General features: G+C 49.6%; 76 protein-coding genes, 1 tRNA gene and 1 pseudogene (1 of these 78 running past the window's edge). 49 read left to right on the top strand and 29 right to left on the bottom strand.

What is annotated here, in order from left to right; genetic code table 11:
* Positions 1-265: 265 nt before the first annotated feature.
* Positions 266-811, bottom strand: coding sequence for an oligoribonuclease (gene orn / locus HEM79_RS12320; RefSeq protein WP_001295188.1), 546 nt, complete (start codon positions 809-811; stop codon positions 266-268).
* 94 nt (positions 812-905) lie between these two features.
* Between orn and rsgA the strand changes: the two genes are divergently transcribed.
* The 3 genes from rsgA (at position 906) to mscM (ending at position 6,368) form a co-directional block, all read left to right on the top strand.
* Positions 906-1,958, top strand: coding sequence for a small ribosomal subunit biogenesis GTPase RsgA (gene rsgA, locus HEM79_RS12315; RefSeq protein ID WP_176241570.1), 1,053 nt, complete (start codon positions 906-908; stop codon positions 1,956-1,958).
* Between the two features lie 96 nt (positions 1,959-2,054).
* A complete protein-coding gene (gene asd / locus HEM79_RS12310) occupies positions 2,055-3,023 on the top strand; it encodes an archaetidylserine decarboxylase (protein WP_176241569.1) in 969 nt (322 codons plus the stop codon).
* A gap of 21 nt (positions 3,024-3,044) precedes the next feature.
* Positions 3,045-6,368 carry a miniconductance mechanosensitive channel MscM gene (gene mscM / locus HEM79_RS12305; protein WP_105286334.1) on the top strand — a complete coding sequence of 1,108 codons (3,324 nt, stop codon included), beginning with the start codon at positions 3,045-3,047 and terminating at the stop codon, positions 6,366-6,368.
* Positions 6,369-6,517: 149 nt separating this feature from the next.
* Here mscM and yjeM read toward each other — a convergent pair whose 3' ends face one another.
* Together yjeM and epmA are read right to left on the bottom strand one after the other, a co-directional pair.
* Positions 6,518-8,020, bottom strand: coding sequence for a glutamate/gamma-aminobutyrate family transporter YjeM (gene yjeM / locus HEM79_RS12300; RefSeq protein WP_176241568.1), 1,503 nt, complete (start codon positions 8,018-8,020; stop codon positions 6,518-6,520).
* Positions 8,021-8,237: 217 nt separating this feature from the next.
* Positions 8,238-9,215, bottom strand: a complete 978-nt coding sequence (gene epmA / locus HEM79_RS12295; protein ID WP_000004775.1) for an elongation factor P--(R)-beta-lysine ligase — start codon at positions 9,213-9,215, stop codon at positions 8,238-8,240.
* A gap of 324 nt (positions 9,216-9,539) precedes the next feature.
* Between epmA and frdA the strand changes: the two genes are divergently transcribed.
* From frdA to blc, 6 genes are all read left to right on the top strand, one after another.
* Positions 9,540-11,348 (top strand): fumarate reductase (quinol) flavoprotein subunit, encoded by a 1,809-nt coding sequence (gene frdA / locus HEM79_RS12290; RefSeq protein ID WP_001192969.1) that lies wholly within the window; start codon positions 9,540-9,542, stop codon positions 11,346-11,348.
* Complete coding sequence (frdB, locus tag HEM79_RS12285) at positions 11,341-12,075, top strand: fumarate reductase iron-sulfur protein (protein WP_000829498.1); 735 nt, start codon at positions 11,341-11,343, stop codon at positions 12,073-12,075. Before frdA ends, frdB begins: the two co-directional genes overlap by 8 nt.
* Positions 12,076-12,085: 10 nt before the next feature.
* A complete protein-coding gene (frdC, locus tag HEM79_RS12280; RefSeq protein WP_000208763.1) occupies positions 12,086-12,481 on the top strand; it encodes a fumarate reductase subunit FrdC in 396 nt (131 codons plus the stop codon).
* Between the two features lie 10 nt (positions 12,482-12,491).
* Positions 12,492-12,851 carry a fumarate reductase subunit FrdD gene (gene frdD, locus HEM79_RS12275; RefSeq protein WP_001299198.1) on the top strand — a complete coding sequence of 120 codons (360 nt, stop codon included), beginning with the start codon at positions 12,492-12,494 and terminating at the stop codon, positions 12,849-12,851.
* 61 nt (positions 12,852-12,912) lie between these two features.
* Positions 12,913-14,046, top strand: a complete 1,134-nt coding sequence (locus HEM79_RS12270) for a BlaEC family class C beta-lactamase (protein ID WP_176241575.1) — start codon at positions 12,913-12,915, stop codon at positions 14,044-14,046.
* An 88-nt stretch (positions 14,047-14,134) separates the two neighbouring features.
* Entirely contained in the window at positions 14,135-14,668 is a 534-nt protein-coding gene (gene blc / locus HEM79_RS12265; RefSeq protein ID WP_001238378.1) for a lipocalin Blc, read from the top strand.
* On the opposite strand, the gene sugE is transcribed toward blc, so the two are convergent.
* From sugE to efp, 4 genes are all read right to left on the bottom strand, one after another.
* Positions 14,665-14,982 (bottom strand): quaternary ammonium compound efflux SMR transporter SugE, encoded by a 318-nt coding sequence (sugE, locus tag HEM79_RS12260; RefSeq protein WP_000118482.1) that lies wholly within the window; start codon positions 14,980-14,982, stop codon positions 14,665-14,667. The two genes, blc and sugE, sit on opposite strands and share 4 nt — an antisense overlap.
* A gap of 176 nt (positions 14,983-15,158) precedes the next feature.
* Positions 15,159-15,305, bottom strand: coding sequence for a lipoprotein toxin entericidin B (gene ecnB / locus HEM79_RS12255; protein ID WP_000239596.1), 147 nt, complete (start codon positions 15,303-15,305; stop codon positions 15,159-15,161).
* Positions 15,306-15,416: 111 nt separating this feature from the next.
* The gene (gene ecnA, locus HEM79_RS12250) at positions 15,417-15,542 is read right to left on the bottom strand and encodes a lipoprotein antitoxin entericidin A (protein ID WP_000977757.1); all 126 of its coding nucleotides are present in this window, start codon (positions 15,540-15,542) and stop codon (positions 15,417-15,419) included.
* A gap of 51 nt (positions 15,543-15,593) precedes the next feature.
* Positions 15,594-16,160, bottom strand: a complete 567-nt coding sequence (efp, locus tag HEM79_RS12245; RefSeq protein WP_000257278.1) for an elongation factor P — start codon at positions 16,158-16,160, stop codon at positions 15,594-15,596.
* A 41-nt stretch (positions 16,161-16,201) separates the two neighbouring features.
* Between efp and epmB the strand changes: the two genes are divergently transcribed.
* Positions 16,202-17,230, top strand: a complete 1,029-nt coding sequence (epmB, locus tag HEM79_RS12240) for an EF-P beta-lysylation protein EpmB (protein ID WP_176241567.1) — start codon at positions 16,202-16,204, stop codon at positions 17,228-17,230.
* A gap of 383 nt (positions 17,231-17,613) precedes the next feature.
* Positions 17,614-18,483 (top strand): YjeJ family protein, encoded by an 870-nt coding sequence (locus tag HEM79_RS12235; protein WP_176241566.1) that lies wholly within the window; start codon positions 17,614-17,616, stop codon positions 18,481-18,483.
* Positions 18,484-18,674: 191 nt separating this feature from the next.
* Here HEM79_RS12235 and HEM79_RS12230 read toward each other — a convergent pair whose 3' ends face one another.
* The 3 genes from HEM79_RS12230 to HEM79_RS12220 form a co-directional block, all read right to left on the bottom strand.
* Entirely contained in the window at positions 18,675-19,028 is a 354-nt protein-coding gene (locus HEM79_RS12230; protein ID WP_176241565.1) for a DUF4156 domain-containing protein, read from the bottom strand.
* Positions 19,029-19,165: 137 nt separating this feature from the next.
* Positions 19,166-20,812 (bottom strand): chaperonin GroEL, encoded by a 1,647-nt coding sequence (groL, locus tag HEM79_RS12225; RefSeq protein WP_000729121.1) that lies wholly within the window; start codon positions 20,810-20,812, stop codon positions 19,166-19,168.
* A 43-nt stretch (positions 20,813-20,855) separates the two neighbouring features.
* The gene (locus HEM79_RS12220; protein ID WP_001026276.1) at positions 20,856-21,149 is read right to left on the bottom strand and encodes a co-chaperone GroES; all 294 of its coding nucleotides are present in this window, start codon (positions 21,147-21,149) and stop codon (positions 20,856-20,858) included.
* 275 nt (positions 21,150-21,424) lie between these two features.
* On the opposite strand from HEM79_RS12220, the gene yjeH reads away from it, so the two are divergent.
* Entirely contained in the window at positions 21,425-22,681 is a 1,257-nt protein-coding gene (yjeH, locus tag HEM79_RS12215; protein ID WP_176241564.1) for an L-methionine/branched-chain amino acid transporter, read from the top strand.
* A 15-nt stretch (positions 22,682-22,696) separates the two neighbouring features.
* Here yjeH and HEM79_RS12210 read toward each other — a convergent pair whose 3' ends face one another.
* Positions 22,697-23,173, bottom strand: a complete 477-nt coding sequence (locus tag HEM79_RS12210) for an FxsA family protein (protein WP_001267449.1) — start codon at positions 23,171-23,173, stop codon at positions 22,697-22,699.
* Positions 23,174-23,509: 336 nt separating this feature from the next.
* Between HEM79_RS12210 and aspA the strand changes: the two genes are divergently transcribed.
* The 6 genes from aspA (at position 23,510) to HEM79_RS12180 (ending at position 29,286) form a co-directional block, all read left to right on the top strand.
* The gene (gene aspA, locus HEM79_RS12205) at positions 23,510-24,946 is read left to right on the top strand and encodes an aspartate ammonia-lyase (RefSeq protein WP_010344893.1); all 1,437 of its coding nucleotides are present in this window, start codon (positions 23,510-23,512) and stop codon (positions 24,944-24,946) included.
* A gap of 117 nt (positions 24,947-25,063) precedes the next feature.
* The gene (gene dcuA, locus HEM79_RS12200) at positions 25,064-26,365 is read left to right on the top strand and encodes an anaerobic C4-dicarboxylate transporter DcuA (RefSeq protein WP_000961959.1); all 1,302 of its coding nucleotides are present in this window, start codon (positions 25,064-25,066) and stop codon (positions 26,363-26,365) included.
* Positions 26,366-26,480: 115 nt separating this feature from the next.
* The gene (gene cutA / locus HEM79_RS12195; protein ID WP_000883313.1) at positions 26,481-26,819 is read left to right on the top strand and encodes a divalent cation tolerance protein CutA; all 339 of its coding nucleotides are present in this window, start codon (positions 26,481-26,483) and stop codon (positions 26,817-26,819) included.
* Positions 26,795-28,492: a protein-disulfide reductase DsbD gene (gene dsbD / locus HEM79_RS12190; protein ID WP_176241563.1), complete on the top strand. Its 1,698-nt coding sequence runs from the start codon at positions 26,795-26,797 to the stop codon at positions 28,490-28,492. Before cutA ends, dsbD begins: the two co-directional genes overlap by 25 nt.
* Positions 28,493-28,528: 36 nt before the next feature.
* Complete coding sequence (locus HEM79_RS12185) at positions 28,529-29,104, top strand: transcriptional regulator (RefSeq protein WP_001188520.1); 576 nt, start codon at positions 28,529-28,531, stop codon at positions 29,102-29,104.
* A gap of 106 nt (positions 29,105-29,210) precedes the next feature.
* Positions 29,211-29,286, top strand: a tRNA-Phe gene (locus HEM79_RS12180).
* A gap of 71 nt (positions 29,287-29,357) precedes the next feature.
* Here the strand turns inward: HEM79_RS12180 and HEM79_RS12175 are convergent.
* From HEM79_RS12175 to HEM79_RS12155, 5 genes and pseudogenes are all read right to left on the bottom strand, one after another.
* Positions 29,358-29,624 (bottom strand): GNAT family N-acetyltransferase, encoded by a 267-nt coding sequence (locus tag HEM79_RS12175; protein ID WP_176241574.1) that lies wholly within the window; start codon positions 29,622-29,624, stop codon positions 29,358-29,360.
* Positions 29,621-29,776 (bottom strand): annotated as a pseudogene (yjdI, locus tag HEM79_RS12170) (4Fe-4S mono-cluster protein YjdI); the annotation flags it as partial. The pseudogene yjdI (HEM79_RS12170) and the gene HEM79_RS12175, both read right to left, overlap by 4 nt.
* A gap of 102 nt (positions 29,777-29,878) precedes the next feature.
* Positions 29,879-33,808 (bottom strand): autotransporter outer membrane beta-barrel domain-containing protein, encoded by a 3,930-nt coding sequence (locus tag HEM79_RS12165; RefSeq protein ID WP_176241562.1) that lies wholly within the window; start codon positions 33,806-33,808, stop codon positions 29,879-29,881.
* A gap of 1,156 nt (positions 33,809-34,964) precedes the next feature.
* Positions 34,965-35,795, bottom strand: coding sequence for an AraC family transcriptional regulator (locus tag HEM79_RS12160; protein ID WP_175119306.1), 831 nt, complete (start codon positions 35,793-35,795; stop codon positions 34,965-34,967).
* A 916-nt stretch (positions 35,796-36,711) separates the two neighbouring features.
* Complete coding sequence (locus HEM79_RS12155; RefSeq protein WP_176241561.1) at positions 36,712-40,548, bottom strand: S6 family peptidase; 3,837 nt, start codon at positions 40,546-40,548, stop codon at positions 36,712-36,714.
* Between the two features lie 355 nt (positions 40,549-40,903).
* Between HEM79_RS12155 and HEM79_RS12150 the strand changes: the two genes are divergently transcribed.
* The 6 genes from HEM79_RS12150 to HEM79_RS12125 all read left to right on the top strand — a co-directional run bounded on the left by HEM79_RS12150 (position 40,904) and on the right by HEM79_RS12125 (position 46,614).
* Entirely contained in the window at positions 40,904-41,431 is a 528-nt protein-coding gene (locus tag HEM79_RS12150; protein ID WP_176241560.1) for a fimbrial protein, read from the top strand.
* A 70-nt stretch (positions 41,432-41,501) separates the two neighbouring features.
* On the top strand, positions 41,502-43,859 hold the full coding sequence (pefC, locus tag HEM79_RS12145; RefSeq protein ID WP_176241559.1) for a PefC/AfrB family outer membrane usher protein: 2,358 nt from the start codon (positions 41,502-41,504) through the stop codon (positions 43,857-43,859).
* The gene (locus HEM79_RS12140; protein WP_176241558.1) at positions 43,852-44,553 is read left to right on the top strand and encodes a fimbrial chaperone; all 702 of its coding nucleotides are present in this window, start codon (positions 43,852-43,854) and stop codon (positions 44,551-44,553) included. Before pefC ends, HEM79_RS12140 begins: the two co-directional genes overlap by 8 nt.
* A gap of 19 nt (positions 44,554-44,572) precedes the next feature.
* On the top strand, positions 44,573-45,568 hold the full coding sequence (locus HEM79_RS12135) for a fimbrial protein (RefSeq protein WP_176241557.1): 996 nt from the start codon (positions 44,573-44,575) through the stop codon (positions 45,566-45,568).
* A 94-nt stretch (positions 45,569-45,662) separates the two neighbouring features.
* A complete protein-coding gene (locus HEM79_RS12130; protein ID WP_176241556.1) occupies positions 45,663-46,103 on the top strand; it encodes a fimbrial protein in 441 nt (146 codons plus the stop codon).
* The gene (locus HEM79_RS12125) at positions 46,096-46,614 is read left to right on the top strand and encodes a fimbrial protein (RefSeq protein ID WP_176241555.1); all 519 of its coding nucleotides are present in this window, start codon (positions 46,096-46,098) and stop codon (positions 46,612-46,614) included. Before HEM79_RS12130 ends, HEM79_RS12125 begins: the two co-directional genes overlap by 8 nt.
* A 228-nt stretch (positions 46,615-46,842) precedes the next feature.
* On the opposite strand, the gene HEM79_RS12120 is transcribed toward HEM79_RS12125, so the two are convergent.
* Positions 46,843-47,115, bottom strand: coding sequence for a GNAT family N-acetyltransferase (locus HEM79_RS12120; RefSeq protein ID WP_000405640.1), 273 nt, complete (start codon positions 47,113-47,115; stop codon positions 46,843-46,845).
* Positions 47,116-47,126: 11 nt separating this feature from the next.
* A complete protein-coding gene (gene yjdI, locus HEM79_RS12115) occupies positions 47,127-47,357 on the bottom strand; it encodes a 4Fe-4S mono-cluster protein YjdI (protein WP_016159911.1) in 231 nt (76 codons plus the stop codon).
* Positions 47,358-47,535: 178 nt separating this feature from the next.
* Here yjdI (HEM79_RS12115) and HEM79_RS12110 point away from each other — a divergent pair, with 178 nt between their 5' ends.
* The 5 genes from HEM79_RS12110 to HEM79_RS12090 all read left to right on the top strand — a co-directional run bounded on the left by HEM79_RS12110 (position 47,536) and on the right by HEM79_RS12090 (position 54,297).
* A complete protein-coding gene (locus HEM79_RS12110; RefSeq protein ID WP_016159910.1) occupies positions 47,536-49,167 on the top strand; it encodes a sensor histidine kinase in 1,632 nt (543 codons plus the stop codon).
* Positions 49,164-49,883, top strand: coding sequence for a two-component system response regulator DcuR (gene dcuR, locus HEM79_RS12105; protein ID WP_000611279.1), 720 nt, complete (start codon positions 49,164-49,166; stop codon positions 49,881-49,883). The genes HEM79_RS12110 and dcuR overlap by 4 nt, the downstream gene beginning before the upstream one ends.
* 570 nt (positions 49,884-50,453) lie before the next feature.
* Positions 50,454-51,794 carry an anaerobic C4-dicarboxylate transporter DcuB gene (gene dcuB, locus HEM79_RS12100; protein WP_000899528.1) on the top strand — a complete coding sequence of 447 codons (1,341 nt, stop codon included), beginning with the start codon at positions 50,454-50,456 and terminating at the stop codon, positions 51,792-51,794.
* 77 nt (positions 51,795-51,871) lie between these two features.
* Positions 51,872-53,518 carry a class I fumarate hydratase gene (gene fumB / locus HEM79_RS12095; RefSeq protein WP_016159909.1) on the top strand — a complete coding sequence of 549 codons (1,647 nt, stop codon included), beginning with the start codon at positions 51,872-51,874 and terminating at the stop codon, positions 53,516-53,518.
* A gap of 122 nt (positions 53,519-53,640) precedes the next feature.
* On the top strand, positions 53,641-54,297 hold the full coding sequence (locus tag HEM79_RS12090) for a DUF2238 domain-containing protein (protein WP_176241554.1): 657 nt from the start codon (positions 53,641-53,643) through the stop codon (positions 54,295-54,297).
* Here the strand turns inward: HEM79_RS12090 and melA are convergent.
* A complete protein-coding gene (gene melA / locus HEM79_RS12085; RefSeq protein ID WP_176241553.1) occupies positions 54,294-55,649 on the bottom strand; it encodes an alpha-galactosidase in 1,356 nt (451 codons plus the stop codon). The genes HEM79_RS12090 and melA overlap by 4 nt on opposite strands.
* Before the next feature lie 260 nt (positions 55,650-55,909).
* Here melA and melR point away from each other — a divergent pair, with 260 nt between their 5' ends.
* From melR to pmrB, 7 genes are all read left to right on the top strand, one after another.
* Positions 55,910-56,818, top strand: coding sequence for a transcriptional regulator MelR (melR, locus tag HEM79_RS12080; RefSeq protein ID WP_176241552.1), 909 nt, complete (start codon positions 55,910-55,912; stop codon positions 56,816-56,818).
* Between the two features lie 197 nt (positions 56,819-57,015).
* A complete protein-coding gene (gene adiA / locus HEM79_RS12075) occupies positions 57,016-59,283 on the top strand; it encodes an arginine decarboxylase (protein ID WP_077629710.1) in 2,268 nt (755 codons plus the stop codon).
* A 336-nt stretch (positions 59,284-59,619) separates the two neighbouring features.
* Positions 59,620-60,381 (top strand): DNA-binding transcriptional activator AdiY, encoded by a 762-nt coding sequence (gene adiY / locus HEM79_RS12070; RefSeq protein ID WP_001217092.1) that lies wholly within the window; start codon positions 59,620-59,622, stop codon positions 60,379-60,381.
* A 136-nt stretch (positions 60,382-60,517) separates the two neighbouring features.
* Positions 60,518-61,855, top strand: a complete 1,338-nt coding sequence (gene adiC, locus HEM79_RS12065) for an arginine/agmatine antiporter (RefSeq protein WP_000093133.1) — start codon at positions 60,518-60,520, stop codon at positions 61,853-61,855.
* Positions 61,856-61,958: 103 nt separating this feature from the next.
* The gene (eptA, locus tag HEM79_RS12060) at positions 61,959-63,602 is read left to right on the top strand and encodes a phosphoethanolamine transferase EptA (RefSeq protein ID WP_176243080.1); all 1,644 of its coding nucleotides are present in this window, start codon (positions 61,959-61,961) and stop codon (positions 63,600-63,602) included.
* Positions 63,599-64,267: a two-component system response regulator BasR gene (gene basR / locus HEM79_RS12055; protein ID WP_000697918.1), complete on the top strand. Its 669-nt coding sequence runs from the start codon at positions 63,599-63,601 to the stop codon at positions 64,265-64,267. Before eptA ends, basR begins: the two co-directional genes overlap by 4 nt.
* Positions 64,268-65,368, top strand: coding sequence for a two-component system sensor histidine kinase PmrB (pmrB, locus tag HEM79_RS12050; protein WP_001052143.1), 1,101 nt, complete (start codon positions 64,268-64,270; stop codon positions 65,366-65,368).
* On the opposite strand, the gene pmrR is transcribed toward pmrB, so the two are convergent.
* From pmrR to crfC, 4 genes are all read right to left on the bottom strand, one after another.
* The gene (pmrR, locus tag HEM79_RS12045) at positions 65,344-65,433 is read right to left on the bottom strand and encodes an LpxT activity modulator PmrR (RefSeq protein ID WP_000797657.1); all 90 of its coding nucleotides are present in this window, start codon (positions 65,431-65,433) and stop codon (positions 65,344-65,346) included. The two genes, pmrB and pmrR, sit on opposite strands and share 25 nt — an antisense overlap.
* Positions 65,434-65,533: 100 nt before the next feature.
* On the bottom strand, positions 65,534-67,036 hold the full coding sequence (proP, locus tag HEM79_RS12040) for a glycine betaine/L-proline transporter ProP (RefSeq protein ID WP_010353876.1): 1,503 nt from the start codon (positions 67,034-67,036) through the stop codon (positions 65,534-65,536).
* Positions 67,037-67,305: 269 nt separating this feature from the next.
* Positions 67,306-68,178, bottom strand: coding sequence for a YjcZ-like family protein (locus tag HEM79_RS12035; RefSeq protein WP_176243081.1), 873 nt, complete (start codon positions 68,176-68,178; stop codon positions 67,306-67,308).
* Positions 68,175-70,403, bottom strand: coding sequence for a clamp-binding protein CrfC (crfC, locus tag HEM79_RS12030; RefSeq protein WP_176243082.1), 2,229 nt, complete (start codon positions 70,401-70,403; stop codon positions 68,175-68,177). The genes HEM79_RS12035 and crfC overlap by 4 nt, the downstream gene beginning before the upstream one ends.
* Before the next feature lie 398 nt (positions 70,404-70,801).
* Between crfC and HEM79_RS12025 the strand changes: the two genes are divergently transcribed.
* A complete protein-coding gene (locus HEM79_RS12025) occupies positions 70,802-71,137 on the top strand; it encodes a zinc ribbon domain-containing protein YjdM (RefSeq protein WP_001300891.1) in 336 nt (111 codons plus the stop codon).
* Positions 71,138-71,276: 139 nt separating this feature from the next.
* On the top strand, positions 71,277-71,720 hold the full coding sequence (gene yjdN, locus HEM79_RS12020) for a VOC family metalloprotein YjdN (RefSeq protein WP_176243083.1): 444 nt from the start codon (positions 71,277-71,279) through the stop codon (positions 71,718-71,720).
* A gap of 63 nt (positions 71,721-71,783) precedes the next feature.
* Here the strand turns inward: yjdN and yjdP are convergent, their stop codons facing one another.
* From yjdP to HEM79_RS12005, 3 genes are all read right to left on the bottom strand, one after another.
* Positions 71,784-72,113 carry a DDRRRQL repeat protein YjdP gene (gene yjdP / locus HEM79_RS12015; RefSeq protein ID WP_176243084.1) on the bottom strand — a complete coding sequence of 110 codons (330 nt, stop codon included), beginning with the start codon at positions 72,111-72,113 and terminating at the stop codon, positions 71,784-71,786.
* Positions 72,114-72,181: 68 nt separating this feature from the next.
* Positions 72,182-72,814, bottom strand: coding sequence for an N-acetyltransferase (locus HEM79_RS12010; protein WP_024191182.1), 633 nt, complete (start codon positions 72,812-72,814; stop codon positions 72,182-72,184).
* A 112-nt stretch (positions 72,815-72,926) separates the two neighbouring features.
* Positions 72,927-75,191 (bottom strand): hybrid sensor histidine kinase/response regulator, encoded by a 2,265-nt coding sequence (locus tag HEM79_RS12005; protein WP_176243085.1) that lies wholly within the window; start codon positions 75,189-75,191, stop codon positions 72,927-72,929.
* Positions 75,192-75,304: 113 nt separating this feature from the next.
* Between HEM79_RS12005 and HEM79_RS12000 the strand changes: the two genes are divergently transcribed.
* Genes HEM79_RS12000 through HEM79_RS11985 form a run of 4 tightly spaced genes read left to right on the top strand, consistent with a single transcriptional unit; the run spans position 75,305 to position 79,830 of the window.
* Positions 75,305-76,825 (top strand): sugar ABC transporter ATP-binding protein, encoded by a 1,521-nt coding sequence (locus tag HEM79_RS12000; protein WP_021551529.1) that lies wholly within the window; start codon positions 75,305-75,307, stop codon positions 76,823-76,825.
* Positions 76,822-77,796 (top strand): ABC transporter permease subunit, encoded by a 975-nt coding sequence (locus tag HEM79_RS11995; protein WP_021551530.1) that lies wholly within the window; start codon positions 76,822-76,824, stop codon positions 77,794-77,796. Before HEM79_RS12000 ends, HEM79_RS11995 begins: the two co-directional genes overlap by 4 nt.
* 30 nt (positions 77,797-77,826) lie before the next feature.
* Positions 77,827-78,768, top strand: a complete 942-nt coding sequence (locus HEM79_RS11990; protein ID WP_001237477.1) for an ABC transporter substrate-binding protein — start codon at positions 77,827-77,829, stop codon at positions 78,766-78,768.
* A 60-nt stretch (positions 78,769-78,828) separates the two neighbouring features.
* The gene (locus tag HEM79_RS11985) at positions 78,829-79,830 is read left to right on the top strand and encodes a carbohydrate kinase family protein (protein WP_000970595.1); all 1,002 of its coding nucleotides are present in this window, start codon (positions 78,829-78,831) and stop codon (positions 79,828-79,830) included.
* On the opposite strand, the gene HEM79_RS11980 is transcribed toward HEM79_RS11985, so the two are convergent.
* Positions 79,827-80,534, bottom strand: a complete 708-nt coding sequence (locus tag HEM79_RS11980; protein WP_000805927.1) for a response regulator transcription factor — start codon at positions 80,532-80,534, stop codon at positions 79,827-79,829. The genes HEM79_RS11985 and HEM79_RS11980 overlap by 4 nt on opposite strands.
* A 290-nt stretch (positions 80,535-80,824) precedes the next feature.
* On the opposite strand from HEM79_RS11980, the gene yjcS reads away from it, so the two are divergent.
* The 7 genes from yjcS (at position 80,825) to yjcO (ending at position 90,986) form a co-directional block, all read left to right on the top strand.
* Entirely contained in the window at positions 80,825-82,810 is a 1,986-nt protein-coding gene (gene yjcS / locus HEM79_RS11975) for an alkyl sulfatase YjcS (RefSeq protein ID WP_176243086.1), read from the top strand.
* Positions 82,811-83,018: 208 nt separating this feature from the next.
* A complete protein-coding gene (locus HEM79_RS11970) occupies positions 83,019-83,294 on the top strand; it encodes a YtcA family lipoprotein (protein ID WP_010344852.1) in 276 nt (91 codons plus the stop codon).
* A gap of 18 nt (positions 83,295-83,312) precedes the next feature.
* Complete coding sequence (gene mdtN, locus HEM79_RS11965; RefSeq protein WP_000446396.1) at positions 83,313-84,344, top strand: multidrug efflux transporter periplasmic adaptor subunit MdtN; 1,032 nt, start codon at positions 83,313-83,315, stop codon at positions 84,342-84,344.
* Positions 84,344-86,395 carry a multidrug efflux transporter permease subunit MdtO gene (mdtO, locus tag HEM79_RS11960; RefSeq protein WP_176243087.1) on the top strand — a complete coding sequence of 684 codons (2,052 nt, stop codon included), beginning with the start codon at positions 84,344-84,346 and terminating at the stop codon, positions 86,393-86,395. Before mdtN ends, mdtO begins: the two co-directional genes overlap by 1 nt.
* Positions 86,392-87,858, top strand: coding sequence for a multidrug efflux transporter outer membrane subunit MdtP (gene mdtP, locus HEM79_RS11955; RefSeq protein ID WP_176243088.1), 1,467 nt, complete (start codon positions 86,392-86,394; stop codon positions 87,856-87,858). Before mdtO ends, mdtP begins: the two co-directional genes overlap by 4 nt.
* Before the next feature lie 197 nt (positions 87,859-88,055).
* Complete coding sequence (gene fdhF, locus HEM79_RS11950; RefSeq protein ID WP_077629246.1) at positions 88,056-90,203, top strand: formate dehydrogenase subunit alpha; 2,148 nt, start codon at positions 88,056-88,058, stop codon at positions 90,201-90,203.
* 93 nt (positions 90,204-90,296) lie between these two features.
* Entirely contained in the window at positions 90,297-90,986 is a 690-nt protein-coding gene (gene yjcO / locus HEM79_RS11945) for a Sel1 family TPR-like repeat protein YjcO (RefSeq protein WP_105280899.1), read from the top strand.
* 82 nt (positions 90,987-91,068) lie between these two features.
* Here yjcO and gltP read toward each other — a convergent pair whose 3' ends face one another.
* Together gltP and nrfG are read right to left on the bottom strand one after the other, a co-directional pair.
* The gene (gltP, locus tag HEM79_RS11940) at positions 91,069-92,382 is read right to left on the bottom strand and encodes a glutamate/aspartate:proton symporter GltP (RefSeq protein ID WP_021551536.1); all 1,314 of its coding nucleotides are present in this window, start codon (positions 92,380-92,382) and stop codon (positions 91,069-91,071) included.
* A 341-nt stretch (positions 92,383-92,723) separates the two neighbouring features.
* Positions 92,724-92,761, bottom strand: partial view of a heme lyase NrfEFG subunit NrfG gene (gene nrfG / locus HEM79_RS11935; RefSeq protein ID WP_176243089.1) — the end only. Its footprint extends 559 nt past the window's final position; the window shows 38 of its 597 coding nt (coding positions 560-597); its start codon lies off the right edge, out of view; it ends in the stop codon at positions 92,724-92,726.

Here is a 92,761-nt window from a genome sequence, read left to right as displayed (position 1 = left end):
AACTCGCGACCCCGACCTTGGCAAGGTCGTGCTCTACCAACTGAGCTATTCCCGCGTACTACTTAATTTTTGCTTTCGTAATTTCGCATTTCTGCGTCGTTACGGGAGGCGCATTATACGAGAAATCTTTCCCTCTGCAACCCCCCTAAAAATTTTTTTTTGAGTTTTTATCTCAAGTGCTGAAATTATCAGCAAGACGTTCAATTTAGCGCCAAACCTACGCCGCCGCAAGTGGAATCCGGCGGTTACGTGACCAGGAAAAATTTTACAGCTTGATAAAATGCTCGCGATAGTAAGCCAGCTCCGCCACCGATTCACGGATATCATCCATCGCCTGATGCGTTCCCTGCTTGGTAAAACCATCAAGAATTTCCGGCTTCCAGCGGCGCGCCAGCTCTTTCAGGGTGCTGACATCAAGATAACGGTAGTGGAAGTAGGCTTCCAGCTCCGGCATGTATTTAAACAGGAAGCGACGATCCTGGCCGATGCTGTTACCGCAAATCGGCGATTTTCCCGCAGGCACCCACTGTTTTAAAAATTCGAGCGTCGCCAGTTCGGCTTCCCGATCGCCCATTGTGCTCGCTTTCACGCGCTCCACCAGCCCGCTGGCGGTATGGGTACGGACATTCCAGTCATCCATCAGCGCCAGCTGTTCATCGGACTGATGTACTGCAATGGTCGGCCCTTCTGCCAGAATATTCAGGTTGGCATCGGTCACCAGCGTGGCAATCTCAATAATGCGATCGCGCTCGGGATCCAGACCGGTCATCTCAAGATCGATCCAAATCAGGTTGTTTTCATTGGCACTCATGCTATTTTCCACCCATTCACAGTGACTATATTGATCCACAATTGCGTGTATCATAGATGTTTTGCCCATCAGGGGCGACCAGGAGTCTGTACGATTGAGTAAAAATAAACTCTCCAAAGGGCAGCAGCGCCGTGTGAACGCCAATCACCAGCGTCGTCTTAAAACGTCTAAGGAGAAGCCCGACTACGACGACAATCTGTTTGGCGAGCCTGATGAAGGTATCGTCATCAGCCGTTTTGGTATGCACGCTGATGTGGAATCCGCAGACGGCGAAGTTCACCGCTGCAATATTCGCCGTACCATCCGTTCGCTGGTAACCGGCGATCGCGTGGTCTGGCGTCCGGGTAAACCAGCAGCAGAAGGCATAAATGTCAAAGGGATCGTGGAAGCGGTGCATGAGCGCACCTCGGTGTTGACGCGCCCGGATTTCTACGACGGCGTGAAACCTATTGCCGCCAACATCGACCAGATTGTCATTGTCTCCGCTATTTTGCCGGAGCTGTCGCTCAATATTATCGACCGTTACCTGGTGGCCTGCGAAACCTTGCAGATTGAACCGATTATCGTGCTCAACAAGATAGACCTGCTGGACGACGAAGGCATGGCATTCGTCAACGAGCAGATGGATATCTATCGCAACATCGGTTATCGCGTATTGATGGTTTCCAGTCATACTCAGGATGGGCTTAAACCACTGGAAGAGGCGTTGACCGGGCGCATCAGCATTTTTGCCGGGCAGTCCGGCGTCGGCAAATCCAGTCTGCTTAACGCGCTGCTGGGGCTGCAAAAAGAGATCCTGACCAACGATGTCTCGGACAACTCCGGTCTCGGTCAGCACACCACCACTGCTGCCCGGCTGTATCACTTTCCGCACGGTGGCGATGTCATTGATTCCCCTGGGGTGCGAGAATTTGGCCTCTGGCATCTGGCACCGGAACAAATCACTCAAGGCTTTGTCGAATTTCATGATTACTTAGGCCTGTGTAAATATCGCGATTGCAAACACGATACCGATCCGGGCTGCGCAATCCGTGAAGCGGTTGATGAGGGGAAAATCGCGGAAACTCGTTTCGAAAACTATCACCGTATTCTGGAAAGCATGGCGCAGGTAAAAACGCGTAAAAACTTTTCTGATACGGATGACTGACAATTAAGCTAACCGTCGTTAGAATCGTCCCCTTTTTTTCAGGATCCGGCATGAACGCCGGATCAGGAACGACAAAACAATGGCCTGGAGGCTACCTTGTTAAATTCATTTAAACTTTCGCTACAGTACATTCTGCCAAAACTATGGCTTACTCGCCTGGCGGGTTGGGGCGCAAGCAAGCGGGCAGGATGGCTGACAAAACTGGTTATCGATCTGTTCGTTAAATACTACAAGGTCGACATGCAAGAGGCACAAAAGCCGGACACCGCCAGTTACCGCACCTTTAACGAATTTTTTGTCCGTCCGTTGCGTGACGAAGTACGCCCAATCGATACCGATCCAAATGTTCTGGTCATGCCTGCCGATGGCGTTATCAGCCAGTCAGGTAAAATCGAAGAAGATAAAATCCTGCAAGCGAAAGGCCACAACTACAGTCTCGAAGCCCTGCTGGCAGGTAACTATCTGATGGCGGATCTTTTCCGCAACGGTACGTTTGTGACCACTTACCTCTCCCCGCGTGACTACCACCGCGTACATATGCCGTGCAACGGTATCCTGCGTGAGATGATCTACGTGCCGGGCGATCTCTTCTCCGTTAACCATCTCACCGCCCAGAACGTGCCGAATCTGTTTGCCCGTAACGAACGCGTAATCTGCCTGTTCGATACCGAATTTGGCCCGATGGCGCAGATTCTGGTCGGGGCGACGATTGTTGGCAGCATTGAAACGGTCTGGGCGGGCACCATTACGCCGCCGCGCGAAGGCATCATCAAACGCTGGACCTGGCCTGCCGGGGAAAACGACGGTTCGGTGGCACTGCTGAAAGGTCAGGAAATGGGGCGCTTTAAACTCGGCTCTACCGTTATCAACCTGTTTGCACCGGGTAAAGTGAATCTGGTTGAGCAACTGGCAAGCCTTTCTGTCACTAAGATTGGTCAGCCACTGGCAGTATCTACCGAACCCTTTGTGACGCCAGAAGCTGAACCTGCCCCGCTTCCTGCTGAAGAGATCGAGGCAGAACACGACGCCAGCCCATTGGTTGACGACAACAAAGACCAGGTCTAATCCATCAAAGGAAACGCTGACGTGCGCCTGATTATCACTTTTCTGATGGCCTGGTGCCTCAGTTGGGGGGCGTACGCCGCGACGGCCCCCGATAGCAAACAAATCACCCAGGAACTGGAGCAGGCAAAAGCGGCGAAGCCCGCGCAGCCAGAAGTCGTAGAGGCGCTCCAGTCCGCCTTAAATGCGCTTGAGGAGCAAAAAGGCTCCCTTGAGCGCATCAAGCAATATCAGCAAGTTATCGATAATTACCCGAAACTCTCCGCTACTCTGCGCGCGCAGTTAAACAACGTGCGTGACGAGCCGCGCAGCGTGTCACCGGGAATGTCTACCGACGCGCTGAATCAGGAAATTCTCCAGGTCAGCAGCCAGTTGCTGGATAAAAGCCGTCAGGCTCAGCAAGAACAGGAGCGCGCCCGCGAGATTGCCGATTCGCTGAATCAACTGCCGCAACAGCAAACCGACGCCCGCCGCCAGTTGAATGAAATCGAGCGTCGTCTCGGGACACTTACGGGAAATAGTCCACTTAATCAGGCGCAAAATTTCGCGTTGCAGGCCGACTCCGCGCGTTTGAAGTCATTGGTCGATGAGCTCGAACTGGCACAACTTTCTGCCAATAACCGTCAGGAACTGGCGCGTCTGCGTTCGGCACTGGCAGAAAAAGAGAGTCAACAACTGGATGCGTATTTGCAGGCATTGCGTAACCAGTTGAATAGCCAACGCCAGCTTGAGGCTGAACGGGCACTCGAAAGCACTGAATTACTGGCAGAAAGCAGTGCCGATTTGCCGAAAGATATCGTCGCTCAGTTCAAAATTAACCGCGAACTGTCGGCGGCGTTGAATCAGCAGGCACAGCGGATGGATCTCGTTGCCTCGCAACAGCGTCAGGCTACCAGCCAGACGTTACAGGTTCGGCAGGCGCTGAATACACTACGCGAACAATCACAATGGCTGGGTTCGTCAAACCTGCTCGGCGAAGCACTGCGGGCGCAGGTGGCACGACTGCCGGAAATGCCCAAACCGCAGCAACTGGATACTGAAATGGCGCAGTTGCGCGTGCAACGGTTACGTTATGAGGATCTCCTCAATAAACAGCCGCTGCTACGGCAAATCCATCAGGCCGACGGTCAACCACTTACCGCCGAACAAAACCGTATTCTTGAAGCACAATTACGTACTCAGCGTGAGTTACTGAACTCCTTACTCCAGGGTGGCGACACGCTACTGCTTGAACTGACCAAGCTGAAAGTCTCCAACGGACAACTGGAAGATGCGCTGAAAGAGGTCAATGAAGCGACGCACCGCTATCTGTTCTGGACCTCTGACGTGCGCCCGATGACCATCGCCTGGCCGCTGGAGATCGCTCAGGATCTGCGCCGTCTGATCTCGCTGGACACCTTCAGCCAGTTAGGTAAAGCCACCATGATGATGCTGACCAGCAAAGAGACGATTTTGCCGCTGTTTGGCGCGTTGATTCTGGTCGGTTGTAGTATTTACTCGCGCCGCTATTTCACCCGTTTTCTTGAACGTTCGGCGGCGAAAGTCGGCAAAGTCACCCAGGATCACTTCTGGCTGACGTTGCGCACCCTTTTCTGGTCGATTCTCGTCGCGTCACCGTTGCCAGTGCTGTGGATGACGCTGGGTTACGGCTTGCGCGAGGCGTGGCCTTATCCGCTGGCGGTAGCGATTGGCGATGGCGTAACGGCCACCGTGCCGCTGCTGTGGGTAGTGATGATTTGTGCCACCTTTGCCCGCCCGAACGGCTTGTTTATCGCTCATTTTGGCTGGCCGCGCGAACGGGTTTCCCGTGGGATGCGCTACTATCTGATGAGCATCGGGCTTATTGTGCCGCTGATTATGGCGCTGATGATGTTCGATAATCTCGACGACCGCGAGTTTTCCGGTTCGCTGGGACGTCTTTGCTTTATCCTCATTTGCGGTGCACTGGCGGTAGTCACACTCAGCCTGAAAAAAGCCGGTATCCCGCTGTATCTCAACAAAGAAGGTAGCGGTGACAACATTGCCAACCATATGTTGTGGAACATGATGATTGGCGCACCGCTGGTCGCTATTCTCGCCGCAGCGGTGGGTTATCTGGCAACGGCGCAAGCTCTGCTGGCAAGGCTGGAAACATCGGTCGCCATCTGGTTCCTGTTGCTGGTGGTTTATCATGTTATCCGCCGCTGGATGCTGATCCAGCGACGCAGGCTGGCGTTTGACCGGGCGAAGCATCGCCGGGCAGAGATGTTAGCGCAACGTGCGCGTGGCGAAGAAGAAGCGCATCATCACAGTAGCCCGGAAGGGGCAATTGAAGTCGATGAAAGCGAAGTCGATCTTGATGCTATCAGCGCACAATCCTTACGGCTGGTGCGTTCAATCCTGATGCTGATAGCCCTGCTTTCGGTCATTGTGCTGTGGTCGGAAATCCATTCCGCTTTTGGCTTCCTCGAAAATATTTCGCTATGGGATGTCACATCCACAGTGCAGGGCGTGGAAAGTCTGGAACCGATTACCCTCGGTGCGGTGCTGATTGCCATTCTGGTGTTTATTATCACCACGCAGCTGGTGCGCAACCTGCCCGCGCTGCTGGAGCTGGCGATTTTGCAGCACCTCGATTTAACGCCGGGTACGGGCTACGCCATCACCACCATCACCAAATATCTGCTGATGCTGATTGGCGGGCTGGTCGGCTTCTCGATGATTGGTATTGAGTGGTCGAAATTGCAGTGGCTGGTCGCTGCGCTCGGTGTTGGTCTCGGCTTTGGTTTGCAGGAGATTTTCGCCAACTTTATCTCTGGCCTGATTATCCTGTTCGAAAAACCGATTCGCATTGGCGATACGGTGACAATTCGCGATCTCACCGGTAGCGTGACGAAAATTAACACCCGTGCCACCACCATCAGCGACTGGGACCGTAAAGAGATTATCGTGCCAAACAAGGCGTTTATTACTGAGCAGTTTATCAACTGGTCGCTCTCTGACTCAGTCACACGCGTGGTGTTGACGATTCCGGCTCCTGCCGATGCCAACAGTGAAGAAGTGACGGAGATCCTGCTAACCGCAGCACGCCGCTGTTCGCTGGTAATCGACAATCCGGCGCCGGAAGCCTTCCTGGTGGATCTGCAACAGGGGGTTCAGATTTTCGAGTTGCGTATTTACGCCGCTGAAATGGGACACCGGATGCCGCTGCGCCATGAGATCCACCAGTTGATTCTGGCAGGCTTCCACGCCCACGGTATTGATATGCCATTCCCGCCCTTCCAGATGCGTCTGGAAAGCCTGAACGGTAAACAAACGGGAAGAACATTAACTTCTGCGGGTAGACGTCGCCAGGCGGGAAGTTTGTAATGTGTGAAGCTGCCAAATGACGCCAACGTGGCTAATTTAGCAGCTTAGCATCATCTTCAGTTATCTCCGGCTCCGGAGAGTATCAGCCATAACGCATTTCTTCCTGACAACTCATCGCCGGACTGGCGATGAGTTGTCATTGCAGACAATCAATCTAAAGTTAACTCAGGCTGACTCGCCATGCGGCTGCAATAGTTCTGGTAAATCGCCATCGCTAACAGAGAGAAGAAGACAGGTCCGCCAATCATCCACAATGTGCTGTCCCAGTCTCCGGCCTCAACCACTGGCTGGATGATGGTGAAGACGTTCGCAAAAGTCACCACCAGTACGACAACCACCGTCGCGATCATTGCCGACATATGCGTTTTGAAAATCACAAACGGTCTGTCGAGATCCTGACGCGCTTTAAAGAACGGGAAAGCCAGCGCGAGGAACAGATACGGAATGGTCATGGAAACGTTCGCCATCAGCGTCAGCTTGTTAAAGAATGCCGATGCGGTGCCGCCGCCAAAGGAAACCAGCAGGATGAAGACAGTAACCAACCCACACTGCATCCACATGGCAATGGACGGCATCCCCATGGCGTTCAGGCGCGTCATCGGCTCCGGCCATAAGGCTTTCGGCGTTCCCTGGATGATTGCTTTCAGTGGTGAATAGCAGAGCGTAAAGAACGCACCGGTGTAAGCGAGGAACATGGAAAGTCCGGTAATACGCGCAAACCATATGCCCAGCGACAATGACGCTTCAGGTGATAAATGCAGCGCGTTACCCAGCGACATCCCCAGGCTCTTCATCAGCACATAGGTAATATTGCCGAGGTTAACAGAACCATTACTTAATACCTGCTGCCAGTTAGTGCTGACGCCCCATAAGAATATTGCCAACGAATAACCGATTGAAATAACAATAGCGGCAAAAACAATACCTTTAGCAAAGTTCTTTTCTGGGTTTTCCGTTTTATCTACCAGTCCACCTACAGCCTCAATTCCGCCATAAGCAAAAATGGCAAATACGACAAAAGATAACATCGCCAGTCCGGACTGATATCCCGGATTCGGTGATGCCAGGAAATTAATATCCTGCGCGAAATGCCCACCATTTAATAACAAAATAGTAATGCTTACTAACAGCAATACTAAATTAAGACACATTACTGCAATACCGCCCACCGCAGTAATACGGGCAATTTTATTAATCCCTTTCGAGGCAACGACGGTAACCAGAATCATCCATGCTACAGCCAGCAGCCCAACCACCTGCGTAGGCTCAAGCCCAGCAATGCGCCAGTGCTGGGTCATATCGCTACCATAGAGGAAAGTAGAAAACGGCACCCAGACTTTAGCGGAAGTACTCACCATCCAAATGATATAAGAGGAAAACCACATAAATGTGCCGATGAAAGCAAAACGTGGTTCAACGCTATTATTCATCCAGGAATAGATACCGCCTTCTTCTTTGCGATAGGCAGCCCCCATTTCAGCCATCATTAAGGCGAATGGAATAAAGAATAATAATGCAGAAAATATATACCACGGAATCGCACTATATCCCATTAAATAATAAGCCGAAGGGCTATTCGCAAAACCGAATACTGAAGTAAAGATCATCAGTATGAGTCCAATTAGACTCATCTTTTTTATCGTGTGAGGCATGAAATCATCCTTCATTTCAGCGCGCATATTAAACGCGCCAACTAACTGCACTACCCACCGATTGGTGGGCAACAATAAAACTAAAACAGAATTGATACCCGGATGATAGCAAACATCCAGTCTTAAATTGTGCGCTTTAGCGGAAAAATGAAAACATATGCTACAGAATGGCGCTGACTACGCCATTCTATGTTGATTTATAGCCAATTTTTCAGAATTATGCCCGGTCGACACTAAAGGCGATCACTTCTGCCAGTGTCTCCGCGCCCAGTGCTAACATCACCAGGCGGTCAACACCTAACGCCACGCCGGAACAGTCGGGCATACCAACTTCAAGAGCTTCGATCAGGTTATGGTCGATAGGATGCTGCGGTAAACCACGTGCCGCACGTTTACGGTTATCCTGTTCAAAACGTTGTTGCTGTTCACGGGCATCCGTCAATTCATGGAAACCATTCGCCAGCTCAATACCTTTGTAGTAGACCTCGAAGCGTTCTGCGACCCGATGATCCTCGGTACTGATTTGTGCCAGTGATGCCTGAGTGGCTGGAAAATGGTACACAAAAGTTGGTTTCTCTTTACCAATGTTCGGTTCCACGCCAAAGGTAAACAACAGTTGCAGCAGCGTGTCGCGGTCTTCTTCGGTATCTGCAACGTTGCTGAGATCCAGCTTTGCCGCCACTTCCCGCAACTGCGTTTTATCAGCAGAGAGCGGATCAATTTCCAGATAACGCAAGAAGGCTTGCTGATAAGAGAGGCTTTCTGCTGCCGGGCAGTCCAGCACCTGTTGCAGAAGATCGTCCACCTCGTTCATCAACCGGTACATATCATAGTGCGGTCGATACCACTCCAGCATCGTGAACTCAGGGTTATGATAACGCCCCATCTCTTCATTACGGAAGCTGCGACACAGCTGGAATACCGGACCACAACCGGCAACCAACAGGCGTTTCATGTGGTATTCCGGGCTGGTCATTAACCAGAGATTCATCCCCTGCGAATGCCCGGGGCCAACGAAACGTGTCTCAAACGGGACCAGATGAATATCGGTTACCGTCGCCTGGCTCATACAAGGCGTCTCCACCTCCAGCACTCCACGATCGGCAAAGAAACGACGGATCTCCGCCATAATCGCCGCGCGCTTTAATAAGTTAGGAATGGATGCGCTCGGCTGCCAGGATGCCGTTTCGCTCATAGTAAAATCTCCAGTTTTTAACAAGGGCACGAAGTCTACTCGCAACGCGACGGCGAGACAAATTTTACGCAGGAATCAATCAACGGTGGGCAGTGACTAAAAAAACCACAACATGATGCTTTAGTAATTAAATTAATCATCTTCAGTGATAATTTAGCCCCCTGGCACGCTAAAAAAATCGATCTCGTCAAATTTCAGACTTATCCATCAGACTATACTGTTGTACCTATAAAGGAGCAGTGGAATAGCGTTCGCAGACCGTAACTTTCAGATACTTACCCTGAAGTACGGTGCTGCGGGATAAAAACAATCTGGAGGAATGTCGTGCAAACCTTTCAAGCCGATCTTGCCATTGTAGGTGCCGGTGGCGCGGGATTACGTGCTGCAATTGCTGCCGCGCAGGCAAATCCAAATGCAAAAATCGCACTAATCTCAAAAGTATACCCGATGCGCAGCCATACCGTTGCCGCTGAAGGGGGCTCAGCCGCTGTCGCGCAGGATCATGACAGCTTCGAATATCACTTTCACGATACAGTAGCGGGTGGCGACTGGTTATGTGAGCAGGATGTTGTGGATTATTTCGTCCACCACTGCCCAACCGAAATGACCCAACTGGAACTGTGGGGATGCCCATGGAGCCGTCGCCCGGATGGTAGCGTCAACGTCCGTCGCTTCGGCGGCATGAAAATCGAGCGTACCTGGTTCGCCGCCGATAAGACCGGCTTCCATATGCTGCACACGCTGTTCCAGACTTCTCTGCAATTCCCGCAGATCCAGCGTTTTGACGAACACTTCGTGCTGGATATTCTGGTCGATGATGGTCATGTTCGCGGCCTTGTAGCCATGAACATGATGGAAGGTACGTTGGTGCAGATCCGCGCTAATGCAGTAGTTATGGCAACCGGCGGTGCGGGTCGCGTATATCGCTACAACACCAATGGTGGCATCGTAACTGGCGACGGTATGGGTATGGCACTGAGCCATGGCGTTCCGCTGCGTGATATGGAATTTGTTCAGTATCACCCGACCGGCCTGCCGGGTTCCGGTATCCTGATGACCGAAGGTTGCCGTGGTGAAGGCGGTATTCTGGTCAACAAAAACGGCTACCGTTATCTGCAAGACTACGGTATGGGCCCGGAAACGCCGCTGGGCGAGCCGAAAAACAAATACATGGAACTGGGTCCGCGTGACAAAGTTTCTCAGGCCTTCTGGCACGAATGGCGTAAAGGTAACACCATCTCCACGCCACGCGGCGATGTGGTTTATCTCGACCTGCGTCATCTGGGCGAGAAAAAACTGCACGAACGTCTGCCGTTCATCTGTGAACTGGCGAAAGCGTACGTTGGCGTCGATCCGGTTAAAGAACCGATTCCGGTACGTCCGACCGCGCACTACACCATGGGCGGTATCGAAACCGATCAAAACTGCGAAACCCGTATTAAAGGTCTGTTTGCCGTTGGCGAATGTTCCTCTGTTGGTCTGCACGGTGCAAACCGTCTGGGTTCCAACTCGCTGGCGGAACTGGTGGTCTTCGGTCGTCTGGCGGGTGAGCAAGCAATGGAACGCGCATCTACTGCTGGTAATGGCAACGATGCGGCAATCAATGCCCAGGTTGCTGGCGTTGAGCAGCGCCTGAAAGATCTGGTTAACCAGGATGGCGGCGAAAACTGGGCGAAGATCCGCGACGAAATGGGCCAGTCCATGGAAGAAGGTTGCGGTATCTACCGTACACCGGAACTGATGCAGAAAACCATCGACAAACTGGCGGAACTGCAAGAACGCTTCAAGCGCGTGCGTATCACCGACACCTCCAGCGTGTTCAACACCGACCTGCTCTACACCATTGAGCTGGGTCATGGGCTGAACGTTGCTGAATGTATGGCACACTCCGCGATGGCACGTAAAGAATCTCGCGGCGCGCACCAGCGTCTGGACGAAGGTTGCACCGAGCGTGACGACGTCAACTTCCTCAAACACACCCTCGCCTTCCGCGATGCTGATGGCACTACTCGCCTGGAGTACAGCGACGTGAAGATTACTACGCTGCCGCCAGCTAAACGCGTTTACGGTGGCGAAGCGGATGCAGCCGATAAGGCTGAAGCAGCCAATAAGAAGGAGAAGGCGAATGGCTGAGATGAAGAACCTGAAAATCGAGGTGGTGCGCTATAACCCGGAAGTCGATACCGCACCGCATAGCGCATTCTATGAAGTGCCTTATGACGCAACCACCTCATTACTGGATGCGCTGGGCTATATCAAAGACAACCTGGCACCAGACCTGAGCTACCGCTGGTCCTGCCGTATGGCGATTTGTGGTTCCTGCGGCATGATGGTTAACAACGTACCGAAACTGGCATGTAAAACCTTCCTGCGCGACTACACCGACGGTATGAAGGTTGAAGCGTTAGCTAACTTCCCGATCGAACGCGATCTGGTCGTCGATATGACCCACTTCATCGAAAGTCTGGAAGCGATCAAACCGTACATCATCGGCAACTCCCGCACTGCGGATCAGGGTACTAACATCCAGACCCCGGCGCAGATGGCGAAGTATCACCAGTTCTCCGGTTGCATCAACTGTGGTCTGTGCTACGCCGCGTGCCCGCAGTTTGGCCTGAACCCAGAGTTCATCGGTCCGGCTGCCATTACGCTGGCGCATCGTTATAACGAAGATAGCCGCGACCACGGTAAGAAGGAGCGTATGGCGCAGTTGAACAGCCAGAACGGCGTATGGAGCTGTACTTTCGTGGGCTACTGCTCCGAAGTCTGCCCGAAACACGTCGATCCGGCTGCGGCCATTCAGCAGGGCAAAGTAGAAAGTTCGAAAGACTTTCTTATCGCGACCCTGAAACCACGCTAAGGAGTGCAACATGACGACTAAACGTAAACCGTATGTACGGCCAATGACGTCCACCTGGTGGAAAAAATTGCCGTTTTATCGCTTTTACATGCTGCGCGAAGGCACGGCGGTTCCGGCTGTGTGGTTCAGCATTGAACTGATTTTCGGGCTGTTTGCCCTGAAAAATGGCCCGGAATCCTGGGCGGGATTCGTCGACTTTTTACAAAACCCGGTTATCGTGATCATTAACCTGATTACTCTGGCGGCAGCCCTTCTGCACACAAAAACCTGGTTTGAGCTGGCACCAAAAGCGGCCAATATCATTGTAAAAGACGAAAAAATGGGACCAGAGCCAATTATCAAAAGTCTCTGGGCGGTAACTGTGGTTGCCACCATCGTAATCCTGTTTGTTGCCCTGTACTGGTAAGGAGCCTGAGATGATTAATCCAAATCCAAAGCGTTCTGACGAACCGGTATTCTGGGGCCTCTTCGGGGCCGGTGGTATGTGGAGCGCAATCATTGCGCCGGTGATGATCCTGCTGGTTGGCATTCTGCTACCACTGGGGCTGTTTCCGGGTGATGCACTGAGCTATGAGCGCGTTCTGGCGTTCGCACAGAGCTTCATTGGTCGCGTATTCCTGTTCCTGATGATCGTCCTGCCGCTGTGGTGTGGTTTACACCGTATGCACCACGCGATGCACGATCTGAAAATCCACGTGCCTGCGGGCAAATGGGTTTTCTACGGTCTGGCTGCTATCCTGACAGTTGTCACGCTGATTGGTATCGTTACAATCTAACGTATCGCCAATGTAAATCCGGCCCGCCTATGGCGGGCCGTTTTGTATGGAAACCAGACCCATGTTCAAAACGACGCTCTGCGCCTTATTAATTACCGCCTCTTGCTCCGCACTTTCCGCCCCCCAACAGCTCAACGATATTGTGCATCGCACAATGACTCCGCTTATAGAGCAACAAAAAATCCCTGGCATGGCGGTTGCGGTGATTTATCAGGGCAAGCCCTATTACTTTACCTGGGGCTATGCGGACGTAGCAAAAAAGCAGCCCGTCACACAGCAAACGTTGTTTGAGTTAGGTTCTGTCAGCAAAACATTTACGGGTGTGCTCGGTGGCGACGCTATTGCACGAGGGGAAATCAACCTAAGCGATCCCGCGACAAAATACTGGCCTGAACTTACTGCTAAACAGTGGAACGGGATCACGCTATTACATCTTGCAACCTACACCGCTGGCGGCCTGCCGTTACAGGTGCCCGATGAAGTGAAGTCCTCAGACGACTTGCTACGTTTCTATCAAAACTGGCTGCCCACCTGGGCACCAGGAACACAGCGTCTGTATGCCAACTCCAGTATCGGTTTGTTCGGCGCGTTGGCTGTGAAACCATCTGGTTTGAGCTTTGAACAGGCGATGCAAACTCGTGTTTTCCAGCCACTCAAACTCAACCATACGTGGATTAATGTGCCGCCCGCAGAAGAAAAGAATTACGCCTGGGGATATCGCGAAGGTAAGGCAGTGCATGTTTCGCCAGGGACATTAGATGCTGAAGCTTATGGTGTGAAATCAACCATTGAAGATATGGCTCGCTGGGCGCAGAGCAATATGAATCCCCGTGATATCAACGACAAAACGCTTCAGCAAGGTATCCAGCTGGCGCAGTCGCGCTACTGGCAAACTGGCGACATGTATCAAGGTCTGGGCTGGGAAATGCTGGACTGGCCGGCAGATCAAGACAGCATCATTAATGGCAGCGACAGTAAAATTGCGCTGGCAGCACGACCAGTAAAAGCGATTACTCCGCCTGCCCCTGCGGTACGTGCATCATGGGTACATAAAACAGGCGCGACCGGCGGGTTTGGTAGCTACATCGCATTTATTCCAGAGAAAGAGCTGGGGATTGTGATGCTGGCTAACAAAAACTATCCCAATCCAGCGAGAGTCGCTGCCGCCTGGCAAATTCTCAACGCTTTGCAATAACAACGCAGATGGTCCGAATTTTCGGACCTTTTCTCCGCTTTTCCTTGCTGTCATCTACACTTAGAAAAAAACCAGTAAGGAAACATTTATGCGCCTGCTCCCTCTCGTTGCCGCAGCGACAGCTGCATTTCTGGTCGTTGCCTGCAGTTCTCCTACGCCGCCGCGTGGCGTGACCGTAGTGAATAATTTCGACGCCAAACGTTATCTCGGTACCTGGTATGAGATTGCCCGTTTTGATCACCGCTTTGAACGTGGACTGGAAAAAGTCACCGCAACATACAGCCTGCGTGATGACGGCGGCCTGAATGTCATTAATAAAGGCTATAACCCTGACAGAGGAATGTGGCAGCAGAGTGAAGGGAAAGCGTACTTTACCGGCGCACCAACTCGCGCTGCGCTGAAAGTGTCATTCTTTGGTCCTTTCTATGGCGGTTATAACGTCATTGCACTTGATCGGGAATACCGCCATGCGCTGGTTTGCGGCCCGGACCGCGACTACCTGTGGATACTCTCCCGCACGCCAACCATTTCTGACGAAGTGAAACAGGAGATGCTGGCAGTCGCGACCCGGGAAGGGTTTGATGTCAGTAAATTTATTTGGGTACAGCAGCCCGGTAGTTAGTGAGTGCTGAGTTTCAGACCAATAATCCCCAATACGATTAACGCCAGACTCGCCAGGCGCATCGGATTAGCGGACTCACCGAGCAGTACAATGCCGGTGATGGCCGCGCCGACTGCGCCAATACCCGTCCACACGGCATAAGCCGTCCCTACTGGTAACGATTTCATCGCCCAGGCAAGTAGCGCCATACTGACAATCATCGCCGTCACAGTAATAACACTCGGCGTCAAACGACTAAAGCCGTGGGTATATTTCAGGCCAACGGCCCATACCACTTCCAGCAGACCAGCAATAACTAAGATAATCCAGGACATATCAGGCTCCGGAGAATTGGGGCCGTCCCCGGTGAAAAGAAGCGTTTGCAGGTCGTCCTGCAAAGCTGATGGTGAAGGAGGTATTTTGCCGATTTAAGAGGAAATTTCAACGGTTACGGCAGTGATTACCGCCGAGAAAAACAAACGGCACGACAAATCTGCCGTACCGTTATTGCTTATTGCTGCGCTTTCGTCGCTGCGCCAGAAATCGCGTTACCGCCATCAGAGATGTCTTCACCAACGCCACGCGTGGTGTTGCAGGCAGTTAATACTGTTGAAAGCACCAGAACAGAAAAGATCGCTGCAATTGTCTTCTTAACCATAACGTCTTCCTTTTAGGTAATGTTATTTGTGTTTGCCTATAGCAAATTAATAATAGACAACATCACCAAAAATGACGGAAATCTGATGATTTTTAGGAAGTGAAGAATAAATTAGCTGGCAGCGCGGGAGATGGAATTACCAAGATGTTTGATGTCTTCGCCGAAACCCCGAGCGGTGTTACAGCCCGTAAGCAGCGTGCTGGCAAGCAAAACAAGAACGATAAGGCGTTTCATCATCTCTGACCTGAATAAGTGATGGTGCAGCCAGCAGGCCGCACCACAACCGCATTACTTCACGCGAGAGACGTATTCACCAGAGCGGGTATCCACTTTGATGACTTCGCCGATCTGTACGAACAGCGGAACTTTAACCACAGCACCAGTAGACAGGGTAGCCGGTTTGCCGCCAGTACCTGCGGTATCGCCTTTCAGACCCGGATCAGTATCAACGATTTCCAGTTCAACGAAGTTCGGCGGAGTAACGGAGATCGGCTGACCATTCCACAGAGTTACAATGCACTCTGCCTGATCCAGCAGCCATTTAGCGTTGTCACCAATTGCTTTTGCATCAGCAGACAGCTGCTCGAAAGTTTCGTTGTTCATGAAGTGCCAGAACTCACCGTCGTTGTACAGGTAAGTCAGGTTCATATCGACAACATCAGCGCCTTCAGCGGAATCAGTAGATTTGAAAGTTTTTTCTACGCGAGTACCAGTCAGCAGACGACGCAGTTTAACGCGAGCAAATGCCTGGCCTTTACCCGGTTTTACGAATTCACTCGCTTCAACCGCGTAAGGTTCGCCGTCTAACATGATTTTAAGACCAGCACGAAAATCGTTGCTATAGTACGTTGCCATAAGGCCCTCTGAAATTTGTTAATTGGTAGCTAAGCCACAAAATGGCGCATATTGTAACCCTAAATACCCCATCCAGAGAAGATTGGTTAACGCAACTTGCCGATGTTGTGACCGATCCTGATGAACTTCTGCGTCTTTTGAATATAGACGCGGACGAAAAACTGTTGGCCGGACGCAGCGCCAAAAAGCTGTTTGCCCTGCGCGTGCCCCGCTCATTTATCGATCGCATGGAGAAAGGCAATCCTGACGATCCACTTTTGCGTCAGGTAATTACCTCGCAAGATGAGTTTGTCGTCGCGCCCGGATTCTCCACCGACCCGCTGGAAGAACAGCACAGCGTAGTGCCTGGTTTGTTGCATAAATACCACAACCGGGCGCTACTGTTGGTTAAAGGCGGCTGCGCGGTAAATTGTCGCTACTGTTTCCGTCGCCACTTCCCGTATGCCGAAAATCAGGGCAACAAGCGTAACTGGCAGGCGGCACTTGAGTATGTTGCGGCGCATCCGGAACTGGACGAGATTATTTTCTCCGGCGGCGATCCGTTGATGGCGAAAGATCACGAGCTGGACTGGCTGCTGACGCAACTGGAAGCCATCCCGCATATAAAACGTCTGCGGATTCACAGCCGTCTGCCGATTGTGATCCCGGCACGCATCACAGATGCGCTGGTTGAACGCTTTTCACATTCTACGCTGCAAATCTTGCTGGTGAATCACATCAACCATGCCAATGAGGTAGATGAAACATTCCGTCAGGCGATGGCTAAGTTGCGCCGTGTCGGTGTCACCCTGCTTAACCAGAGCGTTCTGTTACGTGGTGTGAACGATAACGCACAAACGCTGGCAAACCTGAGTAATGCGTTGTTCGATGCGGGCGTGATGCCCTATTACCTGCATGTGCTCGATAAAGTGCAGGGCGCAGCGCATTTTATGGTGAGTGATGATGAAGCACGGCAGATTATGCGTGAGTTGCTGACACTGGTGTCGGGATATCTGGTGCCGAAACTGGCGCGCGAGATTGGCGGTGAACCCAGCAAAACGCCTCTGGATCTCCAGCTACGCCAGCAGTAACTGATTAACAGGGAAGTTAAACAGAAAATTGCCTGATGCGCTTCGCTTGTCAGGCCTACATCGTGCATTGAAACTCAATGAGCTGTAGGCAGGATAAGGCATTTATGCCGCATCCGCCAAGAGCAACGAATACGAGAACAGAGACAGGTCATTAAACAGGGAAGTTTAATCTTTGCCCATTGCATAACCTTTAATTATTCATTTACGTTGCTATTTTTACTCTTTATATAGCCAACACCAATAATTAACTTTTCTTTTCTGTTTATATATAGAGTGAGCACTGCTATTTATGTTATTTTAACAATTATTACTAGCAAGCCCATTTACCTGGCTTATTAATTAAAATTAATTATTTGATTGAGAAATGGTTAGGGAGAACCTACATGGCCATAAGCATCAAGGGTGTTAATACCGGTGTTATTCGCAAGAGTAATAATTTCATTGCACTGGCGCTGAAAATTAAAGAGCCTCGCAATAAAGAATCGTTATTCTTTATGTCTGTCATGGAACTACGCGACCTACTGATTGCGCTAGAAAGTCGTCTGCATCAAAAGCATAAACTGGATGCTGATACACGTATTCAGTATGAGCAGGCTCGCGATAAAGTTATGAAGAAAATGGCAGAGAATATCCCAGAAATTCTGGTTGATGAGCTTAAAAATGCCGATATTAATCGCCGGGTTAACACGCTGGAACTTACCGAAAATCAGGGCGAAAATCTTACCTTCGTATTAACGCTACATGACGGTAGCAAATGTGAGTTAGTCGTTAATGAGTTGCAGATTGAAATGCTGGCGCGAGCAATTATTCATGCAATTAATAATGCTGAAATGCGTGAACTGGCATTGCGTATTACATCGCTATTAGATTTCCTGCCGTTATATGACGTCGACTGCCAGGACAATGGCAATCTGGAATATGACACCTATTCTCAGCCAGAATGGAAACATAATCTGTTTAGCCATTATCTGGCGGTGCTTTATCGCTTTAAAGATGAAAGTGGCAAAGAACAATTTAGCGGCGCGGTGGTGAAAACGCGTGAAGCGACAGCGGGTAAAGAAATTGAGGCTATCACACGCCGGATGCTTGATTTCAGTCCACGGCTGAAAAAACTCGCAGGTGTGCCATCTCAGGTTTACGTTCGTACAGTAGCAGCAAATAACGCCCAACCGCTGACTCAGGATCAATGCTTACGCGCAATACATCACTTACGAGTTCAGTCCATCAGCAAGGCCGCGCCACAGGCGAAATAATCTCATCTTTTTGAATGCGAGGCTGGAGCCATCCAGCCTGGAATTACTGATAACGTGATCGTTGATCATGCCGGATGCGGCGAAAACGCCTTATCCTGTCTACAAATTCTCGATTATTCAATCAGTTGCAATGCTCGATGTAGGCCTGATAAGCGAAGCGCATCAGGCAATTACACGTTTGTCATCCAGCCTCAGTTCGGGCACCTATAAACCTGGCCGATAATCTGGCTATCAGTCGGAACAAAACTGGACAACATCCCCTGCGACGGGCTGCTGATACCATAAATCACATTACCGCCCATTGCTGCTGCCTGGTTGCGCAGATCGTTTGCTGCACCGCGCATAGAACCGCCTTCTTCACCGTGTTGCCCGGAAAGCCAGTTACTTTGCTTACCTGTCGCAGTACCAATCAGTTGGCACTCTGCACCTGGTTGCTCGTCAACAATGCGCACACTCTGACCGGCAGCACTCAATTCGTTGCTGGAGCTACAACCCGCCATCAGTAGCGCGGCACCGACAATCCCTGCTAAGTATTTTACGTGCATGTTATTCCCCATAATCAATGAGCTGGACGCAACTCGCGTCGTCCGTGTCTGAATCTTATACTAGAAAGATGACCAAAAGAAAAACCCCCAGACATTTCTGCCCGGGGGTTTCTTTATTTCTGCGAGGTGCAGGGCAATTACATCATGCCGCCCATGCCACCCATGCCGCCCATACCGCCAGCAGCGCCTAAGTCAGCTGCATCGTTTTTCGGCAGGTCGGTAACCATGCACTCGGTGGTGATCATCAGACCAGCCACAGAAGCTGCATACTGCAGAGCAGAACGAGTTACTTTGGTTGGATCCAGGATACCCATGTCGATCATGTTGCCGTATTCTTCGGTTGCTGCGTTGTAACCGTAGTTGCCGTCGCCGCCTTTAACGGTGTTAGCAACAACAGACGGTTCTTCACCGCAGTTCAGGACGATCTGACGCAGCGGAGCTTCCATTGCACGCAGTGCAACTTTGATACCCACGTTCTGGTCTTCGTTCTGACCACGCAGGTCAGCCAGTTTAGACGCTACGCGGATCAGCGCAACACCACCACCAGCAACTACGCCTTCTTCTACCGCAGCACGGGTCGCGTGCAGGGCGTCTTCAACGCGTGCTTTTTTCTCTTTCATTTCAACTTCGGTAGCAGCACCTACTTTGATAACTGCAACGCCGCCTGCCAGTTTCGCTACGCGCTCCTGCAGTTTTTCACGGTCGTAATCAGAAGTTGCTTCTTCAATCTGCTGACGGATCTGAGCAACACGGCCCTGGATTGCAGCTTCTTCACCCACGCCATCGATGATGGTGGTGGTGTCTTTGTTGATCACAACACGTTTAGCCTGCCCCAGGTCTTCCAGGGTTGCTTTTTCCAGCTCCATACCGATCTCTTCAGAGATTACGGTACCGCCAGTCAGGGTTGCGATATCCTGCAGCATAGCTTTACGACGATCGCCGAAGCCCGGAGCTTTAACCGCAGCAACTTTCACGATGCCACGCATGGTGTTAACAACCAGAGTTGCCAGCGCTTCGCCTTCAACATCTTCAGCGATGATCAGCAGCGGTTTGCCTGCTTTGGCAACGGCTTCCAGAACCGGCAGCATTTCGCGGATGTTGGAGATTTTCTTGTCAGCCAGCAGGATGAACGGGCTTTCCAGTTCTACTGCGCCAGTTTCCGGCTTGTTGATGAAGTAAGGAGACAGGTAGCCACGGTCGAACTGCATACCTTCAACCACGTCCAGTTCGTCCTGCAGACCAGTACCGTCTTCAACGGTGATAACGCCTTCTTTACCGACTTTGTCCATCGCTTCAGCGATCAGTTTACCTACGGTTTCGTCGGAGTTAGCGGAGATAGTACCAACCTGAGCAATAGCTTTGGAGTCAGAGCACGGTACGGACAGCGTTTTCAGTTCTTCAACTGCAGCGGTAACGGCTTTGTCGATACCACGTTTCAGATCCATCGGGTTCATGCCCGCAGCAACAGCTTTCAGACCTTCAGTGATTATAGCCTGAGCCAGTACGGTTGCGGTGGTAGTACCGTCGCCTGCAGCGTCGTTCGCTTTAGAGGCAACTTCTTTTACCATCTGCGCACCCATATTTTCGAACTTGTCTTCCAGTTCGATTTCACGAGCAACGGAAACACCATCTTTGGTGATGGTCGGTGCACCGAAAGATTTATCCAGAACTACGTTACGGCCTTTCGGACCGAGGGTAACTTTCACTGCATCTGCCAGTACGTTTACGCCGCGCAGCATTTTCACACGAGCGTCGTTACCGAATTTTACGTCTTTAGCTGCCATTATCTTTATTCCTTAAATTCGTATGTTCAGTGTCGTGCGCGGATTACGCTTCAACAATTGCCAGAATGTCGCTTTCGGACATGATCAACACTTCTTCATTGTCGATCTTCTCAGATTTCACACCGTAGCCATCGTTGAAAATAACGATGTCGCCAACTTTCACGTCCAGCGGCTTCACTTCGCCATTTTCAAGGATACGGCCATTGCCGACAGCCAGCACTTCGCCACGGGTGGATTTAGCCGCTGCAGAGCCGGTCAGAACGATGCCGCCAGCAGATTTAGTTTCAACTTCTTTACGCTTGACGATCACGCGATCATGCAATGGACGAATATTCATTGATAACTCTCCTTTGAGAAAGTCCGTATCTGTTATGGGTGACGCCGGAGCTTACGTGGTTTCCCGGCTGGTGACCAGAGAAATGGGGATGAGGCTTCGCCCCTTCAAGGGGGAAAAAGAAAAAAAATTCTGATCAGCACAAAATCGGGTGAAAACCCTGATTCACCTCACATTTCATCGCAATTTCTTCATCACCGTCATAAGCGAATCTGATTGTGCTACCATCGAAAATCTACGCAGTTGCCCAAAATTTGGGCGCAATCGGACATCAACCCATGAGTGGACTCAAACAAGAACTGGGGCTGGCCCAGGGCATTGGCCTGCTATCGACGTCATTATTAGGCACTGGCGTGTTTGCCGTTCCTGCGTTAGCTGCACTGGTAGCGGGCAATAACAGCCTGTGGGCGTGGCCCGTTTTGATTATCTTAGTGTTCCCGATTGCGATTGTGTTTGCGATTCTGGGTCGCCACTATCCCAGCGCAGGCGGCGTCGCGCACTTCGTCGGTATGGCGTTTGGTTCGCGGCTTGAGCGAGTCACCGGCTGGTTGTTTTTATCGGTCATTCCCGTGGGTTTGCCTGCCGCGCTACAAATTGCAGCCGGATTCGGCCAGGCAATGTTTGGCTGGCATAGCTGGCAACTGTTGTTGGCAGAACTCGGTACGCTGGCGTTGGTGTGGTATATCGGTACTCGCGGTGCCAGTTCCAGTGCTAATCTACAAACCGTTATTGCCGGACTTATCGTCGCGCTGATTGTCGCTATCTGGTGGGCGGGCGATATCAAACCTGCGAATATCCCCTTCCCTGCACCTGGTAATATCGAACTTACCGGGTTATTTGCTGCGTTATCAGTGATGTTCTGGTGCTTTGTCGGTCTGGAAGCATTTGCCCATCTCGCCTCGGAGTTTAAAAATCCAGAGCGTGATTTTCCTCGTGCTTTGATGATTGGTCTGCTGCTGGCAGGATTAGTCTACTGGGGCTGTACGGTAGTCGTCTTACACTTCGACGCCTATGGTGAACAAATGGCCGCGGCAGCATCGCTTCCAAAAATTGTAGTGCAACTGTTCGGTGTAGGAGCGTTATGGATTGCCTGCGTAATTGGCTATCTGGCCTGCTTTGCCAGTCTCAACATTTATATACAGAGCTTCGCCCGCCTGGTCTGGTCACAGGCGCAACATAATCCTGAGCACTACCTGGCACGCCTCTCTTCTCGCCATATCCCGAATAATGCCCTCAATGCGGTGCTCGGCTGTTGCGTAGTAAGCACGTTGGTGATTCATGCTTTAGGGATCAATCTGGACGCACTCATTATTTATGCCAACGGCATCTTTATTATGATTTACCTGTTGTGCATGTTGGCAGGCTGTAAATTATTGCAAGGACGTTATCGCGTACTGGCGGTGATTGGCGGGCTGTTATGCGTTCTGTTACTGGCAATGGTCGGCTGGAAAAGTCTCTATGCGCTAATCATGCTGGCGGGGTTATGGCTGTTTTTGCCAAAACGAAAAACGCCGGAAAATGGCATAACCACATAATCCGGCGTTTTGACATTAATCCTGGCGATCGTCTTTATGATCAAGACGATCGTGGTCATTATCCTTTCGCTGATACTCACCATCAAAAGTATTACCACCACCGGTCCCGGCGCTAAAACCGCCGCCCGGCATCCGGGAGAAACGCAAATGCGGCATCAGCTTCACTGTCAGATGCTTTTGCACCGGCGGTAATAAAAGCAGAAGACCGAGGAAATCGGTGAAAAAGCCCGGCAATAAAAGCAGCAAACCGGCAATGATCAACGAAACACTTTTAATCATCTCCGCCGCTGGGTTTTCACCCGCCGCCATTTTTTGCTGCATCAGCACGAAATTCTTAAAGCCCTGGTTACGTACCAGTGACATACCGATAACCGATGTGAATATAACCAATACGAGGGTCAGCAATACCCCCAGAACATGGGCAACCTGAATAAAAATTGAAATCTCAATATAGACATAAAGAAAGATGGCAATAAAAGGTAACCAGCGCAAAGGTTTCTCCTGTAATAGCAACCGGTTAAATCCGGACGCCTGAATGGGTTGCGAATCGCGTTCAACTTATATTGTGGTCATTAGCAAAATTTCAAGATGTTTGCGCAACTATTTTTGGTAGTAATCCCAAAGCGGTGATCTATTTCACAAATTAATAATTAAGGGGTAAAAACCGACACTTAAAGTGATCCAGATTACGGTAGAAATCCTCAAGCAGCATATGATCCCGGGTATTCGGCCGATGCAGGGGATAATCGTCGGTCGAAAAACATTCGAAACCACATATATTCTGTGTGTTTAAAGCAAATCATTGGCAGCTTGAAAAAGAAGGTTCACATGTCAAACAACATTCGTATCGAAGAAGATCTGTTGGGTACCAGGGAAGTTCCAGCTGATGCCTACTATGGTGTTCACACTCTGAGAGCGATTGAAAACTTCTATATCAGCAACAGCAAAATCAGCGATATTCCTGAATTTGTTCGCGGTATGGTAATGGTTAAAAAAGCCGCAGCTATGGCAAACAAAGAGCTGCAAACCATTCCTAAAAGTGTAGCGAATGCAATCATTGCCGCATGTGATGAAGTCCTGAATAACGGAAAATGCATGGATCAGTTCCCGGTAGACGTCTACCAGGGCGGCGCAGGTACTTCCGTAAACATGAACACCAACGAAGTGCTGGCCAATATCGGTCTGGAACTGATGGGTCACCAGAAAGGTGAATATCAGTACCTGAACCCGAACGACCATGTTAACAAATGTCAGTCCACTAACGACGCCTACCCGACCGGTTTCCGTATCGCGGTTTACTCTTCCCTGATTAAACTGGTAGATGCAATTAACCAACTGCGTGAAGGCTTTGAACGTAAAGCTGTCGAATTCCAGGACATCCTGAAAATGGGTCGTACCCAGCTGCAGGACGCAGTACCGATGACCCTTGGTCAGGAATTCCGCGCTTTCAGCATCCTGCTGAAAGAAGAAGTGAAAAACATCCAACGTACCGCTGAACTGCTGCTGGAAGTTAACCTCGGCGCAACGGCAATCGGTACTGGCCTGAACACGCCGAAAGAGTACTCTCCGCTGGCAGTGAAAAAACTGGCTGAAGTCACTGGCTTCCCATGCGTTCCGGCTGAAGACCTGATCGAAGCGACCTCTGACTGCGGTGCTTACGTTATGGTTCACGGCGCGCTGAAACGTCTGGCTGTGAAGATGTCCAAAATCTGTAACGACCTGCGCTTGCTCTCTTCTGGCCCACGTGCCGGCCTGAACGAGATCAACCTGCCGGAACTGCAGGCGGGCTCTTCCATCATGCCAGCTAAAGTAAACCCGGTTGTTCCGGAAGTGGTTAACCAGGTATGCTTCAAAGTCATCGGTAACGACACCACTGTTACCATGGCAGCAGAAGCAGGTCAGCTGCAGTTGAACGTTATGGAGCCGGTCATTGGCCAGGCCATGTTCGAATCCGTTCACATTCTGACCAACGCTTGCTACAACCTGCTGGAAAAATGCGTTAACGGCATCACTGCTAACAAAGAAGTGTGCGAAGGTTACGTTTACAACTCTATCGGTATCGTCACTTACCTGAACCCGTTCATCGGTCACCACAACGGTGACATCGTGGGTAAAATCTGTGCCGAAACCGGTAAGAGTGTACGTGAAGTCGTTCTGGAACGCGGTCTGTTGACTGAAGCGGAACTTGACGATATTTTCTCCGTACAGAATCTGATGCACCCGGCTTACAAAGCAAAACGCTATACTGATGAAAGCGAACAGTAATCGTACAGGGTAGTACAAATAAAAAAGGCACGTCAGACGACGTGCCTTTTTTCTTGTGAGTAGTAACTTAAAAATAACAATCTAATATCAACTTGTTAAAAAACAAGGAAGGCTAATATGCTAGTTGTAGAACTCATCATAGTTTTGCTGGCGATCTTCTTGGGCGCCAGACTGGGGGGAATAGGTATTGGTTTTGCAGGCGGATTGGGGGTGCTGGTTCTTGCCGCTATCGGCGTCAAACCTGGTAACATCCCGTTCGATGTCATTTCCATTATCATGGCGGTTATCGCCGCTATTTCTGCCATGCAGGTTGCTGGCGGTCTGGACTATCTGGTTCATCAGACAGAAAAGCTGCTGCGCCGTAACCCGAAATACATCACGATCCTCGCTCCGATCGTGACTTATTTCCTGACAATCTTTGCGGGTACTGGCAACATCTCTCTGGCAACGCTGCCAGTTATCGCTGAAGTTGCGAAGGAACAAGGCGTTAAACCTTGCCGTCCGCTGTCTACTGCAGTGGTTTCCGCGCAGATTGCGATCACCGCATCGCCAATCTCAGCGGCAGTGGTTTACATGTCTTCCGTAATGGAAGGTCATGGCATCAGCTACCTCCATCTGCTCTCTGTGGTCATCCCGTCCACCCTGCTGGCGGTTCTGGTGATGTCCTTCCTGGTCACTATGCTGTTCAACTCCAAACTCTCTGACGATCCGATTTATCGTAAGCGTCTGGAAGAAGGCCTGGTTGAACTGCGCGGTGAAAAACAGATTGAAATCAAATCCGGTGCAAAAACTTCCGTCTGGCTGTTCCTGCTGGGCGTAGTTGGCGTGGTTATCTATGCAATCATCAACAGCCCGAGCATGGGCCTGGTTGAAAAACCGCTGATGAACACCACCAACGCAATCCTGATCATCATGCTCAGCGTTGCAACTCTGACCACCGTTATCTGTAAAGTTGATACCGACAACATCCTCAACTCCAGCACCTTCAAAGCAGGTATGAGCGCCTGTATTTGTATCCTGGGCGTTGCATGGCTGGGCGATACTTTCGTTTCCAACAACATCGACTGGATCAAAGATACCGCTGGTGAAGTGATTCAGGGTCATCCGTGGCTGCTGGCTGTCATCTTCTTCTTTGCTTCTGCTCTGCTGTACTCTCAGGCTGCAACCGCAAAAGCACTGATGCCGATGGCTCTGGCACTGAACGTTTCTCCGCTGACCGCTGTTGCTTCTTTCGCTGCGGTGTCTGGTCTGTTCATTCTGCCGACCTACCCGACGCTGGTTGCTGCGGTACAGATGGATGACACGGGTACAACTCGTATCGGTAAATTCGTCTTCAACCATCCGTTCTTCATCCCAGGTACTCTGGGTGTTGCCCTGGCCGTTTGCTTCGGCTTCGTGCTGGGTAGCTTCATGCTGTAATGACAAATCGCGGGGCGTTCACGCCCCGCTTTCTTTCCCGCCGACTAACATCCTTCCCTCGTCCGTTGTATAGTGACCTTTCTCTTGCGGTTCCATCTGTTCTTGCGAGGTGTTTATGCTTGATGATAAAAGTTCGAATACCGCGTCTGTCGTGGTGCTGTGTACTGCGCCGGATGAAGCGACAGCCCAGGATTTAGCCGCCAAAGTGCTGGCAGAAAAACTGGCGGCTTGCGCAACCCTGATCCCCGGCGCAACCTCTCTCTATTACTGGGAAGGTAAGCTGGAACAGGAATATGAAGTACAGATGATCTTAAAAACCGACAAAGCTCACCAGCAGGCGCTGCTGGAATGCCTGAAGTCTCATCATCCGTATCAAACCCCGGAGCTTCTGGTTTTACCTGTTACACACGGAGACACAGATTACCTCTCATGGCTCAACGCATCTTTACGCTGATCCTGCTACTTTGCAGCACTTCCGTTTTCGCCGGATTATTCGACGCGCCAGGACGTTCACAATTTGTCACAGCGGATCAGGCTTTTGCTTTTGATTTTCAGCAAAACCAACATGATCTTAATCTAACCTGGCAGATCAAAGACGGTTATTACCTTTACCGTAAACAGATCCGCATCACGCCTGAACAAGCGAAAATTGCCGACGTGCAGTTACCGCCAGGCGTCTGGCATGACGATGAGTTTTACGGCAAAAGCGAGATTTATCGCAAGCGGCTGACGCTTCCAGTGACCATCAACCAGGCGACGGCTGGCGCGACATTAACTGTCACTTACCAGGGCTGCGCTGACGCTGGTTTCTGCTATCCGCCAGAAACCAAAACCGTACCGTTAAGCGAAGTGCTTGCCAATAACGCAGCGCCACAACCTGCGTCTGTTCCGCAGCAAGAGCAGCCCGCCGCGCAATTGCCCTTTTCTGCGCTCTGGGCATTGTTGATCGGTATCGGCATCGCCTTCACCCCCTGCGTACTACCGATGTACCCACTGATTTCCGGCATCGTGCTGGGCGGTAAACAGCGGCTCTCCACCGCCAGAGCATTGTTGCTGACCTTTATTTATGTGCAAGGGATGGCGCTGACCTACACGGCGCTGGGTCTGGTAGTTGCCGCAGCAGGATTACAGTTCCAGGCGGCGCTACAGCACCCTTACGTGCTCATTGGCCTCGCCATCATCTTTACGTTGCTGGCGATGTCGATGTTTGGCTTGTTTACCCTGCAGCTTCCCTCTTCGCTGCAAACGCGCCTCACGCTGATGAGCAATCGCCAACAGGGTGGCTCGCCCGGCGGTGTGTTTGTTATGGGGGCGATTGCCGGTTTGATCTGCTCACCATGTACCACCGCGCCACTTAGCGCGATTCTGTTGTATATCGCCCAAAGCGGTAACATGTGGCTGGGCGGCGGCACACTTTATCTCTATGCGCTGGGTATGGGTCTACCGCTGATGTTAATTACTGTCTTTGGCAACCGTCTGCTGCCGAAAAGCGGCCCGTGGATGGAACAAGTCAAAACCGCGTTTGGTTTTGTGATCCTCGCGCTGCCGGTCTTCCTGCTGGAGCGGGTGATTGGTGATGTCTGGGGATTACGCTTGTGGTCGGCGCTGGGCGTCGCATTCTTTGGCTGGGCCTTTGTCACCAGCTTACAGGCCAAACGCGGCTGGATGCGCGTAGTGCAAATAATCCTGCTGGCAGCGGCATTGGTTAGCGTGCGCCCACTCCAGGATTGGGCATTTGGTGCGACGCATACCGCGCAAACTCAGGCGCATCTCAACTTTACACCAATCAAAACGGTGGATGAGTTAAATCAGGCGCTCGTTGAAGCCAAAGGCAAACCGGTAATGTTAGATCTCTACGCCGACTGGTGCGTTGCCTGTAAAGAGTTCGAGAAATACACCTTTAGCGACCCACAGGTGCAAAAAGCGTTGGCTAACACGGTCTTACTTCAGGCCAACGTCACCGCCAACGACGCACAAGATGTGGCGCTGTTAAAACATCTAAATGTCCTTGGCCTACCGACAATTCTCTTTTTTGACGAACAAGGCCAGGAGCATCCACAAGCACGCGTCACGGGCTTTATGGATGCTGAAACCTTCAGCGCACATTTGCGCGATCGCCAACCGTGAACGACACTTGCAGTGGGAAAGACGGAGGAAAATAGCGTGCAACGTGAAGATGTACTGGGAGAAGCCCTGAAATTATTAGAATTACAAGGGATTGCCAACACCACGCTGGAGATGGTTGCCGAACGTGTGGATTATCCGCTGGATGAGCTAAGGCGATTCTGGCCGGACAAAGAGGCGATCCTCTACGACGCGCTGCGCTATCTTAGCCAACAGATAGATGTCTGGCGTCGTCAGTTGATGCTGGACGAAACGCAAACCGCCGAACAAAAGCTGCTGGCGCGTTATCAGGCGTTATCAGAGTGCGTTAAAAACAACCGCTATCCGGGCTGTCTGTTTATCGCGGCCTGTACGTTTTATCCCGATCCTGGCCACCCTATTCATCAACTGGCCGATCAGCAAAAAAGCGCGGCCTACGATTTCACCCACGAACTATTAACCACGCTGGAAGTTGACGATCCGGCGATGGTAGCGAAGCAGATGGAGCTGGTGCTGGAAGGTTGCCTGAGCCGAATGCTGGTGAATCGTAGCCAGGCGGATGTCGACACCGCACACCGGCTGGCGGAAGATATTCTGCGCTTCGCCCGCTGCCGCCAGGGTGGCGCACTGACCTGACAAAAACACAGAAAAGAAGCAATTTGCCGCAATCTTAAGCAGTTGAATCGCTTTTACTGAAATTAGGTTGACGAGATGTGCAGATTACGGTTTAATGCGCCCCGTTGCCCGGATAGCTCAGTCGGTAGAGCAGGGGATTGAAAATCCCCGTGTCCTTGGTTCGATTCCGAGTCCGGGCACCACTAATTCCTGAAAACCCGCCCACAAGGCGGGTTTTTGCTTTTGGGAAAACGTCCTTCCAGCCTTCGCACCATCAACTGCGAATATCATCAGACTCGCGCGTTTTATCAAATTCGTGTTTCGCAAACGGGCACAGTGGGATAATTTTCCGTTTTTCCTGGCGCATTTTTTCCACAACTTTCGCTACCAGTTGTTTACCAATCCCCTGCCCTTTCAGGCTTTCATCAACATCGGTATGTTCGATAATCGCTAAATTCTCTCCGGTCGGCACAAAGACAATTTCAGCTATTTGATTTCCCTGGGCATCATTGATGTAAAATTTATTATGACCCTCACTTATTTATGACGGTATTTCAGTGCGCCGCTCGGGCACGTATCAATAATATTCACGACGGTAGCGACGCCTACTTCATCCGGCATGATCCACGGTTTACGTTTGAGATTAAATAACTTGCCGTTGCCACGTACGCAATTGCCGGAATTTGTAGTGATGTGATGTCTCCCCTTCCCAAGGTGGTCAGTGCCATACATTTACTAACTACATTAATCCGGGAGTAACATCACTACAGGCCCCTTTTCAGGGGCCTCTGCCTGTCAGAACATATAGCGGAAATTCGCGTTTATCGCGTTATCCACGTTGTATTTACCAAAGGCGGATTTCTCAAACTCCAGACCAAAGCGCATGTTGTCCTTTATCTGTGCGTTCATGCCGACATTGAACAACATCCTGCTGTCCTTCTCTCCTTTAATCCGTTTCTCTCCGGAGGCATCGCGAAGAACCGTCTCGCCATTATTCAGCAGGTCAAACTGCCAGCTGGTTCCGGCACGGGCTGTCACACTCCAGTCCTTACCACTGAATGTTTTGCCCAGCTCAATCCCTGTTCTGCCAATCAACGGGCTGAAATCCTTGTTCTTCATACTCAGATCCATCTCACCGTCTTTCCAGCGGAATGTTTTCCCGGACACTGCGCCGTAAACCAGTTCGGCCTGAGGCTCAATAAAAGTGTCTTCCGTCAGGTGATAACGGTAACCCGTCTCCGCGCCGGCATACCAGGAGTGCGTTCCGTAGTGCTTCGTACCCAGACCGGCAAAGTTGCCTGTGTAGTCATTGTCATGGTGAATATATTTACCAATCAAATCGATATAGGCACCGGAATTAAACAGTGCTGAAGCATACAGACCGCCCCCCACGGATTTTGTCTTCCCGCTGAACGCATCACTGTCTGCACTGCTGTCGGTATAGGTCATTGTGATACCGGTAAACAGATCCACGCCATCCAGCACATGTTTTTTGTCAAAACCGACCTGAACGTGAGTGTAATTATCGCTGTACCCGCCATCGGCTGAACCGGCACCGTTCATGATACGGGCCCAGGCACCGGCATCACCGTTCGTGTCACGCAGCTCACCCATACGTTTGTTCAGGTTGTTAACTTCCGTCATAAAGTTTTTGTAGCCGGCATTCATGAAACTGTCCGCCTTCGCTGCAGCCGCTTTATCAGCTTCCGTCCTGAAACCATCCAGAATCCACTTCGTACTGCCGCCGCTGGTGTCAACATGCAGCGTCGGCGTCACACGACTGAAGCCTGTCACCCGGGTGCCGGCCTTAAAGATATCCTCTGATGTTCCGGCCGGCGCGCTGACCAGCGGGATGTTCAGGGACTGCCCCGGGGTCGGGTTCTTCATAAAGCTGACATTCAGGGTGTTGTCTGAACCGCTGGCTTTTTCCGTCACGCTGATTTTATCGGCGTCTTTCAGGTCAGTGCGCAGGACAAAATCACTGCCCGTGGCATCAAGTGTCTTAATCGTCAGGGTACGGAAGGCACCGTTTTCTTCAGACTGTACCCGGCTGTTGCGGGTCGTCAGACTGTTGATGTCGGAATTTCCGGTCAGCTGCCACAGGCCATTATTCATCATGACGTTCCCTTTACCGCCGGTGATGGCGCCGTAGTACGCCGCGTTATATCCGCTGAACAACCCGGCAGCCAGAACAGGGGAGACAGAAGAGGAAACTGAACCAGGGTTTTCGGAGCCAATGCGAATGGTGGATGAACTGGTTGCATGAATATCCCCGGAAACATGCGCCTGCTGGCTGATGTCCAGCGTGGCGTTATCGCCGGTTAAATCATAGCCTTCTGTCATGTATGTCAGTACAGGCATCCAGGTATTATCAGCGCCATTCTCCGGCGTGCCGCTCAGGGAAAGCGTACCGTTCTTCCCAATCTGAACCCGACCATCACTGTAGAGCCCTTTCTGTGCCGTCAGATGACCGCCGTCCCGAACAGAGAGGGTGGAATTCACGAAGATACCGTTGTCCCGCAACAGGGTATTTGGTGAGGTAACTGTCACGGTACTGTCATGGGCTTCAATCCCGCCAGTGAACCGGTTGTTGATGTCCAGCGTGGAGCCTTTTTGCAGCGTAATATTGCCCGTATAGCTGCTACTGCCATCGTCTGCTGAGCGTCCTTCCCGGACGTCCTGGCGGAAGCCAAAACCATTACCGGTGATATTGATGCCATCATACATATCAATGAATACCGGAACGTCGCCCCCCAGTTTCAGCGTTGAATTCGATGCAACAATATCACCCTCAACAACTGAGTTACGTGCAGTTGTGAATTCTGAGTTTTCCAGATTCAGAGTCTTAAATCGGAAATGCCGGGTTTCCCAGTCAGGTTGTTCAAAAGAAGCCACCTGGTTATTTGTTTTATAGGCACTGTTATTTTTCTTATTTGCCTCACTTTCCAGTTTGGCAAAATCAGCAACATAATCTTTGTCACAAAGAACTCCGGGGACATAGCAGAATCGGGGGCCCTCACGGAATATTGCATGTGTTGTGGCATGCCCCTGTAACCGAAGCTGGGAATTCCGTATGGTGATGTCATTGTGCGTATCAATGTTTCCGTCAATAATCAGGCTGCTGTCAGCACTTTTCTGTGTCCCAGTGTGTTCGATATTCGTATTTCCCGTGATATTGCCGTGATATACATAGCGGGAGGGGTTTTGTAGCGAAAGTGTCACTGTTTTATCAGAAGTATTAGTAATAATGGTACCAACATCAGTTGCCGCAATCTTCTTGAACGACTGGCTGAACCCGTTTAAATCCAGAGTCCCCCCACGACTGGTAAAATAAATACCTCTGTAATCACTGTTCTTATCCAGCGCATCAGCCTGCCCCAGTTTGACCGTTCCACGGCCACTGGCAACATAGATAGCATTAAAGGCCTTTGCTGCATTAAGAACAACAGCACCGTCACCCATTTTCAGGTTATTCCCCTGGGCCACGTTAACGTTCAGTGTGCCGGCTCCTGTTTTGTGCAGGTTATCGTTTGCCACCCCTTTTACCGACCAGTCGACAACCGTATCTTTTCCGATATCAATACCCGCACCTTTATATGTTTTATCTTTCCCGGTGATTGAGTAATGTTGTCCCTCATCAAAAATCAGCCCTCCAGTTCCTGAATTCAGGTTATCGGTGAGTTCAATGTTTCCGCCACCATGAAATTTCAAATCTTTATTTTTATTATTCTTGGTCAGTTCAATAGCGGTTGTGTTACCGTTAACAGTAATATTTTTATTATTGACGGTCATTTTCTGACCATTGAGGTTCACCTCCTGAGTAAAAGTATTTTTCAGGGTATCGACAGTGTTCTGATCATATCGGGCAAAAAAGGCCCAGGTATCCTTACTGGAGAATGCTTTACCATATGTTGTTCCAAGAATGACCCATTTTTTTCTCTGATTGTCATAAAGATAAAATCCGGAACCGCTGTCTCCTCCTGTCACTTCATTATAAAATCCGCCTGTATTATTCGTGGCTAACATATTGTTCCAGTTTAACTGAAACATAGAAGCACTGCGTAATAATGGATTATATGCCTGTCCCACCCCATAAGATGTAACACCGGTTGCTCCGGCTCCAACCCGAAAACCGATTATCTGTTTCTTTCCATTGAATTCAATACCATAACGCTCTAATGCTTCTGCTGCTGATAAGTTGAAATCAGCATGCTCTGTTGCACCAGCTGTTTCAACAACAAACTTATCCAGACGCTGGACCGCAAAGTCACCTTTGGTCACCCGATCAACATAATGATAGTCTGACTGTCCCCATGTCTGAGTTTTAACGGCATGGTGAATAGTGCCATTATGGCTTGCGGTAACACTGTAGGCACTACCAATAGCAGTTGTTGCACCTTTAGCGGACACTGGAGAAAAATCAGGGATCGTTACTTCAGGAAAACTGAATTCGCCACCATTTTTTAATGGCGTTTTTACCCCATATGCTCCAGGCTGAAATACACCTTTATTCTGTGCCAAATCAAGATAATCACGGATCCAGAAATTTCGGGTATCCATCTGTGCTGCATAGGCATATTCAGCAGCACCATAAGACAAGGCGGAAACTATAAATGTAGCGAGAAGTTTTCGACCAGTTTTAGAGGATACTCGGGATGCTAATTCTGATACAGCTATAAGCCCTTGAGTAAGGTGACAATACTTAAGTGAATATATTCTGTTCACGGGTAAGACTCCATAACGTTTATAACATAATACCAACAAATAGAACTATGCCTTTATTAAAAAATAAGCTTCCAGTTACCTTTATTAATTGCAGTAAAAAAATAAAAATTCAGCCCACGCATGTAAAAAGCACATCCACAATACAGATTTTATAGTAGTGCAATTAGCATATTTACATTGCAATAATTAAATTGCATTGCGCCACCTAAGATTATTTAGAAAATAATAGCAACTCCATATCCACATTACATAATGAAGGACAAAGCTACAAAAATAAAAGTAAGTAATAAACGCCCCCATATGGCGTTCAAGTGTTTTTGTATTTATTGTTTTTTATTTTATATCATTGCGAGGCGCAATTCTTCATTTATTTCGCACACTAATATTATTTTATCATATTCTTTTATTTTTTTCGAAAAACAATAATAGTTTTAGCTTGTGGATGTTTTTATATTCGAAGATTAATTGAGCCCATGGGTAAATAATTCGCTATTATTTAAGTAAACCGCTATATATGTAGATAATGGCGAATTAACGTATCACCTGACACTCTTCTCTCCAAAATTAAGAAGTAGTTGACTCCTCAAGCCAATAAATGTGTATAGAATGATTATACTGGATAGTTACAAGTTCACCGATACGGTGCAGGACTTCAGTGGCGATGTCGGTGGGAGCTTTTGTTTCGTGATATGATGGACGTCCCTTCTTAATGCAGTCAGTGCCATGCTTTTACTGACTGCATTAATCCGGGAGTAATATCACATGAACACGATCAGGATTGTTATATTGCCAAGCCTGTTTTTCAGGTCTGCGTCTGGATTAATGATGATTCTGTTGCATAGAATAGAAACATCTCATGCTCCAAATTGCAGGATATCGTTCAACGATTCGAGTCCGGAACACTAATCGCTATGGAAGCATGTTCAACTTCTCATTTTGGGGGAATGAACGTTCAGTTCTATGGGATATACCCCAAATATTCCCTGCGCAACAGCATCACTTTTGGTTAAAAAATAACATTATTCTTAAGATATAGAAAAGAAACTCATCATGGATGGGTAAAACTTATTAAAAATGCATACCTTTTTCACCTCACAGGAAATAGATTGAAAATCAGTAAGAACTGCTTCTATCGCTATTAGATATGCAATATTAATTATGATTTCCTTTTCACTTTCAAGGAGAACTGTTTTGGTGTTATACCAAAATAACTTTTAAAATTACGGATAAAATATGATGTACTAACATATCCGACCTCGTCAGATATACTATTAATATGTTTTTCAGACGTAGTTATTAGTCTTGCTGCATGTTGCATCCTAATATCCAGAACCAAATTGTTAAAATTATTATTCTCTTTTTCAAGTTTTTTCCGAATTGAGACTTCTGACATATGTAAGATATTTGCCAGATCAACCAGTCGCCATGGTTTTGAAAGATCCGATTCTATTATTAACTTTAATTTTTCTGTAAAAGTAGAGTCTGTTGAAACTGATAATGAGCAAACCAAAGATTCAATATCATCAACTTTAGATAACAAATAAGTAATATTATAAATTAGTCTATGATGAGGAACATTTGCTTCTATTATCATCTTAAATATCTCTGTATCTGTCTTATCCGCCATGCAATTAAAAATTCTACTTCGCATAGGGCCAACTTTATGTGGATTCAGTAACAATGGTTCCATGACTTTACAGATACAACTTAACATATTGTTATCTATATGAAAGATATCATAAGGCATGCCTTCACCTAACACGTTAAGTGTAACATCAATGACTGTATTTTTCTCAATATAGCATATTGATTCAGGTGGAATATTAATAATCCCTCCATCTATCGTTTTAACCAGTAATTGGGCATTGCGAAGATAAATAATAGCACAATTGTAAAACCTAATCTTTTTAAGAACTAATGTAGAGTTACCGGGTATATCTCCTCTAACAGCAAGCCTCATATTACTTAAAGCATTTTGACTATTCATACAGTCACCCCCATGCTTTGTAAGAATATAATGTCATGGGGTATCCTCTCTGTAAACTCGAAAATAACGCAAAGATGAATACCTCTCAGTAAAAAGTTTCTCATCGACATAGCGACTAACTTTAGAGACTCTAAATAATTAGTCTCTATGATGATAGAATTTATTAACTTTGATAATAATTACGTTATGAAAAAATATGAAAAGACAGAAATCAAATCATTTGATGTTACAGATAACATCTAAACAGAACTGGGAGCTTCCGTGTCGTCTCAGCACCAAACTTAATCTTTATCATTCTTATTCTATAATAGACCTTACTTACACTTAAACATGTGATCTTTGAAATTTCTTTTATTTTCCTCCTTTTAATAAAGTAGAGGTACAGAATCTCTCGTTCAATATCATTAAGAGAGTACAAGATTTGTTCTGGTGGATATGTATAATCAATTGATAACCGATTTCCATAGTGTATAGTTACATTATCAGCACATATGCACTTAACAGGCCCCCCAGAAAAAAGAAGACTGTATAAAAAATAATTATTATTATCGCAGACTATATAAACATGACTATATTGCTGAACGGCCTCATATACAGAGGCACGCCCACTGAACTCAAAACATTTATACCCTTCATCCTGGCTTGCAAAATATAAGATACCATTTTTTAAATAAATGTCTTTTGTAACCATTATTAGAGCAACGGTCATAGCATATATAAAAACATTAGATACCTGAACTGAATTCAACTATAAGCTAAAGTAAAGAAAAAGGCCATTCTAAAAAATAGCAACATAAGATAAAATTTTACACTACCGAATGTCAGGCAGATAAGTATATTTGACTGTCTATAGTAATCAATCAATAAGAAAACCTGAACAATATGTTCAGGTTTTCTTTTTTATCTACTCTACGACTCAGAATGTATAACGAATATTAGCATTAATTAACTTATCAATATTGTAAGAACCAAACTCAGATCGCTCCATATTCAGACTTATCCTGGTGTTTTCTTTGATTTTAGTATTTAACCCGACATTGAATACCACTCTGCTATCTTTACCATTATTAATATATGTATCACCTGCCAGATCCTTGAATGCTGTCACAGTAGGCTTAAATAAATCGTACTGATAATTAATCCCAGTCAATGCTGTAATTTCCCAGTCTTTGCCCCTGAATGTTTTGCCAAATTCAATGCCTGTGCGACCAATCAATGGTTGCATCTGCTTACGTTGCATATTGATCTCAGCCCCATTGAATTGCCAGGAAAACTGATTCTCAGATACAGTACCGTAGATCAACTCTGTTTGCGGCTGTATATATGTTTCGTCAGGTAAGGAAAAACGCCAACCGGCCTCAGCGCCCAAATACCAAGAGTGCGAGCCATAATCTTGTTCTGGCATTCCTAACGCACTTGATGAGTAATGATTGTCATGACGCACATATTTCCCGATAGTATCTACATAGAGTCCAGAGTCAAACATAGCTGAAGCGTACACACCAATACCCGTTGATTTGGTTCTTCCTGACCATCCACTTCCCCGGTTATTACTGTTTGTAAATGTCGCCGTGACCCCAGTAAATAACTCTCCGCCTTCAATTATATGTTTCCTGTCTGCCCCAATTTGCAAGTGCGTATGACTTCCGGTAAATCCATCAGTAGCTGAGCCCGAACCACTGTTAAGTCTAGCCCAGGCTCCTGTTTCACCATGGGTATGGCGTAAGTCACCCATACGATCATTCAGATTATTAATTTCTGTAATAAAGTTTTTATAACCGAGATCCATAAAACTCTTGCCTGTCCGCAAAGCGGCTTTATCAGGCTGTATGTAAAATCCCTCCAGACGCCATTGCTTATTAACGTCGGTCTCCAACACATCAAGTTGCGGTGTGAAACTATGGAACCCCGAATTTATTGAAACCGGGTTAAGTGTAAATATATCGCTTTGTGTATTTTTCGGGGCAGTAACCAATGACACAGGGTAACCGGCCTGTTTTACTGAATTCGTCGTAGGAATAACAACTAGTGTGTTATTCGCCCCTGTCAACGTCTGGTTTACCGTCACCGTATCTGCTGCTTTACCATCGGCATTAATAATGAACGAACTGTTAGTGGCCTCCAGCGTATCTGCCGTCAGTCCCCCCTGCCCGAGACGATTAAAACTCAGTGTTGAACCATTCAAAGTGAGCGACTTAACCACCGACTGCTCATTTGCCAGCCAGGCAGTGTCCTTCATTGTTACACTTGCCAACGGCGCGCTGATATTTCCATAGTAATTTGTGGATTGGTTAATATCAGTCGTGCCAAAGCTAATGTTGGCCGCATCATTGGCATTGATATCTCCAGTGATGATCCCACCCGCGCCAACATTTAAGCTCGTGTTTTGTCCACTAAGCTCCCAGCTTTGGGCGGAATACATCGTTCCTGGCTGGTCTGATAGCAAGGAAAGACTCGAACCCGCATTACTGTTTACTGTCCCGTCAGAAAGCAGTCCGGCTGTAGCGGTCAATTTTGCCCCTTCACCTAATGACAAAGAAGATTGGGTGAAACGGCTGAGCTGATTAAGAGTGGTATCTGTAGAGGTTATCGTCGTCGCACTATCTGTACTATCAATACCACCGACAAAATGTTCATTAATAGTTAGTGCCGATCCTTGTTTCAACTGTACATGTCCATTGAAACGACTCTGATCATCTTCAGCGGCTGCCTTTGACTTACCCAATGTTGGTTTGGTTGCCACGCCATTTCCGTCATTAAGATCAATGTAAAGATCCTCACTACCTAATGTAACGATAGAATGGTCGGCATTAATTCTCGTATTAAGGCTGGCGTTTCTTGCAAGGTTAAATTCAGCATTTTGTAAGTTAAGCTCAGCCATACTGAACTGTCGATTTTCCCAATCGTTCTGAGTAAATGACACCGGTTGGGTCAGTACAGAATTGTCACCCAGTGCCTTTAACTTATTTGCTACGTCCTGACTGCTGACGGCGTGAACAACCGGATGTCCTTGCATAAATAGCCGACCATTTTGCTGGGTTATACTCCCCTGAGTATCCACTCCCCCATCAATAACGAAATCATTCTGTGTTCCTGCTGTAACCTCATTATTGATATTTAGATTGCCGGTGAAATGGCCGTGCCAGATATTAGCAATCGTGGCTGTTGTATCTGGGCTGTTGAAATCCAGATTAACATTAGCCATGGAGCCACTGTTAGTCAGTATAGCTCCATCATCAGCCCCGTTAAGTTTATGAAAAGTCAAACCGTTTCCATTAATGTCGAGCTTGCCGCCATGATAGCCCCATTTGATATTATCTGGATTAATTTGTTTGTCGTCGCTTAGCACCAGAGTAGGACGCCCACTTACAATACTGACAGAACTGAACGCCTGGCTCAGTCCGTTATCATCAGCACGCTGTGCTAATATTACGGTTCCGTCTCCCACACTTAAACTTCCTGGGTTTACACCAGTACCGCTAATTTTTAGCGTCCCCGTACCCAGTTTATGCAAACTATCACCAGTAACCCCATTAATCTGCCAGTCGACAAGATGCTCACCATTAACAATAATTCCGCCACCTTTCCATGTCTGAGTATCAACGGGCTTGACAATATAATCATCATCAAAAGTAAGTGTGCCAGCCCCCTGATTAATGGTATTTTCTAACACTACAGTACCACCGCCCTGAAAAGTTAGATCTTTACCGCTATTAAGCGAAGCAGGCCATGTTGCGCCCAAATTTCCATGCATTTCCCATGATGTGCTTCCCTGGGTTAATGAACCAAGCCCCGTTTTTTCGTCATATGACCAATGAATATCCCCATCACCTTGTTTTTTATTTACCGGTGCATCGGCATCTTGTTTCATCGTATTTTTTACATCACCGGCAGGAATTATTGTGTACCAGTTAGTATTGCCATTGACCCCTGCATATGAATTGAGAACGGCTAACAAAACCCATTTATTTTGGTCTGCATCCCAGGCAAAAAGAGGAGAACCGCTGTCACCAGGAGTACCGTATGTTGAGAGCGGAGTATTAGTAGTATTCGTGACAAAACTCCAGTCAGATATAAACGGCGTATTTACTATTCCACCTGTTTTATACGAGTACGCCCCCATTAAATGGGAAATTTTTCCGTTGGTATCTTTTACATATTGAGTCCCTGCACCAACTCGATAGAACACAGGGAAACGGTTAGCATTTTGATAGGTTCCATTAGCTGTGCCCGCATTGGTTATATCTAGCGGTGTAACCTCAGTAACAATTTTGTTGAGACGGGGAGTGTGGAAATCTCTCCAGTGGTTATTTCTGTCAACAAGGGTATAGGAGGAATCATCCGCATAGCCAAATTTCACATATTGATAACCACCATTGTGCTTAACGCTGACGACATATTGTGGCGAAACCAATGTTGCAACCCCAGTAGAGTCATTAGAGCTGAAGTCAATCATTGGCGCTTTACTTAAGCTTGTAACGACATAGCCCTGTTTATCATAAAAAGATATGTTCACGGTGCCAGGTTTAAAAAGACCTTTATTTTCAGCAAAATCTCGGTAGGTCTGGTAAGGAATATAGTTTGTCGTCACCGAAGCCCGTGATAAGGCAGAACATAATAACCCTAATCCAATCATTAACAGAATGTTCAACGATAGTCGTGAAGTAACGCGCTTCCTTATACCTTCACTAACTTCTGAAACGACAACCGCCTCGCCCTTTTTGTTCTTTTTTATTGCATATATTTTATTCACTTTATCTCCAGGTAACTATCTTCTTAAATCTTAAATAATTGACATTTAAATAAACTTTGGTAGCCGTCAATAAAAAAAGGTTTTCCTTTTATTTTTATATCTTGAGGAGACATCCTGATAAAGAATTTATTACCCCCATTCTGTATTTTAACCATTTAATAAAAATAAAAGGATTAGTGACAATAAGTTGAATTTTCATGAGCAGGTACATCAAAAATAAAATAATATGATAGAAAAATAACGGATGATTATTTGGCGTTTGATTATGAACTTCCAGTGCAATATATTCTGCATCGCTCATTAAGATGGTTATGAGCTGACTTAAGAATTAAGCCTATTATTTATGGAGTATAAAATGAAAAAGCTGATTTTAGGTTCGGCAATTATGGCAGTTTTAGGTGTAGCGTCTAATGCTATGGCTGCACCAAACTCCGGTACTGTAAACTTTACGGGTAGCGTTTCTAGTGCAACCTGTGAACTTACGCTTAAAGATAGTCAAGGTGGAAATATTTCAAATGTTAATTTAGGTGTACTGTCAACAGCAGATAATACTAATGGTACCGCCGTAGCCTTTAAATTGGTTCCAGCAGATCAAAACTGCATTGCTAAAACTTCCGCTAGTATTGACTGGACGTCTTCTACCCTAAACGCGGCAGGTATCACTAACTCCACTACTGGAGGTACGACAGCTTATCTTCAGGTAAAAGCGACCAATTCCGCGAATGCGGCTGCTAATACTATGATTAAACAAGGGAATACATCCTTCAATTATACTGGTTCTAAAACCTCATTTGACTATACTGCCCAACTAGTTAGACCTACTAGTGGTGCAACCCCAGGGTTGTTTACCGCATCTGCAAGTTATGTAGTCACATATAAATAATTCGCCTTAGTCAAAGGAAGTAAGTTTACTTCCTTTATTGAAGGATAACTTACGTCGGCAAGGTTTTAAAATGAAGATAAAAGTATTATGTATCGCTATCATTTTTCATTTATGGTCAAATGAAATTCTTGCCGACGAATTCAATTATAGTTTTATCCGCGGCGGTAGCAACGAAGTGCCAGAGGTACTGAAGAATAGCGGACAAAACATCCCCGGAAAATATATAATTGATCTTCTATTTAATGGTTCCAAAATAGCGACCTCTGTAGAATTAGCAATTAGCAATGATGATGCTGAACATATTTGCCTTTCAGATGAATGGTTACATGGAAAAGGTATTAATATCAATAAGGAATTCTATAAAGCGTTTCTTAATCCAGCACGCAACTGCTACTTTATTGATAAAGATAAAAACAGTCGGGTAAAATTTGATTCTTCCCTGCAAGAGCTTTCAATCGATATGCCACAGGCAGGTTTTATCGATACCAAAAAAGAAGGCGGCCCTTGGGATTATGGCACTCCCGGTTTCAAACTCGCGTATGATCTGAATACTTCAAAATCCAGCAACCAGGAGCGGACAACATACGGTAATATTGACGGTCAGGTTAACATTGGCGAATGGGTTCTGCTTGGCAGGGGATACGCGTATCAGGGAGAAAAATTTCAGAGCAATAACCTGCTGTTAATGCATGCAATTAAATCGATTAAATCAGATATTCTGATTGGTAAAACCCAGTCCTACAATACCCTGAATGACGGATTTACCTTTTATGGCGCACAATTAAAGTCCAATCAGGATATGTATCCTTGGGACTCACAATCCTATGCCCCAATAATCAACGGTATTGCCAGAACGCATGCCCGCGTTACTGTCGAACAAGGCGGGTACACATTGAAATCATTCGTGGTTCCGCCAGGTCCTTTTGTGATTAATGATCTGACTGGTGTGTATTCTGGCAATATTATTTTAAAGATCTATGAAGAGGACGGCACGGTCAAAGAACAGCGTTTCCCGGTTGCTGTTCTGCCGAATTTATTGAAACCTGGCAATTATAATTACAATATTGCCGTAGGTAGCAAAGTTGATCAGTACAGTGACAAGCGTGATGAGGACAGCTTATTCGCGCAAATGACCTATGATTACGGTTTTGTGCCCTTTACGCTCAATACATCTGCACTGGTGGACAAAAACTATACTAACGTTGGCCTGGGATTTATCCGTTCTTTTGGCTGGTTTGGCGCAGTCGCGATGAGCGGCAACCTGTCGCAGGCCAAATATCATAACGGCAAAGCCATGAATGGTTTTAGCGCATCGGTAAAATATGCCCGCGCCTTAGGGGAAAACGCGAATTTACAGCTAATCGGTTATCGTTTTAACTCCGAGAATTATATTGATTATTCAGATTTCAACTATCGTTATTACAGCCTGTTAAACAACAGACCTAAACAGCGGTATGAATCAATTATTACCTATCAATTACCGGAAATGAATGTATTCTTAAATATGTCGGCCTGGAAGGAGGACTACTGGGACCGTTCCAGTGAAGTAGGTGCAAACTTAAATCTCAGTAAGAGCTTTAATAATATTTCGGTATCTCTGAATGCCGGATATTCCCGACTTCAGGGCATGGAAAACGATTATAACGCCGGACTCTCTATTAGCGTGCCCTTTAGCGTGTTTGATAAATCACAATATAGTTTCTCGGGTATAAACTATGATCGCCGTAACGGTACCAATTTCAACACCGGCGTTTCCGGAAGTATTAATTCACGTTTAAGCTATAACGCATCCATCAACCAGTCACGCAACATTACAGGAAGCGCAGTTTCTGCTTCTTATCTGTTTGATGGCTTACAAACCTCGGCAAGCTATTCGCAAATGGGGAGCACATCGAGTTCGTCATTCCAGGTTGGCGGCAGTATTATCGGAGTGCCTGATGCAGGTATCCTTTTTACCCCTGTGAAAAATGATGAAATTGCAGTTGTCCAGATGGAAAATATTCCTGGCGTCGTATTCAATGGTTCCATGCCTGGCGATAAAAAAGGACGCGCGGTCATACCGCTAACGGCATATAACAATAATACCATCACGGTGAATGCGGACAACCTGCCGCAGAGCGTTGAATTAACCGAAAACGCAATCAATGTAACGCCAACAGAAAACGCGATTATCTATAAAAAGGTGAAATACAGAAAAATCAACACCTATATTGTTAAAGTCATCAGCGGTAATGGTTTCGTTATTCCAATGGGGAGCATTGCTAAAAACGCGGAAAATCAGGAAATCGGCTACGTCAACAACGGCGGTATTCTATTAATGAATCTGGAAGATAAAGATGAAGGGATAATTTCTGTCGGTGATTGCAAATTCGACTCTCGATCGCTGAAGAAAGATATGGGTAAAGTACAGGAGATTAAGTGTGGCTAAGAAAAATACACTACAGAAATTATTCATGTTCGCATCACTGTGTTTATTTACGGCATCAACTCATGCGGCTTTCGTCCTTAACAGCACACGTTATGTTTTTGATGAAAAAAGAGAGAATATCTCTGTACAGGTTGATAACCAGTCTACTCAGGAATATGGTGGACAGATATGGATTGAAAACCAAGATAAAAACGATAAAAATGTCTATTTTGTGCCCAGCCCAACTTTTTTTAAAGTGGCGGATCAGCATAAACAAATCTTACGCATCCTGAAAATTAATGATGCACTACCGAAAGATAAAGAATCGCTGTTCTGGATCAATGTTCAGGAGATCCCAAAAGCGCCGAAAGACGGCGCTAATACTTTAGCGATTGCGCTGCATACTCAGGTCAAAATGTTTTATCGTCCTGACGCATTGAAAAAGAAAAGGGAAAACGCCGAGCAGAATATTAAGACGATAAGCAGTGAGGGGAACACCGTTCTCTGGAACGACACCCCCTACTATTTTGCGATAATCAGTGTTAAACAAAACGGAAATTCAATTAAAATTAACGAAGATATTAAAGACAAACTATCTGCTTTTGCGCCAGGTGAAAAAGTATCGCTCGGTAAGTCAGTCACCAACAACAGTTTGAGTATTGTGGCATTCGATGATTATGGCGTTGATAAAGAGTATAAACTAACTAAATCCTGAGGCGCATTAGGTGTTTGCTATGTATAAATTCATACTTGCTCTTTTCATTGCTATTTTATCACTTAGTTCCATACCCGCCATAGCGGCAAACTGTAGCGGAGGAGGAATAGCTTTTCAAATTGATCCCAATGATTCTCGCTATTTTATGAAAGGTTACACGTCGGCGGATAATGCCCCATTGCTACTTATGAATGTAACTCTAAGTAATAGCATTGATTGTCAACCGGATTATATAGAAAATGCAGTCAAGAAGAGTAAAATGACTCTAAAAATGACTGGTGGAGGAAGCTGTAAAACCCCCACCACCATAACGACGCCCTATCCAAACATTGAATGGCAACTGGAGGGGATGACGTGCAGTGATGGATTCATTTCCTCTAACAACATTAAATCCGTCGACTGGGATGGAAAAGCCCACTGGCCTGCAGGTACTTCTTTGGGAAAAGCCAGGCTTGTGGTAAATGATCAATACTGGATACAAAACACACAAGCCGGTGAGTATACTGTTAATATACCGATACTTTCAGCAGGCAATACACTAGTTAACAGTCCCGCAATAAATGTCAGTTCTATATTGGGGGCAATGATGACTTTTATTTTTAATGACATTGGCACCTGCTCGATGTCTCTGTATCCTGAAAATATTGACTTTGGTAAATTAACCCCAAATGATGTTAATAGCAGTATATATAAAGAAATTATGGTTTCTTATTCTTGTAAAAATAAAGCATTGATTAATGGATTATATGTTCGTTTTGCCCCGGAGAACGTGGTTGATGCAGCAAATGGGTTGTTTAGTGCCAGTGATAGTAATGGAAGAAAATTAAATTTTCAAATAACCAGACAGTATGGGAATTTACAGACCATCCCTCTAAATACGAATTATAAAATATTTGAGCCATACAAATATGATCTTGATGCTACTGCGACATTCAGAATTAACGTTAAGCCTTCAACCCCACTTCCTGTCGGGAAGGTTTCAACGTACCTGAATGTTTCGCTAATATACAGATAGGCTGGATGACGTTATGCATAGATGGTTACTATTTTTTTTGATACTTTTTTCATTTCACAACGCCTCTGCGTCGAAATCAGTACAGAAGAGAGTGATGATAAACGCCGAGTTAGCCGTAAACACGTGTGCATTGTCACTCTCTCCGGCAAACCTTAACTTTCAACAGGTCAGCTTTAGTCAGTTTGAAAATAGCGCAACAACGGCTCAGACCGTCGATTTGAATATTTCCTGCAGTTGGCCTGCAACGGGGATCTCCATAAAATTTTCGCCGGCCGCTGGCGTTGCTGCGAGCAGCACCAGTCTGATGAAAACGGGTTTATCTGGCGTTGGGCTTGCGTTGTCATGGAAAAATGCAACCGGTACGGATTTTGCGCCGCTTGAATTGAATAAGCCTTTTGCACCTGCATCGACGGCATTAAGTAAAAATAGTGAAACGCTTGGCCAGTTTCAGCTTTTACCCAAACAAATTCCCGGTGAAACGCTCCTGGCAGGGAATGTTAATACCAGTTTGACGGTCGAGGTGACCTATGATTGACAAGCGTTGTCTCCTTTTTCCCTTGCTTATGGGACTCTTAAGCGCATCCACACCGTTGGCGGGTTATGCTGCGCAAAAAGCAAACGTTAGCTTACCCATCAACATGACCGTGACCAATCCACAATGTCAGATCAATAATGGAACTGGTCTGCCTGAAAATGTTCAGCTTCCCCTTATAACGACATCAGGCGCTTTATTAGGTGACAATAATGTTGAAGTCCCAATTTTAATAAATTGCTTAAGTAATATTACCAAATTTGAAGTGACGTTTACTGGAGGCAATAACTCTAAAATCACGACTTCCAACAATATGGTAGATCTTACGCTATCATGGAAAAAAGGCGGGGGAGCCGTTACATTTGGCTCACCGGTTGAGTTGAGTAAAGCCCCTTTTCTTGTGAGTCCAAAACAGTTTGACGGAAGCTTAATGGTCAAAGTTTCACCGCGTACAGGGACGATTCCTGCCGGGAGTTATACTGCCAGTTTGCCGGTTACATTTACCTATTATTGAGAGGGTGCCGGGGAACGCTCCCCCGGCTTTTAACCAGGTTAATCAAACACACCGTTAATAATTGCGGTTACCACTGCGGTACTCAACCAATCAGTACCAGATTATCCCCTATGATCATCATGATAGAAGAAATCTTCGATTCCGAGTCCGGGCACCACTAATTCCTGAGAACCCGCCTACAAGGCGGTTTTTTGCTTTTGGGAAAACGTCCTTCCTGCCTTCGCCCCATCAACTGCGAATATCATCATACTCACGCGTTTTATCAAATTCGTGTTTCGCAAACGGGCACAGTGGGATAATTTTCCGTTTTTCCTGGCGCATTTTTTCCACAACTTTCGCTACCAGTTGTTTACCAATCCCCTGCCCTTTCAGGCTTTCATCAACATCGGTATGTTCGATAATGGCCAAATTCTCTCCGGTTGGCACAAAGACAATTTCAGCTATTTGATTTCCCTGCGCATCATTGATGTAAAATTTATTATGACCCTCACGTATTTCCATTTTCCCCTCGCTTATTTAAGACGGTATTTCAGTGCGCCGCTGGGGCACGTATCAATAACATTCACGACGGTAGCGACGTCTACTTCATCCGGCATGATCCACGGCTTACGTTTGAGATTAAACAGTTTGCTATTACCGCGAACACAATTACCGGAATGCTGACATATTGCGGTGTTGAAATAGACATCGACCTTTTCGCCGGTATAGCAGCGATAACCAACGTCCAGTAGTTCCTGATCCATGACCTTCCCTCCCTCATAAGTATGGTTTTCGCTATAAGCATAGCTCTCGAATCGCCAGACGACACCAGCAGTTTCAGTTACTAAATCAGCTTCCCCGAATGGCCAATCCCCTTACTCCCTTTGAATTACCCGCAGCATCAGAGATAATGCTTAGGAAATTTGTCATACAAGGAAGCTGATGAGACATTCACTGCCCTGCCGCATGTTACGCAAACGTCCGATGAAACTCAGTACCACGGTGATCTTAATGGTCAGCGCAGTGCTGTTCTCGGTGCTGCTGGTAGTGCATCTGGTTTACTTCTCGCAAATTAGCGATATGACGCGTGACGGGCTGGCTAACAAGGCGCTGGCCGTGGCGCGTACCCTTGCCGACTCGCCAGAAATTCGCCAGGGCTTGCAGAAAAAACCGCAGGAGAGCGGTATCCAGGACATCGCTGAAGCTGTACGCAAACGCAACGATCTGCTGTTTATTGTCGTTACCAATATGCAAAGTCTTCGCTACTCGCACCCTGAAACCCAACGCATTGGTCAGCTCTTTAAAGGGGACGACATCCTGAAGGCGCTCAACGGCGAGGAAAATGTCGCGATTAATCGCGGTTTTCTGGCGCAGGCTTTACGCGTATTTACCCCTATCTACGACGAAAATCATAAGCAGATCGGCGTGGTGGCGATTGGTCTGGAGCTAAGCCGCGTAACGCAGCAGATCAATGACAGTCGCTGGAGCATTATCTGGTCAATTTTATTTGGTGTACTGGTTGGCGGGCTGGGTACATGGATTTTGGTCAAAGTACTTAAGCGCATCCTGTTCGGCCTGGAGCCTTACGAAATCTCAACTCTGTTTGAGCAACGCCAGGCAATGCTGCAATCGATCAAAGAAGGTGTCGTTGCCGTAGACGCGCGCGGCGAAGTCACACTAATTAATGATGCCGCGCAAGAATTGCTTAATTATCACAAATCCCAGGATGATGAAAAGCTGTCGACACTGAGTCAGGCATGGTCGCAGGTGGTGGATGTCTCGGAAGTATTACGCGACGGCACGCCGCGACGAGATGAAGAGGTTACCGTCAAAGATCGGCTATTACTCATCAACACCGTACCTGTACGCAGCAATGGCGTTATCATCGGAGCCATCTCTACCTTCAGGGACAAAACGGAAGTTCGTAAGCTAATGCAACGGTTGGATGGGCTGGTCAACTATGCCGACGCACTTCGTGAACGCTCCCACGAATTTATGAACAAATTACACGTGATTCTCGGATTATTACATCTGAAGAGTTATAAGCAGTTGGAAGATTACATTCTAAAAACAGCCAACAACTATCAGGAAGAGATTGGCTCTTTGCTGGGTAAAATCAAATCTCCGGTTATCGCTGGTTTTTTAATCAGCAAGATTAACCGCGCGACCGATTTAGGCCATACGCTGATTTTAAATAGTGAGAGCCAGTTGCCAGACAGCGGTAGTGAAGATCAAGTCGCAACGTTAATTACCGCGCTGGGAAATCTGATAGAAAACGCGCTGGAGGCATTAGGGCAAGAACCCGGTGGTGAAATCAGCGTTACGTTGCACTACCGTCACGGCTGGCTGCACTGTGAAATTAACGATGATGGTCCGGGAATTTCCCCTGACAAAATCGATCACATTTTTGAAAAAGGTGTCTCGACAAAAGGAAGTGAACGAGGCGTCGGTCTGGCACTTGTCAAACAACAGGTTGAAAATCTCGGTGGCAGCATTGCCGTGGAATCGGAACCCGGGATTTTCACACAATTTTTTGTCCAGTTACCCTGGGATGGGGAGAGGTCGAGCAAATGATCAATGTATTAATTATCGATGACGACGCAATGGTGGCGGAGTTGAATCGCCGATACGTGGCGCAGATCCCTGGTTTTCAATGCTGCGGAACAGCCTCGACACTGGAGAAAGCCAAAGAGATTATCTTCAACAACGAAACGCCTATCGACCTGATCTTGCTCGATATCTATATGCAAAAAGAAAACGGGCTCGATTTACTGCCTGTCCTGCACAACGCTCGATGCAAAAGCGATGTGATTGTCATCTCCTCGGCTGCTGATGCCGCAACCATTAAGGATTCTCTGCATTATGGCGTCGTTGATTACCTGATCAAACCGTTCCAGGCATCACGTTTTGAAGAGGCGCTCATCGGCTGGCGACAAAAGAAAATGGCGCTGGAGAAACATCAATACTATGACCAGGCCGAGCTGGATCAGCTAATTCATGGCAACTCATCTAACGAACAGGATACCCGCCGACTGCCGAAAGGCTTAACGCCGCAGACTTTACGCACGCTGTGCCAGTGGATTGACGCTCACCAGGACTATGAATTTTCAACCGACGAGCTGGCCAACGAGGTTAACATCTCTCGCGTTTCCTGCCGCAAATATCTGATCTGGCTAGTGAATTGTCACATTTTAGTTACCAGTATCCATTATGGCGTCACCGGTCGTCCGGTTTATCGCTACCGTATTCAGGCAGAGCATTACTCATTACTGAAGCAATATTGCCAATAACGCGTTATTAGTTATCTGGAAGTAACAATTATTGCAGTAATGCAAACCAGCACTGGCACAAGTTACATCAGCCATCAGTAAAACTTGTGCCAGATCAAATATAATTATCCCTCTTCATCCCCTGCGAATTAATATCAATTCGGATAAATAGAGTTTTTAATTTCAAAACGCTAACAAAAGTTAATTAACTATTATGTCACCCGTATTATGTGTATTTTTACCCACAAATAGGTAGATCAGAATAATCTATAAACTTGATGATATCTGTCTGTAGAACAAAAATTATACCAATAAATATCAACAAGATAGAGCAAAACAGATCTTTAACATCTGCGAAACACAAACTATAACCCCATCGCCAGAGAGTATTTTCCTCTGAAAAAGTCACTTATCACAGTGCATAAATTTACCGCTGTCTGAATCAGCCAATATTCACTGTGAAGTATTTACTCAAGCCAGTTACGACCAAACGGATATTTAGTCAGTCTCTGATAACAGTTCATCCAAAACAGAATGTGGCTGTGATCTATTTGGCAAGAATTTAAATGGGATTATCGCGAGGGTTTACACATGTTATTTACCATCCAACTTATCATAATACTGATATGTCTGTTTTATGGTGCCCGAAAGGGCGGTATCGCGCTGGGTTTATTAGGCGGTATCGGCCTGGTCATTCTGGTCTTCGTCTTCCATCTTCAGCCGGGTAAACCACCGGTTGATGTCATGCTGGTTATCATTGCGGTGGTGGCGGCATCGGCGACCCTGCAAGCCTCTGGCGGCCTGGATGTTATGCTGCAAATTGCCGAAAAACTGCTGCGTCGCAATCCGAAATATGTTTCCATCGTCGCACCATTTGTCACCTGTACGCTGACCATTCTTTGCGGTACGGGTCACGTGGTTTACACCATCCTGCCGATCATCTACGACGTTGCGATTAAGAACAACATCCGTCCGGAACGCCCAATGGCGGCGAGCTCTATTGGCGCGCAGATGGGGATTATCGCCAGTCCGGTGTCAGTTGCCGTTGTATCGCTGGTCGCAATGCTGGGGAACGTAACCTTTGATGGTCGTCACCTTGAGTTCCTCGACCTGCTTGCGATTACCATCCCCTCTACCTTGTTAGGTATCCTGGCGATCGGTATTTTCAGTTGGTTCCGTGGTAAAGATCTGGACAAAGACGAAGAGTTCCAGAAATTCATCTCCGTACCGGAAAACCGTGAGTACGTTTACGGTGACACCGCCACGCTGCTGGATAAAAAACTACCGAAAAGCAACTGGCTGGCAATGTGGATCTTCCTCGGGGCAATCGCGGTGGTCGCACTTCTTGGTGCTGATTCAGACCTGCGTCCGTCTTTTGGCGGCAAGCCGCTGTCGATGGTACTGGTTATCCAGATGTTTATGCTGCTGACCGGGGCGCTGATTATTATCCTGACCAAAACCAATCCCGCGTCCATCTCAAAAAATGAAGTCTTCCGTTCCGGTATGATTGCCATCGTGGCGGTATACGGTATCGCGTGGATGGCAGAAACCATGTTCGGTGCGCATATGTCTGAAATTCAGGGCGTACTGGGCGAAATGGTGAAAGAGTATCCGTGGGCTTATGCCATTGTTCTGTTGCTGGTCTCCAAGTTTGTTAACTCCCAGGCCGCTGCACTGGCAGCGATTGTTCCGGTCGCACTGGCGATTGGTGTTGACCCGGCATACATCGTGGCTTCAGCACCGGCTTGCTATGGTTATTACATCCTGCCGACCTATCCGAGCGATCTGGCAGCGATTCAGTTTGACCGTTCCGGAACCACCCACATCGGCCGCTTCGTCATCAACCACAGCTTTATTTTGCCAGGGTTGATTGGTGTGAGCGTATCGTGCGTCTTCGGCTGGATCTTCGCTGCGATGTACGGGTTCTTGTAATTGCACTCTGCGTGCTGCCCGTCGCTGTGCGGCACGCCATTTTCGTATAACAAATACAGAGTTACAGGCTGGAAGCTATGTCAAATAAAGAGTTTATTTATCAGACGCCTTTCCCGATGGGGAAAGACAATACCGAGTACTATCTGCTCACATCCGATTACGTTAGTGTTGCCGAATTTAACGGCGAAACCATCCTGAAGGTGGAACCTGAAGCCCTGACCTTGCTGGCGCAGCAAGCCTTCCATGACGCTTCTTTCATGCTCCGCCCGGCACACCAGCAACAGGTCGCTTCTATTCTTCACGACCCTGAAGCCAGTGAAAACGATAAGTATGTGGCGCTGCAATTCTTGAGAAACTCAGAAATCGCCGCCAAAGGTGTACTGCCGACCTGCCAGGATACCGGCACCGCGATCATCGTCGGTAAAAAAGGTCAGCGAGTGTGGACCGGCGGCGGTGATGAAGAAGCCTTGTCAAAAGGTGTCTATAACACTTATATCGAAGATAACCTGCGCTATTCACAAAACGCACCGCTGGACATGTACAAAGAGGTCAACACCGGCACTAACCTGCCTGCGCAAATCGACCTGTACGCGGTAGATGGCGACGAGTACAAATTCCTCTGCGTCGCCAAAGGCGGCGGTTCTGCCAACAAAACGTATCTCTATCAGGAAACCAAAGCCCTGCTGACTCCGGGTAAACTGAAAAACTTCCTCGTTGAGAAAATGCGTACCCTCGGCACCGCAGCCTGCCCGCCGTACCATATCGCGTTTGTGATTGGCGGCACGTCTGCGGAAACCAACCTAAAAACTGTCAAGCTGGCAAGTGCTCACTATTACGATGAGCTGCCGACTGAAGGGAACGAACACGGTCAGGCGTTCCGCGATGTTCAGTTAGAACAAGAACTGCTGGAAGAGGCTCAGAAGCTCGGCCTCGGCGCGCAGTTTGGCGGTAAATACTTCGCTCACGACATCCGCGTGATCCGCCTGCCGCGTCACGGCGCATCCTGCCCGGTGGGTATGGGCGTCTCCTGCTCCGCTGACCGTAACATTAAAGCGAAAATTAACCGCGAAGGTATCTGGATCGAAAAACTGGAACACAACCCAGGCCAGTACATTCCTGAAGAGCTGCGTCAGGCGGGTGAAGGCGAAGCGGTGAAAGTCGATCTCAACCGTCCGATGAAAGAGATCCTCGCCCAGCTTTCGCAGTATCCGGTATCCACCCGCTTGTCACTCACCGGCACAATTATCGTTGGTCGTGATATTGCGCACGCCAAGCTGAAAGAGCTGATCGACGCCGGTAAAGAACTGCCGCAGTACATCAAAGATCACCCGATCTACTACGCAGGTCCGGCAAAAACGCCAGCCGGTTATCCATCGGGTTCTTTAGGCCCAACCACCGCAGGCCGTATGGACTCTTACGTGGATCTGCTGCAATCCCACGGCGGCAGCATGATCATGCTGGCGAAAGGTAACCGCAGTCAGCAAGTCACCGACGCGTGTCATAAACACGGCGGCTTCTACCTCGGTAGCATTGGCGGCCCGGCGGCAGTGCTGGCACAGCAGAGCATTAAGCATCTGGAATGTGTCGCTTATCCGGAACTGGGTATGGAAGCTATCTGGAAAATCGAAGTAGAAGATTTCCCGGCGTTTATCCTGGTCGATGACAAAGGCAACGACTTCTTCCAGCAAATCGTCAACAAACAGTGCGCGAACTGCACTAAGTAACTTCTTCGGCCCAGCGCCTGGCGGCATACTGCCAGGTGATCCCCCTGGGCCACCTCTTTTGCGATTGTAATTTCACGCTTGCTGGTGAATAGTCAGTATTTTCCCTGACTTGCGAACTCACCATGACCCGCACACTCAAGCCGTTAATTCTTAACACTGGCGCACTGGCGCTGACGTTAATCCTGATTTACACAGGCATTTCGGCCCATGACAAACTCACCTGGTTGATGGAAGTGACGCCGGTAATTATTGTCGTACCGTTGCTGCTTACCACAGCCAGACGTTATCCGTTAACGCCGCTGCTCTATGCACTGATTTTCTTTCACGCCATCATCCTGATGGTCGGCGGTCAGTACACCTACGCGAAAGTCCCCATCGGTTTTGAGGTACAGGAATGGCTGGGGTTAAGCCGTAATCCGTATGACAAGCTGGGGCATTTTTTCCAGGGGCTGGTGCCTGCACTGGTGGCGCGAGAAATCCTCGTGCGTGGGATGTACGTGCGCGGACGCAAAATGGTGGCGTTTCTGGTCTGCTGCGTAGCACTGGCGATAAGCGCCATGTATGAGTTGATCGAGTGGTGGGCGGCGCTGGCGATGGGTCAGGGAGCGGATGATTTTCTCGGCACCCAGGGCGACCAGTGGGACACGCAGTCCGATATGTTCTGCGCGCTGCTGGGCGCATTAACTACGGTGATATTGCTTGCTCGCCTTCACTGTCGCCAGCTCCGGCGCTATGGCTTAATCACCAAAGCGCCGGACGCGATTACCCCTTACCCTTAACGGTGCAACCAGCCTGGCAGCCAGTCGCCGTGGGCGGCAATCAGATCGTCAACAAGGGCATATATTTCGTCAATTCCCAGCACGGCGGCGGTGTGCGGATCCATCATCGCGGCGTGGTAAACACGGTCACGATTTTCGGTGAGAATAGCTTCGGTGAGCAGCGTCTGTACGTTGATATTGGTTTGCATCAGGGCTGCCAGATGCGACGGTAGCGTACCGACTTTGGTCGGCTGAATGCCATTTACATCAACCAGACAGGCCACTTCCACGCAACATCCTTGCGGCAGGTTATCAATCAAACCATCGTTACGGACGTTGCCATAAATCACGCTCGGTTCGCCGGTCCAGATAGCGTTCATGATGGTGCTGGCATATTCCCGTGACGGTTTAATATCAATCCGGGAGGCGTTCTTATACTCCTCCAGCTCTTTATGCCAGTTCGCCAGTTGCTCGACGCAGCGTTTCGGGTACTCATCCAGCGGTACTTTATAACGCTCAATCAAATCCTCACGGCCAGGCTTAATAAACCACGGCGTATATTCAGCAAAATGTTCTGACGACTCCGTGACGAAGTAGCCCAGCTTTTTGAACATTTCATAGCGCACAATGTTCTGGCAGCGAGGATTACCATGAATATTCGGTTTCGGTGCCTGCCCTGCGTCATACGCTGCCAGCAGTTCCGGGTAGAGATTCACGTAACTGCCGTCGGCGGTTTTGCGCTCCAGTTCCAGGTAAAACGCCATATGGTTGATACCCGCACAACGATAACGCAGCGTAGCAGGGTCGATATTGAGGTCACGCGCCAGCTCTTCCGCCGTTCCTTGCACCGAATGGCACAGCCCTACCTGTTTGATATGCGGATAGCGGGCATACATCGCCCAGGTATTCATCGCCATCGGGTTAACGTAGTTGAGCATGGTGGCATCGGGGCAGACTTCTGTCATGTCTTCGCAAATTTGCCACAGGTGCGGAATGGTACGCAGCGCGCGCATAATGCCGCCCGGCCCCAACGTATCGGCAATAGTTTGTTCCAGACCATGGCGCTTACAGACCTCGAAATCAGTCACCGTGCAAGGTTCATAACCACCAATCTGAAATGCCACCACGACAAAATCGGCATCCTGTAAGGCTTCTTTCTGTTGCGTGTGGCAGGTGATTTTGCCGCTGGCTCCTGCTGAATCCATCAGCTTACGCACCACAATGTGCGACTCTTCCAGGCGAGTTGGATCAATATCCATCAGAGCAATATGCGCCGTTTTCAGCGCCTCGCGATGAAACACATCACCAAGAATATTTTTTACAAAAATTGTCGAACCAGCGCCGATAAATGTAATTTTGGGTGCAGACATCATGCAGATCTCCTGGCTTGTTTGAATGACTTCATCATGGCAGGCGATTTCGCAGAAAGCCTCCGGCTTCCCCACTGAGCATTCCCGAAAACTCAGATCTGGGGTTACTTAGCAGTAAATCTGAGTTTTTGAGACTAAATTACCTGAAAAACAGAGTAATTAGCCCTTAGAAAATCCTCTATCTTTACGTTTTGTGTCGTCATTCGCAGTCATCCTCAGCCACTCATGCCATAATTCTGATAATCCAGGAAAGAGATCCATCCATGAATACAGATACCTTTATGTGTAGCAGCGATGAAAAACAGACCCGCAGCCCGCTGTCTCTGTACTCAGAATACCAGCGGATGGAGATAGAGTTTCGTGCACCACATGTCATGACCACCAGCCACTGGCATGGTCAGGTTGAGGTAAATGTGCCTTTCGATGGCGATGTGGAATACCTGATTAACAATGAAAAAGTGAATATCAATCAGGGGCATATCACGCTGTTCTGGGCCTGTACACCACACCAACTAACCGATACCGGAACCTGTCAGCGCATGGCGATTTTTAATCTGCCGATGCATCTGTTTCTCTCCTGGCCTCTGGATAAAGACCTTATAAACCACGTCACTCACGGCATGGTGATTAAATCGCTGGCGACACAGCAACTTAGCCCCTTTGAAGTGCACCGCTGGCAGCAGGAATTGAACAGTCCGAATGAGCAAATCCGCCAGCTCGCCATTGATGAAATTGGCCTGATGCTCAAGCGATTTAGCCTCTCCGGCTGGGAACCGATTCTGGTCAATAAAACCTCGCGCACGCACAAAAACAGCGTCTCGCGCCATGCACAATTTTACGTCAGCCAGATGCTGGGCTTTATTGCAGAAAACTATGACCAGGCGCTGACCATCAACGACGTGGCTGAGCACGTCAAACTAAACGCCAACTATGCGATGGGGATATTTCAGCGAGTCATGCAGTTGACGATGAAACAGTACATTACCGCGATGCGCATCAACCACGTTCGCGCGTTACTGAGCGATACCGATAAAAGTATTCTCGATATTGCCCTGACGGCAGGTTTTCGTTCGAGCAGTCGTTTTTACAGTACTTTCGCCAAATATGTCGGTATGTCGCCGCAACAATACCGCAAACTTAGCCAACAACGCCGCCAGACACTTCCCGGTTAAAAACGATATCAGTATCAGCCAAAAAAATAATTTAGCTGTCGATAATAAACATTGAAAATTAATTGAAAAATTAATATAAGCTTCTGTTTATAATAACAAAAAATTAAAACCGCTTATTTTTCAATCGCTTTACAGCCTGAAATGCCCGGAAGATACTTGCCCGCAACGAAGATTCCTTCACAACCGGGTAAACAATGATGAAAGTATTAATTGTTGAAAGCGAGTTTCTACATCAGGACACCTGGGTCGGTAGCGCCGTTGAACGTCTGGCGAATGCCTTGAGCCAACAAAATGTTACCGTCATTAAATCAACCTCATTTGATGATGGTTTTGCCATTCTCTCTTCAAATGAAGCCATTGATTGTCTGATGTTCAGTTATCAAATGGAGCATCCGGACGAACATCAAAACGTCAGAGAATTGATCGGTAAACTTCATGAACGCCAGCAAAACGTGCCGGTATTCCTGCTAGGCGATCGGGAAAAATCAATCGCCGCGCTGGATCGCGACCTGCTGGAGCTTGTCGATGAATTCGCCTGGATTCTGGAAGATACTGCCGATTTTATTGCCGGACGCGCCATCGCCGCGATGACCCGCTACCGTCAACAGCTGTTACCGCCACTGTTCAGCGCGCTGATGAAATATAGCGACATCCATGAGTATTCCTGGGCCGCGCCGGGTCACCAGGGCGGTGTAGGGTTCACTAAAACGCCAGCCGGACGTTTCTACCATGACTATTATGGTGAAAACCTGTTCCGCACCGATATGGGTATCGAACGAACTTCTCTCGGCTCTTTGCTTGACCATACTGGCGCATTTGGCGAAAGCGAAAAATATGCCGCGCGCGTATTTGGTGCCGATCGCTCCTGGTCAGTCGTTGTCGGCACTTCAGGTTCTAACCGCACCATCATGCAAGCCTGCATGACCGATAACGACGTGGTCGTTGTTGACCGTAACTGCCACAAATCCATTGAACAAGGCTTAATGCTGACTGGCGCGAAACCGGTGTACATGGTGCCAAGCCGCAACCGCTACGGCATTATCGGGCCAATCTACCCGCAGGAAATGCAGCCTGAAACCTTGCAGAAGAAAATCAGTGAAAGTCCGCTGACTAAAGACAAAGTCGGGCAAAAACCGTCTTACTGCGTGGTGACCAACTGCACCTACGACGGCGTGTGTTATAACGCCAAAGACGCGCAGGATCTGCTGGAAAAAACCTCTGACCGTCTGCATTTCGACGAAGCCTGGTATGGCTACGCACGGTTTAACCCGATCTATGCCGATCACTATGCAATGCGCGGTGAACCGGGCGATCACAATGGCCCAACCGTTTTCGCTACCCACTCCACACATAAACTGCTGAATGCGCTGTCGCAGGCGTCTTATATTCATGTACGTGAAGGTCGGGGCGCGATTAACTTCTCCCGCTTTAATCAGGCATACATGATGCATGCCACCACTTCCCCGCTGTATGCCATCTGCGCATCAAACGATGTGGCTGTATCAATGATGGACGGCAACAGCGGTCTGTCACTGACTCAGGAAGTGATCGATGAAGCGGTCGATTTCCGCCAGGCAATGGCACGGTTGTATAAAGAGTTTACTGACGAAGGTAGCTGGTTCTTTAAACCGTGGAATAAAGAAATGGTTACCGATCCGGAAACCGGCAAAACCTATGACTTTGCTGACGCACCGCGCAAACTGCTGACCACCGTTCAGGACTGCTGGGTAATGCATCCGGGCGAAAGCTGGCACGGCTTTAAAGATATCCCGGACAACTGGAGTATGCTCGACCCGATTAAAGTCAGCATCCTCGCACCGGGGATGGGTGAAGACGGTGAACTGGAAGAGACTGGCGTACCTGCCGCACTGGTTACCGCATGGCTTGGTCACCACGGCATCGTGCCAACTCGCACCACCGATTTCCAGATTATGTTCCTGTTCTCAATGGGCGTGACCCGAGGGAAATGGGGAACTCTGGTTAACACCCTCTGTTCCTTCAAACGCCACTACGACGCCAACACACCACTGGCGCAGGTGATGCCGGAACTTGTTGAACAATATCCTGACACTTACGCGAACATGGGGATTCACGATCTGGGCGACAAAATGTTTGCCTGGCTGAAAGAAAACAACCCAGGTGCACGGTTAAACGAAGCCTATTCCGGCCTGCCGGTGGCTGAAATCACTCCGCGTGAAGCGTACAACGCGATTGTCGACAACAACGTCGAGCTGGTATCCATTGAAAATCTGCCAGGACGCATTGCGGCGAACTCAGTCATCCCGTATCCGCCAGGAATCCCGATGCTGCTGTCTGGTGAAAACTTCGGCGATAAAAACAGTCCGCAGGTAAGTTATTTACGCTCGCTGCAATCCTGGGATCATCATTTCCCTGGATTTGAACACGAAACTGAAGGTACTGAAATTATTGACGGTATTTACCACGTAATGTGTGTGAAAGCGTAACCACTATTCCGCTGAAGGCGTAATTGTTTTAATAACATTACGCCGCCTGGCCTGAGGCCTTTTGAGTATGGCAACGTTTTCATAAAAATTGCTGCAAACAAAAATGTCATACTTTTTGCGCGGTCCCACCCCGCGCTTTTTTTTGTTTATTATTTACCCTTCACCACTCTGTAAAAATTTTTGTACATGAGAAATTACTATAAAAATTTGTAATATTAGTAAAACACGTTATTTTTATGCATGTTTTGATTCGTCATACAATTATATAACCAGTCCCCGGTATCTCTCTATGTTGGCGAGATCCACTATTTTTCTTTGCATTTCAGGAGTACATGTATGAGGATTTGCAGCAACCAACCTTGTATAGTTTTATTAACTGAAAAAGATGTCTGGCTAAGAGTGAATGGGAAAGAGCCTATAAGTTTGAAGGCTAACCATATGGCGTTATTAAGTTGTGAAAATAATATTATCGACGTCTCCTCTCTGAATAACACTTTGATTGCGTATATTAGCCTCGACATCATCAAAGATTATCTCCGTTTTCTGAATAAAGATCTCTCGAAAATACCGGTCTGGCAACGTAGCGCCACACCGATTATTTCCCTGCCATGCCTTACACCAGAGGTGTTTCGCGTTGCGGCGCAACATAGCACAGCGCCTGCTGAAACAGAGTCGGAAAAAGAACGAACACGTGCATTATTATTCACTGTGCTCTCTCGCTTTCTCGACAGTAAAAAATTCCTTTCTCTACTTATGTATATGTTACGTAATTGTGTTAGCGACAGCGTTTATCAAATCATTGAAAGCGATATCCATAAAGACTGGAATCTTAGTATGGTAGCCAGTTGTTTATGTCTTAGCCCAAGTTTGTTAAAGAAAAAGCTGAAAAGCGAAAACACCAGTTATAGCCAAATAATAACCACCTGCCGGATGCGTTATGCTGTAAATGAATTAATGATGGATGGGAAAAATATCTCACAGGTGTCACAGTCCTGTGGCTACAACAGCACGTCTTACTTTATTTCTGTATTTAAAGACTTCTATGGCATGACGCCACTCCATTATGTTAGCCAACACAGAGAACGTTCTGTCGCCTGATTTATAACCTTTACGAAGAGATATATTAATAACGGCATCAGCGATAACCCGACTGACGATAATTCAATGCGCGAATGCAGGCGTATGATATGACGTAATTTATTGTCACGAAGCTCGCCTTCGCAGGAGTTTAATTATGTCTTCGGATGCTGATGCTCACAAAGTGGGCTTAATCCCCGTTACTCTGATGGTATCGGGGAATATTATGGGGTCAGGTGTATTTCTGTTACCTGCAAACCTGGCCTCAACTGGCGGTATTGCCATATATGGTTGGTTGGTGACGATTATCGGTGCTTTGGCTTTATCGATGGTCTACGCCAAAATGTCGTTCCTCGATCCCAGCCCTGGCGGTTCGTATGCCTACGCGCGCCGCTGTTTTGGCCCTTTTCTCGGATATCAAACCAACGTTCTCTACTGGCTGGCCTGCTGGATCGGCAATATCGCCATGGTGGTCATTGGCGTCGGCTATTTGAGCTATTTCTTCCCGCTCCTCAAAGATCCGTGGGTATTAACCATCACCTGTGTAGTGGTGCTGTGGATCTTCGTTCTGCTTAATATCGTCGGTCCGAAAATGATCACCCGCGTGCAGGCCGTCGCTACCGTGCTGGCGCTGATCCCAATCGTCGGGATTGCCGTATTCGGCTGGTTCTGGTTCCACGGAGAAACCTATATGGCGGCATGGAACGTCAGCGGCCTGGGCACCTTCGGCGCGATTCAAAGCACCTTAAACGTTACGCTGTGGTCATTTATCGGGGTGGAAAGTGCGTCTGTTGCAGCGGGTGTGGTTAAAAACCCGAAACGCAACGTCCCTATCGCCACCATTGGCGGGGTATTGATTGCCGCCGTTTGCTATGTGCTCTCGACCACCGCGATTATGGGGATGATCCCCAACGCCGCACTGCGCGTTTCCGCCTCACCTTTCGGTGATGCTGCACGGATGGCGCTGGGTGATACCGCAGGGGCCATTGTCTCCTTCTGTGCGGCGGCTGGTTGCTTAGGTTCGCTGGGCGGCTGGACATTACTGGCCGGGCAAACGGCGAAAGCCGCTGCCGATGACGGTCTGTTCCCACCGATTTTTGCCCGCGTCAACAAAGCTGGCACACCGGTAGCCGGGTTGATTATCGTCGGTATCCTGATGACTATCTTCCAGTTCAGCAGCATTTCGCCAAACGCAACCAAAGAGTTCGGTCTGGTCTCTTCCGTATCGGTAATCTTTACCCTGGTGCCTTATCTTTATACCTGTGCAGCTTTACTGCTTTTAGGCCACGGTCACTTTGGTAAAGCGCGTCCGGCGTATCTGGCCATCACCACTATCGCCTTCCTTTACTGCATCTGGGCGGTGGTCGGTTCTGGCGCACAAGAGGTTATGTGGTCATTCGTCACGCTGATGGTGATTACCGCAATGTACACGCTGAACTACAACCGATTGCATAAAAACCCCTATCCTTTAGATGCACCAATAAGCAAAGATTAAGCCCCCTTAATCCAGCAAACATAAAAGCCAACCTTAAGAACTTAAGGTTGGCTTAACTTTGCTTTGCGAGCATATGCGCACTTTGTTCGATGGAAACACCGTGATGTTGAAGCGCCTTCTAAAAAGACCCTCTTTGAATTTACTCGCCTGGCTATTGCTGGCCTCTTTTTATATTGCTATCTGCCTGAACATTGCCTTTTTTAAACAGGTGTTACAGGCGTTACCGCTGGATTCAATGCATAACGTACTGGTTTTCTTATCGATGCCGGTCGTCGCGTTCAGCGTGATTAATATTGTCCTGACGCTAGGCTCTTTCTTATGGCTTAATCGTCCACTGGCCTGCCTGTTTATTCTTGTCGGCGCGTCTGCGCAATATTTCATAATGACTTATGGCATCGTTATCGACCGTTCGATGGTTGCCAATATCATGGATACCACACCTGCGGAAAGCTACGCGTTAATGACACCGCAGATGTTGTTAACTCTGGGATTAAGCGGGGTTCTTGCTGCACTGATTGCCTGCTGGGTAAAAATCAAACCCGCAACCTCACGCCTGCGTAGCGTTCTTTTCCGTGGGGCCAATATTCTGATTTCTGTAATGCTGATTCTGCTGGTCGCCGCGTTGTTTTATAAAGACTACGCCTCGCTGTTTCGCAACAACAAAGAGCTGGTGAAATCCTTAAGCCCCTCCAACAGCATTGTTGCCAGTTGGTCATGGTATTCCCACCAGCGACTGGCAAATCTACCGCTGGTTCGCATTGGCGAGGATGCACACCGCAACCCGTTAATGCAAAACGAGAAGCGTAAAAATCTGACCATCTTGATCGTCGGCGAAACCTCGCGGGCAGAGAATTTCTCACTCAACGGCTACCCACGTGAAACCAATCCGCGTCTGGCGAAAGATAACGTGGTCTATTTCCCCAATACCGCGTCTTGCGGCACGGCAACGGCTGTCTCTGTGCCATGCATGTTCTCGGATATGCCGCGTGAGCATTACAAAGAAGAGCTGGCACAGCACCAGGAAGGCGTGCTGGATATCATTCAGCGAGCGGGCATTAATGTGTTGTGGAATGACAACGACGGTGGCTGCAAAGGTGTCTGCGACCGCGTACCACACCAGAATGTCACCGCGCTGAACCTGCCCGGCCAGTGTATCAACGGCGAATGCTATGACGAGGTGCTGTTCCACGGGCTGGAAGAGTACATCAATAATCTGCAAGGTGATGGCGTGATTGTCTTACACACCATCGGTAGCCACGGCCCGACCTATTACAACCGCTATCCGCCGCAGTTCAGGAAATTTACCCCCACCTGCGACACCAACGAGATCCAGACCTGTTCCAAAGAACAACTGGTGAACACTTACGATAATACGTTGCTCTACGTCGACTATATTGTTGATAAAGCAATTAATCTGCTGAAAGAACATCAGGATAAATTTACCACCAGCCTGGTTTATCTTTCTGACCACGGTGAATCGTTAGGTGAAAATGGCATCTACCTGCACGGCCTGCCTTATGCCATCGCGCCTGATAGCCAAAAACAAGTACCGATGCTGCTGTGGTTGTCGGAGGATTATCAAAAGCGGTATCAGATTGACCAGAGCTGCCTGCAAAAACAGGCACAAACACAGCACTATTCACAGGACAATTTATTCTCAACCCTGTTGGGATTAACCGGCGTCGAAACGAAGTATTACCAGGCTGCGGATGATATTCTGCAAACTTGCAGGAGAGTGAATGAATGAAAATTCTGATTGTTGAAGACGATACACTGTTATTGCAGGGGCTGATTCTGGCGGCACAAACCGAAGGCTACGCGTGCGATGGAGTCACGACCGCGCGGATGGCGGAGCAAAGCCTTGAGGCCGGTCATTACAGCCTGGTGGTGCTGGATTTAGGGTTACCCGACGAAGATGGGCTGCATTTTCTCGCCCGTATCCGGCAGAAAAAATACACCCTGCCGGTACTGATCCTCACCGCTCGCGACACCCTGACCGACAAAATAGCGGGGCTGGATGTCGGTGCCGATGACTATCTGGTAAAACCTTTTGCGCTGGAAGAGTTACACGCCCGCATCCGCGCCCTGCTGCGACGCCATAATAATCAGGGCGAAAGTGAGCTGATTGTTGGCAATCTGACGCTGAATATGGGTCGCCGTCAGGTATGGATGGGCGGCGAAGAGTTGATTCTGACGCCCAAAGAATATGCTCTGCTCTCGCGGCTGATGCTCAAAGCAGGCAGCCCCGTGCATCGGGAAATTCTCTACAACGATATCTACAACTGGGACAACGAACCCTCGACCAACACCCTGGAAGTGCATATCCACAACCTGCGCGACAAAGTGGGCAAAACACGTATCCGCACCGTGCGCGGCTTTGGCTATATGCTGGTCGCGAATGAGGAAAACTAATTGAATCTGATGCGTTTTCTGCGCCGACCAATGTCGCTGCGTCAACGGCTGATATTGACCATCGGCGCTATTCTGCTGGTTTTTGAGCTGATTAGCGTCTTTTGGCTATGGCATGAAAGTACCGAGCAAATTCAGCTCTTTGAGCAGGCGCTACGTGACAATCGCAACAACGATCGCCACATCATGCGTGAGATCCGCGAAGCGGTTGCCAGCCTGATTGTTCCCGGCGTATTTATGGTCAGCCTGACACTATTTATCTGCTATCAGGCGGTGCACCGCATCACACGCCCGTTGGCGGAACTGCAAAAAGAGCTGGAAGCGCGCACTGCTGACAACTTAACGCCCATAGCCATTCACAGTGCCACCCTCGAAATCGAAGCGGTGGTTTCGGCGTTGAACGATCTGGTCAGTCGCCTGACCAGCACGCTGGATAACGAAAGGTTGTTTACCGCTGACGTCGCTCACGAACTGCGAACGCCGCTGGCGGGGGTGCGTTTGCATCTGGAACTGCTGGCGAAAACGCATCACATTGATGTAGCGCCGTTAGTCGCACGGCTTGATCAGATGATGGAGAGCGTCTCCCAGTTGTTGCAACTGGCACGCGCCGGACAGTCATTTTCTTCCGGTAATTATCAACATGTAAAACTGCTGGAAGATGTGATCCTGCCCTCCTATGACGAACTCAGCACCATGCTCGACCAGCGTCAACAAACCTTGCTGTTACCAGAGAGCGCCGCCGACATCACCGTTCAGGGCGACGCGACCCTGCTGCGGATGTTATTGCGTAACCTGGTAGAAAACGCCCATCGCTATAGTCCAGCAGGCAGCAACATTATGATTCAGCTGCAAGAAGATGGCGGTGCGGTAATGGCGGTTGAAGATGAAGGGCCTGGCATTGATGAGAGTAAATGCGGAGAGTTGAGCAAAGCGTTTGTACGAATGGACAGCCGTTATGGCGGGATTGGTCTGGGATTAAGTATTGTCAGCCGCATCACACAGTTGCATCACGGGCAGTTTTTCCTGCAAAACCGGGAAGAGGCTTCCGGCACGCGCGCCTGGGTACGGCTGAAGAAAGATCAGTACGTGGCAAACCAGATATAGAGAAAGCTGCTGACGACCAGCACGCTAAACACAGTCGTTAAACTTTCATAAACACGGTTTTTCATTGCACTCTCCTCCGTTGTCCTGGAGGAGAGTATGCGCGTCAGAGATTAAGTGAACCTTAAGAGTTCGATTGTTGGCCTGATAAGACAGTGCCGTTTCAGCTTACTCATCAATTCGCGGATGTTGCTGCACCAGGCGGGTACGTTTCGCCTGCAAATCGGCAATTTCCTGGTCAATATCCTCGATTTTCTGCTCAATATTATCGTAATGCTCGACGAGAATTTCCTTCGCTTCCTGCAAATCTGACGCCGCAGGCGTCGCACCTTTCAGTGGACGATTCGCCGTCTCTTTCATGGTCACGCCGGTAATCAAACCAATCACCGCCACTACCATCAGGTAATAGGCAGGCATCATCAGATTATGCGAGCTTTCCACCAGCCAGGCCGCCAGCGTTGGCGTCAGACCGGCAACCAGCACTGAAATATTAAATGCCGCCGCCAGCGCACTGTAACGAATATGCGTCGGGAACATCGCTGGCAGCGTTGAGGCCATAACACCCGTAAAGCAGTTAAGGATCACCGCCAGCATCAGCAACCCGGCGAAAATCAGGCCGATAATATTGCTGTTAATCAGGATAAACGCCGGGATCGCCAACGCAAACAACGCAACACTGCCGAGGATCACAAACGGACGACGGCCAAAACGGTCACTCAGCAAGCCCATCACCGGCTGAACAAACAGCATACCGATCATAATCGCGATAATAATCAGCACCCCGTGGTCTTCGGAGTAATGCAGGTTATGCGACAAATAACTCGGCATATAAGTCAGCAACATGTAGTAAGTCACGTTGGTGGCAATCACCAGACCGATACATGTCAACAGACTGCGCCAGTGTTTGGTGGCAATCTCTTTAAACGAGACTTTCGGGCCATCCTGCAAACCTTCGCGGTCACCCTGTTCCAGTTTCTCAACATGTTGCTGAAACGCTGGCGTCTCTTCTAAAGCATGACGAAGATAAAGCCCAATAATTCCCAGCGGCAGCGCGATAAAGAACGGAATACGCCAGCCCCAGTCGAGGAAGTTCTCTTCGCCGACGATGGTCGAAATCAACACCACCACGCCCGCACCCAGCACAAACCCGGCAATAGAACCGAAGTCCAGCCAACTGCCCATAAAGCCACGTTTACGGTCAGGTGAGTATTCCGCAACAAATATCGACGCTCCGGTGTATTCGCCGCCGACCGAGAAACCTTGTGCCATCTTACAAATCAACAGCAGAATCGGTGCCCAAATACCAATAGAGGCATAGGACGGTATTAAACCGATACAGAATGTACTGATCGACATAATCACAATAGTGATAGCGAGGATCTTCTGGCGACCATATTTATCGCCCAACATACCAAAGAAGAGTCCGCCAAGCGGTCGAATCAGAAAGGGAACGGAGAAGGTGGCAAGTGCAGCAACCATCTGCACGCTGGGGTCAGCCCCCGGGAAAAATACTTTACCTAATGCGTAAGCAACAAAGCCATAAACACCAAAATCGAACCATTCCATTGCATTACCCAGCGATGCTGCAGTAATGGCTTTTCGCAGTTTACCGTCATCAATAATGGTGACATCACGAAGGGTTATCGGTTTTACTTTTTTCCTTTTCAGCATAGCTTTCCTCGCAGAGTAAGCCCATTTCCGCACGCGTCAGGCAAATCGACGCGGCGCCCGCAAAAGGGGAGCGGGAATTGCAGGGTGCAATCTCTGTAACAAGCGTAGCTGGTTTGCTTACACGATCCGATTAAGGATTGTACAATCAAACCTGTTGACGCCTGAATTGGGCAGTTAATGACCTTTTTACCCTACCAGCGTTTAAATTTGTGATCAACTTCACACATGGATTTCGTTGAGCACTCATTGATGTAACTGATCATTTACAGTCAATTTACAGAGAAGATTTCTTCGACCATTGCCCCCGCCAGACGCTGCGCTGAACAGAGCCGTGGCATCCCCAGCGCGACGGTTTGCCAGCGTTGAGTTACTGACCAGCAAACGGGCTGCTTATCGGTATCGGACCACTTGCCAAGCCAACTTAAAAAGTCAGCATGATCCCCGCCAGTCGGGGTAGTGGGAGAGGAAAACCATTGATGGTAATAATGGCGAGTAGTCGGTGCCGCATTGATACTTTCAGCCAGATATTGCGTCGCTTTCACGCGTAAATCGTCAAGCAACAACGCCGCTGCTTGTGGATTTCCCAGACGGCAGGCATCACCAAACGCCCCCCAGCGCAGCTCTTCCAAAGCAATAAAACAACGTCCCGGCAGCGACCAGGCGTTGTACGCACCAGCACACCAGCGGGTAAAAATTTGCTCACTCTGCTCACCTGCCTGAACCAGTAACCCTCGTTGCATTAACGCTTTTTCCTTCCAGCGACAGCGGGCAGAAAACCACTCATACAACTCGGCGATTTGCTGGGGAAGTTCCGGGAAAGCAGAGTACGAACGGTGATCCATTTTTTGCAATAGTGCCAGATGTTGCGCGATCTGCGTCAGCGCCAGATGGCCGGGATCAAGCATCGCCGCCAGTTTTTCCACCAATGTCAGGCGCAGGCTAAGTGGCGCATTTAACATTCCGGCATTCGCCCACGCCTGAAGCTGTGTGCGCGCAAGGATCTCCTGCATCAGTCGTTCACGAAACTGCTGCTGATGGGCTTGTGGATAGCGGGCATCATCGCCCTGCGCCAGATCCACCAAAAAGCGGGGATAAACCGACTCCAGTACGCGACCGGAGCCGTCCAGTAACGTCTTTGTCAATACTGTTCTGCCATGAAAAGAGTTTGAATATCATCGCGTAACAACTGAGAGTCCGTATAAATCCAGCCATGAATCATCACGGTCTGTTGCAATTGCTGCTGCATCATCCTGACCACGGATTCATTTTGTTGACGCAGAGCCAGACTATCGCGTAAACGCGCCTGTAATTCCGTCAAACATAACGCGAAATCAGCGAAAAAAGTGTTCATGCCTGCCGTGACAGAATCATCGACCTGAACCGCCAAAGCTTTAGCCATTTGTTGGCAATAAAGATCTACTTCTTCGGTTAACGTTCGTTGTAGCGCACTGTAATCAACGGCCTCTGGCGGTGATTTCTCACCACCCCGTCCCCAGTCAGGCTGATTCAGCCAGCGCGAGAACGTCTCACGCACAATGCCAAAACGGCTGCTCTGCTCATCCGTTGCTTCCTGGTGGGATATTGCATCGCTGAACAACTGGCGAGTATTGAAGTGTGGGACTGCGCCATGAAAAGCAGGAAAATGAAAGCCGGGGCGAAAACCGGACTCATTCAATTCTGTTTTTACCCGCTGCTCGATGGGGTGAATAACATCGGTTAACACCCGGCAAAGGGTTGATTCCAGTTCAGCAAAACGCAGCGTAAAGTCACGGCTGATTTTGGTCTGTGCCGCCTGTAACAGCGTCTCGCAGCGGGTACGAATCTCGCTTAACGACCATGAATCATGTTGAAACAGCGCAGCTAACTGGGTATTCACCTCGTCTTGCTGCTGACGCAGAAAGTCGTTGGCTGATACCAGGGCCACCTCGATTTCATGTTTAATCTCGCCACTCACCTGCACCTGATTGAGCTGCAATAGCTGCATATTTTCTTCAACCTGGCGGATATTTTGCCGCAATTGCTCGCAGACGACGTTCAGCCCGTGTGCGCGAAAATCAAGGTATTCCCGCGCTTGTTGGGCATAATTCAACAACTTATGCGAAGCAGATCGCAGAGCATATAACGACGCGTTGGCGTAGGCAGCATGGAGTAACGCCTGAACCGGTTGCGCGAACAGCGAATCTTCCCACAGTTGATCGGCGGCATGACGAATACGGTCGATATCTGCCAGATCGGCATTGCGCCAGCGCCTGCCAAGCGCGGCATGGGCAAAATCCTCCACCCAGCGTTGTTGCTCCGGCGCAGGCAACTTCCCATTGTTAGCTAACTCATGACGTGCCCGATTCGCCAGATAGCCCCACATCGACGATACCGGAAATATCTGCCCTGGCGTAACACAGCCTTTCATCAGCGTTCCGGAAATCAGCGCCCGCACCTGTTCGGCATCGTCACTGTTACGATCCTGCTGATCGAACTTATTGACGAGCACATACAGCGGTACTGATTTCCCCACCGCTAAAACCGCCTCACGCACCTCTTCATCGGAGATTGACTTCAGTTGCGTATAGTCCAGCACCGCCAGCACTGCGGAGGCGCGCGCCAGTTGCTCGTTAAGCATTTTTTGCAGATGCGGTTGTCCGGCTTCATTCGGTCCGGGGGTATCCAGCAACGTCAACTGCCCGGGATAACTCTCCAGTCCCGCCAGATGGACAAACTCCACTTCAATTACTGGAATATGCTCAATGGCGGCGTAAGCAGAAAAAGGAAAATCGACGTCCAGCGCCTTCGCCAGACGCACCAAATCATTCAAACTTTTCAGGCAATGAAAAATTGGCTGGGCACCAAGATAATATTTTTCAAAAGCAACGCCATTTTCGATCCGCTGCATAAGCGCACGCATATCTTTATCTATTTCCAGCAGTTCGGTCAGATGCTCAATATCGCAATCGTGCAGGCGTTGTTGTAATTGTTGGATTAAACAGTCGATTGGTGCGACATGTGAAAAATGCAGCACCGGTTCTTTTTGCCCCGGCGTATGGCGAATAAGCGTCGGCAGCGCAGTCATAGGGCGATTGCGATTAGGCAGAACTTCAGTGCCAACAATAGCGTTAATGGTGGTTGATTTCCCTGCTTTCATGGTGCCAATAATCGCCAGCACCATTTCCAGACGGGAAATTTTACGCAGCTCATTATTCAGCATCGCATGACGCTCGGCGATATTAGGCTGACTCCAGGGTAAAGTCAGTGGTGGTGCATCTTCTCCGGGCACAGAGAGCGGCATTTTTTCCAGTAACTGCAACTGTTGTCGGGAAAGCTGTAACAGACGCTCAGCCTCCTGACTTAATTCATATATTGTCTGTGTGTACATGGAAAATTCTTCCTTAAGGCAAATTTCATTATTTTTATTTAGCCAGATCGTTTTTTAGTTCTGTTGTCGGCTTTTATAATTACTGCAGGAAATAATTTTATATTTAATATGTTGTTTTTATTAGGATGAATAAATCTCTTCCGACAAGTTAAAAGTCAGAAAGATAAAATAACAATTTAATTAAAAAAAGAACAAGAAGAGAGTTAACCTTAACTTAAATAATAAACAGAGGCAAAAAGATTATTTTCTTTTTGCGTTGTCTTTCAAATGAAAACGATCGTCGACTAAAATCAGCAGTACCCCCGACAAACCCAGGGATTTTGTGTATAATTGCGGCCTTTTTCGGCAATCTGCCGTTTTTTGGCGCTTTTGCCCTGCTGACTTTTGAGGAAATCCACATGTCATTACCACACTGCCCGAAATGCAACTCCGAATACACCTACGAAGATAACGGCATGTACATCTGCCCGGAATGCGCCTACGAATGGAACGACGCCGAACCTGCACAGGAAAGCGACGAGCTGATCGTTAAAGATGCTAACGGCAACCTGCTGGCTGACGGCGACAGCGTTACCATCATTAAAGATCTGAAGGTGAAAGGTAGCTCTTCGATGCTGAAAATTGGCACCAAAGTGAAAAACATCCGCCTGGTTGAAGGCGACCACAACATCGATTGCAAAATCGACGGTTTTGGTCCAATGAAACTGAAATCTGAGTTTGTGAAAAAGAACTGATTTCGAATGCCGGGTGCGATACATCCGGCAACGGTGCCAACTGCCTGATGCGACGCTTGCACGTCTTGTCAGGCCTACTCTTCATCTGTACAAAATTCAAACTACACTTAACTGACTTCTCTTAACTGAGGTCACCATCATGCCGTTAAGTCCCTATATCTCTTTTGCCGGTAACTGTGCCGACGCGATAGCCTATTACCAACGCACGTTAGGCGCGGAACTGCTCTATAAAATCAGCTTTGGGGAAATGCCGAAACCCACGCAGGAAAGCACCGAAGGCTGTCCTTCAGGGATGCAATTTCCCGATACTGCCATCGCCCATGCTAACGTGCGCATTGCCGGAAGCGACATCATGATGAGCGATGCCATACCGTCAGGAAAAGCCAACTACTCCGGCTTTACGCTGGTGCTCGATTCGCAACAGGTCGAGGAAGGGAAACGTTGGTTTGACAACCTTGCCGCCAACGGAAAAATCGAAATGGACTGGCAGGAAACCTTCTGGGCGCATGGCTTCGGCAAAGTTACCGATAAATATGGTGTGCCGTGGATGATTAATGTCGTTAAGCAGCAGTCAACACAATAGCCGGGCTTTAATAGCTGATGGGGAGAATTAGGGGGAGGGGCGATGCCTGCTCCACACCCAACATCACCGCCCATACTCATCTTCCATTCTCCGCTCTTCATCTTCCAGCTGCCGACGCTCCTGATCAAGCTGGCGCTGGCGGTCGTCAAGCTGCCTGCGGCGATCTTCAAACTGGCGGCGGCGGTCGTCATATTGTCTGCGACGATCGTCGCTCACTTGACGCTGCCAGCCGTCGTCGCGCGAATCATCATAGTCACGCCCACGGTCAGGGTTATAAGCGTCGTTAATCGCCTGCTGAATATTACCAATCGTGTCGTCAATAATATCGGCCTGAGCCGGAACAGTGGTCAGCGTGAGCAGGGTGAAAAGAAAGAGCGTGGAGTAAGGTTTCATAAGCCAGTCTCTGTGATGGACTGGCTTAACGTTAGTTGAGTGTGAATAACCGGAGTAGCGGAGTAATCTCAAATACGGTAAGGCGCAGACTCTTCCATTAGCTGGATAGCTCGCCGTTTATTTTCCGCCACCAGCACAATGCTATGACATTTTTGATCCGGAGAAATACTCCAGATACGTTCTTCCGGAATGCAGCCACCATCGTAGATCACTTTCGTGCCATCGTAAGGCCAAAATGCCCCTTGTTCAGTGTCTAAAACAAACACGGAAATCTGATCGGACTCGCGCGCGATCTTCTGCCAGAGCATCTTCCCGCCATCATACTGATCAAAATCGCTGATGAGTGTGATTCCGCATTGCAGGATTAACGCTTCATACAGTCGCGTTGCCAGACCTTTATCGCGTTCACCTGGGGAGACGCAGATACCTTCCACTTGTACCAGATCCGAGTCTTCCCACCAGCGTTCAACGGCAATAATATCGCTGCCGAACTCTTTTTTACGCTGCAGGTCGAGAGCGGCGAGTACCCGATGACGTGGCACGCCTGCAAAAACTTCAATGTCCGCTTCAATGATGGCCGCTCTTGGCGTCTGGCTGTCATAAATCACCTGTAACAGACGCCCGGAAAGCTCGATCTCTTCCACCACGCGAAAAGAACGAGCAACCGTCATTGGGCTATAGGTGGTTGGCATCACGATCATATGTGAATCGCCTCTTGTCAGTACTGGCATAATTCCTTTTATATCCCATTCAGAGCAGAATTGCTCACAATAGCAGCACGTTTGCTCCAGGCCTCTTGATAAATTCTGAAAATCATCCCTCAATTTGCCCCAATGCCTGCGCCAGTTGCACGCGGGTAAAAGGTTTGCGCAGCAGCGCCACTTCTGGCAACGCGGGGTTATAGCTGGGGCGTAAATCCTGACCGCTGATAAGCAACAGCGTCAGGTGTGGGTAGCGTTTGCGTGCTGCATTGACCACTTCTGCGCCGCTCATACCGCCTGGGAGCATTAAGTCGCTGATAAAAATATCGATTTCCACTGATGCCGCCAGCAGATCCAGCGCCTGTTCGCCGCTGCTGGCTTCCAGCGTCAAATAGCCCAGCAGGTGCAACTGTTCGCAGATTGTCTGGCGTACTGCAGCTTCATCTTCCAGCACCAACACCAGCTTATCGCCGCTGACGGCTGTCTGTTCTACCACCGCTGACGATACATTTTTCGCCGCCAACAACGCACGGGGAAGCTGTAGTCTGACCGTCGTTCCCTGCCCCGGCGCGCTTTCGATTTCCACCCTCCCGCCGGACTGACGCACGAAACCATAGACCATTGACAAGCCCAGCCCGCTGCCGCTCCCCGTCTGTTTAGTGGTAAAGAACGGTTCGAACACCTGGTCTTTCACCTCCTGCGACATTCCACAGCCATGATCGATAACCTCCAGAGCCACCATGTCCTGACGCTGCCCACCGCTACGGGTGACACGCTGGTTCCAGGTGCGGATTTTGAGGGTTCCCGTCAGCCCTTCCATCGCATCACGAGCGTTCATCACCAGGTTGATGATGGCGTTTTCCAGTTGGCTGACGTCAATCCACGCAGGCCACGCCGGAGACTGCGCTTCAATCTCCAGCGTCAGCGTTGCCGGTAAGGAGTGGCGCATCAATTCGCTTAACTCTTCCAGTAATGTTTTCAGTTCAATGGATTGTGGATGTAAGGACTGCTTGCGGGAAAATGCCAGCAGCCGTTGGGTCAGTAGCGCGCCACGTTCGGCGGCTTGCTGCGCCCGCTGTATTCGCGGCGCGTCGGGCGATTCCGTGTTCACCAGCTCCAGGCTGCCAATAATCACCGCCAACAGATTATTAAAATCATGCGCCAGTCCCCCCGTCAGTTGCCCGACCGCTTTTAGCTTCTGGCTGTGCAATAGCGCCTCTTCCAGCCCCTGCCGCTCGGTTTGGGCAATCTCCATCTGCGTGGTTTTCTCTTTCAGCAGCCGTGACGTCCGTTCAAGCGATGCGGTATTACGGGCGAAGACGTTAAAGGCGCGTGCCAGTTCCCCCAACTCATCACGCCGCTGTAACGCCGGAAAGCTGACGTCTGCTTCACCGTGCGCCAGACGACTCATGGCGCGAGAAATCGCCGTCAGGTTTGAGCCAAGATTGCGATAGATGTACCAACCTGCAAACGCGGTGATCACCACCGCTAACAGGGCAAAGATCATGATCACCCTCTCGCCGGAGCGCAGATCCTGGTAACTTTGCGCTACCCGCTGACCGGAAAGCATCGCCACCTGTTCGGCATAATGGTTAATATCGCTGTTAAGGATCGCCACCAGAGCTTTGATGTGAAACATATACCAGCTAATCGCCAGATCGCTTTGCTCCAGTGACGCCGAAAGCGGCGCGAGTTTACGCAGTTCACGATTAAAATCAGTAAGTAGCGTATTTACTAACGGCGTATCACTATGAGTCGGCAGTGCAGACATCACTTCGACCAGTTGATGAATAATCGCCTGCGGTGCTGGAGTGGCAATGGCGGCGACGATCAGCCGGTTCATCTCGTTAAGCAAAATATCATCTTGCGCGTGAGTGACTTTTTGCAGATGCCGCAGATAACTTAAGTTTTGATATAGCGAACTTAACAACGCGTTACGCTCTAGGTGCCGCCTTTGCCCCCGCTCCAGCATTCCGCCGACGCTGGTTTGCAGTTCATTGCTGCGCTGGATGATTCGCGCCACCAGCCCGGCGTCCTGCTGTGCTAAAGGCGCTGTCGCCAGTTGCTCAAGTGAGCTTTTTAATGCCCGCTGTGTCTCCAGTAATCGCTCGGCTTCGCCTTTATATTCCAGCGCCCCCACCACCTGTGACAATCGCACCGCCGCCGTCGCCACGTTTGCCGTGTCGCGCGCCAGATTCAGGCTGCCGGTCATATCATCTACCGTTTGCTGCTGCACCAGTTCCTGCATCTGGCTGGCATGACGAAAGCCCATCACCGCCACGCCGCAGACCATCAGCGTCACCGCCACCACCAGCAAATTTAAAAGCAGCAATCGCCCGCGCGCGCTGGCAAAAAAGTGACGTCCGGGGTGCGCCATATCACGCTCCGTGAAGAAAATTCGCAATATGACAAATATGAACGGCTTCTGACATTTTGCATTTACTTTCCTGTGATGGAGTGCTGATATCGACAACCTCGCAGGAGTCCGCCATGAACAGCACGCCAGTTCTGGAGATGCGCAATATTGCCAAAGCCTTCGGCAAATTTTATGCGCTCAAAGGGGTGGATTTGACGGTCTACCCAGGCGAGATCCATGCCCTGATGGGGGAAAACGGTGCCGGGAAAAGCACGCTGATGAAGGTGCTGGCAGGGGCTTATACCGCCACCAGCGGCGAGATCCTGATTGATGGCAAACCCTTTCACATTCGCACGCCAAAAGATGCCTTAAGCGCAGGTATTACGCTGATTTATCAGGAGATGCAGCTTGCACCCAATTTGACGGTGGCAGAGAACATTTTCCTCGGCAGCGAGCTTTCCCACGGTGGGCTGGTGCAGCGTAAAGAGATGCTGGTACAGGCGCAAAAAGTGATCGACCGCCTCGGCGCGCAGTTCAACGCCAGTGATAAAGTCATGACGCTGACCATTGCCGAGCAACAGCAGGTCGAAATCGCCCGCGCGCTGCATCGCAACAGCCGCATTCTGGTGATGGACGAACCCACCGCCGCCCTCTCCTCCCGTGAAACTCACCGCCTGTTTGAACTGATTATGCGGCTGCGCGATGAAGGGATGGCGATTATCTACATCAGCCACCGCATGGCGGAAGTGTATGAGCTTTCCGATCGCGTCAGCGTGCTGCGCGACGGGCAATACGTTGGCAGCCTGACCCGCGACAACCTCAACGCCGGAGAGCTGGTGCGGATGATGGTCGGAAGGCCGCTGAGCGATCTGTTCAATAAAGAACGCGATATCCTGCCCGGCAAAGCCCGCCTGAACGTTCACCACCTGACCGACGGCGGCAAAGTGCAGCCGAGCAGTCTGCTGGTGCGTTCCGGCGAAATTGTCGGCCTCGCAGGGCTGGTGGGTGCCGGACGTTCCGAACTCGCGCAGTTGATCTTCGGCGTGCGTAAAGCAACGGGCGGAATGATTGAAGTGGATGGCGAACCGGTGGTGATCCACTCCCCGCGCGAAGCCATCGATCTTGGCATTGGTTTTCTCACCGAAAATCGCAAAGAACAGGGGCTGTTTCTTGAAATGGCGGCAGCCGAAAACATCACCATGGCAACCCTGGAGCGCGATGCCAGCTGGGGGATGCTCAACCGCAAAAAAGCTCAAACCATCTCCGATGATGCCATTAAGTTGCTCAACATTCGTGTGCCTCATTCCCAGGTGCGAGCGGGCGGGCTTTCCGGCGGCAATCAGCAAAAACTGTTGATCTCCCGCTGGGTGGCGATTGGCCCGCGCATTTTACTGCTCGATGAACCCACGCGCGGCGTGGACGTCGGCGCAAAAAGCGAGATCTACCGGATCATGAACGAGATGGCGCGCAAGGGCGTGGCGATCCTGATGATCTCCAGCGAACTGCCGGAGATAGTCGGGATGAGCGATCGCGTTTATGTAATGCGCGAAGGCAGCATTGCCGGTGAGTTAAACGGCAACAACATCACCCAGGAAAACATTATGACCTTAGCGACCGGCGTCAATGACGCCCATTCCCAGGCGGTGCGCTCATGACAACATCTGCAAAGACCTCTGCCAAAAAAATGTTAATGAGCGATCTAATGCAAACGGTCGGCATTTTGCCGATTCTGATCCTGATCGTGGCGGTTTTTGGCTTTATCGCGCCAAACTTTTTTACCGAAAGTAACCTGCTGAATATTACCCGCCAGGCGTCGATCAACATTGTGCTGGCGGCAGGAATGACCTTCATCATTTTGACCGGCGGGATCGATCTTTCTGTAGGTTCAATTCTCGGCACCACGGCGGTGGCGGCGATGGTCGTCTCCCTTAGCCCGGAGTTCGCCATGCTGTCGATCCCGGCGGCGCTGATGCTCGGCCTGCTGCTGGGGTTGTTCAACGGCGCGCTGGTGGCCTTTGCCGGATTACCACCGTTTATCGTCACACTCGGCACCTATACGGCGCTGCGCGGGGCGGCGTATCTGCTGGCGGATGGCACTACGGTTATCAACTCCAACATTAATTTCGAGTGGATAGGCAACAACTATCTTGGGCCGATCCCCTGGCTGGTGGTCATTGCGCTGGCGGTGATCGTGGTGTGCTGGTTTATTCTGCGCCGTACCACGCTTGGCGTTCATATCTACGCCGTCGGCGGCAATATGCAGGCGGCACGTCTTACCGGCATTAAAGTCTGGCTGGTGCTGCTGTTTGTTTATGGCATGAGCGGCCTGCTTTCAGGGTTGGGCGGAATTATGAGTGCCTCGCGACTGTACAGCGCCAACGGCAACTTAGGCATGGGTTACGAACTGGACGCCATTGCGGCGGTGATCCTCGGCGGCACCAGTTTTGTCGGCGGCATCGGCACCATCACCGGCACGCTGGTGGGGGCGCTGATTATCGCCACGCTAAACAACGGCATGACCTTAATGGGCGTCTCTTACTTCTGGCAACTGGTGATCAAAGGGGCGGTGATCATCATTGCGGTGCTGATCGACAAATACCGTACCCGACATCATCAAAGCGCATAACAACAATACCCTACACATGAGGAATACAGCATGAGATTGAAGCCCTTAGTGACCGCGCTCTGTGCAGGCGCGCTGCTGGTCGCAGCACCGTTCGCCCAGGCGAAAGAACTGAAATCGATAGGCGTGACGGTGGGCGATCTGGCGAACCCGTTCTTCGTGCAGATAACCAAAGGCGCGGAGCTGGAAGCGCGCAAACTGGCAGGCGATAACGTCAAAGTGACGCTGGTGTCCAGCGGCTACGATCTGGGCCAGCAGGTTTCGCAAATAGACAACTTTATCGCCGCCAACGTCGATATGATCATCCTCAACGCTGCCGATTCAAAAGGGATCGGCCCGGCGGTGAAACGGGCGAAAGATGCCGGGATCGTGGTAGTGGCGGTTGACGTAGCGGCAGAAGGTGCCGATGCGACTATCACTTCCGATAACACCCAGGCGGGCGAAATGGCCTGTAAATACATCACCGATCGCCTGAAAGGGAAAGGCAACGTGGTGATCATCAACGGGCCGCCGGTGTCCGCCGTGCAGAACCGCGTCGAAGGCTGCCAGACCGAATTTAAACGCCATCCTGACATCAAGGTGCTCTCTGACAACCAGAACGCCAAAGGCAGTCGTGAAGGCGGGCTGGAGGTGATGACCGGGCTGCTGGCGGCAAATCCGAAGATCGACGGCGTGTTTGCGATTAACGATCCCACCGCGATCGGCGCCGATCTGGCAGCAAAACAGGCACAACGTAACGAGTTCTTTATTGTTGGTGTGGATGGTAGCCCGGACGCCGAAGAGGCGCTGAAGCGTGAGAACTCGTTGTTTGTCGCAACCCCCGCACAAGACCCACAGGTGATGGCGGCGAAAGCCGTCGAGATCGGTTATGACATTTTGCAGGGCAAACCCGCGCCGAAAGAGCCGGTGCTGATCCCGGTGACGATGATCGACAAAGACAACGTCGGCAATTACAAAGGCTGGACGGTGAAATAAGTCCGAGGCCGGGCGGCGACGCTGCCCGGCGACAACGCATTAGCTAATCCAGGAGCTGGCATGATGGAACGTAAAGGTATTATCGCAGCAGGAAATATGCTGGTTGACCACGTCCACCAGATTATCCAGTGGCCGGAGCGCGGCTGGCTGGCTGAGATCACCCACAGCGAACGCTCCACCGGTGGCGCACCGCTTAACGTCCTGCTGACGCTGGCGAAAATGCGCGCCGGGCTGCCTTTGCAGGCGGTCGGGCTAATCGGTCAGGACAGCGACGGCGATTACATTATGGCAATGCTGGAGCAATATCACGTCAATCGCCAGCATGTGCAGCGCACCACTTTTGCGCCGACGTCGATGTCGCAGGTGATGACCGATCCCAGCGGACAGCGCACCTTTTTCCATTCACCGGGCGCTAACCGGCTGCTGGATCTTCCGGCGTTCGACCAGCTTGATAGCAGCATGAAAATCTTCCATCTCGGTTATCTGCTGTTGCTCGAAAGCCTGGATATGCCAGACGATGTTTATGGCACTCGCAGCGCCCGCCTGCTGGCGCAGATGCATGACGCTGGCTATGAAACCTGTCTCGATCTGGTTTCCCGCAAGGGCGATCCGCGCTATCAGCCGCTGGTATTGCCCGCGTTGCGTCATCTGGATTATCTGGTGATTAACGAACTGGAGGCCGGGGAATTTAGCGGGCTGGAGATTCGTTTGCCTAACGGCGAGCCACATATCGCGCATATTGCCGCCGCCGCGCGCGAACTGTTAGATGCGGGCGTGCGCCAGCGCGTGGTGATTCACTGCGCGGAAGGCGCATGGGGAGAGACGCCAGAACAGGGCGGCATGTGGATACCCTCACGGAAATTAGAACCGCGCGAGATTATCGGTAGCGTCGGCGCGGGTGATGCGTTTTGTGCCGGATTTTTGTATGGCTGCCACGAACGCTGGACGCTTACCGAGAGCATCAAACTGGCACATGCCTGTGCGCGCGCGAGCCTGTTATGCGCCAACGCCATCGACGGGGCAAAAACACTGGAAGAGCTGCAAACAGAAATGTCGGATTAATGCACGTCGGCAGCGAAGACATAACCCAGACCGCGCAGAGTTTTAATCAACATTGGCTGATGCGGGTTCAGTTCGATTTTGCGTCGTAGTCGCATGATTAATACGTCGATGGTGCGATCAAACACCTCTATGCTGTCACTATGGGTAAACTCCAGCAACTGCTCGCGGCTCAATACCCGACGGGCGTTTTGTGCCAGTGCCAGCAACAAGCCATATTCGCCCTGAGTCAGCTCAACAAGTTGCTGTCGCGGATTGTGTAGCTGGCAGCGTGTGGTATCGAGATACCAGCCATTAAATGATAGCCCGGCATTTTTCTCCTCATTGACCGCCAGCACGCCAACGCGCCGTAACACCGCTTTTAGTCGCGCGACCACTACCCGTGGGGTAAATGGCTTGCAGATGTAATCATCCGCGCCCATTTCCAGCCCGACCACCACATCAGACTCACTGCCCAGACCGGTCAGCATCACCACCGGCAATGCAGGACGCATTTTCTGTAGTTGTTGTAATACCATCAGGCCGTTGGTATCAGGCAACATCATATCCAGCACCACCAGCGCAATATCAGGATCGCCTTCAATACACGATATTGCCTCCTGTCCGGTATGGCAGACTGAAACCGTAAAGACATGTTCGCTTAACACGTCCTGCAACAGTGCACAGATAGCCGCGTCATCATCCACCACCAGCACCACGGGTTTCATGGTTACACTCCGCATTATTCGCCTGATTAATCATTGTGCGTACTTCCTGGCGAAGTGAAAGAGGAAAGCAATATATATAATGAAAATATAATTCATGTCACATTATTGATATTGTTAATAGATATGCCGTACTTTTTCACCTTCAGCACAAATGCCTAATAAAATGGCTCGTTCCGCTCACACTTCCGTTTATTAAAGTCGTCGTTTCCCAATTATGATAACGCCAGCTTTAAATGACGTATTTTGCATGGACTACATATTTACGACATAAATGATAAATGGAGATTTATATGAATAACTCTCAGTTATTCCGTTTGAGCAGGATTGTTATTGCCTTAACCGCCGCCAGCAGCATGATGGTAAATACCGCTTACGCAACAGATGAAGCGAAAGCCGCCACTCAATATACGCAACAGGTAAATCAGAATTACGCCAAATCATTACCGTTTAGCGATCGTCAGGATTTTGACGATGCCCAGCGTGGATTTATCGCCCCGCTGCTCGATGAAGGTATTCTGCGTGATGCGAACGGCAAAGTTTACTACCGCGCGGATGATTACAAATTTGATATTAATGCCGCTGCGCCGGAAACGGTAAACCCCAGCCTGTGGCGTCAGTCGCAGATCAACGGTATTTCTGGCCTGTTCAAAGTCACCGATAAAATGTATCAGGTGCGTGGTCAGGACATCTCCAACATTACGTTCGTGGAAGGCGAGAAAGGCATTATTGTTATCGACCCGCTGGTGACGCCACCAGCCGCAAAAGCCGCACTTGACCTTTACTTCCAGCATCGTCCGCAAAAACCGATTGTTGCGGTTATCTACACCCACAGCCACACCGACCACTATGGCGGTGTGAAAGGCATTATCTCTGAAGCTGATGTTAAATCGGGCAAAGTTCAGGTGATTGCCCCTGCTGGCTTTATGGACGAAGCCATCAGCGAAAACGTACTGGCGGGTAATATTATGAGCCGCCGTGCGCTCTACTCTTACGGCCTGTTACTGCCGCACAACGCGCAGGGCAACGTGGGTAATGGCCTTGGCGTGACGCTGGCAACCGGTGACCCAAGCATTATTGCGCCAACCAAAACTATCGTCAGAACTGGCGAGAAGATGATTATCGACGGTCTGGAGTTTGACTTCCTGATGACCCCAGGTAGCGAAGCACCAGCGGAAATGCACTTCTATATTCCGGCCCTGAAAGCCCTGTGTACCGCCGAGAACGCCACGCATACCCTGCACAACTTCTACACTCTGCGCGGCGCGAAAACCCGCGATACCAGCAAGTGGACCGAGTATCTGAACGAAACGCTGGATATGTGGGGTAACGAAGCAGAAGTCCTGTTTATGCCGCACACCTGGCCGGTATGGGGCAATAAGCATATCAATGATTATATTGGTAAATATCGCGATACCATCAAGTATATTCACGACCAGACCCTGCACCTGGCAAACCAGGGCTACACCATGAATGAAATCGGCGACATGATTAAGCTGCCGCCAACGCTCGCCAATAACTGGGCCAGCCGTGGCTATTACGGTTCTGTCAGCCACAACGCCCGTGCGGTATATAACTTCTATCTCGGCTATTACGACGGTAACCCGGCAAACCTGCATCCGTATGGACAGGTGGAGATGGGTAAACGTTATGTGCAGGCGCTGGGCGGTTCCGCACGCGTCATCAACCTGGCGCAAGAAGCGAACAAGCAGGGTGATTATCGCTGGTCGGCAGAACTGCTGAAACAGGTGATTGCCGCCAATCCTGGTGATCAGGTAGCGAAGAATCTGCAAGCCAGTAACTTTGAACAGCTTGGTTATCAGGCGGAGTCCGCCACCTGGCGCGGTTTCTACCTGACTGGCGCGAAAGAGCTGCGCGAAGGGGTACATAAGTTCAGCCACGGCACCACCGGTTCTCCGGATACCATTCGCGGGATGTCGGTCGAAATGCTGTTCGACTTTATGGCTGTTCGCCTCGATAGCGAAAAAGCCGCCGGGAAGAATATCAGCCTGAACTTCAATATGAGTAACGGCGATAACCTCAACCTGACCCTGAACGATAGCGTGCTTAACTACCGTAAAACGCTGCAACCACAAGCCGACGCCTCTTTCTACATTAACCGTGAAGATCTGCACGCCGTGCTGACCGGACAGGCGAAAATGGCGGATCTGGTAAAAGCGAAGAAAGCCAAAATTATTGGCAATGGTGCGAAACTGGAAGAAATTATTGCTTGTCTGGATAATTTTGATTTGTGGGTGAATATCGTAACCCCGAATTAATTCCACTCATTCTCGGGGGCGTTCAAGCCCCCGAAAGCATTTATATTAAAAATATATGCAGCAAATTAATACACAATATATATAAGTTATGAATGCGGTGGCTGAATAAAGCTATTTTTATTCATCAAGAATGAAGCCATACTGACGCCTTCAATGGATATTGATATTCACTACAGATATTGTTCGCAGCAGACAGGATGTATTTATTATGCCAACAGTTCTCTCTCGCATGGTGATGCAATTCAAAAAAGCAGCCTGGATAATTCCCGTCATCATGGTTTCGGGATGCTCATTATCTCCGGCGATCCCGGTGATTGGCGCTTATTATCCCAGCTGGTTTTTCTGCGCTATCGCCAGCCTTATTGTGACACTCATCACGAGGCGAATTATTCAGAGGGCAAATATCAATCTGGCATTTGTCGGAATTATTTATACCGCCCTTTTTGCTCTCTACGCCATGCTGTTCTGGCTGGCATTTTTCTAATCTATTTGAGATGCGCTCATGGAAAGTACGCCGAAAAAAGCTCCTCGCAGTAAGATCCCTGCCCTGCTGGTCGTTGCGCTGGCGCTGGTTGCCCTCGTTTTCGTTATCTGGCGCGTAGACAGTGCGCCATCAACCAACGACGCTTATGCTTCTGCCGATACCATCGATGTTGTGCCGGAAGTCAGCGGTCGTATTGTGGAACTGGCAGTCACAGACAACCAGGCAGTCAAACAGGGCGATTTGCTGTTTCGTATCGATCCTCGCCCGTACGAAGCGAATCTGGCGAAAGCCGAAGCCTCCCTCGCCGCACTGGATAAGCAAATTATGCTCACTCAGCGTAGCGTTAACGCCCAACAGTTTGGCGCCGACTCAGTTAACGCCACGGTAGAAAAAGCCCGCGCCGCCGCTAAACAGGCCAGCGATACATTGCACCGTACCGAGCCATTACTGAAAGAAGGTTTTGTTTCTGCTGAAGAAGTTGACCGTGCGAGAACCGCACAGCGCGCTGCCGAGGCCGACCTTAATGCCGTATTGTTGCAGGCGCAGTCAGCCGCCAGCGGCGTCAGCGGCGTCGATGCGCTGGTCGCCCAACGTGCAGCGGTGGAAGCGGATATCGCGCTGACCAAACTGCATCTGGAAATGGCAACCGTTCGCGCGCCGTTTGATGGTCGGGTCATTTCCCTCAAAACCTCGGTTGGGCAATTTGCTTCTGCCATGCGCCCTATTTTCACGCTAATCGACACCCGTCACTGGTACGTTATTGCCAACTTCCGCGAAACCGATCTGAAAAATATTCATGCTGGTACGCCTGCGACAATTCGCCTGATGAGCGACAGCGGCAAAACCTTCGAGGGTAAAGTGGATTCCATTGGCTACGGCGTGCTGCCGGATGACGGCGGTCTGGTGCTTGGCGGCCTGCCGAAAGTGTCTCGCTCTATTAACTGGGTCCGCGTCGCCCAGCGTTTTCCGGTCAAAATCATGGTCGATAAACCTGACCCGGAAATGTTTCGCATCGGCGCGTCGGCAGTCGCTAATCTTGAGCCGCAATAATGAGCGCCCTCAACTCCCTGCCATTACCGGTGGTCAGGCTGCTGGCGTTCTTTCATGAAGAGTTAAGCGAGCGGCGGCCTGGTCGTGTGCCGCAGACCGTGCAGCTCTGGGTAGGCTGCCTGCTGGTGATTCTGATCTCAATGACCTTCGAGATCCCCTTCGTGGCGTTATCACTGGCGGTGCTGTTTTACGGTATTCAGTCGAACGCGTTTTACACCAAATTTGTGGCGATCTTGTTTGTGGTTGCCACGGTGCTGGAGATCGGCAGCTTGTTTTTGATCTACAAATGGTCATACGGCGAACCGTTGATCCGATTGATCATCGCAGGTCCTGTCCTGATGGGCTGTATGTTTTTGATGCGCACCCATCGGCTGGGACTGGTCTTTTTCGCTGTCGCCATTGTCGCTATTTACGGGCAAACCTTCCCCGCCATGCTCGACTATCCGGAAGTGGTCGTGCGTTTAACGCTGTGGTGTATCGTTGTCGGCCTCTATCCAACCTTATTGATGACGTTAATCGGCGTGCTGTGGTTTCCCAGCCGCGCCATTACGCAGATGCATCAGGCGCTTAATGATCGGCTTGATGACGCGGTACGTCACCTGACAGAAAGTCTTGCGCCGCTACCCGAAACGCGGATTGAAAGAGAGGCGCTGGCGCTGCAAAAACTGAATGTCTTTTGCCTCGCGGACGACGCCGACTGGCGAACCCATAGCGCATGGTGGCAAAGCTGTGTGGCAACGGTAACCTACATTTACTCAACGCTGAATCGCTACGATCCCACCTCTTTTGCTGATTCGCAGGTAATCATTGAGTTTCGGCAAAAATTAGCCTCTGAAATCAACAAGCTGCAACATGCCATTGCCAAAGGGCAGTGCTGGCAAAGCGACTGGCGGCTTAGTGAAGATGAAGCGATGGCGGCACGGGAATGTAACCTGGAGAATATCTGCCAGACACTGTTACAGCTTGGTCAGATGGACCCGCACACGCCGCCAACGCCCGCCGCCAAACCGCCGTCAATGGTCGCCGATGCCTTTACTAATCCGGACTATATGCGTTACGCGGTAAAAACGCTGCTGGCCTGTTTGATCTGTTACACCTTCTACAGCGGCGTGGACTGGGAAGGCATTCACACCTGTATGCTGACCTGCGTGATCGTCGCTAACCCCAATATCGGTTCTTCGTACCAGAAGATGGCGCTACGTTTTGGCGGAGCTTTTTGCGGTGCAATTCTGGCGTTGCTGTTTACGCTACTGGTCATGCCCTGGCTGGACAATATTGTCGAATTGCTGCTCGTACTGGCACCGATTTTCCTGGTGGGCGCGTGGTTCGCCACCAGCTCTGAGCGTTCTTCTTATATCGGCACGCAGATGGTGGTGACCTTTGCTCTCGCCACGCTCGAAAACGTCTTTGGTCCGGTTTACGACCTGGTGGAAATACGCGATCGTGCCATCGGCATTCTTATCGGTACGGCGGTATCGGCGGTGATTTACACCTTTGTCTGGCCTGAAAGCGAAGCGCGCGCACTGCCGCAAAAACTGGCTGGCGCCCTGGGTATGTTAAGCAAACTGATGCGTATCCCGCGCCAACAGGAAGTCACGGCTCTGCGCACTTATCTGCAAATTCGTATAGGTCTACATGCGGCGTTTAATGCCTGTGAAGAAATGTGCCAACGCGTGGCGCTTGAACGTCAACTGGATGGCAATGAACGCGCCTTACTGATTGAACGCTCGCAAACAGTTATTCGTCAGGGACGCGACATTCTTCACGCCTGGGATGCCACCTGGAACTCGGCTCAGGCGCTTGATCACGCGCTCCAGCCGGACAGAGCCAGCCACTTTGCCGATGCACTGGAGAAATACGCTGCCGGTCTGGCAACCGCACTCAGCCATTCTCCCCTGATAACGCTTGAAGAGATACCCGCCTCGCAGGCCATCCTGCCCACCTTATTAAAGCAGGAGCAACACGTCTGTCAGCTCATCGCCCGCTTGCCAGACTGGACAGCCCCGGCATTAACGCCCGCCACGGAACAGGCACAAGGAGCCACTCAATGATCAATCGTCAACTTTCACGCTTGTTGTTGTGCAGCATTCTCGGCAGCGCGACGCTGATTTCCGGCTGTGCGTTAGTGCGTAAGGATTCAGCCCCTCATCAACAGCTTAAACCAGAGCAGATCAAACTTGCCGATGATATTCATCTTGCCAGTTCCGGCTGGCCGCAAGCGCAGTGGTGGAGAGAGTTTAATGATCCACAACTGGATGCGCTGATCCAACGGACGTTAAGCGGTTCTCACACCCTCGCCGAAGCGAAATTGCGGGAAGAAAAAGCGCAGTCGCAGGCAGATTTGTTAGATGCTGGTTCACAATTGCAGGTGGCGGCGTTAGGGATGCTCAACCGCCAGCGCGTCTCTGCCAACGGCTTTTTAAGCCCTTATGCGATGGATGCGCCCGCACTGGGAATGGATGGTCCGTACTACACCGAAGCCACCGTAGGTTTGTTTGCTGGACTGGATCTCGATTTATGGGGCGTACATCGCTCAGCGGTTGCCGCCGCCATTGGCGCGCATAACGCCGCGCTGGCAGAAACTGCGGCAGTGGAACTGTCGCTCACTACAGGCGTAGCGCAGCTTTATTACAGTATGCAGGCCAGCTACCAGATGCTCGATCTGTTAGAGCAAACCCGCAGCGTGATTGATTACGCGGTGAGAGCGCACCAGAGTAAAGTGGCGCACGGTCTGGAAGCGCAAGTACCGTTCCACGGCGCGCGGGCGCAGATTCTGGCGGTCGATAAACAAATTGCTGCCGTCAAAGGGCAAATCACTGAAACGCGAGAATCTCTGCGTGCATTGACTGGCGCGGGCGGCAGCGATATGCCGGAGATCAAACCGGTGGCATTACCGCAAGTCCAGACCGGCATTCCGGCGACACTCTCTTATGAGTTGCTCGCCAGACGTCCGGATCTGCAAGCCATGCGCTGGTATGTTCAGGCGTCATTAAATCAGGTAGATTCCGCACGGGCGCTGTTCTACCCAAGCTTTGATATCAAAGCGTTTTTCGGCCTGGATTCCATCCACCTGGATACCTTATTCAAAAAAACCAGTCGCCAGTTCAACTTCATTCCGGGTCTGAAACTGCCGCTGTTTGACGGTGGGCGGTTGAATGCCAATCTCGAAGGCACTCGTGCCGCCAGCAACATGATGATTGAACGTTACAACCAGTCCGTGCTGAACGCAGTGCGCGACGTTGCAGTCAATGGCACGCGTCTGCAAACGCTGAATGACGAGCGGGAGATGCAGGCAGAACGCGTAGAAGCGACCCGCTTCACCCAGCGCGCCGCCGACGCCGCCTACAAGCGCGGTTTAACCAGCCGCTTACAGGCAACCGAAGCCGAATTGCCGGTGCTTGCCGAAGAGATGTCATTACTGATGCTGGATAGCCGCCGCGTGATCCAAAGCATTCAGTTGATGAAATCGCTGGGCGGCGGGTATCAGGCGGCTCCCATCACCGAGAAAAAATAAAATGTCTGCCGCGTGATGGCTGTCACGCGGTATTTCGTTTCGTCACGTCAAAACTGACGACAGCCTGTTTTTCGTCAGAGTTTTGAATAAATAGTGCCCGTAATATCAAGGAATGTCCCCAAATAAAATGTGGCATAAAAGATGCATACTGTAGTCGAGAGCGCGTATGCGTGATTTGATTAACTGGAGCGAGACCGATGAAAAAAGTCGTCACGGTTTGCCCATATTGCGCATCAGGTTGCAAAATCAACCTGGTCGTCGATAACGGCAAAATCGTCCGGGCGGAGGCAGCGCAGGGGAAAACCAACCAGGGTACTCTGTGTCTGAAGGGTTATTATGGCTGGGATTTCATTAACGATACCCAGATCCTGACCCCGCGCCTGAAAACCCCCATGATCCGTCGCCAGCGTGGCGGCAAACTCGAACCTGTTTCCTGGGATGAGGCACTGAATTACGTTGCCGAGCGCCTGAGCGCCATCAAAGAGAAGTACGGTCCGGATGCCATCCAGACGACCGGCTCCTCGCGTGGTACGGGTAACGAAACCAACTATGTAATGCAAAAATTTGCGCGCGCCGTTATTGGTACTAATAACGTTGACTGCTGCGCTCGCGTCTGACACGGCCCATCGGTTGCAGGTCTGCACCAATCGGTCGGTAACGGCGCAATGAGCAATGCCATTAACGAAATTGATAATACCGATTTAGTGTTCGTTTTCGGGTACAACCCGGCAGATTCCCACCCGATCGTGGCGAATCATGTGATTAACGCTAAACGTAACGGGGCGAAAATTATCGTCTGCGATCCGCGTAAAATTGAAACCGCGCGCATTGCTGACATGCACATCGCACTGAAAAACGGCTCGAACATCGCGCTGTTGAATGCGATGGGACATGTCATTATTGAAGAAAATCTGTACGACAAAGCGTTCGTCGCTTCTCGCACAGAAGGCTTTGAAGAGTATCGTAAAATCGTTGAAGGCTACACGCCGGAGTCGGTTGAAGATATCACCGGCGTCAGCGCCAGTGAGATTCGTCAGGCAGCGCGGATGTATGCCCAGGCCGAAAGCGCATCCATTCTGTGGGGCATGGGTGTTACCCAGTTCTATCAGGGCGTGGAAACCGTACGTTCTCTGACCAGCCTCGCAATGCTGACCGGTAACCTCGGTAAGCCACATGCGGGCGTTAACCCGGTTCGTGGTCAGAACAACGTGCAGGGTGCCTGCGATATGGGCGCGCTGCCAGATACGTACCCTGGCTACCAGTACGTGAAAGATCCGGCTAACCGCGAGAAATTCGCCAAAGCCTGGGGCGTGGAAAGCCTGCCTGCTCATACCGGCTATCGCATCAGCGAGCTGCCGCACCGTGCGGCACATGGCGAAGTCCGTGCGGCGTACATTATGGGCGAAGACCCGCTGCAAACTGATGCGGAACTGTCGGCAGTACGTAAAGCCTTTGAAGATCTGGAACTGGTCATCGTCCAGGATATCTTTATGACCAAAACCGCGTCGGCGGCGGATGTTATTTTACCGTCAACCTCGTGGGGCGAACATGAAGGTGTCTACACTGCGGCTGACCGTGGCTTCCAGCGTTTCTTCAAAGCGGTTGAACCGAAGTGGGATCTGAAAACGGACTGGCAAATCATCAGTGAAATCGCCACCCGTATGGGTTATCCGATGCACTACAACAACACCCAGGAGATCTGGGATGAGTTGCGTCATCTGTGCCCGGATTTCTACGGTGCGACTTACGAGAAAATGGGCGAACTGGGCTTCATTCAGTGGCCTTGCCGCGATACATCAGATGCCGATCAGGGGACTTCTTATCTGTTTAAAGAGAAGTTTGATACCCCGAACGGTCTGGCGCAGTTCTTCACCTGCGACTGGGTAGCGCCAATCGACAAACTCACCGACGAGTACCCGATGGTACTGTCAACGGTGCGTGAAGTTGGTCACTACTCTTGCCGTTCGATGACCGGTAACTGTGCAGCACTGGCGGCGCTGGCTGATGAACCTGGCTACGCACAAATCAATACCGAAGACGCCAAACGTCTGGGTATTGAAGATGAGGCATTGGTTTGGGTGCACTCGCGTAAAGGCAAAATTATCACCCGCGCACAGGTCAGCGATCGTCCGAACAAAGGGGCGATTTACATGACCTACCAGTGGTGGATTGGTGCCTGTAACGAGCTGGTCACCGAGAACTTAAGCCCGATTACGAAAACGCCGGAGTACAAATACTGCGCCGTGCGCGTCGAGCCGATCGCCGATCAGCGCGCCGCCGAGCAGTACGTGATTGACGAGTACAACAAGTTGAAAACTCGCCTGCGCGAAGCGGCGCTGGCGTAAATCAGTCCCTCTTACAGCCTCCTTTCGGAGGCTGTTTTTTTATCGATTCGAACTCTCTATACTGACTATTCCCTACCCAATCGTATTATCAAAATGAAAAAAATTATCGCATTGATGTTGTTTTTGACATTCTTTGCCCACGCAAACGACTCCGAACCCGGCAGCCAGTATGTAAAGGCAGCAGAGGCCGGAGACCGACGCGCACAATATTTTCTTGCCGATAGCTGGTTTAGCTCCGGCGATTTGAGCAAAGCCGAATATTGGGCACAGAAAGCCGCTGACAGCGGTGATGCCGATGCCTGCGCGCTGTTAGCGCAGATCAAAATCACCAATCCGGTCAGTCTGGACTATCCACAAGCAAAAGTTCTTGCCGAGAAAGCAGCGCAGGCGGGCAGTAAAGAAGGTGAAGTGACGCTGGCGCATATTCTGGTTAATAGCCAGGCGGGTAAACCAGATTATCCGAAGGCGATTTCGCTGTTAGAAAACGCCTCGGAAGATTTAGAGAATGATACTGCCGTTGATGCCCAGATGCTGCTTGGCTTGATTTACGCCAACGGCGTGGGCATTACCGCTGACGATGACAAAGCAACCTGGTATTTCAAACGCAGCTCCGCGATTTCCCGTACCGGTTATTCCGAGTACTGGGCGGGGATGATGTTCTTAAACGGTGAAGAGGGTTTTATCGAGAAGAACAAACAAAAGGCGCTGCATTGGTTGAACCTGAGCTGTATGGAAGGGTTTGATACCGGATGTGAAGAGTTTGAGAAATTAACCAACGGCTAAGCCAGGCCTGATAAGACGCGTTAAGCGTCGCATCAGGCATCCACACATTGCCGGGTGGATATAACCTCCCGGCAATCTTCAATTACTGATCCGCAGTCTTATCAAATTTGCCCAGCATTTCACGTTCATAGGCCATCGCCTTTTTGCGGTCAAATTTGTGTTCCCACTTGGCAATCACCAGCACCGCCAGCGCATTACCCACCACGTTCAGCGCGGTACGCGCCATGTCGAGGATACGGTCAACACCGGCAATAAACGCCAGGCCTTCCAGCGGAATACCCACGCTCCCCAGCGTTGCCAGCAGCACCACAAACGACACGCCCGGCACGCCTGCAATCCCTTTCGAGGTCACCATCAGCGTCAGCACCAGAATGATTTCCTGCCAGATGGAAAGGTCAATGCCATACAACTGCGCGATAAAGATAGCGGCAATACTTTGATACAGCGTCGAACCATCGAGGTTAAAGGAGTAACCGGTCGGCACCACGAAACTGGTGATCGACGCCGGTGCACCGTAGGCTTCCATCTTCTCAATAATTCGCGGCAGCACGCTTTCAGAGCTGGCAGTGGAGTACGCCAGAATCAGCTCATCTTTCAGAATGCGAATCAGGATCCAGACGCTCAACCCGCACAGACGCGCCACAATTCCCAGCACCACCAGCGCGAAGAACAGAATGGCGAAATGCACCAGCAGCACCAGCTTCGCCAGCGGCCACAGGGAAGAGAAACCGAAGTTAGCCACCGTCACCGCAATCAACGCGAACACCCCAATCGGCGCGTAACGCATCACCATGTGAGTCACTTTAAACATGGTTTCAGAGATGGAGCGGAACACGGTCACCAGCGGTTCACGATGCGTCGCTGGCAGGGAGGAAAGCCCCAGACCAAACAGCACCGAGAAGAAAATGATCGGCAGCATTTCGCCTTTCGCCATCGACGCCACAATGTTCGTCGGCACCAGCGACAAAATAGTGCCCATAATGCCGTGGGAACTGCTTTGCACTGCTTCCGTGGTGCTCTGATATTTCGATATATCAACGGTCGCCAACTGCGACATATCAACACCGGAACCGGGCTGGAAGACGTTTGCCAGAGTGATCCCCAGAATGATGGCGACGGTGGTGATCACTTCAAAGTAGATAATGGTTTTCGCGCCAATACGCCCGAGCTGTTTAGCATCACCAACACCTGCAATCCCAACCACCAACGTGGAGATAACAATCGGCACAACAATCATTTTGATCAGGTGGATGAAGATATCACCCGCCGGAGAGAGCAAATTGACGACCAGCCATTCGCGACTGTCGCTATGGTAGTGCAGGTAGCTTCCCAGGAGAATGCCCAGCACCATAGCAAACAGAATCTGCCAGGCCAGGCTGAATTTTATATTTTTCATATGAATGACTTCCTCAATGGAGCGCCGTTCCCCGCTCAGAAACGCGAGAACGTGACATACTGCCAGGGCATGAATTGTGTTGCGTTGGTTTGTAGATTTTTTTAACGCTTATGATCAGTATCATTTGCGCGGTATGTTGCGCAACCCTTTAACAACAGAGCTTTTCGCTGCATTAATGCATAATAACGCGAGTTTATGACAGGTTATATGAATAACCATTTGTTATGGAAAGATTTTTATTTGTTTAATCTGCAATAATTGTTAATGGTGATTATTTTTTACATGTGTTCATTCGATTATTTTTTACGCAGCTCAATAACATAATCTGCAACACCGAATGATTAATCCGATCGCCGTTGAAGGAGTTTTGCCATATTAA

It is taken from the genome of Escherichia sp. 93.0816 (genome assembly GCF_013368855.2).
Taxonomy (GTDB): domain Bacteria; phylum Pseudomonadota; class Gammaproteobacteria; order Enterobacterales; family Enterobacteriaceae; genus Escherichia; species Escherichia ruysiae.
Note: the sequence above shows the minus strand (reverse complement) of the source record. Positions and strands in the feature narration are given on the sequence as shown.

Excerpts from the sequence above, each read along its gene's own strand:
- HEM79_RS12220 (WP_001026276.1), bottom strand. The coding sequence starts at position 21,149 with ATGAATATTCGTCCATTGCATGATCGCGTGATCGTCAAGCGTAAAGAA.
- mdtN (WP_000446396.1), top strand. The coding sequence starts at position 83,313 with ATGGAAAGTACGCCGAAAAAAGCTCCTCGCAGTAAGATCCCTGCCCTG.
- eptA (WP_176243080.1), top strand. The coding sequence starts at position 61,959 with ATGTTGAAGCGCCTTCTAAAAAGACCCTCTTTGAATTTACTCGCCTGG.
- ecnA (WP_000977757.1), bottom strand. The coding sequence starts at position 15,542 with ATGATGAAACGCCTTATCGTTCTTGTTTTGCTTGCCAGCACGCTGCTT.
- yjeM (WP_176241568.1), bottom strand. The coding sequence starts at position 8,020 with ATGCCTCACACGATAAAAAAGATGAGTCTAATTGGACTCATACTGATG.
- dcuB (WP_000899528.1), top strand. The coding sequence starts at position 50,454 with ATGTTATTTACCATCCAACTTATCATAATACTGATATGTCTGTTTTAT.
- HEM79_RS11970 (WP_010344852.1), top strand. The coding sequence starts at position 83,019 with ATGCCAACAGTTCTCTCTCGCATGGTGATGCAATTCAAAAAAGCAGCC.
- mdtO (WP_176243087.1), top strand. The coding sequence starts at position 84,344 with ATGAGCGCCCTCAACTCCCTGCCATTACCGGTGGTCAGGCTGCTGGCG.
- frdC (WP_000208763.1), top strand. The coding sequence starts at position 12,086 with ATGACGACTAAACGTAAACCGTATGTACGGCCAATGACGTCCACCTGG.
- HEM79_RS12010 (WP_024191182.1), bottom strand. The coding sequence starts at position 72,814 with ATGATCGTGATGCCAACCACCTATAGCCCAATGACGGTTGCTCGTTCT.
- HEM79_RS12160 (WP_175119306.1), bottom strand. The coding sequence starts at position 35,795 with ATGAATAGTCAAAATGCTTTAAGTAATATGAGGCTTGCTGTTAGAGGA.
- HEM79_RS11990 (WP_001237477.1), top strand. The coding sequence starts at position 77,827 with ATGAGATTGAAGCCCTTAGTGACCGCGCTCTGTGCAGGCGCGCTGCTG.
- yjcO (WP_105280899.1), top strand. The coding sequence starts at position 90,297 with ATGAAAAAAATTATCGCATTGATGTTGTTTTTGACATTCTTTGCCCAC.
- groL (WP_000729121.1), bottom strand. The coding sequence starts at position 20,812 with ATGGCAGCTAAAGACGTAAAATTCGGTAACGACGCTCGTGTGAAAATG.
- HEM79_RS12125 (WP_176241555.1), top strand. The coding sequence starts at position 46,096 with ATGATTGACAAGCGTTGTCTCCTTTTTCCCTTGCTTATGGGACTCTTA.
- efp (WP_000257278.1), bottom strand. The coding sequence starts at position 16,160 with ATGGCAACGTACTATAGCAACGATTTTCGTGCTGGTCTTAAAATCATG.
- basR (WP_000697918.1), top strand. The coding sequence starts at position 63,599 with ATGAAAATTCTGATTGTTGAAGACGATACACTGTTATTGCAGGGGCTG.
- crfC (WP_176243082.1), bottom strand. The coding sequence starts at position 70,403 with ATGTACACACAGACAATATATGAATTAAGTCAGGAGGCTGAGCGTCTG.
- blc (WP_001238378.1), top strand. The coding sequence starts at position 14,135 with ATGCGCCTGCTCCCTCTCGTTGCCGCAGCGACAGCTGCATTTCTGGTC.
- frdD (WP_001299198.1), top strand. The coding sequence starts at position 12,492 with ATGATTAATCCAAATCCAAAGCGTTCTGACGAACCGGTATTCTGGGGC.
- yjcS (WP_176243086.1), top strand. The coding sequence starts at position 80,825 with ATGAATAACTCTCAGTTATTCCGTTTGAGCAGGATTGTTATTGCCTTA.
- yjdN (WP_176243083.1), top strand. The coding sequence starts at position 71,277 with ATGCCGTTAAGTCCCTATATCTCTTTTGCCGGTAACTGTGCCGACGCG.
- HEM79_RS12150 (WP_176241560.1), top strand. The coding sequence starts at position 40,904 with ATGAAAAAGCTGATTTTAGGTTCGGCAATTATGGCAGTTTTAGGTGTA.
- HEM79_RS11980 (WP_000805927.1), bottom strand. The coding sequence starts at position 80,534 with ATGAAACCCGTGGTGCTGGTGGTGGATGATGACGCGGCTATCTGTGCA.
- cutA (WP_000883313.1), top strand. The coding sequence starts at position 26,481 with ATGCTTGATGATAAAAGTTCGAATACCGCGTCTGTCGTGGTGCTGTGT.
- HEM79_RS12005 (WP_176243085.1), bottom strand. The coding sequence starts at position 75,191 with ATGGCGCACCCCGGACGTCACTTTTTTGCCAGCGCGCGCGGGCGATTG.
- yjdI (WP_016159911.1), bottom strand. The coding sequence starts at position 47,357 with ATGGATCAGGAACTACTGGACGTTGGTTATCGCTGCTATACCGGCGAA.
- epmA (WP_000004775.1), bottom strand. The coding sequence starts at position 9,215 with ATGAGCGAAACGGCATCCTGGCAGCCGAGCGCATCCATTCCTAACTTA.
- HEM79_RS12130 (WP_176241556.1), top strand. The coding sequence starts at position 45,663 with ATGATAAACGCCGAGTTAGCCGTAAACACGTGTGCATTGTCACTCTCT.
- HEM79_RS11995 (WP_021551530.1), top strand. The coding sequence starts at position 76,822 with ATGACAACATCTGCAAAGACCTCTGCCAAAAAAATGTTAATGAGCGAT.
- dsbD (WP_176241563.1), top strand. The coding sequence starts at position 26,795 with ATGGCTCAACGCATCTTTACGCTGATCCTGCTACTTTGCAGCACTTCC.
- gltP (WP_021551536.1), bottom strand. The coding sequence starts at position 92,382 with ATGAAAAATATAAAATTCAGCCTGGCCTGGCAGATTCTGTTTGCTATG.
- mdtP (WP_176243088.1), top strand. The coding sequence starts at position 86,392 with ATGATCAATCGTCAACTTTCACGCTTGTTGTTGTGCAGCATTCTCGGC.
- proP (WP_010353876.1), bottom strand. The coding sequence starts at position 67,036 with ATGCTGAAAAGGAAAAAAGTAAAACCGATAACCCTTCGTGATGTCACC.
- epmB (WP_176241567.1), top strand. The coding sequence starts at position 16,202 with ATGGCGCATATTGTAACCCTAAATACCCCATCCAGAGAAGATTGGTTA.
- melA (WP_176241553.1), bottom strand. The coding sequence starts at position 55,649 with ATGATGTCTGCACCCAAAATTACATTTATCGGCGCTGGTTCGACAATT.
- HEM79_RS12025 (WP_001300891.1), top strand. The coding sequence starts at position 70,802 with ATGTCATTACCACACTGCCCGAAATGCAACTCCGAATACACCTACGAA.
- HEM79_RS12000 (WP_021551529.1), top strand. The coding sequence starts at position 75,305 with ATGAACAGCACGCCAGTTCTGGAGATGCGCAATATTGCCAAAGCCTTC.
- dcuA (WP_000961959.1), top strand. The coding sequence starts at position 25,064 with ATGCTAGTTGTAGAACTCATCATAGTTTTGCTGGCGATCTTCTTGGGC.
- HEM79_RS12110 (WP_016159910.1), top strand. The coding sequence starts at position 47,536 with ATGAGACATTCACTGCCCTGCCGCATGTTACGCAAACGTCCGATGAAA.
- yjeH (WP_176241564.1), top strand. The coding sequence starts at position 21,425 with ATGAGTGGACTCAAACAAGAACTGGGGCTGGCCCAGGGCATTGGCCTG.
- HEM79_RS11985 (WP_000970595.1), top strand. The coding sequence starts at position 78,829 with ATGATGGAACGTAAAGGTATTATCGCAGCAGGAAATATGCTGGTTGAC.
- HEM79_RS12120 (WP_000405640.1), bottom strand. The coding sequence starts at position 47,115 with ATGGAAATACGTGAGGGTCATAATAAATTTTACATCAATGATGCGCAG.
- sugE (WP_000118482.1), bottom strand. The coding sequence starts at position 14,982 with ATGTCCTGGATTATCTTAGTTATTGCTGGTCTGCTGGAAGTGGTATGG.
- frdB (WP_000829498.1), top strand. The coding sequence starts at position 11,341 with ATGGCTGAGATGAAGAACCTGAAAATCGAGGTGGTGCGCTATAACCCG.
- adiY (WP_001217092.1), top strand. The coding sequence starts at position 59,620 with ATGAGGATTTGCAGCAACCAACCTTGTATAGTTTTATTAACTGAAAAA.
- ecnB (WP_000239596.1), bottom strand. The coding sequence starts at position 15,305 with ATGGTTAAGAAGACAATTGCAGCGATCTTTTCTGTTCTGGTGCTTTCA.
- aspA (WP_010344893.1), top strand. The coding sequence starts at position 23,510 with ATGTCAAACAACATTCGTATCGAAGAAGATCTGTTGGGTACCAGGGAA.
- pefC (WP_176241559.1), top strand. The coding sequence starts at position 41,502 with ATGAAGATAAAAGTATTATGTATCGCTATCATTTTTCATTTATGGTCA.
- adiA (WP_077629710.1), top strand. The coding sequence starts at position 57,016 with ATGAAAGTATTAATTGTTGAAAGCGAGTTTCTACATCAGGACACCTGG.
- yjdP (WP_176243084.1), bottom strand. The coding sequence starts at position 72,113 with ATGAAACCTTACTCCACGCTCTTTCTTTTCACCCTGCTCACGCTGACC.
- dcuR (WP_000611279.1), top strand. The coding sequence starts at position 49,164 with ATGATCAATGTATTAATTATCGATGACGACGCAATGGTGGCGGAGTTG.
- melR (WP_176241552.1), top strand. The coding sequence starts at position 55,910 with ATGAATACAGATACCTTTATGTGTAGCAGCGATGAAAAACAGACCCGC.
- pmrR (WP_000797657.1), bottom strand. The coding sequence starts at position 65,433 with ATGAAAAACCGTGTTTATGAAAGTTTAACGACTGTGTTTAGCGTGCTG.
- adiC (WP_000093133.1), top strand. The coding sequence starts at position 60,518 with ATGTCTTCGGATGCTGATGCTCACAAAGTGGGCTTAATCCCCGTTACT.
- HEM79_RS12230 (WP_176241565.1), bottom strand. The coding sequence starts at position 19,028 with ATGCACGTAAAATACTTAGCAGGGATTGTCGGTGCCGCGCTACTGATG.
- HEM79_RS12135 (WP_176241557.1), top strand. The coding sequence starts at position 44,573 with ATGTATAAATTCATACTTGCTCTTTTCATTGCTATTTTATCACTTAGT.
- HEM79_RS12270 (WP_176241575.1), top strand. The coding sequence starts at position 12,913 with ATGTTCAAAACGACGCTCTGCGCCTTATTAATTACCGCCTCTTGCTCC.
- HEM79_RS12090 (WP_176241554.1), top strand. The coding sequence starts at position 53,641 with ATGACCCGCACACTCAAGCCGTTAATTCTTAACACTGGCGCACTGGCG.
- HEM79_RS12235 (WP_176241566.1), top strand. The coding sequence starts at position 17,614 with ATGGCCATAAGCATCAAGGGTGTTAATACCGGTGTTATTCGCAAGAGT.
- orn (WP_001295188.1), bottom strand. The coding sequence starts at position 811 with ATGAGTGCCAATGAAAACAACCTGATTTGGATCGATCTTGAGATGACC.
- fumB (WP_016159909.1), top strand. The coding sequence starts at position 51,872 with ATGTCAAATAAAGAGTTTATTTATCAGACGCCTTTCCCGATGGGGAAA.